Origin of the sequence: Robinsoniella sp. KNHs210 (genome assembly GCF_000686105.1) — a bacterium.
GTDB classification, from domain to species: Bacteria; Bacillota; Clostridia; order Lachnospirales; family Lachnospiraceae; genus Robinsoniella; species Robinsoniella peoriensis.
In genome coordinates this window covers 1,116,544-1,231,886 of record NZ_JMLZ01000002.1, presented here as the reverse complement: position 1 = coordinate 1,231,886, position 115,343 = coordinate 1,116,544, and the positions used below count along the sequence as shown (strand labels likewise).

The window sequence follows — 115,343 nt, the reverse complement described above, 5'->3', positions numbered from 1 at the left end:
TAATATCACATGATATTCCTTTCTTAAACAGTGTCATTAACCTGATCTATCATATGGAAAACCAGGCACTTTCCAGATACGTGGGCGACTATGACAAGTTCCAGGAAGTCTATGCAGTGAAAAAGGCCCAGCTGGAATCTGCATATAAACGCCAACAGCAGGAAATCAGTGATCTGGAAGATTTTGTTGCCCGGAATAAAGCCAGAGTTTCTACAAGGAATATGGCGATGTCCCGTCAGAAAAAATTAGATAAAATGGATAAAATCGAGCTGGCAGCCGAAAAGCCAAAGCCTGAATTTCATTTTAAGGAAGCCCGGGCCGCTGGCAAATACATTTTCGAGGCAGAGAATCTTGTTATCGGATACGATGAACCCTTGTCCAGGCCCCTGAACCTGGCTATGGAACGGGGACAGAAAATAGCACTTATCGGTGCCAACGGTATTGGTAAAACCACACTGTTAAAAAGTATTCTGGGACAGATTCCTTCTCTGGAAGGCTCTGTCCAGCTTGGCGATTATCTTTACATCGGTTATTTTGAGCAGGAAATGGCTCCCGGGAATACAACTACCTGTATCGAAGAGATCTGGAAAGACTACCCTTCACTGACCCAGTACCAGGTGCGCAGTGCCCTTGCAAAATGCGGACTGACTACCAAACATATTGAAAGCCAGGTACGTGTTCTAAGCGGTGGTGAACAGGCAAAAGTACGCCTTTGTAAATTAATCAACCGGGAAACCAATATTCTGCTTCTGGACGAGCCTACTAACCATCTGGACGTGGATGCAAAGGAAGAACTAAAGCGGGCATTGAAGGAATATAAAGGCAGTATACTTCTAATCTGTCATGAACCGGAATTCTACCAGGATGTAGTTACGGAAGTCTGGGATTGTACACAATGGACCACTAAGATTTTTTAATATTTAATGAGATATATTAATTAAAAGAGGATGTTTCGCTGCAAAGTCTTTACCGACACCACAGCAAAACATCCTCTTATTTATTTTTATGGTTATAATCAATCTGTTCTATATCGAACATACAGGTTCATTGTGGAATATTTTATTCTTCTGTCTGTACCTGAATGTCTGACTCTTCATCCAGTGTCTCATCTTCACTGAGAATCTTGATCTTTCCTTTATTTAACTCTTCTACGGCTACAGATAAGGGCTTTTTACCGTTATCATACACTAGAGCTTCTGCTCCTCCGATCAACTGTCTTGCTCTCTTTGCTGTAGCAAGCACGATGGAATAACGGCTGTTTACTACCGGTGTATCCCCCTCTTCTACTTCACTGTTTACAACTTTCATTAAATCTGTGTAAGATGGATGTAACATATGCTTTCTCCTTTCAAAATGGGTTTGCCTTGAAATTATCTGGCAAAACGCGTTAACTCTTTTTTTATGGTATTTATGAATTCGTTATTTCTTGATGCTTTGAAATGTTCACTTTGAATGATTCCGTGCATTTCTTCCACACAAACTTCCAGCTTATCATTGACTACCAGGTAATCGTACTTTTCCATGCCTTGTGCTTCCTCGCTGGCACGGCTCAACCTGTCCCTGATCACATCCGCGGTTTCTGTCCCGCGACCGTTCAGGCGCTCTTCTAATGTTTGTGCATTCGGCGGAGTTACAAATAACAGCAGTGTATCCGGGAATTGCTCTTTTACCTTAAGGGCTCCCTGTATCTCAATTTCCAGAATTACGTCTTTCCCTTCGTTCAGCTTCTCTTCTACATAAGCTTTTGGTGTTCCATAATAATTCTGAACATACTGCGCATATTCAATTAACGCATTATCTGCAATCATTTCTTTAAATTCTTCCACTGTTTTGAAAAAATATTCCCGTCCATCTTCTTCACCGGGTCTGGGATTTCTTGTTGTAGCAGAGATGGACAGGGCATAATTATCATACTTGCCTGATAAAGCCTTGACCAAAGTGCCTTTCCCCGCTCCTGAAAAACCAGATAAAACAATTAATATTCCTTTTCTATTCATCTTCTTCATCCTTTGGCTTATCTTCTATATTGAGTGAAAATCTTTTTGCAATTGTATCTGGCTGTAATGCTGACAATACAATAAAATCATCAACGGTTACAATCACGGATTTGGTCTTTCTTCCCTGTGTCGCATCTACCACTTTACCGGTCTGCCTTGCATTTTGTACCATCCGCTTAATAGGTGCTGCTTCAGGGCTTACTACTGCTATGACTTTGCCGGTATTCACCACATTACCAAAGCCGATGTTAATTAATCTGGCCAAATTATTTTCCCACCTTATTCAATATTTTGAATCTGCTCCCGTACCTTCTCAATCTCAGTCTTTAAATTAATAGCCGTATTGGAAGTCTCCAGGTCATTTGCCTTAGATAAAATTGTGTTTGCTTCACGATTCATTTCCTGTGCTATGAAATCCAGCTTTCTGCCGACACTTCCACCTTCCATCAGGCAGGATTTCATATTTTCAATATGACTTCTTAACCGGACTGTTTCTTCATCCGTACAGATTTTATCAGCAAACAGTACTACTTCTGCTGCGATCCGTCCTTCTTCAATCTGGGTATCCCCTAACAGTTCCTTTACTTTCTCAGTCAGTTTTTCACGGTAAGATGCCATAATCTGAGGAAACCGTTCTTCTACAGAAGCTACATCTGCCAGCATACCGTCCAGTTTTTCAAAGAGATCTGCTTTTAATGCATCACCTTCTTTTAACCTGGCTTCCACAAGCTGTCTGCTGGCTCCTTCCAAAGCTGCCTCCAGTACTGCCCAGATTTCTTTTTCATCTGCTGTGGATTCTTCCATTGTAAATACTTCCGGGCATCTGCCAAGAGTTGAAGTCCTGATATCATTTTCCAGACCAAATGTCTTCGCCATCTGTTTGTAATAACGAACGTATTCCCCTGCAATATTTTCATTATATTTTAACGAAAAGTTTTCTTCGGTAAAATCTTCATATGTAATGAAAACGTCTACTTTCCCCCGCTGAATATAATTCTTAAGCATTCCTCTGATCGCTGACTCAAAAAAACTCAGCTTCTTGGGCATCTTAATATTCACGTCGAAGTAACGATGATTCACTGCCTTCATTTCTACTGTAAATTTTCTGCTGCCCTGGAGGTTTTCGCACCTGCCAAAGCCTGTCATGCTCTTAATCATCTTCATTCGCTCTCTTTTTTTAGTTTTGTGGCACATGCCGCCACATTAAAAACATTATAAAACATATCAAATGTGTAGTCAACAGCAAAATCCTGTTATACTGGTTAAATTGGGGTTTTGTTGAGGAAGGGACGCTTTGTAGATGAAGATAGTGCAACGGAAAGATGGGTGTGGGAAACTGGCATGGGCTCCGTCAGCTGGCCGCAGAACTGGTATTTTCTAACCTTTCCGAAGCGCTTTTTGGCGGCACGCGGGCATTCACCGAGAAATCCTGATGCATTTCTCGGTTCAGTACCCGCTTAGTATCCGATGGGAGCCAGTCGAATACTATCCGCCAAAAAACACTTCGAAAAGGTAAGTAAATACTCAGCTCTGCTCTACGCTTCCTCCGCCCATGCCAGTTTCCCACACCCATCTTTCCGAGATCCAGGTTGCCGCCACAAAGCTGAATTTCTCAGCATGGTCGGACCCCTGGGCTATGGCAGGCTGTTCTTTATTGGATGTAGCGTAGTATATTTCGGCTATTTAAGCGTAAAAGGAGATGAAAGTTTGCTGCTTTTTCTGGAATGAAGAAACAAATCACCGTGATAAGTTCAGTTGCTTTATGTTACTCGTTCTCAGCATGATAGATTCCCTGGGTGTAGATGGATGTTCTTTATTGGATGTAGAGCGGTATATTTTGACAGTTTATGCATAATAGAAGATGAAAGTCTATTCCTTTTTCTTATTGCAGAATATAAAACAAATCCCGTTCTCAAGATCAGTTGCTTAACGCCAATATTGTTCAGCATGCCACAACCCCGGGGTCCCACCACGCTGAGAAAACCAGCTTTGTATCAACGAATGCTATCTCGGAAAGAGGAGGGGTCGAGCCAGGACATTGATTTGGAAGGCATATAGCAGAGCTGAGTATTTACTTACCTTCCCAGAGTGCTTTTTGGCGGATAGTATTCGACTGGCTCCCATCGGATACTAAGCGGGCAGTGAGCTGCGAAATGCATCAGGATTTCGGAGCGAATGCCCGCGTGCCGCCAAAAAGGGCTCTGGGAAGGTTAGAAAATGCCAGTTCTGCGGTAAGCCTTCCAAATCAATGTCCTGGCTCGCCCCCTTCTCTTTCCGTACACTACCTATCATTTACAAAGCGTCATTACTCATCTAAACCCAAATATAATAAATCTAAAATCCTGCACTTAATTACATTAATCTGCATTCTCTATTCCGATGTACATATGAATTTCTGCATTATCCATATCGCCTCCAGGCTGGTATTCTTCAAAGTCTGCCACATAGGTCCTCTTTAAATCCATACTCCAGAGTTTCATCCAGAATTCCTGTACTGCTGTTACCATATTTCCCTTTACAATGAATTTAGCATAATTTCCCTTGGGAATGACCGTAGTCGCCAGGCTTTCCGGTATTTGGGCAGCTTTATCTATCTCACAGCATACAAACATGTCATAGTCATCCTTATGGTCTCCCGCGTAGTTGGTATATAATCCAATACTTTTATCATTCACCTTTCCCGGCATTTGAAAGAAAATGCCCTCTTCAAAAAAACGCTTCCAGAGTCCGCCTATTTCTGCTCCCATATCCGGGCTGGCATTATTGGTTCTGATCTTCAATCCTGCTGCTTTTTTCTCTTCTAAATATACGATTTCATAATTCATAGTGATACCTCTCTTATTTTCTGTTTTTATTACCGCATAAATTTCGTATCGGTTAAAGAGAGTATAACAGGCATAATCTGACAACTGCATGTCATATTAAATAAATCGTCAGCAATAATATTTCAAAGTATTTTCCAATCTTTCTTTTACGAGTTTTTTCACCCGCTCAGGCGCCATCACCCGGACTAATGGTCCATAAGAAAGGATGTAACCGTAAACCCATTCATTTTCGGGACATTTTAATTTAGCCAGAAAGCTGCCATCTTCCTGAACCTGAATCTGTGCTTCCTCAAACTCATCATACACCCGGTAAGCACAGGATGCATCTATATGAAGTGTTATCTCCACCATATAACTTTGCTCACGGTAACCTTTCTTTGCTTTGGATTCCTGTACCGGCAGCATTCTGTCAAAGTTCTCCTCCAATGCCTTCACCTGCTTCATTCGGGTAATCCGAAAAAGCCGCATTTCTCCTGCTTTCCTGCAAAATCCTTTCAAATACCAGCTCTTATCCTTGAACCAAAGCTGCAATGGCTCTACCTGTCTGGTAGATTTTACGCCTTCTGAATTATAATATTCAATCTGGATCACCTTTTTTAGAATAATCCCTTCTTTGATCTTCCCAAAGACCTTCTGCCGCTGATCGGTCCAGTCCGAAAAATCAACCTGTACCCAATCCGTTTTATGTGCCCCAAAAAGAGACCGCATTCTGGACAGCACTTCATCATTATCTGCCGCTTTAACCGCATTTAGACCCTGCAATCCCCACAGAATTTCCTGACGCTCCATATCCGACAAAACGGACTTGTCCAGTATAAAGTTATCCATCAGATGAATCCCGCCGCCTCTGCCTTTATTTGTATAAATCGGGATTCCCGCCTGGCACAGCGTATCAATATCTCGGTAAACTGTCCTTACCGAAACCTCAAAATGCTCCGCAAGCTCACGCGCCGTAGTCCCCTGTTTCTCCAATAATAAATATACGATTTCAAATAATCTGTTAATCTGCATGTGTCTCCTTCATTTTATCTGTCCAATTGAAATGTTAAAATATAATATATTACTTATTGCTTTCTTATTGCTTTGAATGTTATTATAACGCTTTCATTTGTGGAATAGAAGAGTTTTTTTGATAAGAGGTTCTTTGTTGTGGAAAACTGAATTTCTCTAGATTTTCTCCCTCTTATCTGCTATACTATTAAGAATCCACTTCTTACATATGTGGATATAAGATTCACACCAGGAGGATGAAAAACATGGCTTTAGACGGAATTGTAATTGCCAATATGGTAAAGGAATTAAACGATACCATATGTGGCGGTAAAATCAACAAGATTGCTCAGCCGGAAAATGACGAGCTGATGCTTACCATAAAAAATCAAAAAACTCAGTACCGCCTGCTGATTTCTGCAGGTGCCAGTCTGCCCCTTATTTATCTGACCAAGGTAAATAAGCCAAGTCCTATGACTGCTCCTAATTTCTGTATGCTGCTTCGGAAACATATCGGCAGTGGCAAGATTCTTCGGGTCTGGCAGCCGGGACTGGAACGAATTATTAATTTTGAGATTGAACATTTAAACGAACTGGGTGATGTGTGCATAAAAACCCTCGTTGTGGAAATCATGGGAAAACACAGCAACATTATTTTCTGCAACGAAGATAATATGATCATTGACAGTATCAAACATGTGTCCCTGCAAATGAGTTCTGTCCGGGAAGTACTGCCGGGGCGGACATACTTTATTCCAGAGACACAGCATAAATGGAATCCGTTAGAGGTTACCACGGAAACTTTTGCAGCAGAGATTTCTTCTAAACCAATGGCTCTTGCGAAAGCTCTCTATACGACATTCACAGGTATCAGCCCTCTGACGGCAGAAGAAGTATGCCATCGTGCATCCCTGGAATCTGACCAGAGCGCCAATAGTTTCAGTGAACTGGAATTAACCCACCTTTACCGTATCTTTTCCTTTATTATGGAGGATGTAAAAAACGGTATTTTCTCTCCGAATATTATATTTCAGGGTGAAGAACCGATCGATTTTTCCAGTATCCCGCTGACTCAGTACGAAGACAAAACCACGAAAATCTATCCAGGTATCTCGGAGGTTCTGGAAAATTACTATGCCGTAAAAAATACAATAACCCGTATCCGCCAAAAATCTTCCGATCTCAGAAGAATTGTCCAGACTGCTCTGGAACGTAACCGTAAAAAATACGATCTGCAGCTGAAACAGCTTAAGGATACGGAAAAACGGGATAAACATAAGGTGTATGGAGAACTGATCAATACTTATGGCTATAACCTGGAATCTGGCGCTAAAAAATTAGAGGCACTTAATTACTATACCAACGAAATGATTACGATTCCTCTGGATCCAACCTTAACTCCACAGGAAAATGCAAAAAAGAATTTTGATAAATACAATAAATTAAAGCGTACATATGAGGCACTGACTGATCTGATCGAAGAGACTCAGGATGAAATCAAACATCTGGAATCCATCAGCACTTCTCTGGACATTGCTTTGTCTGAAGAAGATCTGGTTCAGGTAAAGGAAGAGTTAATGGATTACGGTTATATTAAACGTAAATATACCGGCAAAAAAGTGAAGATTACTTCAAAGCCATTTCACTACCTGTCCAGTGACGGTTACCATATGTATGTTGGAAAAAACAATTTCCAGAATGATGAGCTTACATTTAAAATCGCTACCGGAAATGACTGGTGGTTTCATGCCAAAGGTGCACCCGGCTCTCACGTAATTGTAAAAGCAAACAACGAAGAACTTCCCGACCGTACTTTTGAGGAGGCAGCCCGTCTGGCAGCATATTATTCAAAAAACCGTAATGCGGAAAAAGTAGAAATAGATTATGTAGAAAAGAAGCATGTAAAAAAAACCAATGGCGGAAAGCCAGGATTTGTTATTTACCATACCAACTATTCTATGATTATTGACTCTAATATTTCCGGTATCGAACAGATTTCGTAATTTCAGGAGGATATGAACCATTATGAAAAAAGTAAAAATCACTGTATTGAAAACGACTTTAGACAAAGAATTAGCAAATGAATATGGAGCAGAAGGATTGACTGCATGTCCCATGATGAAAGAAGGGCAAACCTTTTATGCTGACTATGCAAAACCAGACGGCTTTTGCGATGAGGCCTGGAAAGCAATTTATCAATATGTTTTTGCTCTGGCACACGGCACCGGAAAAGACTTATTTTACTATGGCGATTGGATCCGGAAACCAGGAGTTGCGATCTGCAGCTGCAATGACGGTCTGCGCCCGGTTATATTTAAATTGGAATCTACGGCAGAAGAATCAGAGATTGAATACACCCCGGTTCGCTAAGTTAACATATGTCTGCATTGCCGCTGAATTGGCATAATGCAGAGGTCCTGGTGAATAAATTTCGCAATAAACGTGTATTATTTGGAGTTAATTGTGTTTAATAAAAAAGTTATTGTATTACCCATTTAGGGCAACGCAATAACTTTTAATTAAACCTATTATTTATTTCAATAATCTATAATACTTTACTCAAAAAGCTCTTCAGTCTTTCACTCTTTGGATTACCAAAGAAGTCTTTGGGATTATTTTCTTCTATTATCTGCCCTTCTGCCATAAACAGAATACGGTCTGCAACTTCTTTTGCAAATCCCATCTCGTGTGTTACTACTACCATTGTCATATTTTCTCTTGCCAGGTCTGCCATAACGTTCAGTACCTCTCCTACCATTTCCGGATCAAGGGCTGAAGTAGGCTCATCAAACAGCATCACATCCGGCTTCATACAAAGAGAACGCACGATAGCAATTCGCTGTTTTTGTCCTCCGGATAACTGGCTTGGATAAGCATTTGCCCTGTCAGCAAGCCCGACTTTTTCTAACAGCTGCATTGCTTCCTTTTCTGCTTCTTCCTGTGTCTTCTTCTGAAGCTTCATAGGCGCAATCGTCATATTTTTAAGTATTGTCATGTGCGGAAAAAGATTAAAGTGCTGAAACACCATTCCCATCTTCTGACGATGAAGGTTAATGTCTGTTTTTGGATCCAGTATATCTACACCTTCAAATAAAATATGTCCTGAAGTCGGCTCTTCCAATCGATTCAGGCAACGCAGAAATGTACTTTTACCAGAACCGGACGGTCCGACAATAAATACAACTTCACCGGAACGGATTTCTGTAGATACATCATTTAATGCCTTAAAATCACCAAAGGATTTTGTAAGATTCTGAACTCGAATTAAAACTTCTCCTCTATCGCTCACTGTTACGCAGCCTCCTTTCAAGACATTTTACCAGATACGTAAATATCATAACCAGTACTAAATAGATTGCCGCCACTGCCAGAAGAGGCATAGTCGCAGAATATGTCTGGCTTCGAATAATATCGCCGCCTTTTGTCAAATCCTGCAATGCGATATAACCAGCTACTGATGTTTCCTTTAATAATACGATAAATTCATTCGCCAAAGCCGGAAGTACATTTTTAAACACCTGTGGTAAGATAATATAAATCATAGTCTGAGGATAATTAAAACCCAGGCTTCGTCCTGCTTCAAACTGTCCGTTATCAATCGAAAGAATTCCTCCACGAATAATCTCAGCTACATATGCACCCGAATTAATACCAAAAGCAAGGATTGCAACCAACACCTTATTAATGTCAAAAGCAGCAAAAATAACAAAATACGTAATCAATAACTGTACTACTACTGGCGTTCCGCGGATTATGGTCAGGTATACATTACAGATGAAATTTAAAATCTTCAGTTTTCCTGTCTTTTCATAAGTCGAACGTATCACAGCAACCAGGAATCCCAATAAAATACCGATAAGTACTGCAAATAAAGTAATTTCAAGGGTCGTTAACAATCCGTCTGTAAGGTATTTCCAACGGTCATCTTTAATAAAATTCTGATAAAATTTTTCCGCCATAGCTTATCTTCCTTTGTTTTATTGTGCCTTAATATATTTATCCAGGATTTTCTGCAGTTCTCCTGAAGATTTCAGTTCTGCAAGTGCAGTATTTACCTTTTTCAATAACTCTTCATTATCTTTTTTGATAGCAATTGCATATTCTTCTTCTGTATAAGCTTCATCTAACATTTTGATGCCTTCATTCTGCTCAACAAACACTTTTGCCGGCTCACGGTCAATGATTACTGCATCAATTTTTCCCTGAGTCATTGCCTGTACTGCTTCGAAACCTTTGTTGTATCTTTCTACCGTAGCATCCTTGATATCTCCTGCATACTGATCTCCGGTAGTACCAAGCTGAACACCGATCTTCTTTCCTTCCAGGTCATTCGGGGAAGTGATCGGACTGTCATCTTTAACAATAACTACCTGTGTAGCTGTTGTATATGGATCTGAGAAATTAACATTCATAAGGCGATCTTCTGTTACAGTAAGTCCAGCAAGCCCTACATCTGCTTTTCCTGCATCCACTGCTACAATAATTGAGTCAAATGCCATATCCTCTACTTTTAATTCCATGCCCATGCTTTTTGCAATTGCTTCACCAATTTCCACATCAATACCAACTACATTATCTCCTTCGCGGTATTCATATGGAGGAAACTCCGCATTAGTAGCCATTACTAAAGTACCGCCTGTGGCTTCTGTACCTGCTGCCTCCGCTCCTGCTTCTTTTGTTTCGCCAGCTGCCGCTGTGGTTTTTTCCGTTTCTGCTCCTTTGCTTCCACATCCTGCAAGTGATAAAATAAGGGATGCAGCAAGTGCAGTTACAATCATCTTTTTCATTCCTAAATCCTCCTAAATAAAATGTAAAATAATTCGTAAAAAAAGAAAGACAGATTCAAAAGTTGCCTTCAACTGCTTTCCCGCTTAATCAAATTTAACACTAAATTTCTGGGTTGTCAACAGTTTCATGCATATAATTGTAAAATTAGTTATAAACATGCATACATATAATGCACAGTGCTTTTTACCTGTGCTAATCATAAGCACTTGCAGGGATGTTTATCATATGTTTACCATTTGTTTGCCGGTATCCACGTCTCGTACTTCATCATATGTCCCATTTTATTAACAACACGGCGCTGGGATGTATAACTGGAAGCTGCCTGTCTCATTTTTTTCAAATCCATTGCATTTACTTTATGTAAGGTATTGGCAAATCTTTTTATTTCATTTTTCTTATAATATTTACCAAAATATATTAGCCTGCTCATACTTGCGTTATTTGAACATATCCCAGTAACCAGGCTGCTTATCATCCTATGCTGTTTATGTCCATATTCCCCAGCTGGATTATGCGTAACAATTTTTTTCCAATGCTTATAAAAAATCAAATTTTTGATATCTTTAGTCATATCATCATAGCATCCGCTCCAATCATCCACGCTGCGGGTACCTTCCGTATAATCAGGATAGTGCATGATAATACTTTTTCCACCTGTTATTTCCATTGATCGATTGAATTCCATTTTTCGGGATAATCCATACTTCTGTGTAGATGCATTTGTCATGCATACAACTAAATAGTTTTCTTTTACTAAACCTTCTCCACCCCAAAGAATTTCATCATCCGGATGTGCAACAACCATAAGATTCTCAACATTTTCCAAATTTAACGAATCCAAAATGGATTTTGTTATATGCTCTGCATCAATATGATTTTTATCTCCATTGACCGGATAAGTAGTTTTTTTACCGTTTGGAGAAATAAAATGCCAAGAATCTCCAGCATTCTTCCAATAAGAAACCGACTTCCCATTGTCATCAAACCGATATGTTTTTCCATTCAAGCGATATTTTCCAACCATGCATTTCCCTTTTTTGTTGAAGTAATAAAGATTCTTTCCAATCTTCTTTAAACCAACATAAACTTGTCCATTACTCTGAACATAAAATTTATACCCATTTTTATTGGGTTTCGAATATTTCCATCCAGAATTTCCCTTATAAAGGACACCGTTTTTTTTAAAATACCATAAAGTCTGATCTATATAATGTAATCCTGTTATTGGCTTACCTTTAACCAGATAATATTTTTTCCCTTTTTTATTTACCCACCCATCTTTCTTTTTTTGGTGTTTTTCCTGATTCTTATTATCTTTCCTCCAAATTCTTTTTAAAGCTCGATTTTCTGGTTTTGCCATAACAGTAATCGGCATCATGCATAAAATCATTATAATTACAACCATTTTCATTAGTTTTCTTTTCATGTACAAACCTCCTCTTTTCTAATTTGTCTATTGTAAAATTATTTCTTAGCCCAGAATTACTCTAAAATCTGTTTAGGCATTTTGATTACATAATTCCCATTATAAATCCTGTATATCAATTTTTCAACACTTTTATATCAATTTTCCATCACAAGCCAAGAATATAAAGTATAATAATTACAAAAAATGACAGCCATAGATTTCCTATGACTGTCACATTCTTCTTATTTCTGCACAATATTAATAATTTTCTTAGGCACATAAATTTCTTTTACAATGGTACCCGTCAGTTTATCCGCAACTGCTTCTTTACCAGCCGCAATTGCATCTTCTTTAGAAATCTCTGCCGGAACATTAATAACAGCTTTTGTTTTGCCATTAATCTGTACCGGAACTTCAATCTCATCATCCTTCATCGCATCTTCATCATGCACCGGCCACTGATTCTTAAATACAGAACCGCTGTTTCCTAACTCTTCCCAAAGTTCCTCACTCAAATGAGGTGCAAATGGAGAGAGCAGAATCACTGCTGTCTCTAAAGTTTCCTGATCAATGCCGCCTTCTTTTTTAGCAAGGTCGATCATCTTATTATTATATTCCATAAAACCGGAGATTACGGTATTTAAGTTAAAGCTTTCCAGACGCTGTGTAATATCATGAACCATTCTATGACGGATTTTGACCATCTCTTTGGATGCAGCCATGTTTTTATCCTTATTATCCATTACCAGATTCCAGAAACGGTTGATAAACCGATATACTCCATCGATTCCTCTGTCATCCCACTCTGCATCTAATTCCGGCGGTCCTACGAAAAGTTCGTACATTCTAAGGGAATCACATCCATAATCATTAACTAAATCATCCGGAGAAACGACATTTCCTTTTGATTTACTCATCTTAATACCATTTTTACCGGTAATCATTCCCTGATTGAACAATTTTGTAAATGGCTCGTCAAAATCTACAACTCCAATATCGTTCAGGAACTTGGTATAAAATCTGGAATACAGCAAATGAAGAACTGCATGTTCTACACCACCGATATACATATCAACCGGCAGGAGTTTATCTGCTTTTTCTTTGGAAACCAGTTCTTCATTATTATGGCTGTCTACATAACGTAAGAAATACCAGGATGAACCAGCCCACTGAGGCATGGTATTGGTTTCTCTCTTTGCAGGCGCTCCACAAACCGGACATGTAGTATTTACCCACTCATCAATTCCAGCAAGCGGTGATTCTCCGGTACCTGTCGGCTGATAGCTCTCAACCTCAGGCAGTGTAAGCGGAAGCTGGTCTTCCGGAACCGGAACCGCACCACAGTGTTCACAGTGAACAATTGGAATCGGCTCTCCCCAGTAACGCTGTCTGGAAAATACCCAGTCACGCAGTTTATAGTTTGTGGTTACCTTGCCGATTCCTCTGTCCTCCAGACGAGACGGCAGATCACGTTTTGCATCCAGACTGCTCATTCCGTTGAATTCACCGGAATTAATCATAATGCCTGGCTCTGTATATGCTTCTGTCATATTTTCAATTTCTTTACCGTCTTTAGCAATTACCTGGACAATCGGAATACCAAACTTTGTTGCAAATTCAAAGTCACGGTCATCATGTGCCGGTACACACATAATCGCTCCTGTACCATAATCAGCAAGTACATAATCGGATAACCAAATCGGTACCTTGGCACCATTGATTGGATTTATTGCATAGCTTCCTGTAAATACACCTGTTTTTTCTTTATCCTGAAGTCTGTCAACAGAAGATTTCATGGACGCTTTGAAGATATAGTCTTCTACTTCTGCTCTTGTTTCATCCGTTGCCAATTCTTTAGCCATGGCATGCTCCGGAGCAAGTACCATGAATGTTGCACCGTAAAGAGTGTCCGGTCTCGTTGTATAAACTGTGATTGCATTATCTGTCCCGTCAACTTTAAAGTCAACTTCAGCACCATGACTCTTTCCGATCCAGTCAGACTGCATCTTTTTTACCTTTTCCGGCCAATCCAATTTATCCAGATCTGATAACAGACGGTCAGCATATGCGGTAATCTTCAGCATCCATTGTCTTAAATTTTTCTTGGTAACAGGAGTTCCACAGCGTTCACAAGCCCCATTTACAACTTCTTCATTGGCAAGTCCTGTCTTACAGGATGGGCACCAGTTAATAGGAAATTCCTTTTCATATGCTAATCCAGCCTTGAACATTTTTACAAATATCCACTGAGTCCATTTATAGAAATTCGGATCGGTTGTATTCACTTCCATATCCCAATCGTAAATTGCTGCAATTTCATTAATCTGACGTTTGATATTAGACACATTCTCTGCTGTAGATTTAGCAGGATGCACTCCCATCTTAATTGCATAGTTTTCAGCTGGTAGTCCGAACGCATCCCAGCCCATTGGATGAATCAGGTAATATCCCTGAAGCATCTTATATCTGCTCCAGACATCAGAGATTACATATCCTCTCCAGTGTCCTACATGAAGTCCATTTCCTGACGGATATGGGAACATATCCAGACAATAATATTTTGGTTTCTTACCATCATTTACATTTACCGGGTCAGCCTCCCAGTTCTTACGCCATTTTTGTTCAACCGCCTTATGATTATAAGGTACTGCCATTGTTCATTCCTCCTAAATAAAAATAGCCCTCTCGTCTTCTTATAGAGACGAAAGGGCTTTACTTTCCGTGGTACCACTCTAATTCATCCAAAAAGGATGCACTCATTAATTCTATAACGGGAATTCCCGCCTTAATCTACTAAATTCAATCAAGGAACTCCGAGGCGAGTTGGGAGTTTTATCGTTACTGCCTCGCACCATCCGGCAGCTCTCTGAAACGCAAGTACTCTTAATACTCCTCATCACAGTTTTTGTCATATCGACTAACTGTTATTCTAACCATTTCTTGGTCATTTGTCAAGGAGTAACCAAAAACAATTAGGATTAATTTTTGATTGCTATCGTCTCTGGTTAATTATTCCTTTCTATATCTGTGTTCGAGTATATTATGCACAAATTACTGATAGAATTGTAAAATTACTCATAATTTTATACTTTTAATTGGTTTTAAAAAAGTACTCACTGTCTGATTTTACTATTGAACACTGGAATAGATGCTTGATCGGAAAGGAGTGATTGGTTAGAATATATCCCATATTACTATTAATCATGCAAACATTAACCGGTAACGAACACTTTACCTAGTTTCAATATATCCCATATTACTATTAATCCTGCACTGCCTGCGGCACACCACCGCTACACTGCGTTTCAATATATCCCATATTACTATTAATCTCCGTCTGCGTTCTGGCTGTACCGGACATGGAAATAGTTTCAATATATCCCATATTACTATTAATCTAAAAATGCAGCTAGATATAATGCATCAAGATACGTTTCAATATATCCCATATTACTATTAATCTATGTTCCTATTCTTGAAAAGCCAGATTATGAAGGTTTCAATATATCCCATATTACTATTAATCGTAAACTTAAATTAAAAGTTGGAGAAGGATTATTAAAGTTTCAATATATCCCATATTACTATTAATCCTGTGTTGGCTCTAAGGTCGAAGATGTTTTTCTGCCGTTTCAATATATCCCATATTACTATTAATCAGGATATGCAAGACATTCTTACACGGGTTTGTCCGTTTCAATATATCCCATATTACTATTAATCGTATCACCAGACGTATGCTTCGCAAAAACGTCTGGGTTTCAATATATCCCATATTACTATTAATCGGTAAAAAATTTCAATTATGCAAAATCCCTAAATAGGTTTCAATATATCCCATATTACTATTAATCGCCATAACCAGCGCCCCTGCAAAACTTCCAGCTAGTTTCAATATATCCCATATTACTATTAATCCATATTTTCTAAGAAATATCCCAGTGTCGGTTTAGTTTCAATATATCCCATATTACTATTAATCCTGTTATATCACCTTGAGGATATCTTTCCTTCTGAGACAGCAGATATGCATACTGAAACATTTGATTTCCTAAGCCACCAGCAATCGATATAATCATTTTGAACTCCTTTCAAATTTTCATATGTTCATCAAGTGTTTATCTATATAGTTACTGTTTCATATAGATAGATCGTAAAAGAAACAATTAAGCCATTTTATATGTGCTTTCTTTTCTATTTTTCTTTCTCAACTTTAAAACAATACTTAAGAAAATCTTCATAATCTAAAAATTGAGGTGAACTATGATTCATTAATTCTTTTGTTTGGCTTATATTGCCACACAATACCATCTGACTATGAAAAACTGAGTTTTCTATTGCTTTATCTCCAGTTTCAAACAATGGGAAGTATTCACTAAAAACTTCTCTTGGTGGATTCTCACCCATACGTTCTTTATACCTTTTTGCCAACTCTTTTGCTTCTTCCAACTGCAAAGATATTCTCTTTATATAGAATTCTTCAATACTCATAATCCTTCTAGCTGGTGTACCTGCATAGACTCCATTTGATGGACAATCTTTAGTAACGACACTTCCTGCGCCAATGATCACATTATTTCCAATTATAACATTTCTGGTTATAATCGCATTCATACCAATAAAAACATTATCTCCAATCTCAACGCTACCTACGGCACCTAAAATACGTCCTTCTGAGATACTTTCATTATTGAAACGTTTAAGAACTGACCATGAGAAATCATGTGTCAAAATTTTTACACCATCAGTAATTCTGACATGATTCCCCAACTTTAACATCCAGGGATTTTGCACATCGATTACTGTTCTTGTTGGTACAAAGATTACACACTCTTCCCCTATCTGAACACCTTGTTTTCTCAAATAGTCGATGTAATCTTCAGATGAACATCGTTCCTTTAGAATCAGTTTTTTTATAAATCTCTTTATACTCATTTTTATTTATTCCTCCATCGTTACTTCTACAGTATTCTAAGCAAAAGTAATCCCTCGAGAGCGTACATGAAATAGCATCAAATTGAGAATATCTTTCACACTGAAAATATATATACACTATTTTTAACTTGATCATCGATTTTCGCAATGTAGTTTCAACTAATAAAATGTTCCTTTTTATAATGTCAGTATTTTTAATTGTCACCTATCACCATAGAGACCTAAAGTACGACCACCATCAACGATTAGATTTTGTCCAGTAATAAAATTAGAACTACTACTTAACATAAAATAAACTGCTTCTGCTATATCTTCCAGTGTGCCAATTGAATGCAAACAATTGGTAGACCTGAGCCATTCTTCCATATGACCATTGTATTCTCCACGTTGTATAAATCCCGGTGTAACACAATTTATATTAATGCCATATTGACCAAGTTCTAAAGCCATAGCTTTTACAAATCCTAACATACCAGCCTTTGCTGCCGCATATTCTGAATACATTGCTTTTCCTTGAATTCCAACTGTACTAGAGATGACAACTATTTTTCCTTGCGTTTTTTGCGCCTTCATGTACTGCGTTGCTTTCCGTGTGCATAACATTGTTCCACGTAAATTTGAATCCAACACAGAATCAATTATTTCAACTGATTGCTTATCAATTTCTGTTGCCTTTGTTCTCGCTCCACCACCTGCACAATTCACCAAAAGATCTAACTTTAAATTTTCAAAATTCTCACTAAACACCCGATCTACAGATTTCTCATCACCAACATCTACAATAAATGAATTAGCCCTAAGTCCAATTGATTTTATGTCCTTGACAACATTATCCACCGTACTTTCTGTTCGACCGGCAACAAAAACATTTGCTCCTTTTGATGCTAATTTAAAGCAGATTGCACGCCCTATTGCTCCAGAGCCACCTGTAACAAGAGCATTCATACCAACCATAGGTAATTTCAACTCCTGTTCAAGGACATACGGTCTGGTTACATTACTAATAGTCAATGACTTCTTGATTTTTTCTTTAATCTTTTTGGGAATAAATATCTTTATTAATCCTAAGCTCATTTTTCTTCTCCGTTTCTATATAAAGACTCAAACAATCTTACTATCATATATAATTTCTAATTGTATTTTTTCTACTTGATAAATTTCTTTAAAGTAGCCTTCATATTATTTGGAAGAACCTTTCCTATCTTGTGTTTAATGGTATCTGAGTTCGTGTAATAAGGTTCAACAATATCCCTAATACATTTGGCATCTGCCTCCATATTTGTAAATGCTTCAATAATAATTGGCATATTACAATCGTCTTGAATAGTTATTTGAATAGCCTTATCAAGTTGCTCTTTATCATTTGCCGATATATACTTAAAGCCTCTTGCTTCAGCCCATCCCCTTACACTTGTAGTATGAGCAGCCGCAATATGCTGATCCAATGTCGGTACATTTTTCACATTTGGATAGCTATGAAAAATAGCACCACCCGAATTATTACACACTAGAATACGTACATTATTGCCCACGTACTGATTCCATAATGCATTCATATCATAGAAAAAACTCAAGTCTCCTATCAATAGAAAACTCAGTTTTTTGCTCACATATGCCTGACCAATAAAAGATGACATAGACCCATCTATCCCGTGAGCACCTCTATTACCATAGATTGTTACCGTCTGATCAACGTCAAAATAGTTAGCCAATCGAATACTATTGCTGTTTGCTATATGAAGTAAGGAATTAGCAGGAATATGCTTAAGATACTGTTGGGTTGCATACATACTAGAAAACATAATCAATTCATCATTAAGAGAGCCCTTTTTACCTATAGTCAAATAATATGCATTCCAATCATCATAAAAAGAATGTTCTACTTTGACATTTGAGCATAACTCCCCAAACTTTTTAAAAAAAGTCTTTGGTGAACATTCAATAACATCCGGCAAACACTTGAAAGGATCAGACACTTCTCCTTTTGCAGAAACATGCCAATGTTGAAATTGTCTTCCACATGAATTAATTCGTCCTTTTATTTCAGAGACTGTATTCCCATTCATTGTTATGATAATATCTGGACAAAGAGATATTATCTCTTCATTACTTAACACACGCATTAAGGTAAACGTCGGTAAACTATAAGGACACTGCATATTAGATAATAAATCTCTCGAAACAACACAGTTGTAATTTTGTACAAATAGCTCTATGGCTTCTCTTTCTTCTTCAGAAAGAGGTCCATATTGTCCATAGATTATTAATATTTTTAATTTTTTTAAATAATTTGCCCTTTTTTTCCAAATTTCCTGAGAATCCTCAAGAGTTAATCTCTCCATCTTTCGGACATCTGGCAATACAGATTCATTGAACCTCACAATACCTTGAATAACAGGATAATCATTTTCAACAATAAAATTTATATGTACTGGTCCCATCTCGCCACGCTTTAGCTCCATTAAGGCCTCATTGCATATACGCGAACAATACCAAAAATCATTACTATCTCGAACATGTGGTAGAATAACTACCTTTTTGCATACCGAACTATAAAGCCCCTCTTGAGGAATCATCTGCTCTTCTTGTTGAAACATGTAATAGTGATTTCGATCTGCAGTGAGAATCAATAAAGGTAACTGTTGATAAAACGCTTCATTTGCTGCTGAAACATAATTTGCTGCTGCCGTCCCAGATGTACAACAAATAGCAACTGGTTCCCTCATTTCTTCAATTAATCCAAGCGCAAAAAAAGAAGCACTTCTCTCGTCAACCACTGAATAAGTAACAAAAAATTCGTCATGCTCAACACAGTAAACCAATGGTGTATGCCTTGTACCAGCAGATAGAACAATATGACGAATATTATTCTTTTTTAATAATGAAACTAAAATTTGAACATTTTTCAAACAACTATACATACTTAATTCCTCCTGACTTTATTAATTAAGTTCTTCGCCATGCTTTTCATGTATTCGTATTCACTCATTCGATGATAAGCCACCCAAAACAACAAATTAGGAATAACCATGCAGATTAAACCTTTGCCAACCATAGCAATGAACCCAGTTGACGGCATAAGATTACATACCAATAAAGAAATACCACCAGTAATCAGTGTAATAATTATATATACAATAATCTTTAAGAAGTACTCCATCGGTGAATTTTTAAAATAGTTTTTAAACAATACACTTGTCCCCCACGGAACATTTATAAAAACAGTGCAAATTAATGTTGAGATAATAACACCATTTATTCCAATAAGTTTGACAAGCACAATATTTACAAATAAATTTACGATAGTCGCAACAATAGGTCTAAAACGATCTTCCCACCAAAGGCCAGCTGCCTCCCGATAAGTATAAGTCATTGTTGTAATACGAGGGAGAAGAAAATATAAAACCATAAGTATCATTGTATTAAATGAAAAAACTAATTCCTTTCCAACCCACCATTCCATAAAATGTTGATACAGACAAAGCATACACACTGCGCACCAGCTACATATCCATCCATTCGCAAAAGTAAAATTTATGAAATCCTGATAATTTTCCTCTGGTGTATTTATAACCATTTTATTACCAACACCCGCAGTTATTGACGCAGTAATAATTATAAGAAACCCTACTAGTGCCGTCTGAATATAATAGTAGTTATTAAAAATTGCTAAAGGTGTCAATCCTAAAAAAGCAGAAATTACAATTGTATCTACTGATGTAAATACAGCATTATAGATTTTAAACGAAACAAGACCAATTATACGCTTTTTAATTCCATCCTTTACATCACTTGGAAGGGTTCCATAACATTGAATATCTGGAAACATTTTTTGCGCAAGATAAGCGTTTGCAAGATTAGTAATTATTGTTGCCAATGGTATAATAATTGCGTAAGCATAATAGTTCTTAAACGTCAAAAGTAAAACAATTTGAAAACAATTACTGACAGTTGAAACAACAGCTGTCCTCTTACTTATCAAGTCATTTCTCTGATGTGCCGAAAAAAGAGCAGCTTTATATGCAAACAAATAGTAACTAATAACCGTATTTGCTAAATAAATGATATACAGAACATACATATTCACATTTGCAGGTAAATCGCCCTTAACCAAAAATTTTAAAAACGGAATCACTGCAACACCGCAAATCATAATAATATTGCCGATAATAAAATATATCTTTTTGTATGCATTAAGCAGTGCACACAACATGTCCTTTTCATCTTCAGCAATAGGTTTATACATGCTAAAGACTATAGCAGTTCCAATACCTAATTCAGAAATGCTCAGCACTTGAAGAATTGATGTAAACAAACTATTTAATCCAACATACTCAGCTCCAAGCACTTTAATCATTACGGTTCGTGTAATAAATGGTAGTAATAGAACTGATATTTTTTCAATAACCCCCCACAGAATATTTCTAACAGCATTCTCGGTTCTTTCAATTTTCATTATAATTTTCCTCGTCTCCGCCAAAAGCATTTCTCAAAAATTGCTTAGAAAGAGCCTTTCTTTCTTCGAGAACCTTGTCTGCTTTTCTAAAATCACACAATAAATCTACTTTTTTATATTGATCAACTGAATCTACCAAACGTTCTCTCATTTCTACCATGTCCAGAAGGGTTTCTAATCTCGAAGACATTTCACCAAAACCTTCCTGATAAGGTCTTTGCACAGTAAAAAACAAGCGATGAAAAAGCAAGCTAAACACCGTTCCATGAAAAGAGTCTGTAAAAACCATTTCACTATTTTCTATCAAGCTAATAAACTCTGCAGGTCCAATTGCTCTAGTGTCACTCTTACTGAAGTCATGTAATTCAAATATGGCAAATTTCAATTCCTTGGCCTTAATCTCAATCTCTTGGTCAAGCTCAGGATTATCAACACCTAAAATGTACTTAAAGATATATGGTCTTGTGGGCTGATATTTACTTTTTCTAGCTACACTATGCCACTGCTCTCTAGAGAGTAACATTGTTGGATCAAGAACTGTTACAATGTCATTCCTATCGGTTAAATCCTGTACAATCTTTGTACCTGAGCTTTCTCTCATAGCTATAGCTTTAAAACCGTCAAGCCGTTTTAGAAATACATCATGATATTGTGAAGGAAGTTGATTCAATCCAATACTTGCTGCATAAGCAATCCTTTGTTCTGGTTTAGCAAATGTAAGAAATTCACGATCTCCGATAAAATCAAATAAAGGATTCCAAACTTGATCAGACCCTGCAACAAAAAAATCAAAGCTATTAACTAGACGATTGTTCTGTCCATCGCTTGAAACCATTCCTTTCGAATATGCAATTTTACAATCAAATCTTGCAAACATATCAATACGGCTTCTTCCTAGAATACATCTTATCATTCTCTTAATTCTTCCTTTGATGGTATTCCTTCCTGCTTGTGTATGTATAGTCTTACACTGACCAAACTCATTTAAAGTTTCCTGCAATGCATAGTTTTGCAGACGATTTCCATAGTTTATACTTTGTATTGTCATAATTGCAATCCGTTTCATAGCTAATAATTCCTTCTTTCGTAATGATCCATTTTTATATAATTACTATTACACATTATAAATATGAAAAACATTAAACCTAGTTTTCATCATACCAAAATAAGACATTAGACTACAACTCTCTTTAGCTCAAAATTTATATTCTTTCCAATTTTTGAGTTTTTCCTTTTGTAGCTTTTAATATAGCCAAGCCAAATATAAATGCAGTTGACAGATTTATCTCTACTGTTGCTGCTAATAACATAGCCAAAATATAAATTACAGTTGTATAAGCATTTTTATTATTCTCAAAATCAATATTCTTTACCGAATCATACACCATCCATAAGAAACAAATCGTGCCAAACAAACCATACTTAATAAGGATATTAAATAATCCATTTTGGGGATTCCCATACCCCATCATATCATATACTACTGTATTTAAATGACCGTATCCAAACAAAAACTGTGTTCTAAATATTTCCAACAATCTTGAATATATTTCAAGTCTACCTGTTAACGTAGAATCACGTCCTAAAACCTCAACAACAATCCATTGTATACGACTGCTCGAAGCAATAGATCCTCCAACTAATACAAACAGGCTCGATAAAATAAGTAGAGTCATTATTACATATGGTCTATTTAATTTAGATGCAATTTTACTTTTAAAAATGCTTAGTATAATAATCAGTGCAATACAAATAATTCCTGTTATACAGTCTGCAAGATAACATGTGTAAAAAAGAAAAGAAAAAGCAATGATTTTTCTCACAAAATACTTATTCGGATATTTTGTAAGAATTATGCATGACAAAAACATGTAAAAATACGACACTACAAATTTATTTCCAACAAGAAAATGTGGTAAAACACCTTCAGTTGCAATACCATTACCTTTTGTAACAAGAATAAAGGTACCAGAAACCAAAACAATAATGAATAACCATTTATATACAATATCGTAGACATCATTTATATTATTTCTTTCCACTACGCCAATAAGTGATACATATGTTGCAATCAGTACTAACGCATACACCAAACCATTTACTATTGAACTGGTTACACCAACATTTACTATGTCGGAAATCAGAATGGAAAATCCATAAAACATGACAGGTAAACTTTGTCTGAACAATCTTTTTTTTCCTTTTTGTACAACAACTAAAATACATATGCAGGCTAAGATCCCACGCAAAATCATTGTGGGAAATGACACAATTAATGAAATATCGCAACAAAAGAACAGAGTAATTGGGATGAGTAATTTTAATAAGTTTACCTTTACTTTCATATAAATATTACCTCCTTTCTATTCAAATCAACCCCTTGTGTCTAAAAAGGGAAAAGCAAACTCTTTTCATACTACAGGGAAAATATTTAATAATCGAATAAAGCAACTTATGCTTTTTGTGCAACAATTGTTTATATTGCTCGACTTCCCCTATCAACTCTTTTCTTTTTTTATTTTGTATAGATGAACGATTACAGAAATCCGAAGTTGAAACCATATAAACATATTCTTCGACTAGTAGATTAATGTGTAATTGTCTTGTCTGTTTCCAAAATTCTGTTTCTAATTCTTGATATGTAGAGAGAAGTTTCTCTGTACATTTTTTAATAGAAACTCTTCCCTTTATATTCCTTTGATTCATAGCACTGCCCTGTCGTTGTACATAAACGTATAATGGCATATTAAAATACACACTTTTTTCAATATACATCATATATTCTACACAAAACAAAGTATCTTCCCAAATTACTATACCTGGTAAAAAATGTATATTATTCCGATCTATTATATTTTTGCAAAACATTTTATTCCACAAATATCCATGATATCCTTTATCTCCATATAATCCATTAAGTGTTTCATCTCTGTTCTTTATCTCACTCACTCCACTGCTGGTCGAAAAAGTTGACATAAAACCATTCGTGTCCGTAAAATAATCCGCTATCACTAATTCAACTTTATTCTCTTTCATTTTCAGGAGCATCTGTTCAACATAACATGACAAAGCATAATCATCACCATCAATAAACACAATATAATTACCTATAGCAATTTTCAAACCTTGGTTTCGAGCAATGGCTACACCCTCATTAATCTTGTGAAGTACTTTAATTCTTTTGTCTTTCAATGCCCATCGTTCACAGATTTCGCCACTACAATCTGAAGATCCATCATCAATTAAGATAATTTCTAAGTTGCTATACGATTGAGCACAAATACTTTCAATACATTTATTAATATATTTCTCTACATTATAAACAGGAATAATTATTGAAACTAATTCCATCATCTACACTCCGTTTTCTTTAAACTTCTACTTTTATTTGTAGCCATTGCAATCAAATACAACAACACTGCCCAACTATGCACTAATGCCATATTTACAATCTTATGTTTAAGTGGATTACGCGTATATGGATATCGTTTTAAAACTTGTTTAATATAAATATCTTTAGATACTGAACGAATTTTAGAGATTTTATGGTGTACGCTCGATGAAGCAATTGCAAAGATTTGAGATCGAACTCCTCCCAAAAAGCGTCTATCTTCTCTCAAATTAATTATATCATTATCAACAAATATACTGAATCTAGCACGAATCTCGTCCGATAGAACAATTTGACGTTTAATTCTTGTCTCATCATATACCTGAGAAAGAGACATAGGATTTACTCGATAATAATACAAACAATCCTTAATATATGTCACCCTTTGAGAGTATTTTAAATAATCAATATGATAAATAATATCCTCACACATAATCAGACGTTCTGAAGGAAACCTTACACTATGTTCTTTAATAATACTCATGGAATATATTGCATGCCATACTGACATATAAAGATTTGCATCCTCTTTATCTTCCGGCTTGCTTCCGACCATTTCTAACAAAACCATGTTAATAATTTCATTACCCACAAAAGTCTGACCATCATAACCCGTCGGGATTTCCTGTTTACTGCCGTCATAATATACTCTGGTCAAACCACAATATACGGTATCGGAATTAGTCTTCAATGCAGTATGAACTAACCGTTCCACCATGTTATCTGCAATATAATCGTCTGAATCGATATACATCACAAATTCTCCTGAAGCAATGTCTAATCCTGAATTTCTGGCAAATCCTAAACCAGCATTTGATTTGTGAATAATTTGAATTCTTGAATCCTCATTAGCCCAACCATCACAAATTATGCTACTTGAATCTGTTGATCCATCGTCCACAAGTATAATTTCCAATTTCTCATATGTCTGTTCTACAATGCTTTGAACACACTTGTCTAGATATTTTTCCACATTGTAAACTGGCACAATCACTGATACTAAAGGCTTCATATATTATTTCCTCACAATTATTTTTTCTATAGTCTCTCTTTTCTGATATACGAGCATACCATCTGGTATAACACCCTTAATTATCGTTCCAGCTGCAATTACACAATTATTACCAATAACAGCCCCTTTTAAGATTGTAACATTTGCTCCAACCCATACATTATTGCCTATCGAAATAGATGTCGAAACGAATTCTGGAGAATCATTATTGAAATTATGATCATGATCTACAATAACAAGATTATTTCCAAATTTACAGTTATACCCAATGGATATACTCTCAATACTAGTAATAGAGGAATTAATATTAAAGAAACAATGATCACCAATAGTCAATTTACCACTGCGAACTCCTATATACAGATACCCTCTGTTCTGATTATAATTGCCAATTGAAACTAAAGCGTCTTTCCCAATCTCCAACTTCACCTTTTGAAACGCTTGAATCAATCCGATATCGATCTTTTTTCCATAAATCATCTTTGACTTCACGACGAAAAAAACTCCCCTAATATACTCATAAATCGGTCTCACACTATCACTCCTTCATATGTACGAATAATCTGCATTATATGATACTCAAGGGAATATCCGTTTTTCACAATGTTGATACTTTCATTTGCTGCCAAATGCGTCCATTTTTTATCTTGTAATAATCTGACAATACCATCTGCCATTTTCTCTGTGTCACCAGGTTCACAACAATACCCATTTTTTCTATGATGAACAATTTTAGGAATACCACCCACATTTGTACTTACAATAGGAAGTCCGTATCCCATTGCATCCAGTATTGACATAGGCATTCCTTCGTTATATGACGGAAGAAAAAAAACATCTGCCTCACGCATAAATTTATCTTTTTCTGCACCACGAATCCAGCCTGGAAAAATAACATGGCTCTCAATGCCAGCTTCCTGAAACATCTTTTTCACATTCGCCTCGTCTATATCCCTTCCCGCACCGCCAATAACAAATTTTACATCCTTAACAGTCTTAATAACTATTTTTACTACAGCCGGAATGTCAAAACAGCCCTTTCTTTCACCTATTTCTCCAAGAAATAAAACAATGTTATTTGATGGCCGAATCAATCGTTCACCAAGACACTCTTCGTGTAATGTACTATAGTTTTCAATTATTATGATTTTATTATCTGGTACAATTTTCGAAAGTCTTTCTTTCCACTCCGAAGAAAGAGCGATTAGCAACGAACATTTTCCATACACCTTTTTAATTAAATCCTGTTTTTTCTTACTTGCGTGTATATAAAACTCTTCAAAATCAGCACCATGAATGTGATTTATAATTGGTTTTTTAACCCAAGATGCCATATAAATAAAAGGCATTTTTCGATAAAAAGAGGGACCAAAAGAAGAATGAATATGTACTAAATCAGGGCGATCGAAAAGCAATACTTTTGCGAAATGAAAATAACCGGAAATTCCTTTCAACAATTTTGTAAATACACAACCGTCCTTATATGATTCTACATAAATCATATTATAGTCACTTTCTAATTTAGAGCCATAATAACCACTAATTACAGCAGCGATTCCACCTTTAACCATTTTATCTTGAACAACCATGCAGACTTTCTTTTTTCTAACTTCCATCTATTTTCCTCTTAAGTAAACATTCCAAATAAACTTACTATTCGTCATTAAATATCGTTTAAATAGCCGTTTGTGATCTTGCATAAGGCGATATAGCCATTCCAAATTTGCTTTTTGCATCCACTCCGGAGCTCTCTCTATATTTCCAGCAAAATAATCAAATCCAGCTCCTACACCTATCATAAAACCTTCTATTTTACCCTGATGATCATCCATCCATATTTCTTGTTTTGGTGCCCCCAATCCTATCCAAATAAAATCGACTTTTTGGGAGTTAATACTATTAATAATTGAACTATCTTCCTCTTCAGTTAATGGTCTAAAAGGCGGACTGTACATACCAGCAATTTGAATACCCTGATACTCCTCTTGAAGTTTTTTGTATAATTTCTTAAGTGTTTCTGGCGTACTTCCGTAAAAGAAATGGCGATATCCTTTTTCCACACTGATTTTAAAAATCTCACCCATATAGCTTGGACCGGTGGTACGATTCATTTCACCAAAACCACGTTTTCTTCCAACTGATGAAAGAGGTCCTCCATCTGGAATAGCCATGATACCACCATTTTGAATTCTTCTATATTCTTCATCTTCATAAGCTGTCACTGTTGTATGCACATTAGAAACACACATATAATCCCCTGACAACTCTTTGATGTTCTTTTCTGTAAACTCAAGCAGCCATTTCATATTGATAGCCGCAATATCTACCCCCATTATTAGACATGTAGGAATCGTGCTTTTATCAACTTTTCTAATAAATAGTTTACTATTCTTTTCCAAAGCACTTTCCTCCTATACTCATATGCTTTAAAATTTTTCTCCAGTAATTATAAAAACCTTAAAATTTATTATTCTAAAGCACGACAAACAGCGGGGAGAATTTAATCTATCCGCTGTAGCATGCTTTCTTTCCTAGGTAAGAAAATATAAACAAAAGATTGAACCTTTTTTCACGACTATCTCTTGTATCTTTTATGCCGCAACCAAGTTATGCCAAATTCATATTTTGTCACATTCATATTATAATTTCTTCCTTATATTACTCATGTCTAATATTATTTAAGCATATTATAACAAATGCTTTTTATGCCTAATTATTATAAACGCACATTAAATATAATAAGATAACAAGTAATATATTAAATACAACTATCTACTAGCTTGCATGCCTATCCCCAAACAAAACCCCCACCGTCTTCACCAATATCTTCAAATCCATCCCAATATCCCAACTATCAATATACTGAGAATCCAACTCCACAACCTCTTCAAAATCCGTTATGTCACTCCGCCCACTAACCTGCCAAAGACCAGTCAGCCCCGGTTTCATACTAAGCCTCTTCTTATGATGAGATTCATACTGCTGAAATTCCCCTACCGTAGGGGGTCTGGTACCAACCAAACTCATATCTCCCAACAGCACATTAAAGAACTGAGGAAACTCATCCAAACTTGTTTTTCTTATAAACTTACCAACCTTCGTAATACGCGGATCATTATCCATCTTAAACATCAGCCCACTCATCTTATTCTGCTTCATAAGCTCTGCTTTCCGTGCTTCCGCATCAATATACATAGAACGATACTTAAACATCTTAAATCGACGTCCATTTCTACCTACCCTCTCCTGCTTAAAGAAAATAGGCCCTGGAGAATCTATCTTTATAATCAGTCCAAGTATAATGGTTAGTAACACCGTAAAAATACTTCCTACCAACCCACCTGCAATATCCATAGCCCTTTTAGCAATATTCTGAATAGGCGAAATCTCTCTTCGGCTGGAAGCCAACGTCGTAAATCCACCTATCCTGATAATTCTCTCATTTGTCAATTCCATCCCAAAGTTAGCCAGATTAATATATAACATACTGCCTATATCACTAACAAGATTTATTAACTTCTGAAAATCATCATTCTTCATATTTCCATCTAAAAAGACAGCATCAACCACATTCTGTATAACATACTGCCGTACCGTACTATGCCCGGCTACCACAGGAACTCCCGCTATCGTTTGCCCTGTCATTTCCTTATCCAGTATTGCGCAGCCAAAGACATCATAAAACCAATCGTCATTTTCATTCATGCTTTTCAGTATAGCACCAATCTTATCAGATGTAGTAATCACCAATAGCTTCTGGCTTGTCCCATTACCTTTATGCTTGGTATTAAAATATTCCTTATACCAATAACGAACAATCCAGTCAAATACTATCTCAAGCAAGTAGAATACGATAAATACGGTTCTTGAAAACTCTTTTCCTTTGCCAAGCATATACAGACTCACAATCAGCAGGGCAACTTCAAATGTGCTGATTTTTAACACATTCCGAAATTCCCTGTAGTATCCTCTGTGAGACATATCCTTATAGGGATCTAAAATCTTAATCAGTACAACCCGCAATACCACAAGCAAAAAGTACCCCAGCAAAAACACACTGCTCTGAAATAATGCTATACTGCCTGTTCTTAAATAGATACACAAGAAATAAACTGCCGTTAGTATCGCAAACTCAATTATTGCTATATAAGTTCTATATAATTTATTTGCACGTGGGTTCATTCATAACTCTCCCGTTTCCTATTAATATAATCTAATTTCCCGCTACTGCCTCTTTTGCTGCATTTTGAACATCTTTTTCCCCATAACCATAGCCATAATAACCGCCATACTTTTTACCATAATATTTTCCATAATAACGGCCATAATAACCTTTTCCATCCATATCAACTTTATTTAATACTGCACCTAAGATTTTACAACCGCTCTTCTCCAACTGCTGTTTTACCTTCTGAGCAAATTTATAACTAATAATATCAGCTTCAATTACAAATACAGCACCATCACTAACTGTGGAAACAATCGCTGCATCAATAATGCTTCCCAATGGCGGACAATCAATAAATATGTATTCATACTCCGGACGTAACCGGGCGATTAATTCTTCAAATTTATCACTGCCCAGCAATTCTGATGGGTTCGGAGCCACTGGCCCCGTAAAGATAAAGTCCATATTTTCTATATTTGTACTGCACAGACAATCATCCAATGCACATTGTCCGGTCAGATACTCTGATAAACCTTGAACCTTTTTATCCGCCTGATATCTTGCAACGGTTACTGATTTACGAATATCTGCATCGATCATCAATACTTTCTTCCCAGCCTCTGCCATAGAACTGGCCAGACGGAAGACTAATGTTGATTTTCCTTCGTTTGGAAGGCAGCTTGTAAATGAAACAACTTTTATTTTTTCTCCACAAAATTGAATATTCGTACGTAAAGTTTTGTATGCTTCACTTGACTGGAAATTTAGTGCATCTATTTTTTCAAAATTTACTTTTTTCATAATCTTCTCCTTACCGCCTGAATGGTAATCTTCTCTGTCTGGATTGTTTCTTATTTTTATCACCAGTTGGTATTGTTCCTAATGTTGTAATTCCAAGATACTTCTCAATGTCATCTGCTGTTTTAATGGTATCATCCATCATAAAGATCAATATGATAATAAATGCAGCAACAACTGCTCCTAAGAGACCTGCTATAGCACAATTTTTCACAGTACTTGGGCTGCTCTTTGTCTCAGCAATATGTCCTTTTTCTACAATACTTGGCTTATCCTCCTGCTTCATTATGTCTGCAATCCGATCAGATGCAACTTCAGCTATCTCATCTGTTATTGTCTTTGCCATTTTCGGATCGGGATCCGTGACCGTGATTGTTATAATACGAGTGTCTGCAGGATTTGCAATCTCAATTTTCTTTACCATCTGTTCATACTTAATATCAAGTTTCAGATTTTTAATCACTTCCTCTAAAACCGGGCGGCTTTGCACTAATATAGAATAATCTTTTGTAAGCTGTGAACCCATCTGAATATCCGCCAGAGATGTTATGCTTGTTGATTGTGTCAAAATATACAACATTGATGAAGATTTAAACTGAGGTGTAATCATTGTCTTTGTAAATATTCCGGCAACTCCGGCACATACTACCATTGCCAATACTATAATCCACAATTTGTGCAAGAGGACAAAGAATATTTCTTTTAAGTCAATTTCCACTTCGTCGTTTTGTAATTGATTGGTTTCCATTCGTAATTACCTTTCTCTAAATGTATTTATTTTGTAAAATGCATTCTGGATTGTCTACTAACATTTTTTTAATCTGCGCAGAATCGCAGATGGTTCCCAGATGCTGCAATGACTCTTTGATTTCCGGAGTGCGGTGACCTGCATCATGGCAATCTGTTGCCAGGAAATCAATATCGCCATTTTTTATCAATTTCAAGTGCCTTTTCACACTTGCATGATTCATTTGAAGTAATGCCCCTGCGTTTTTCAGTTCTTTTAAATTCTGGGGATTATCCATTACATTTTTATAACGCTCTACGTGGGCAATGATTGGAATATATCTTGCACGTAAAAATCCTGCTGCCGCTTCATAAATCTTACGATAGGATTCATCTGTCCTGAATTCTACCAGTACATAGCGGCTGCCCGCCAGGGTTAATGCCTTCCCCTCTTCTACTCTTCTGATGATTCCATCTGAACAGAATAACTCGTTTCCTAAGTATAGATCAAAATCAGGGTATTTTTCATGGATCCTATTTTGAGTATTTTGTAAAATTTCTTCTAACTCTACTTTACTTTTTTTATGATGTCCGATATGGTAATGCGGGGTTGCAATCATTTTACGTGTTCCCTGTTGGTACGCAATGTCTACCATTTTCATTGTCGTTTCCATATCTTTCGAACCATCATCTACACCTGGTAAAATGTGGCTATGCATGTCTATGTAATTTGTTACGTCTATTTTAGATCCTTTTACGCTTCTGCGAATCTTGCGTATTGCCAGTATTACAACAATGATACCCAAGACTATCAATACACCAATCGCTGCTACAGGACCTTTATTTGCAAGGATGCTGGTTAAGCTGTTTCCTTTATTTTCTTTGTTAATTGCAGATGGATCATTTTCTTCGGTAAGACCTTTTGTCCCTTCTGCATTCTTAATTAATGAATCTATGTAATCCTGCTCTTCTTTAGATGTATCTGTGTATACATTATCATCCAAGAGTTCAGGTTTTTTCTTTTTCTCTGCTATATCTGTTTCTTTTTGACTTTTATTCGATGCATCTTTGGAATCTTTGCTATCTCTATCGCCTTTACTATCATCTGAATTTATAGATGCAGATGCATTTTTATCTGATGTATCTGAATTTGAATTGTCTTTTCCATCGCCCGCTGTATTTGCTCCGCCTTCATTTGTATCACTTCCCGGTTTGTCTGTATCCGTCTTATCTTTATCATTCTTATTATTCGGTTTTTTCTTATCGCCTGTTCCCGAACCGTTTCCATTGCCGTTATCGCTTCCTGATGTATCAGGTTCTGTTGAAGGCTGTCCCGTTCCCGAATCTCCTCCATCCGTTGGAACCAGATATCCCTGATTCACGCCGCTGCCCACAGAAGCATACATCTGCCCTATTAATTCGTCAGCCTGCGCCTGTGTCAAGTCTACCCCATCTTCAGCCAGCTTCGCCTGCAGCATTCCAAGATATTCGCTTCCTGCCACATATGTTCTTCCATTATAGGTAAATGTCCCGCTTGCCGCTCCTATGATACTCGATTCCGGTCCATTTATGTCACCAGCGTATACTGTCATCGTCATTGCTGCCGATAGTAGTATGGGTGCAAATATAATGGGGGTTTTCCACTTTTTCATTTAAGGTTCCTCCGTCTGTCCTGGATAACTTTTCCTGCCAATCCTATTTCAGGTAAAAAGCAGAGGCACCATTTTCAGGCACCTCTGCCTTCTAACTTTGGTTTAAAATATCAACTGATATTTGTTATTGTACTACTACAAGGTAATTTCTGAATACTTCATAAATTGTATTAGCAACTTCAGGTGAATTTTTAATTACTAATTCTCCTGCGTTATTTGTACCAACTGCAGCTTTAGTTCCATTGATATTAAATACGATCTGACTATCTTTTAAGGAAATATTCGTTATATTAGATTTTGAAACACCTCTTTCAACAAATAGTCCGCCATCAAATTTATATTCTTTGTCACCTAAAGCTATTAATCCTGTACTAATGCCATCAATAAGTTTCTGGATCTGATCTGAATTCACACCACGAGCAAAGGTGAGTTTCACTACATCAAATGACTTACCGTTTAACATTGGGAACATATCTTTTCCATCTTTTGTAAATGTAAATCCATCTTTTCCTAATGTAACATTATAAGTCTGTCCATTCATAACAACATTGAAAGCTTTTGCAAACTCTGGGAAGTTACTCTTTGCAGCCGTAACTAAATCCCCAACAAAACGATTCAATGTTTCTCTGATTTCCGAAGTCTTATTTTCATCCCAGGACATTTTTCCATTCACATACAATTCAATTGTGTTACCTGTACTAACATTTTTCTTAACCGCTAATTTGTTAATAGTAACACCATTTACTTTTACATCTGCAGAAGCTGTCTTTTTACCATCTGCTGTCGTAACCGTAATTTTTGCAGTACCGGCTGCTTTAGCACTTACAAGACCGGTAGAAGAATTAACAGCTGCAACATTTGGGTTGCTGGATACAAATGTAACATTTTTGTTACTAGCATTTTGTGGAAGGACATTTGCCGTTAACTGAGCTGTTACATCTCCAAATGTACTGTCAGTAGAAAGTACTAAATTTGAAGTATTAAGCGTAACACCTGTTACAGGCTGAACAACCTTAACCGTAACCTTGCCATAAACTTTGTTCAAATTACCATCTGTAATCTTAACTGTAATTGTAGCTGTACCAGGTCCAACAGGTTTTACCATTGCAACACCTTTGCTGGTTTTTTCTACAATCGCAACTGCCTTATTACTGGTAGAATAAGATGTCGTTCTAACAGTTGCATCAGAAGGATTAGTTACAGCAGTCAGTTTTGTTCTTGCTCCACCAACTGTTAAAGTACTTCTTGTAGCTTTTAAATCAACACTCTTAACGTTAACGGTATCATGTACTTTTACTCTGATTGTAGTACTCTTCTTACTTCCGTCTTTTGCTGTAATGGTAATCGTAGCAGTTCCTATGCTTCTTGCAGTTACAATATCATTACTGCTTACTGTTGCTACTTTCGAATCACTGGTCTTAAAAGAAAGATCTTTGTTCGTAGCACTGGAAGGAGATACTTTTGGGCTTAACAAAAGTTTTCCTCCAACACCCAATTCAACCGTTTTTCTTTCTGGTACAATAGAAGAAACATAGCGAGGTCTAACCTCTACTGAGATTTTCGTCCATGCATCTGAACCATTTTTGAATCCATCATAAGCTTTAACTGTAATAGTTGTTTTACCAATTTTCTTTGCTGTGATAACACCATCTTTGCTAACGCTTATAATCTTGCTATTGTAGTTTTTGTAACCCCAACGATCAAATACTGCTGTATCCGGAGAATATGTAGGATTGATTGATGCTTTTTTCCCAACATATAATTTAAAACTCTTTTTACTAGCAGACACTGTTTTAACTTTTTGTCTCACATTCAGCGTAATCGTATCTGTTTTTGTTTTATCAGATTTGGAAGTTACCGTGATTGTAGCTTGACCCGGATTTTTACAGGTAACGCGACCCTTTTCATCAACGGAAGCTACAGACTTTTTACTGGACTTATAAGTCACAGCCTTGCTGCTATTATCCGTTACAGAAACTTTGGCTTTCAGATCTACTATCGTATAACCTTTCTTTAACCAAACAACTGCGCTTGACTCTTTGGTCGGTTCAGTAATTGTTACTCTCTTAACAGCAGCATTCGCAGTTAATCCGAAGAACAACGACATAACCATAATCACCATGATGCTTTTCGTGATTCGTTTCATAACACTACCTCCTTATAATTTTTTGCCTTGGCATATTTTGTCGGATGCTCGTTCTCCAACTACAGAGTTATTATCCTACTTTTTGGTGAATATGTCAATCCCCGCCAATTGTCATTTATGTCATAAACGTGGTTGTTTGTTACATTTCCCTTATTTGCAATTGTATAAATTTTTATACAATTATGTGCAACCGGAATTATGAGAAACATATGTAATTCATACCAGAATAGTGGGTTTTTACACAAAAAAAAGCTATAGCCTCTGTTATCGTTCAGAACCTATAGCATTTTATAGATGGAGCTGAGGGGAATCGAACCCCTGTCCGAAAGCCTATTCATTGAAGCATCTCCCATCACAGTCATTAATTTAACATTCCCTCTATCTGCCGCTTAATGACAAGCTGCAGACTTTAGTAGCTTCATAAGTTCTTTTATTCCCTCAAAGCTTTGGAAACAAAGTGCCTCACATTATTTGATGCCGGTGACTTAAGCTGTGAGTGACCCAAGGCCGACAAGCAGCATTAGGCTGCTGCTAACGAATAATTATCGTCTGCGTTTATATTTTTTGTCCGGTTTGCTGCGTGGTCCCGGCCCACGGATGGCTTCTCCAATTGCAAAACCCCCGTCGAAACCAGTACAACCCCTGATCAGGTGTATTTGGTTTTGCAGACGTTTGCATTTTAGAAATATAAATTAAAATTTATGTTTCTCAGTTGTTCCATTATAGTTGATATTGTTAGGAATGTCAAGGTTATTCAGATATTTTGTATTAACATATTATGTAAACCTTTATCTATATGCGAAATGCTGCGCTTAAATATTTACCACGCAGCATTTTCAACATTATTTCGATATCTATTCCATATCTTTAATTACTATATATCTCACGTTACAATATGTTATATCACGTTTCGTTCATTTATTTCGTTTCGCTATTTTACTGTGTTTCATTATATTTAAATATATTCCAACTCATATCCGCTGCACACTAATTATCATTCCGATAACTTATTTCTTCCTATTATATATGCACACAGATTTACCCGTTTTTTCTTAATAAAATTTATGTAATGATTTTTAGAAGTTTTTAGCCTGGATCTGGAAATAAGCTTGTGGATGAGAACATACCGGACATACTTCCGGAGCATCTGTACCATAGTGGATATGTCCACAGTTGGAACACTGCCAAGCTACTTCTTCACCTTTAATGAATACTTTGCCTTCTTCGATATTTGCTAACAATTTACGATATCTTTCTTCATGTTCTTTTTCGATTTTTGCAACTTCTTCAAACCAGTATGCAATCTGATCAAAGCCTTCTTCTTTTGCTTCTTTTGCAAAGGTTGCGTACATGTCAGTCCATTCGTAGTTTTCGCCTTCTGCAGCATCTTTTAAATTTGTAAGGGTATCCGGCATACCGTCATGTAATAATTTAAACCACATTTTTGCATGTTCTTTTTCGTTATCTGCTGTCTCTAAGAAGAGATTTGAGATCTGAACATATCCTTCTTTTTTTGCCTTGCTTGCATAATATGTATATTTGTTCCTTGCCTGGCTTTCACCTGCAAATGCTGCCTGTAAGTTCGCTTCTGTTCTTGATCCTTTTAATTCCATGTGTAAAATCCTCCTTTGTATTTTTTAATATCAGTAACTATTACTAATTTAATATAGCACTATTTCTATATTTTGTCAATTAAATTAGAAAATATATTTCCAATATATTTCATTACATTTCAAAACCATTAATCGAAAAATATATTTTCATTAATCCAGTCCGAGAATTTCTGATAATACTTCAATGATGATTTCATTGGTACAGGATTTAACATAACCCATCATGTTCAGCATGATCTCGTCATTTTTCTGGGATTCTGTTAACTGATCATTGTGTTTCACCTGATCCAGCAGTACGATCAGCTGAGGTGATAATTCTTCATAAGTTTCTAAAGTAGCCTGGGTTACCAGTTTTGTCAAGTCTTCTTTTGATGTGGGTACCATACCGATTTCCTCCTGCATACGCTCTTATTTGGCTCTTATTTGGCTCTTTCTTGGCTCTTGTTGGGTTTTTTTCTGGCTCTTTTCTGGTACTAAACAAATTTTATGTGATCGCTTCTACAGGTTCCGGATCTTAAATTCCTTCTCTGCTTCTCTTCTCTGATCTTTTTTTGCTATGTCCTGTCGTTTATCATAGAGTTTTTTACCTCGGGCAAGTCCGATTTCCACCTTTACCAGACTTCCTTTAAAATAAACCTTAAGCGGAACCAGTGTAAATCCCTTTTCTTTCATTTTACCGGTCAGCTTGTTGATTTCAAAGCGGTGTAATAAAAGCTTTTTCACCCGCAGCGGATCTTTATTAAAAATGTTTCCTTTCTCATAAGGACTGATATGCATTCCATATATGAATACTTCGCCGCGATCAACGCGGACGAAGGATTCTTTGATACTGCATTTCCCCATGCGAAGGGATTTTACTTCTGTTCCATGCAGAGATATGCCTGCTTCATAGGTATCTTCTATAAAATAATCATGAAACGCTTTTTTATTATTTGCTATCAGTTTAATGGATTGTGCTCCCACTTAGCTTTCTCCCCCTTCTTCTGCGATCTCAAAATCGATGGTGCGGCTCTGTCGGTCGCAGTCTATTACCTTAACGGTTAATTTCTGTCCAAGTTTATATATTTTACCGGTGTCTACACCGAACATTTCATAAGTTTCTTCCTTATAATAATAGCGGTCGTCGTACATATGAGTAACATGAACCATACCCTCTATGGTATTTGGCAGCTCTACATACAGACCCCAGCTTGTGATTCCGGAAATAACACCTTGGAAACACTGACCTATACGGGCTTCCATATATTCCACTTTTTTCAGCTTATCTGTCTCCCGCTCTGCCTCATCCGCACGGCGTTCCATTTTACTGGACTGATCGGCAACCTGGGTCAGAATTCCATCGTAATGTTTGATCCTGCCGTTATTCATTCTGCCACGAAGATTGTCTTTGATGATACGGTGGATCTGAAGATCGGGATAGCGGCGTATCGGTGACGTGAAATGACAGTAGTACTGCGCTGCCAAACCAAAATGTCCGGTACATTCCGGTGTATATTTCGCCTGTTTCATAGAACGCAGAGTTAATCTGCTGATCATGGCTTCTTCCGGCGAATCTTCGATTCTTGCCAGCAGTTTTTGCAGTTCTTTGGGATGGATATCATTTTTGCTGTTTTTAATTCCATATCCGAAGTTGTTGATAAACAATGCCAGCTTTTCTATTTTTTCCGGATCCGGTGTGTCATGGGTACGGTATACAAAGGGAAGTTCCTGCCAGTAATAGTCTTCTGCTACGGTTTCATTTGCCAGCAGCATGAAATCTTCTATAATTTTAGTCGCTATATTGCGGTCGTATGGTTTGATTTCCTGGGGCTTTCCTTTTTCATCCAGAATAATCTTAGTCTCCGGGAAATCAAAATCGATGGAACCTCTCTGCTTTCTCTTCTCCCGCAATAGACCTGCCAGTTCCTGCATGAGTTCAAACATTGGTACCAGTGATTCATATTCTAAGCGTTCTTCTTCATCCTGCTCTGTCAGGATTTTCTTTACGCTGGTATAAGTCATTCTTCGGTCTACGTTAATCACAGTTTCTGCTATTTCATGACTGATGACGTTTCCTTTTTCATCCACATCCATGATACAGCTCAGTGCCAGTCTGTCTACACCCTGATTCAGGGAGCAGATTCCGTTGGACAATTTGTGAGGAAGCATAGGTATTACCCGGTCTACCAGATAAACGCTGGTACCTCTTTTTAAGGCTTCCCGGTCTAATGCACTGTTCTCTTGTACATAATTGGTTACATCCGCTATATGAACTCCCAGATGATAAATATTTCCTTCTTTTGTAAGGGAAATGGCATCATCCAAATCTTTTGCATCTTCACCGTCAATGGTTACTGTCTGCAAATCACGCATATCTTTTCTGCCATCCATATCACCATCTATGATTTCATCGGGCATGCGCTGTGCCTGATTCATCACTTTTTCCGGAAAATCAAGGGGCAGCTCGTAGGCATAAACGATGGAGAGGATATCCGTTCCCGGATCATTGATATGCCCGATAATTTCTTTGACTTTTCCTTCCGGATTTTTCGTTTTTGTGCCGTAATCTGTGATTTCCGCAACTACCTTATGCCCGTTCACAGCCCCTTTTGAGCGCTCAATAGGGATAAAGATATCTTTGGTCAGCTTTAAATTATCAGGTACGACAAAGCCAAAATTTTTACTCTGCTGATAGGTTCCGACTACTTCCTTCATGCCATGTTCCAGGATATTAATAATGGCACCCTCCTGTCGTTTCCCGTTCTTTCCCGGAACCAGCGCTACCTGCACTGTATCCTGATGTACTGCTCCTTCGGTTGCAGTTTCCGGGATAAAAATATCTTCTTCCCTGCCTTCGATCTCTACAAATCCAAATCCTTTTGGATGTCCGATAAATTTCCCTACAAGGGATGTATCCTCTGCTTTTTTATATTTTCCCCTTTTGGATATTTCAATTTTTCCTTCCCGGATTAACTCTTCCAGTACCAGTTCCAGCGCCGGGCGGTCTTCTTTTGTAACCTGAAGTAAGATCGCGATTTCTTTAATCTTCATCGGAATGTATTGTTTATCACAAATCATATCGTATATGACTTTCTTTCTCTTATCTAATAATTCTTGATTCATTCATTTTCTCTCTTTCTTAGTTGGCAGCATCTGCTTGTTTATTTTTACGGTGCCCGGTAAATCTGTCTGCCTGAAACCTACCCGCCGGCACAACCTTAGATACACTGACTATATTCCATGTTTTTCGACATGGTTTAAAAAAACACCCTTGCAGTAACTACAAGAGTGTCTTCTAACTTTAAAACTTAAGATTCAATACTACTGACAGCACGATAAATCCAATTGCCAAGAACTTGGTGGATTTAACAAGCGCACCTTCTACGGAGCGTCCTTTGTTCTTGCCCCAGTAAGTATCTGCCATTCCACCAATTGTACCAAGTCCTGCTGACTTGCCTTCCTGCATCAATACAATTACTGTCAACGCAATACATACTAAGATATAAATTATAGTAAGGATCATTTTTAAAACTTCCACGCTCTGCACCTCCTATGTTAAACGACAATATTGAGTTTACCACAGGCTGGAAAAAAAGTCAATAATTTAAAAATTTTCCTCGATACGAAGGAGCTGATTATACTTGGCTACCCGCTCACTCCTGCACGGTGCTCCTGTTTTGATCTGCCCCGCTCCCGTTGCAACTGCTATATCCGCGATGATGGTATCTTCTGTCTCTCCGGAACGATGGGAAATAATCGTACGGTATCCTGCCCGCTGCGCCATGTAAATGGCCTCAAATGCTTCTGTCAGCGTACCAATCTGATTGACCTTGACTAAGATTGCATTTGCCGCTCCCAGCTCAATTCCTTTTTTCAAACGTTCCGGATTGGTAACAAATAAATCATCCCCAACCAGCTGAATCCGGTCACCCAATTCCTGCGTCAGCTTCTGCCAGCCTTCCCAGTCATCCTCAAACAAACCGTCTTCAATGGATACAACCGGATATTTATCCGTCATCTCCTTGTAGTACTCTATCATCTCATCCGCCGTACGTTCTACCCGGTGCCCCTTCATCTGGCTTTCACCCGGAAAATAATAAACTCTCTTCTTTTCATCGTATAGTTCAGATGCTGCTGCATCAATGGCTATAACAATGTCCTTTTTCATCTGGTAGCCGCTTTTTTCCACTGCCTCTATCAGCAATTCTATCACTGCTGATGCATCCGGCAGATCCGGTGCGAATCCGCCCTCGTCTCCGACTCCGGTAGACAGTCCTTTGGCTTTAATAATTTTCTTCAGATTGTGATAAATTTCCGAGCACATCTGCAATCCGTCATGAAAGCTTTTCGCTCCTTTGGGCATAATCATAAATTCCTGAAGATCTACGGTGTTATCTGCGTGACATCCGCCATTTAACACATTCATCATCGGAACCGGAAGTTCTCCCGCCTGCATTCCGCCCATATAACGAAACAAAGGCAGTTTCAGTGACTGGGCAGCTGCTTTGGCAACTGCCATGGAAACTCCCAATATGGCATTTGCTCCAATTCTCGATTTATTCCTGGTTCCATCTTCTCTTAAAAGTATTTTATCAACCGTAGTCTGCTGCAGCACGTTTTCACCGATAACTGCATCAGCCAGGATTGTATTCACATGATGTACTGCCTGGGAAACACCCTGTCCCAGATAACGTTCTTCCCCATCCCTAAGTTCCATCGCTTCGAACTGTCCGGTAGATGCTCCAGAAGGAACCGCTGCCCTTCCAATCGCACCGCCTTCCGCCAGTACTTCCACTTCCACTGTAGGATTTCCCCTGGAATCCAGGATCTCTCTTCCGTAAACATCGACAATTGGTATATATTCAAACATAGAACATTGCCCTCCTTTAGAGAGTAGTGTGCCCATTTATTTCATAAAATAATCAAAAAAATCAGTGCATGCACATATCAAATATCTCACGGAGCTCATCCGTCACTTCCCCTTCCACCTTACAGGAAAGGAGCAAATGTATAAGCCTCTTATTTACGGCATCCTCCTGATACTCCTCCTTCACCGCTTCCAGTTCCGGAAACAAAACCTCCTTCATCTCCGCCACAGAGTCCAAAGACCGAAACTTCTCCACAAATCTTTCATCCAGCCCAATTACCTTCACTGCCACACCCGCCGCACAGCAAAACTCCGCCGGCGAAATCAAAGGACTCTCCGATTTACACTTCAGCTTAATCATAATAGCCGATTTCACAATATCCTTTACCATATCCAAAACCTCCGTCAAATATTCAAATAAATCTGCACTTTTAAATATATAAACAGGAGCGCCCGCACCTTTCGGTGCATCACGCCCCCTTGCATAAGAATCCCTTATTTTTTGATCAGCAACGATTTCCCTGTCATCTCCGCCGGCTTCTTCATCCCCATCATTTCAATTAATGTAGGTGCAATATCAGCCAGGCATCCGCCTTCTTTCAATGTATAGTCCTTATCATAATTTACCAGAATGAACGGAACCGGATTTGTTGTATGTGCAGTAAACGGAACTCCTGTTACATAATCAACTAACTGCTCTGCATTTCCATGGTCTGCGCAGATGAACATCTGTCCATTTACTTCTTCAAGAGCTGCCACGGTTCTTCCAACACATGCATCAACTGCCTCAATTGCTTTGATAGCTGCATTCTCTACACCAGTATGTCCAACCATATCCGGATTTGCAAAGTTAATGATGATCACATCGTATTTATCCGATTTGATTGCTTCAACTAACTTATCACAAACTTCATAAGCACTCATCTCCGGTTTTAAATCATAGGTAGCAACCTTTGGAGATTTTACAAGAATTCTGTCTTCACCTGCATTTGGCTCTTCTTTTCCTCCGTTAAAGAAGAAAGTAACATGTGCATATTTTTCTGTTTCTGCGATTCTGGCCTGTGTCAGATGATTTTCAGCCAGGAATTCGCCAAATGTATTGGTTATTGCCACTTTATGGAAAGCTACTTCTTTATGAGGAATTGTTTCATCATAATCCGTAAAGCAAACATAAGTCAGATCTAATCTTTTTTCACGTGGAAAGCCATCGAAATCATCACAGCAGAAAGCACGGGTAATTTCTCTTGCACGGTCCGGTCTGAAGTTAAAGAAGATTACGGAATCTTTATCTTGGATGGTTGCAACCGGTGCTCCGTCTTTTACCATTACGGTAGGAAGTACGAATTCATCTGTTTTGTCTGCGTCATAGGATTTCTGAACGCCACAGGGTCCGCACTCAGCGGTCTCGCCTTTGCCATTTACCATAGCATTATAAGCCAGTTCCACTCTGTCCCATCTGTTATCTCTGTCCATTGCATAATAACGTCCCATTACAGATGCGATCTCGCCAACGCCGATCTCTTTCATTTTGTCAGCTAACTGTTCCACATATCCTTTACCGGAAGAAGGAGGTGTATCACGTCCGTCCAGGAAGCAGTGTACATATACTTTCTCAAGGCCTTCTTTCTTAGCCAGCTCTAACAGACCATATACATGTGTATTGTGGCTGTGAACTCCGCCATCGGATAATAAACCAAACATATGGAGTGCCGTATTATTTTCCTTTGCATTTCTTACTGCATCTAATAATGCTTCATTTTTGAAGAAATCACCATCCTGAATCTCTTTGGTGATTCTGGTAAGCTCCTGATATACAATACGTCCGGCGCCCATGTTCAGATGTCCTACTTCTGAATTACCCATCTGGCCTTCCGGAAGTCCAACTGCCATTCCGCTTGCCTGACCTTCTACAAACGGGCATTCAGCCATTAACTTGTCCATTACCGGAGTGTTAGCTTCTGCTACTGCATTTGCCTGCTCCTTCTTATTCAATCCATATCCATCAAGTATCATCAAAACGGTTGGTTTCTTACTCATGATATTTTCTCCTTTATTTAAATAAATTATTAACGTTCTCAAAAGCTTATTTTACATGATGGTTGGGCTTCTTGTCAACAATACCCCCGATTAATTTTTGCAAAGTGAAATATTTCATCAACTACACCAATTTATTGACCGACTTACCTTATGTGTACGCAAAATTGCCTTCCTCACAAATCATCTGCATAAACTAAAACAGGTATTGTAATTCTCCTGCCGGATCATACAATACCTGTTTTACAGCTGTAAATTTGTATTGGTAACGCTTTACCCCCTCGAGCGAACAATTTCATCGTCCAGCATGTTATACCCCCAGGATCCCACCATGCTGAAAAAACCAGCTTTCTATCAATAAACTGCATCCCGGAAAGAGAATGGGCCGCCCCCTTCTCTTTCGGGGCACTACATCTGTCTGCAAAGCGTCCCTATATCCATAAAACCTATCCCTAAATCCTTATAAGAACAAATATTTCAGAATAAATAATACCGCTAAAATGTACATAATAACGCTCATCTTCTTACGTTCTACCTTCTTAGATGCCAGGTGAAGTGCCACGTAAGAGATCATTCCCATTGCGATACCTTCTGAAATACTATAGAAGAATGGCATTGCTGCAATACAGATAAATGCCGGAATTCCTTCTCTCATATCATTGAAATCGATCTTGGTTACATTGGAAAGCATAAAGAATCCTACCATGATCAATGCCGGTGCTGTAGCGAAAGACGGAATTGCAAGAAAGATTGGAGACAGGAACAACGCTAATCCGAACAGTACTGCTGCTACTACCGCTGTGAGTCCCGTACGGCCTCCTTCTGAAACTCCGGTTGCGCTTTCAACATATGTGGTAGTGGTGGACGTTCCAAATACCGCACCTGCCGTTGTAGCTACTGCATCCGCCATCAATGCACCTTTGATATGCGGCAGTTTTCCGTCTTTATCTAACATGTCTGCCTTTGTTGCAAGTCCAATAAGTGCACCCAGGGTATCAAACAAGTCTACGAACAACAAAGCAAACACTACCATGGCAAACTGTCCGATCTGCATACCGGAAAAGCTCATTTTAAAGAATACCGGTGATATATCGGGAATTGATATTCCGCCGCTGAAATCCGGAATTAAAGAAAACAGTCCGATTTCCGCATTGGGAACATATAAGCCGGTGAGCTGGCAAACGATCCCCAAAAGCCAGGTAATCAGCATTCCCCACAGAATATTTCCTTTTACCTTACGTACTACCAGAATTGCTGTTATGATGATACCTATAATCGCTAATAATACTGTAATTCCCACGTCCTGAAAACTCCCCATACCATCATGAAGCCCCTGGAACTTCTTCATGGAAAACAGCGTAACCAGCGTGGAGCTTCCTAATACCAGGTGGCAATTCTGCAATCCGATAAATGCGATGAACAAACCAATTCCCACGCTCACGGCATGTTTTAAAGTCATAGGGATTGCATCAAACAACGCTTCTCTGATTTTAACTGCCGAAAGAAGAATAAAGATAATACCTTCTACAAAGACTGCGGCCAGCGCTACCTGCCAGCTGTATCCCATATCAGCCACAATGGTATAGGCAAAATATGCATTTAATCCCATACCCGGGGCTAATACGAATGGATAATTTGCGAATAACGCCATACACAGTGTTCCTACCAAAGAAGCAAGGGCTGTTGCAGTGAAGACTGCGCCTTTGTCCATACCGGTGCTTGACAAAATATTCGGGTTTACTGCTAAAATATAGGCCATAGCCATAAATGTGGTAATACCTGCGATGATTTCCGTTTTTACATTCGTATGATTTTCTTTTAATTTAAATAGTTTTTCCACGTTTTCTCTTCCATCCTGTCTGTATTTTATGAGTGCCCGTACACTCTGATTACTGCTGAAATTTCATTGATCATTGACATGCTTGCAAATATTTTCAGGGAATCATCAAAATGCCGCCCTTCAATAGAATCTGTAATCACGACAATTTCAGCCAGATCACCTCGTTTTGTCTTTTGAATAATCTTCTCGATACTTACTCCATTGTTGCCGAAAACACTGGCTACACTTGCCAATACACCTGGGTGGTCCTCCACCTGCATACGCAGGAAATAGCGGCTTCTCACATCTTCAATTTTCATAATCGGCAAATTCTTATAGCAGGTACAGCTGATCCTGCCGGTGCACCCAAACCGGATATTCCTGGCAATATCGCATACATCCCCTACTATGGCACTGGCTGTTGGTAATTCCCCGGCTCCTCTGCCATAGAACATGGCATCATCCACTGCATCTCCATGGACGAATACTGCATTAAAGGAATCATTTACCGCCGCCAACGGATGCGTACTTGGAATCAGCATGGGATGTACCCTTGCTTCTATTCCGCCCTCTGTATTCCTGGCAACGCCTAACAGCTTAATGTGGCATCCCATTTCCTTGGCATAGCGGATATCGGTTGCCGTAATCTTCGTAATTCCTTCCGTATACACATCCTGGAAGGTTACCCTGGAATTGAATGCAATAGATGCCATAATTGCCACCTTACGCCCTGCATCCAGACCTTCAACGTCCGCGGTGGGGTCTGCTTCTGCATAGCCCAGTTCCGTAGCCATTGCCAGCGCATCTGCAAATTCCATGCCATCTTCCGTCATTTTCGTTAAGATGAAATTGGTAGTTCCATTCACTATTCCAATGACTTCCGACAGATGATTTCCAGCCAGACACTGCTTCAGCGGCCGTATGATCGGAATTCCACCTGCAACGGCTGCTTCAAACAAGAAATCCTTCTGATGGAGCGCTGCCATATCCAACAGCTCTTTTCCATCAACAGCAACCAGATCCTTGTTGGCTGTTACTACATTTTTCCCTGCCGCAAGGGCCTGCATCATATAAGTTTTGGCGGGTTCCATCCCTCCCATTACTTCAATGACGATTTCAATCTCCCCATCCTGAATGATTTCGTTCCAGTCATTCGTAAGAACTGACGGATCATCCACTTTGGCTGCAGCCTTCTCCAGGTTGCGGACCAGAATTTTCTTAATCACAAGTTCTGCGCCAATCTTGCAGGGCATTTCTTCCTGCTGGCTCTTCAAAACCTTGTAAACTCCGGTACCCACTGTTCCCAGACCAAGCAGGGCAATGTTGATTTTCTTTACCTCGCTCATTTCTTCTCCTTTTTATCCTTTTGTAACAGGACATCACTTACGTTGTATATTATAGCACTAAACGCCGGTGGGCTGCAATTCAAATTTGGGGTTTTCTCCCCATGAGATGCTTTTATGCAGCAATATGCAAATACGCTACTATGGTGATGATTATGCAACAATCTGTGCCACACTTACAATAAAAACTTTTTTGATTATATCAAAGACTGACCAGGCTTTATATGAAAGAAAGTCAAAGCTGGGCCGGAATGGATATACCTTTTATAAAAATATGCATCCGACATAACAGCCGTATACAATCATGTTTTTCACATTAGCGCTTTAAAAACCCTCCGGCAAGATGCCGGAGGGTTTGATTAATTTTATCGATTTAACTATAAATTATTTGTAATTTACAATCTTACCAAAGTCTGGTTTTAAAGCTGCTCCGCCTACAAGGCCGCCATCAATATCTGCCTGAGCAAATAATTCTGCTGCGCTTGCTGCTGATACAGATCCGCCGTACTGAATGCGGATTGCTTCTGCTGTTGCCTGATCATAGATTTCGCCGATGCAGACACGGATTGCAGCGCAAACTTCCTGAGCCTGCTCTGTTGTTGCTACTTTACCTGTTCCGATTGCCCAGATTGGTTCGTAAGCGATTACCGCTGTCTTAGCCTGATCTGCTGTTACATTTAAGAATGCAACTTTGATCTGCTGACGGATGAAGTCGATGGTTACGCCCTGTTCTCTCTGCTCTAATGTTTCGCCACAGCAAACGATTGGTGTAATTCCATGTTCGAAAGCTTTTAATACTTTCTTATTTACTGTTTCGTTTGTTTCTGCGAAGTATTCTCTTCTTTCAGAATGTCCCAGAACTACATATTTAACACCAACATCTGTTAACATTGCAGGTGAGATTTCTCCTGTGTAAGCGCCTTTTTCTTCATAGTACATATTTTCAGCACCAACCTGGATATTGGATCCTTTAGCTGCTTCCATAACCGGGATAATGTCGATTGCAGGTACGCAGAATACTACGTCTACTTCTTCACTTGCTACTAATGGTTTTAATTCATTTACTAATGCAACTGCCTCACTTGGAGTCATGTTCATTTTCCAGTTTCCTGCGATAATTTTCTTTCTTGCCATTTTTCTTATTCTCCTGTTTTCTTCAATCCGGCAGATATGATACTGCCCGGATTTTATAGTTATACTGAATCTTATTTATCGTTTGCAGCTACTACTCCGGGAAGATCTTTTCCTTCCAGGAATTCAAGTGAAGCGCCGCCGCCTGTTGAAATATGAGTCATTTTATCACCAAATCCAAGCTGGTTAACTGCTGCTGCAGAGTCACCGCCGCCGATAATTGTTGTAGCATCGATCTCAGCAAGTGCTTTTGCTACTGCAACTGTTCCGCCTGCGAAGTTGGACATTTCGAAGCATCCCATTGGTCCGTTCCATACTACTGTTTTCGCATCTTTTAATGCATCTGCAAACATCTGAGCGGATTTAGGTCCGATGTCAAGTCCCATTTCATCTGCATCTAAATTTCCTTCTACTGTACGGAATTCAGAGTCATTTGAAAATTCTTTTGCTGCAATATAGTCAACCGGCAGTAATAAGTTTACGCCTTTTGCTTTTGCCTTTTCTACCATTTCTTTGGAGTAATCCAGGTAATCCGGCTCAACTAAAGATTTACCGATTTCCATGCCCTGTGCTTTTGCAAATGTAAAGCACATGCCACCACCGATGATTAAAGTATCTACTTTATCAAGCAGGTTGTTGATTACAGAAATCTTAGAGGAAACTTTGGATCCGCCAAGGATCGCTACGAATGGTCTCTCCGGATTATTTACTGCATTTCCTAAGAAATCAATCTCTTTTTGCATTAAGTATCCTACAACAGCTGTTTTCACATACTGTGTAACCCCTACATTTGAGCAGTGTGCTCTGTGGGCAGTACCAAATGCATCATTTACAAATACATCACAAAGAGAAGCTAATTCTTTGCTGAATGCTTCGCCATTCTTTGTTTCTTCTGCTCTGTAACGTGTATTTTCAAGAAGAATTACATCCCCGTCGTTCATTGCTTCAACAGCTGCTTTTGCATTTGCTCCTACTACTTCAGGATCTGCTGCAAATTTTACTTCCTGTCCTAACAATTCGGATAAACGAACTGCAACTGGAGCTAAAGATAATTCCGGTTTTGCCTCACCCTTAGGTTTTCCAAGATGGGAGCAAAGAATTACCTTTCCGCCGTCAGCAATTAATTTCTTAATTGTAGGAAGAGCTGCAACCAAACGGTTTTCATCTGTAATTCTGCCTTCCTGTAACGGTACGTTGAAATCACAACGAACCAGTACGCGCTGGCCTTTTACATTAATATCATCTACTGATTTTTTATTAAGCATGTGTATCTGCCTCCTGGGTTATTTATTATAATTATGAACTTTATATTATTGCTCCGCAATCATTGGAACACAACTGTGGAGCAGAATACGTATTGTTAAATTGGTTGAATATGATCAAATGCACCAGCAAAACCACAAAAGAGTCCAGTCCTAAGACCGGACCCTTCAGGATCTAACTTGTTATCTCTGTTTTGCTTGAATTATGCTAATTCAGAGAAGTATTTGATTGTACGAACCATCTGGCTTGTGTAGGAGTTTTCATTGTCATACCATGAAACTACCTGAACCTGTGTTGTGCCGTTATCTAATGGCAGTACCATTGTCTGTGTAGCATCAAACAGGGAACCGAATCTGATTCCAATGATATCACTGGATACTAATTCTTCTTCTGTGTAACCAAAAGATTCTGTAGCTGCTGCTTTCATAGCTGCATTGATATCTTCTTTTGTAACTGTTCCTTCTACAACTGCTGTTAAGATAGTAGTAGAACCTGTTGGAACTGGTACACGCTGAGCAGATCCGATTAATTTTCCGTTTAATTCAGGAATAACTAAACCAATAGCTTTTGCTGCGCCTGTGCTGTTAGGAACGATGTTAGCTGCTGCTGCACGAGCTCTTCTTAAATCTCCCTTTGGATGAGGTCCGTCAAGAGTCATCTGATCTCCTGTGTAAGCATGGATAGTAGCCATGATACCAGTTTTGATTTTAGCTAAGTCATTTAAAGCTTTAGCCATAGGAGCTAAGCAGTTTGTTGTACAAGAAGCTGCTGAAATAACAGTATCTTCTGCTTTTAATTCTGTATGGTTTACATTGTAAACGATTGTAGGAAGGTCATTTCCTGCTGGAGCAGAAATAACAACTTTCTTAGCGCCTGCTGCGATATGAGCAGAAGCTTTATCTTTGGATGTAAAGAAGCCTGTACACTCCAGAACAACGTCAACGTCTAATTCGCCCCAAGGAAGATCTTTAGGATCTCTCTGTGCGTAGATTTTGATTTCTTTTCCGTCTACTGTGATGGAATCTTCGCTGCAAGTAACTTTATCAGCTAATGCATATCTACCCTGAGCTGAATCATATTTTAATAAGTGTGCTAACATTTTAGGATTTGTTAAGTCGTTGATTGCAACTACTTCATATCCTTCTGCGCCAAACATCTGTCTGAAAGCAAGACGTCCAATACGTCCAAAACCATTAATTGCTACTTTTACTGCCATGATTTAATTCCTCCTAAGAATAAAATATTATAACCGGGAGCATATTATATGTACCTGGTTAGTTTAGAGTTTCATTAAGATTGTTAAAGAAACATCAACCTATTTGCTATTTTACCTAATTTCCTTCTAAAATTCAAGTGCAATTTCAAAATTTATGCTTCTTTTACAAATTTCTGTATACCTGCACATTAAAAATGGCATATTAGCGGGGAAACATGTCTTTTTGTTATAGATTGCCCCGCAGGAGACAAGCTTCCATACCTCATATACGCCTTATATATTCGTAAGTTCTACAAATTCCGGTTTTCTTTTCCGAAATTCGGTATAACGGGTAAAACCGCATTCTTCTAAAATCTGCCGAAGCTTCTTAAATTCATAAGCCAGGTATTCCGGTGTATGGGCATCTGACCCCAGGGTGATCAATTCTCCGCCCAGTTTCCGGTAAGCACTGATCACATCCACCGATGGGTTCGGCTCTCCAAGTCCATACTTGATCCCGCCGGAATTTACTTCCAGGGCAATCCCTTTTTCAATCAGCAGCCTTAGGATGCCATCCAGAATCTCCCGATACTTTTCATAGGAATAATCCCGGTTTTTATTAGGCCCGTAACGGACTACATAATCCAGGTGCCCGTATGAATCAAAATCAGAAAATGCCCGTATGTTCTTTTCAATAGATTCAAAATACTCCAGATAGCAGGATTCTTCTGTCCTTCCCTCAAAGAAGCTGGGATAATAGGGATCACATCCCCTGACCACATGGGAGGAACCGATAATAAAATCAAAAGGATACTTCTGCACATAGGCTTCGTGTTTTTCTGCAAGATGTGCCTGCAATCCCAATTCTACGCCAAAAAGCAATTCCATTTTATCCTGATATTCTTCTTTTAAGCACCGGTATTCATTGAAATATGCTTCTGTATTTAATTCAAAATCCCCCATTTCCTTTGGGGTGTCATAATCCATATGTTCGGTGAAACACATGGTTTTCAGTCCAATCCGTATGCCTTCTTCGATCATGGAACGCATGGGCGTTTCCGAATCTGCGGAATGCCAGGTATGCAGATGGTAATCTGATTTCATCTCGAATACTCCTTTCAAACACGCTCCGGTACCTCATCGCATAATGATGCACCAGTCCGCTACAGGATGGTACCTCCCCCAAGCACATAGTCGCCGTCATAGAAAACTACAGCCTGTCCGGGTGTTATGGCCCTTTGCGGTTCCGGGAAAGTACAGAGTACTTTATCCTCTTCTACTCTTTTTACGGTACAGGGAGAGCCTTTATGGTTATAACGGATTTTCGCCATTACTTCCATCTCCCCATCCAGATCTTCAATGGACATAAAGTTCAGATGATTAGCATAGAGCGTATGTCCAAATACCTCATCTCCTTCACCGATAACCACCTCATTTGTCTGCGGACGGATTTCCACCACAAAAACAGGATGTCCCATTGCCAGATTTAATCCTTTACGCTGACCGATTGTATAATGGGTAATTCCTTTATGACGTCCGATCACTTCTCCCTTTGTATTTACAAAATTACCCTGGGGTATCCGCTTTCCGGAATATTCTTCGATAAATGATGCATAGTCTTTATCCGGAACAAAACAGATCTCCTGACTGTCCGGTTTATGTGCTACACGAAGATTGATCTTGTCTGCAATTTCGCGGATCTCGTCTTTGGTATATGCCCCTACCGGCATTAGGGTATGGGCAAGCTGATTCTGAGTAAGGTTATATAATGCGTATGTCTGGTCCTTTGCCGCTGTTGCTGATTTCATTAATGTATATCTGCCATTTGGCAGCTGTGTCACTCTGGCATAATGCCCAGTGGCTATATAATCCGCTCCGATGTCCAGGCTTCTTTTTAAAAGAGATTCCCATTTCACATAACGGTTACAGGCGATACAAGGATTGGGGGTCCTTCCCTGCAGATATTCCTTTGCAAAATAGTCCATCACATTTTCTTTGAATTCCGACTTAAAGTTCATTACATAGTATGGAATCTCAAGATCCTGCGCCACTCTTCTGGCATCATCTACTGCACTCAGCCCGCAGCATCCGCCATTTTCTTCCTGCACTTCGTTGTCTTCATCCTGCCATATCTGCATGGTGACACCAATTACATCATATCCCTGCTCTTTTAACAGGTAGGCCGCAACGGAGGAATCAACTCCTCCGGACATTCCTACGACTACTTTTTTCTTTTCCATTAATACTCTTCCTGTTCCTCTTCTTCACCTTCGTGAATATCTGACTTTGGTTTTTCCAATCCATCTATCTGAATGTGGTTCTTTTCAGCATAATCCCACAGTGCAGCATGAATTGCCTCTTCAGCCAGCAGGGAACAATGTACTTTTACAGGCGGAAGTCCGTCTAAGGCTTCCATTACTGCTTTATTTGTAATCTTCAGTGCTTCGTTTATATCTTTGCCTTTTACGAGTTCCGTTGCCATACTGCTGGTAGCAACTGCAGCGCCGCATCCGAAAGTCTTAAATTTTACATCGCGGATAATCTTATTTTCATCGATATCCAGATAAATTCTCATGATATCTCCACATTTTGCATTTCCTACGGTACCTACACCGCTTGCATTTTCTATTTCTCCTACATTCCTTGGATGTTGGAAATGATCCATAACTTTTTCGCTGTACATTCTAAGTTTCCTCCATATTCTCTGTGACCTGTTATCACTTGTTCTATTATTTTTCTCAAATCTATGATTTTTATCTATATTTATTTACGTACTGCCTTTTTCATAAAATCTTCATATAGCGGTGACATGCTGCGCAGCTTTTCAACGATTTTCTTTATGACTTCTACTACAAAGTCAATGTCTTCCATTGTGGTTTCTTCGCTCAATGTTAAACGCAATGAACCATGGGCGATTTCATGCGGAAGCCCGATTGCCAGTAATACATGGGACGGATCCAGAGAACCGGATGTGCAGGCGGAACCGCTGGAACCGCAAATACCTTCCATATCAAGCATGATCAGTAAGGATTCTCCTTCAACAAACTGGAAGCTGAAGTTCACGTTGTTAGGAAGACGCAATGTGTGGTGTCCGTTTAATCTTGTATACGGCACTTCCTTTAGCACCCGTTCAATCAGATGATTCCGCAATTTTATTTCCTGAGCCGTTCTTACTTCCATAGTATCTACAGCACGTTGTACCGCTGCTCCAAGCCCCACAATGCCCGGTACATTCTCTGTACCTGCTCGTCTTTTTCTCTCCTGTGCTCCGCCATGAACGAAAGAGCGGATTTTCACACCTTTACGGATATATAAGAAGCCGATCCCTTTTGGTCCGTTTAACTTATGTCCGCTTGCACTTAACATATCGATATGACATTCATCTACATTGATCGGAAGCTGTCCAAAAGCCTGTACCGCATCTGTATGAAAAAGAATGCCATTTTGACAGGCAATTTCTCCAATTTCCTTAATCGGCTGAATGGTTCCGATTTCATTATTTGCAAACATAACAGAAATGAGGACTGTGGTGGGACGGATTGCTTTCTTTAGCTGTTCCAGTTTCACTACACCATTTTCATCTACATCCAGATAAGTCACTTCAAAACCGTTTTTCTCCAGATACTCAGCCGTATGAAGAATGGCATGATGCTCTATTTTTGTGGTAATGATATGGTTTCCTTTTGACTGATATGCTTCAGCTGCAGCCTTAAGTGCCCAGTTATCTGCTTCTGAGCCTCCTGCGGTAAAATAGATCTCATTGTCATTTGCGCCTAATGCTTTTGCAATAATTTCTCTGCTCTGTGACACGGCTTTTTTGCTGACACCTGCAAATTCATAAATGCTGGATGGATTCCCATAATTCTCCGTAAAATAAGGAAGCATTGCTTCCACTACCTCCGGAGCAGTTTTAGTTGTAGCCGCATTATCCAGATATATTAATTTCTTCATGATAACCATCTCCTTAATTTTCACATGCTTTTGATTTTTGCTGCCCTTTATTTTTTGTTTTTTTACTTTCTTCTACTAACTGATCCAATTTCATTTCGTCCACTGCGTGGCTTATACTTTCATTGATACGCTGCCATACGTATTTGGTGACACATAGATCTGCGCCTTCACATCCGTTTTCTTCTTTCAGTCCCGGACACTCTACGGCATCCAGATTCCCTTCCAAAGCTCTTAAGATGTCACCTACTGATATATCGGATGCGGGTTTTGCCAGCTTGTAGCCGCCCTGAGCTCCGCGGATGCTAAGTACGATTCCTGCTTTTTTAAGCTTTCCTACTAATTGTTCCAAATAGCTCTCCGAAATATTCTGTCTGGCTGCAATACTGCTGATGGACACTGCTTCCTTTTCACTGTACATCGCCAAATCTATCAGCGCACGAAGCCCATATCTGCCTTTTGTAGAAAGCTTCATCTGCTCACCTTCTTAAACTTTATTTCCGCGGGCAACGAGCCAAACGGATGTGCGGGCACATCCACCTGGCGACTGCCGCGAGGAGTGCTGTGCGCCGGTAACGCACGTTTAGCACGGATCGAAGCAGAGCATCGAACAAATCCCCCCGCCAAGCTTGCTGCCGCGGATTTGACTTTAATCCCCAGTAATTTACTCGGATTTCATAGGTAAAATATAACACCACTGCATAGTTCTGTCAAGCACTTATATCGAATATATATTAAAGAAAACTTGTGGGAGACTTCCTATGAACAAAAAGCATATTATCATTAAGGGAGCCATCATTCTGACCCTTGCCGGTTTCGCCAGCCGCATCATCGGCTTCTTCTATAGAATATTCCTTTCTTATACAATCGGTGCGGAAGGAATGGGGATTTACCAGTTAATTTTCCCAATCTATGCTATGAGTTGTTCCCTGACTGCTTCCGGTATCCAGACTGCCATCTCCAAATTCGTATCCGGAAAAATGGCGGTTGGTGATAAAAAAGGTGCCCGGAATATATTCATAACCGGTCTTACTATCTCTCTGGCTCTATCCGCACTTGCCTGCTATGTCCTCTTCTTTTATGCTGATTTTATATCCGTGCATTTCCTGGAAGAGACACGATGTGCCGAACTTTTGCGCCTGCTTGCCTACTCGGTTCCTTTTGCCGCGGTTCACTCCTGTATTAACGGATATTATTATGGACTTCGCCGCACCAATGTACCTGCTATCTCCCAGCTGATTGAATCCCTGGTCCGCATGGGAACTTCATACGTTCTTTACATTATCTTTATTGAAAAAGGAATTGCCATCACACCAGCACTTGCCGTATATGGTATGGTTACGGAAGAAGTGGTTTCATTCCTGTTATGCAGTACGGTTATCGCCGTACACTTTGGAAATGAAAACTACAAGGATTCTCCAACCAGTTCTATGGTAACCAATTTCAAGGAGATGTTATCCTTATCTACACCCCTTACTTTAAACCGCGTACTGCTAAACCTTTTGCAAAGCATGGAAGCACTTTTTATACCCCTTCGCCTGAGAGTATATGGAATGGATGTTTCTACTTCACTGAGTACATATGGCGTCCTGACCGGTATGTCGATACCGCTCATATTATTTCCATCCGCAATTACCGCATCCGCGTCTACTTTACTGCTGCCCACCGTTTCCGAAGCCCAGTCCGCCCAGGACGGTACGCGAATTACCGTAACCATTGAAAATACGATTAAATACAGCCTGATTCTTGGAATTCTGTGCACCGGAGTTTTCCTTGCACTGGGCAATGAAATGGGTGAGGTATTGTTTCACAGTGATCTGGCTGGTCCTTTTATCCTAACGCTTTCCTGGATCTGTCCGTTTCTTTATCTGACCACTACCCTGACCAGTGTTTTAAATGGACTTGGCAAAACGACTACTACTTTTATTCAAAGCACCATCGGTCTTTTGCTCAGAATTGGCTTTGTATGGTTCGCTGTCCCCCTGTTTGGAATCTCCGGGTATCTCTGGGGCTTACTGGCAAGTGAACTGGTTATAGCATTTATGGCTCTGCGTTCCCTGAAAAAGGAATATGACTATTCCTTCCATGTGCAGGCATCCATCGTTCTTCCTGTGCTGGCACTGGTGCTCAGCATCGGCATTATTCTTTTCGCAAGACAGTCGGTACATTCACTGGGATTTGTTCCCCCTCCGCTGATCGAGCTGTTTTCATTAGCAATCCTCTTAACATTGTCTTACGTACTACTGCTTTTCGTTTTTCGCGTAATAAAGCTGCCGGCCAAATGACCGACAGCTTTTTAATATCTGTATCTTATTTCTTTTTATTTTTTATCCAGTTGCCGTTCACATCCACATAGCGCTCACCAATCCATTTATCTTTAGCCAGCGTACCATCCTTTTGCAGATATTTATTACCAACCCATCTTTTCTTCACCATTTTACCATTGCTGCCCACATAATGGTCATCGATCCACATGCTGCGGTATTTTCTGCCGTCATAACCCACATAATATGTATTTTTTACCCATGCATTGCGGACCAGCTCTCCGTCCTTATCCACATATCTCCCGCTTATCCATTTGTCTGTATCCAGACGTCCTTTGCTGTTCATATGGAAGATCCCATTCAGCCAGGTGTTCTTTGCCATAATGCCGTTGGTATAAAAATAATACCAATACCCATTTGTCACACTTCCGTTCTTGCCAATCCAGAGCCATTCTCTTTTTGCATATTTACCATTTGGTTTTTTATACTTGGTTCCTTTTGCCGTCTGTACAAATCCGGGCTTGCTTTTCTTATCATATCCCTGAATCCATGCACCGTCTTTTCCCACATACCGGCCGCCAATCCACTTATTGACTGCCATCTTACCGTTTCGTCCCAGGAAATATGATCCATACCAGCTATTTCTCGTCATAATGCCATTGTCGGTGAAGTGATAATAACTTTTTCCTATTTTCACCCAGCCGGTCTGCATATAGCCTTTTTTATTGAAGTAATACGTATTGTTATCCACGGTCTGAAAACCCTTCAGATATTGATCCGTTCCATCCATGTAATAACGATATCCGCCTTCTGTCTGCCGGAAACCTGCCAGAGAGGTAACAGACAGCATCCCAAACATACATATTGCTGTTAATGTCAAGATCAACAGTTTCCACTTTTTATTCATTCTTTTCTCCATTTCCGGTCACTCCCTTAAATGTTTTCCTGCCTTTTTGCATACCATATTGAATAGGTATATTATGTCATACTTTCTTTATCATGACAAGATTTTTGCACGGCTGGTTTGCTAATTAAGTAAAATTTAAGATATACTTGCAAATAGAATATCGGATAGAATAACAGACACTATTTTTTCCATCACGCTTTTCTATTTCATGATATAATTTATCTGACAAAAGACAGGGAGGTAACATTTTGAAACTGATATTTTCTATGATCAAAAAACATTTACTGCTTTTTTGCTGTGCAATCTTCTTCTTAACAATAGAAGCGCTCTGCGATCTGCTTCAGCCGGCTTTTATGTCCCGCATCGTAGATGAAGGTGTTAAATACCAGGATACATCCGTGGTTCTATATTACGGAATGGTGATGCTTGGCGTGGCACTCCTTGGCGCCTTAGGTGCCGTTATGCGGAATATCCTTGCAAGCCGAACCTCGCAGCAGATCGGAAAAGAACTGCGTTCTGTTCTATTTCAAAAAATCCAGACGTTTTCTTATGCAAATATTGATAAGCTTAACCCGGCTTCCCTCATAACACGGCTGACCAATGACGTGACACAGATTCAGAACTTCATTAACGGAAGTATGCGGATATTGGTAAAGGCCCCCATTACCTGCATTGGTGCCATTTTTTTAATCGTGACCCGGACACCTAAACAGATTCCTATGATCATTCTGATTCTGATACTCTGCTCCATCTGGATCCTTGGAAATATGCTCCTGGGCTATCCCAGATTTGCACGCCTGCAAAAAAAGCTGGACCGGCTAAATAATGTCAGCAGAGAATTTTTAACCTCCATCCGGGTTGTAAAAGCCTTTGGGCGGGAGCGCTTTGAAACAGACAAATTTGCTAATGCCGCCGATGAACTGGCTGCTTCCGGCACTTCAGCCATGCGTGTAACTTCCGTCTTCGGCCCTTTGATCAATCTAACTGTCAACACCGGAATTGTGGTATTACTATGGCTTGGAGGCAATGGGGAACAAACAGACGTTGGTAAATTAATGGCTTCCGTTAATTATATGACTCAGGTACTTTTTTCTCTCAGTATGGTCTCCAATATTTTAAACAGCATGGTTCGGGCCACCGCCTCAGCAAAACGTGTCCAGCAGGTATTAGATGAGGTACCGGCTATGTCCGAACCTAAAAATCCAAAAGAAGCCAATCTGACCGGAGAAGTACAATTTGAGGATGTATCTTTTTCCTATCCCGGTTCCAAACGAATGGCACTGCAGAACATCAGTTTTAGCGCCATCTCCGGATCTGCCATAGGGATCATCGGTTCCACCGGTTCCGGAAAATCCACCTTGGTTAATATGATACCGAGATTTTATGATGTATCCGCAGGTGCTGTCTTTGTAGGCGGTCAAGATGTCTGTACCGTAGAAACCGGACGCCTGCGCAGCCACATTGGCATTGTGCCTCAGAAATCATTTTTGTTTTCCGGCAGTATCATTGACAATCTCCGCTGGGGTGATTCAAAAGCTGCGGATGATTCCATTTATAAAGCTGCCAAGGCAGCCTGTGCCCACAGTTTTATTGAATCCTTTCCGGATGGATACGATACTATTCTCGGTCAGGGCGGCGTCAATCTCTCCGGGGGACAGAAACAGAGGCTGTCCATTGCAAGAGCTCTGATCCGTCAGCCCGGGATTCTGATTCTGGACGACTGCACAAGTGCATTAGATGCATCTACCGAGGCTGCCGTGATGCACAATATCCGATCTCATTCCCAGGGCACTACCGTCTTTTTAATCAGCCAGCGAATCTCTTCCGTTATGCGGTCCGATCTGATCCTCTGCATGGAAGACGGTGTTCTTTGCGGGCAGGGAAACCATGAAGAGCTTTTAAACAAATGCACCGTATACCAGGAAATATACCGTTCACAGATAGGAGATGATGAAATTGCCAGAGCTTAAATCAAATGGAATGCCGCCCTCTAAAGCATCTCTGAGGCATCAAAGAGGGCTGCCTGTAGTTAAGCCCAGAAACTTAGGCGGCACATTACTACGGCTGTGGAATCTTACGAAAGGCCGCCGCCAGGGCTTGTTAACCGTCTTTTTACTATCCGGTTTTGCGTCTCTTTCTGCAATGCTGACCCCTTTTCTGATTGGGCGCATTATTGATCATATTGATGCTTTAACTCCGGTACCATTTCTGTTAGCAGCATTATTTATTGTGTATCTTGCTGATTGGGCAATCCGCTTTTTGCAGTCCTTTCTAATGGCATCCGTATCCCAGAAAATGATCTGTTTTATCCGAAAAACATTATTTTCTAAAATGAAAGACCTGCCCCTTTCTTATTTTGACAAAAGCCAGCATGGCGATTTGATGAGCAGACTTACAAATGATATAGACAATATCAGCACTACTATTTCAGATTCCTTAACTCAGCTTATGATGCTCGCCTTTACTTTAACGGGCATTCTCTGCATTATGCTTTGGTTAAACCTCTGGCTTACCATAACCGCGCTGATTACCGTTCCATTTGTCTTTCTGCTTACAAAAACAATTACAAAACATACACGGAAATTATACCGGGAACAGCAAAATGTACTTGGCTCTCTAAACGGGCATATTGAAGAAAGCATAGCAGGACTGTCTCTGGTAAAAGCTTTCGGACGTGAAACGCAGGTTACCGATGAATTTGAAAGTTACAATGAATCCCTGTGCAAGGTTGGAACAAAAGCTCTGATCTGGTCCGGTTATCTAATGCCCATCATGAATGTTATTAACAACTTAGGTTTTATCTGTATCTCTGTTGTCAGCGGTATTATGGCATCCCGCGGTCTCATTACCGTAGGTGTAATATCCAGTTTTCTGCTGTATTCCAGACAGTTTACCAGGCCCCTCATTGAGGTATCCAACATATTCAACGTGTTTCAGACGGCTGTGGCAGGGGCAGAGCGAATTTTTGATATTTTTGATGAAACACCTGAACCGGCAGACAAACCGGATGCTTTGCCTGTTGAACATCCAACGGGGGAAGTTGTGTTTGACCATGTCTGGTTTGGATATAACCCTGATATCCCTATCTTAAAGGATTTAAGCTTCACAGTTCCTTCCGGTACCCGCATTGCGATTGTAGGACCCACCGGGGCCGGAAAAACCACAATCATCAGTCTTCTGGCACGATTTTACGATGTGACTGGCGGGCGCATCCTGTTGGATGGCAATGACCTGCGGGATTACGAAACAGCTGGTCTTAGAAACAGTTTCGGCATCGTATTGCAGGACACGGCACTATTTTATCTAAGCATTCGGGAAAATATCCGATATGGGCGGGAAGATGCCACGGATGAGGAAGTGATTTCCGCCTCGAAAGCCGCAGGAGCACATAGTTTCATCAGCCGCCTGCCAAACGGATATGATACACTAGTGGGAGAAGAGGTTGGCAGTTTCAGCCAGGGCGAACGCCAGCTTATTACCATAGCCAGAGCAATCCTTGCAGATGCTCCGATCCTTATTCTGGACGAGGCAACCAGCTCCGTAGACACCCGAACAGAACAGAAGATCCGAAAAGCCGTATTGAATCTGACACAAAACCGTACTTCTTTTATAATCGCCCACCGATTATCAACGATTCGGGATTCAGATGTTATACTCTTATTAAAAGATGGAGAAATTGCTGAAATGGGAAACCATACAGAACTGCTTACCCGAAGAGGTCTATATTATGATATGTATCAAACACAGATGGGATTATAATATCCCATCTGCACTACCAATGTGTTTTCCTTCCAGGAGATACCGCTTCACATTTTTTTGCAGAGAAGTATTTTCAGGTAATTTTTCAAATGGAATATCCTTACTTTTAAAAATCCAGATCAAATACTCCTGGTTATCCGGATATACCTCTGTGATTTTAAACTGATTCTGAAACTGAATAATTTTTGATTGCACCGGAAGCACCTCTTTCAATTCAGGAGAAAGGAGCCAGGAGCTGCAGCAGATATTTCTGTATTGAAACTCCGGAAAATAATGTAAAAAAAACCGCTTTGCCATTTCGTAAGATTCATCACACTTTTCTCTGGATAGATCAGCGTCTGAGGGTATGTGTATATCCAGTACCCCGCCATTATCAATCACTTTCATTTCGAATTCAAGAGTTCCAAGCCGAAACAACAGACAGGATAACTGTCTGGGTACCCAAAAATCGCGGTCAAAACCATAGTCACCATAGCTTTCCCTGTATTCATTGACAAATCTCGTAAAACATTTCATCGTATCTAAGAAAACAGACTCCTCAATCCCCATCCTGTCATAAGTCATCTTCGTTTTTAATGCTGCATAAAGCATCACGGTAAGAATTTTAAATCCCTCTTTATCTTCCCCCAGCCGGGTACGCAGTATATTCAGCCCGGTATCCCAGTTTCCGGAATCCATAAGCAGGTTCACTGCGTCTAACTGATCCAACTCTAAACTTTGTTCCAGTAATATTACATTGCTGATTACTGCTTCGGGTAATTCTATTTTTTCACATAAATCTTTTAAACTCATACTCATTATCTTATACCTTTCTATTCTGCTCATTGATAACTTCATTTGCATCCGGAAATGCAGTCGGCAAAGTGACCAGGAACATCCATTAGGCCTCCTGTTCTGATGACTATATAAAAAACTATCTGTATTATAACTATATTATTCAAGGCAGACAAGAACTAATGTTTATTTAAGTTAACTTTATTTCATAATTGGATAATTTCGCTTCGACTGAAGTAAGATGTACAGCCTGGTTTACAGTATCCGGAGGAAAAACTTTGAAACAGCGCAGAAAAACCCGGACATGCCGGCTGCATATCAATCCACAGCCGACAATCCGGGTCTTTCTTTCTCATTCTATTTGGCCAATATATTCAGCCGAGGCTCATTAATTAACCCTGAGTCAGAATAGAACGTACATGAGAGATTTCTTCTGCCGTTGCTTTTGCAGCCGGCACATAATAAGCTTTTGCTCTTGCGATCTGGTAAATTTCTTCCTGAGACATTTCACACTGATTACGGATCTGTTTTAAAGTCTGTTTCAGCTGTGGATTTTCAGACTGGGTAATCATCTCAGCATAACGTGTTAATTCACCGTTAATACCTACAAGCGTGTCAGATACCATTGTTTTTTCATCCATGTTTTTTTCCTCCTGTTGATTACTGTAAGAATCCCATTAACTGCTGCTTTGTTTCCATTGCAGACTGAGCTGACTTCTGGAAAAACTGTTTTACACCCGGGTCTTGAGCCTGAGATGCGTATGCAGTCATTTTACAGTGCGTAGTAGCACAACCACCGATGAGATGACGCAGGTTCTGTAAATCTAATTCTGATATTTCTGCCATAAAAAATTCCTCCTTTTTGACATATCTATTTTACTTTACTAGTATGTCTAAAAAGGAGGAAAACTATTCTTATAAGCGGTTATAAAGCTCTGCATATTTCTGGGCAGATGTATCCCAGGAGAAATCTGCTGCCATGCCTCTGTCGATCAACTTATTCCATTCACGTTTTTTCTCATTGAATACGTAATATGCATATTTAATCGTATTAAACATTTCATGGGCATTGTAATTTGCAAAGCTAAATCCGGTTCCTGTACTTTCATATTCATTATATGGCCAAACGGTATCCTTTAAACCTCCTGTTTCCCTTACAATCGGTACGGTACCGTAACGAAGGCTCATTAACTGGCTGAGTCCGCATGGTTCGAATAAAGATGGCATCAGGAACGCATCACTGGAAGCATAAATCTTGTGGGACATCGCTTCGGAATAATAGATACAAGCCGCTACCTTTCCCTGATATTTCCATGCGAAATGCCGGAACATATTCTCATATTTCTCTTCACCAGTACCTAATATAACGAACTGCCAATCCTGCTGCTGGCACATTTCATCCATTATATAGGCGATCAAATCAAACCCTTTTTGATCTGTCAGCCTGGATACAACACCTATCAAGAACTTCTTATCATTTTGTTCCAAGCCTAATTCCTGCTGCAGAGCGCGTTTATTCTTAATCTTTTCTTTTCGGAAATTTTTCGCATTATAATTCTTAACTATATACTGATCTGTCTCCGGATTATATTCTTCATAATCAATACCGTTGACAATCCCTGACAAGCAGTTAGCTCTGGCTCTCATAAGCCCGTCTAAATGCTCGCCATAAAATGGTGTTTTAATTTCTTCCGCATAAGTATCGCTGACTGTTGTTACTGCATCGGCATATACGATGCCGCCTTTTAAATAATTTGCATCCCCGAAAGCTTCTAATTTGTCCGGAGCAAAATAGTATGCAGGCAGTCCTGTCATATCTTTTACAGTCTTCATATCCCAGACTCCCTGGAATTTCAGATTATGTATGGTCATAATAGATTTCATGCTGCTGAAGAATTCTCCTTCATGGAACCGATCCTTCAGATAAACCGGTATCAACCCTGTCTGCCAGTCGTGGCAGTGTACAATATCAGGCCTGAATCCAATTACCGGTAACGCAGAGAGCGCAGCCTTGGAAAAAAAAGCAAATTTCTCAATATCTTCATAAATATTCCCATAGGGCTTAGGTCCTGAAAGGTAATATTCATTATCAATAAAATAGAACTGAATTCCCTCATATTTCATTTCCAGTATTCCCACATATTGAGAACGCCATGCTAAATCCATGTAAAAATGACTCACATAATTCATCTGGCTCTTGTACTCTTCTTTCATGCACATATATTTGGGCAAAATTACACGCACATCAAATTCTTCTTTGTTAAAACATTTTGGAAGTGATCCTACTACGTCCGCAAGACCTCCCGTTTTAATAAAAGGGACACACTCAGATGCGACAAATAATACTTTCTTCATACCATACCCTCCCTAATGTAGATTTAGTCTTATAATCATACATTATACCTCATTTTAGGCGTTATGAAAAGCATTATCTGTTTTTATATTCCAATCTGATCTTATCTGCAATCAGGGCAATAAACTCTGAGTTCGTTGGTTTACCCTTTCCATTGCTTACCGTATAGCCAAAAAGTTCGTCGATTGTGTCCATCTTACCACGGCTCCAGGCTACTTCAATCGCATGGCGAATCGCTCTTTCTACACGGCTCGGTGTCGTCTGATGCTTTTTCGCGATTGTTGGATATAAAATTTTCGTAATTGAGTTCAGCATTTCCATATCATTTACCGACATGATGATGGAATCTCTTAAATACTGATATCCTTTAATGTGTGCCGGAACGCCAATCTCATGAATAATATTTGTTACATCCGTCTCCAGATTGCGTTCCATATATTCATTCTTGCTTTCATACGCATTTACTTTTCGCACTTCGGCAAAGTTTCTTTCTCTATTTCTTCTTACGTGCTTAATTCTGTTGATTACCATATCGTTGTCGAATGGTTTTAAAATATAATAATCCGCCCCAAGATCAAATGCATCTTCTGTAATCTTTTCCTGTCCAATTGCTGTAATGACAATAAATGCCGGATGTTTCTTAACCGTCTTATCTTTATTGATCCGGTCCATGACGGTTAAACCGTCAACCTTCGGCATAATAATATCTAATAGTACTACATCCGGTTCTTTTTGTTTAATAATGTCTACAAGCTCTTCACCATTCGCCGCCTTCCCCACAACGTTAAGTTCGTCATCGCTGCCAACAATATTATCCAGTAACTGGACGACTCTTTCATTATCGTCAGCGATCGCTATATTTAATTTTTCCACAAATCTCTCCTCCAATTTTACTTTTTTGTCATTGTACGCTAAATTTAATGTTTGCCCATACCATAAATTGTCACGAACAAAAACTAATTGTATTATATAACATTTGAACCTATTATCAAGAAAAACTTGTCATCAAGAATCGACAAAAATCATGTTTTCCGCAAATATACCGAATCCGCTTGTCGAATCCTGGATGAAAACATGGGTTACTGCGCCGATTAATTTTCCGTTCTGAATGATGGGACTTCCGCTCATTCCCTGGACAATTCCGCCTGTTTTCTGCAGTAATTCCTCATCTGTCACTTTAATCACCATGCTTTTATTTACATCGCTGCTATTTAATAAAACTTTTTCGATTTCTATGTCGTATTCTTTTACAGTACCATCTACGGTACAGCGTATCGTTGCAGGGCCTGTTTCGATCTCCTGTTTAAGGCCAACCTCTATTGGTGTCCCTTTCAGCTGGGATTTAAAAGATTCTGTCACTTTACCAAATATGCCTGCCTCAGTATTTGCCGTAATACTGCCCATGACTTCGTTTTCGTCATAGCGGATTACTCCTGCCAGTTCACCCGGTGTGCCTTTTTCACCCTTTACTACAGAAATAATGTCTGAAGGATATAATTTTCCTTCCTGAAGTGATAACAGCGTACTGGTATCCACGTCACTGATTCCATGTCCCAGAGCTCCATAATTTCCATTTTCATCCACATACGTAAGGGTTCCGATACCCTGAGTGTCATCACGAACCCAGATGCCGGTCTTGTATTCAGACGTTCCGGTCATAACCGGTTTTACCTTTAAATCCGTGATTTCCCCTTTTCTCTGAACTTCCAGCGTTATATCCGATCCGCCTGATTCATTTATACGGGAAATTAATTCTTTTTTATCGGATATTGGATTTCCATTTACCCCCAATATATAATCTCCGGACTGAACAACGGAAGCCGCAGGTTCATAATCTACCCCATCCATTCCATTTACTGCTCCTGTTCCTACCACCAGAATTCCTCTTGTTTTCATATAGATTCCCACCGGGCTGCCGCAAGGGATTACCTTACTGCGTTCCACCACATCTACCTGGATGTTCTTTACCGGAATAACTCCAAACAATTTACATTCAATAGTATACGGTTCCTGAGAACTCATCTTCAGGTTATCCTGCGGAATGTTAGAACCGTTCTGACTGGCGGCCTGTGCTACGTTTTCCTCAATAAACGTATCAAATGGATATCTTAAAATCTGAGTTTTCCTGTCGCACGATACCACCTGTAAGCGATCCGGTATGCTGCGGTCTATTAAAAATGCCCCTGCCACGCTGACAAAAAGAACAATTGTTAAAACCGAAATAATGATCTTCCTGCAACGCTTTCTATTCTTTGCCACATGCTCACATCCTTTCATCATCATTCAATTATTTCGCATTCTCATGCCTGACCCCGGAATTAACACAAGCTCTCTTGTACTATTCCCAAATCAGTAGTGTATTATCTTTTACACTTTCTAATCAAAAGATTGCAAAAATAAAAAGAATATACACTTGGTATATCCTTTTTTAGTATGTGAGTATCGCAGCAGATTCACTCTAGTATTTTTTTGTACATAATGCCAATTCTTTCATTTCCTTTGCACTTTCCATAACCGTTTCCGTGATTTTTGCACCGCCCAGAATCCGGGCAATCTCATGAATACTCTCATCCTCAGACAGTTCACGGATGGATGTAATCGTATTGTTTTTAACAATTTTTTTCTCGATGACATAATGGCTGTCTGACATGGATGCAATCTGAGCCAGGTGGGTAATACAGATAACCTGATGGTTCCTGGCAATAACTGCCAGCTTTTCCGATACTTTCTGGGCAGTCCTGCCGCTGATTCCCACATCAATTTCATCAAAAATAAGGGTTTCCGTAGCATCCTTATCCGCCAGAACAGTTTTAATCGCAAGCATAATCCTGGAGAGTTCCCCTCCGGATGCCACGCTGCCAAGCGGTTTTACACTTTCCCCGGGGTTTGTGGAGATCATAAAACAAACCTCATCATATCCATTTGCATCTGCCTGTCCGGTCTGGTCTACGGCTATTTCAAACTGCACTTCAAGGAAGTTCAGGTCCACCAAAGCCTCACGGATAGTCTTTGCAAGCTTTTTACCATAGGATTTACGGATCGCAGACATCTTAGCGGCATTCTTATCCAGTTCTGCTTTACAAGCCTCAAATTCCCCGTTTAAACGTTCCATATAGGCATCGTAATCCCGAAGTTCTGACAGCCTCTTTTCTTTTTCATCCTTATATGCCAATATCGCTTTGATACTGTTGCCGCACTTTGATTTCAAATGATTAATAAAATCAAGGCGGTCTTCTATCTTGGCAAAATCCTCTCCGTCAAATGAGATGCTTCCCATATAGGCACTGAGTTCCCGGTTAAAATCCGACAGAAGGCTTTCCACATCGGCAAGCTGGTTATACAGTCCTTCCAGTTCCTTATCATATTCCGTAACCAGAGAGAGATTCCTTAAGGATCTGCCCAGATTTTCGGCGGCTCCTGACATACTGTCGTTTCCACACAGATCATGAATCTCTGTAATATATTCAATAATCTTCTTACCATTAGAAAGTTTTCGAAACTGTGCCTCCAGTTCCTCATCCTCCCCTATTTTTAACCCGGCCTCTTCTATTTCATCTACTTCAAACTGCAGAAAATCCATTTCTTTTGCCTTTTGTGCCTCGTCCATTCTGGTGTCTGACAGCTGATGTTTAATTTTTGTATAATTTCTATACAGAGCAGCACCTTTATCTTTATATTTTGCCAGCTCTTCTTTCGCAAATTCATCCAATATCTGTAAATGATTTTTTTTATTCAGCAGTGACTGATGCTCATGCTGTCCATGAATATCAATCAAAATCTCCGCCAGTTCCTTAACAACGGAAACCGGAACCGTTTCCCCATTTACTTTTGTGATGCTTCTTCCATTCATCAGCTTCCTGGAGATGATCACCTGATCGTCTTCAATCGGTATATCCATATCCAGAATCTGCTTTTTCTGGTTTTCCTGTTCAACAGAAAACACCAGTTCGGCTAATGCGTAATCTGCATCCTCTCTTGCGAATTCTTTAAAACTTTTAAGTCCAAGTGCAACGTTAACAGAGCCGATAATAATAGATTTACCAGCTCCTGTCTCACCTGTCAGTATATTCAGACCTTTCCTGAAGTCCACTTCCAGTTCCTGTATTAACGCCATATTTTTTACATGTAGATTTAGTAACATAAGCTTATCCTTCTACCTCTCCCGACAAAAGATTATTTGTGCTCTGTTCCTACAATTTTACGGATTTTATCCATAACAAGCAGTGTATCATCCACGCTTCGGATGGCACACATAATGGTATCATCTCCTGCAATACATCCCGCTATCTCAGGCCAATGCATGGCATCCAGGGCTGCTGCTACCGCCATAGCCATCCCGGATACCGTTTTCACAACCAGGATGTTCTGCGCCATGTCCATAGATGCAAAACCGTCTTTTAATACCCGCAGGTATTTTTCGTTCATTCCATTTCCGTTTGCCTGCATCACCGCATATTTCTGCCGTCCGCCGTTAATGGCAATTTTAGTAAGTTTTAATTCACGGATATCTCTGGACACAGTAGCCTGGGTCACACGGAAACCTTCCTGGTTTAACCGCTCTGCCAGTTCTTCCTGTGTCTCTATCTCATAGCGGTTGATGATATCTACTATTTTAGCATGTCTTGCTATTTTCATGCCACACCTCCTATGTCTGGTACATTTTCTTTCGTAATATTTCCAAAAAACTGATATTATTTATTTTGACCAGTCTTGCACAGCGGTCTGCCTTTGTAATGACAATTTGATCATTACAGTTTAAATTTACAGAAGTGTCTCCGTCAAAGGTGGCTTCCGCACCCTCTCTGGTACTGTGTCCTTCTCCGATTTCCACTGTTATCTTCGCATTATGTGGCAGTACAATGCTTCTGGTATTTAATGTATGGGGCGCAATCGGCGTTATCATTATGATCTCTGCCTCAGGAGATACGATCGGACCGCCTGCGGACAGGCTGTACCCGGTAGATCCGGTAGGCGTAGAGATGATAATGCCGTCTGCGCTGTAAGAATTTAAAAACTCATCATCTACATAAATATTTAAATCTATAATGCGAAGCCTTCCATTACGACCGATTACAATATCATTTAACGCAATGTCACTCATCAGTTTTTTATTCTGATGATATGCCGTTCCGCTTAACATCATCCGCTCATGAATCTCATACTCATCCAGCAGCAGCTTATCTAGCGCCGGCTTAATATTAGAACGGTCAATCTCAGCCAGATATCCCAGTGTTCCCAGGTTAATTCCAAGAAGAGGTATATTCCGCTCGACAAGATCACGTGATGCCTGCAAAAGCGTTCCATCACCGCCCAGCACCAATACACAGTCCACATCCGGAGGGATAAGCGCTGCATTGGTATACTTATAATTATGTAATTTATTTTTGCCCGGACGCTGCTGTATCATGCAGACTTTTCCCTGACTTTCCAGATAATCCCGGATAGATTTTGTAGTCTCCATATCCGGATCTTTTAAGCAATTCGTTATCACATAAAATTTATCCATACTGATATACCTCTAATTCTGAGTGTGCCTAAACACGCTCTAACGTTTTATGTGCTTCCTTTACAATATCTTCCACAGAAAATGGAATCTCTTCATTCTGTGTGCCTTCCGGCAATTTCTGCAGATAGAGCAGATATTCTATATTGCCTTCCGGACCTTTAATGGGGGAGAACTCCAGTCCCAGTACTTCAAAGGAAATACTGACCGCATAGGCAATGACTTTTCTAATTACTTCTTCATGGACCGCACTGTCACGGACCACTCCCTTTTTTCCGACCTTTTCCCGTCCGGCTTCAAACTGCGGCTTTATCAGGCAGGCAATCTGCCCCTGATCCGTCAGTAAATTCCGCACCGGCAGCAGGACTTTTGTCAGAGAAATAAAAGAAACATCAATGGAGGAAAACTCCACTAATTCTTCTATGTTTTCCGGCTCCACATAGCGGATATTCGTCTTTTCCATGCAGACTACCCGTTCATCCTGTCGAAGCTTCCAGTCCAGCTGACCATGGCCTACGTCCACCGCATATACTTTAACTGCTCCGTTTTGCAGCATACAGTCTGTAAAACCACCGGTGGAAGAGCCTACATCCATGCAGACTTTTCCTTCCAGGGTAATATCAAAATGGCTCATCGCTTTTTCCAGCTTCAGCCCTCCACGGCTGACATATTTCAGGGTATTTCCTTTTACTTCTATTTCTGACTTCTCATCAAAAGTGGAACCGGCTTTGTCCTCTTTCTGTCCGTTAACATAGACATTTCCGGACATAATAATCGCCTTAGCCTTCTCACGCGAAGGAGCCAGCTGCCGCTGCACTAATAATATATCTAAACGTTCTTTCATTGTATCTCCTTACTGGCAGCTTTATTACAATCCAATATAAGCCGCCAGAATCTTTTTCTCCACAGAATCTGCGTCAATTCCCACTTCCTGCTTTAACATATCCACATTTCCATGCTCCACATAGTCATCAGGCAAGGTAATATTCAGGACTTTCACCCGGCTTCCGATCTGGTTAAAATAATCCAGTACTGCTTCACCGAATCCACCGCTTTTTACATTTTCCTCAAGTGTTACCACCAGCCTGTGTTCCTTCTGCAGTTCCAATAAAAGTTCGCTGTCATAGGGTTTCACGAATCTGGCATTCACAAGAGAACAGCTGTAACCCGTGTCCCGCAGCCGTGACCGGACTTCTTTGGCTGTCTTGACCATGCTCCCAACTGCCACAAGGGCGATTTCACTTTCATCATAGATTACTTCGCTTTTTCCATATTTCACAGGCTCCCTGAATTCCCTGAGTCCATCATAAGCTTCTCCTCTGGGATAACGCAGTGCAATAGGTCCGTGATAGGCCACCGCAAATTTCATCATATCAGAAAGCTCCCATTTATTCTTTGGTGCCATTATACACATATTGGGAATGCTGGATAAATAGGAAAGATCAAAAATTCCCTGATGGGTTTCTCCGTCACTTCCAACCAGCCCTGCTCTGTCAATCGCAAAAATCACATGAAGATTCTGTATGCAGACATCGTGAAGCACCTGATCATAGGCTCTTTGCAAAAATGAGGAATACACAGCGACTACAGGCTTAAGTCCTGCTGCCGCCAGACCTGCCGCAAAGGTGACCGCATGCTCTTCCGCAATTCCCACATCGAAGAACCGGTCCGGAAACATATTGCGGAACCGCTTTAATCCTGTGCCGTCGGGCATCGCAGCTGTCACTGCGACTATCTCGGGCTCCCGGTCTCCCAGCTTTCGCATAACTGTAGAAAATATATCGGTATAATTAGATTTTACTCTTTTTGATTTTGGAATTCCTGTCTCAATTTCAAAGGGCTCTGCCCCGTGGAATCTGGCGGGATGACGCTCCGCAGGTTCATAGCCTTTTCCCTTTTTCGTACACACATGCACCAAGACGGCTCCGTTTACTTTCTTTGCCTCTCGAAAAGTCTTGCACACCTGTTCCATATTGTGCCCGTCGATAGGGCCCAGATAGGTAATCCCCATCTCTTCAAACAGCATTCCCGGAATGAAAAGCTGTTTGATCCCGCTTTTGGTTTTACGGATCCGTTTTACAATGCGGTCACCATATACCGGAATTTTAGAAAGGGTATTTGTCACTCCGGATTTCAGTTCGGTATAAGCATCTGCCGTCCTAAGATTTCCAAGATAAGAGGACATTCCGCCTACATTTTCCGAAATGGACATGTTATTGTCATTGAGTACTATAATATAATTCGTTTTGATCTGGGAAGCATTATTCAGGGCTTCATAAGCCATTCCTCCGGTCAGGGCACCATCTCCGATAACAGAGATTACATAGTGCTTCTCTCCTTTGATATCCCTCGCCTGGGCATATCCAAGCCCCGCTGATATGGAAGTAGAACTATGACCGGTGTCAAATGCATCGCAAAGACTTTCTTTACGCTTGGGAAAACCGCTCATGCCTCCATATTTACGCAGCTGGTCAAATCCATTCTTTCTGCCTGTCAGGAGTTTATGAGTGTAGGACTGATGGCCTACATCCCAGATCATTTTATCTTCCGGCAGGTTAAATGTCAGATGCATTGCCATGGTCAGTTCAACTACGCCAAGATTTGAGGCAAGGTGTCCCCCGGAGATGCTGATTTTATGAATCAGAAACTCCCGAATCTCATCTGCCAGCAGAGTAAGCTCTTCTGCATTCAGTTCTTTAATATCATTTTCTTTTTGAATCTTATCTAAAACCATTGGTTCACCTTCTAATTCTCTCTATTCACCAGCTGCAGAATCAGACTGCGCAGAAATTCATTTTTCTGGGGAAGAGAATCCAGGATACGTATTGCACGGTTTGAAATCTGTGCCACGTCCTGTTTCGCTTCTTTCAGTCCCCGCAGGGTTACATATGTGGTCTTATGATTCTTTTCATCACTCTTTACCGGTTTTCCAAGCGCTTTCGTGGTGCTGGTAACGTCCAGGATATCATCCTGGATCTGGAATGCCAGTCCGATATCCGCAGCAATCGCTTCCATCAGATTAACTTCTTCCTTGTCTGCACCTGCCAAGACAGCTCCAACCATCATGGAACCTTCGATCAGGGCACTGGTTTTTAATCTGTAAATAAAATCCAGCCGCTCCCGTTCCAGAGGTTTTCCGGATGCTTCCACATCCACTGACTGTCCGCCGATCATGCCGTTTATCCCTGTTTTTACCGTTAATACCCGAAAAGCCTGTCCAATGCGCGCATTTTCAGGTTCCATGTCAAATGCTTTAGAGGCTGTCTCATAAGCATAATTCAAAAGAGCATCACCAGCCAGGATTCCCATGGCTTCACCATAGACTACATGGGTGGTTTTTCTTCCTCTTCTGTATTCGTCATTATCCATTGCTGGAAGGTCATCATGAATCAGGGAATGGGTATGAATCATCTCCATCGCCGCCATAAAAGGCTCCACTATTCTGCCTGTCCCGCCGAACAGGCGGTAAGACTCCATCATAAGCAGCGGCCGGAGTCTTTTTCCTCCTGCCAGCATGCTGTAATTCATGGCTTCCAGCAGTGTTTTCTGAAAACCTTCTTCCGGTGGAAGATACTGTCTGATTACGTTCTTTACCTGAGCAATCTGCTCTTTCATCTCTTCATTAAAATTCATTCAGCTCACCATTTTCATTAATCACTTGCATTTTCTTTTCCACTGTGTCAATTTTTTCATTACAGCTCTTTAAAAGTTCCATTCCCGACTGATAAGTCTTAAAAGAATCTTCCAGTGAAATATCCCTGCTCTCCAGCGCCTCTATCATTTTATCCAGCTGTGCAAAGGATTCTTCCAGAGTACGGACTTTTGCTTCTTCTTTTTTCTCCATTGGTCAAACTCCTGATTGTTATCGATAGTCCATCGGCTCTTTCTTTTTCACCTCTGCATCTATCCGTCCGTCAGTTACATATATCTTAAGCCTTTCTCCCTGCTCTACCTGCGCGATACTGCTCAGGGTACTTCCTTTATCATCCGTCGCATAAGCATATCCCTGATTCAGCTTTTCAAGGGGTGACAGGCCTTTCATCTTTTCTATATATATTCGAAACTGATGCCGCTTCTCCAAGAGGCGGTCATTCATCAGATTTTGTATTTTATCTTCTTTATCAATTAAAAACTGGCGCTTTTCCTGTAACTGGCTTTCCATTAGGCGCTTCAGTTTTTCTTCTTTTTCTGTCAATGCCCGGCGCTTTTCCTGAATCTGGTTCCGGGGACTTAAATAATTCAGCTTCAGCTGATACTTCGTAAGTCTCTCCTGATTTCTCACCAGCGACTCCTGCATTCTTCCATCCAGTCTTCTCTTATACTGCAGCAACTGTTCTCTTACGGCATATATGTCTGCCACTGCAAGCTCTGCTGCCGCAGAAGGAGTGGGTGCCCGAAGATCCGCCACATAATCTGCTATTGTAACATCGGTTTCATGTCCCACTGCCGAGATCACAGGCGTACGGCATTCAAAAATTGCACGGGCAACCTTTTCTTCATTAAATGCCCACAAATCCTCAATGGATCCGCCGCCTCTTCCTACGATAATAGTATCCACACCGCTTCTGTCCAAAGTATGGATGCCCTTAACAATACTGTCAGCTGCACCTTCCCCCTGAACCAGTGCCGGATATAAAATCAACTGGACATAAGGGTTCCTGCGGTAAGAGATATTCATAATATCACGGATTGCAGCACCGGTTGGAGCCGTTACGATCCCAATCTTTCTGGCAAATCCCGGAATTTCCTGCTTATATTCCGCCGCAAACATACCCATTTCTTCCAGTTCTTTTTTTAATGCCTCATACTTTTCATAGAGAAGCCCTGCCCCATCCAGAATAATTTCTCTGGCATAGAGCTGATACCTCCCATCCCGTTCATATACACTGACGCTGCCCATGGCAATTACACGCTGTCCGTCTTTCATTGGAAACGCCAGCCCTTTTCTTGCACCTGCGAACATCACACAGGCCATTGTGCCCGTTTCATCCTTCAGAGAAAAATAGATATGCCCTGAAGTGTGGTATTTACAGTTGGAAACCTCTCCTTTTACATAAATACGTGCCAGCATGAAATCCTGCGTAAACATATTTTTAATATACGCATTCACCTGGCCTACGGAATAAACATTCTGCATTTTATCTCCTATAAAGCTAGTTTAGCCAAAATTCCGTTAACAAATGCAGGTGAATCATCTCCACCGAATTTCTTTGCAAGTTCAACTGCCTCGTTAATGGCAACTCCTACGGGAATTTCTTCATCAAATTTCATTTCATATACTGCAAGACGCAGTATCGTCAGGTCCACTTTACCCATACGGGTGGTTTTCCAGCCTTCCGCAATCTGATCGATTGACGCATCAATTTCCGTTTCTTTCTCCAGGATCATTTGGTACTTTCCTTCAATATATTCCTGGTTCTTCTCTTCCACATCACCCAGATCCTCAAAGTAAATAGAAAGCTGCTGCTCCATTTCCTCTGCATCATGAAACTCCGTAAAAAACAGTAATTTAAATATGTGTTCTCGTAATTCTCTTCTGCCCATTATTTTTCCTCCGGGTCTTCCTTTTTCTCGTATCTTACCACAAATATTCTATCCATGCAAAAAAGGGATGTCCTGTCTCAGACATCCCACTGATTATTTGCGTTTTTCCATAGTCACGCCGGCAATTCTGACATTTACATCTGCCACGGTTAGTCCTGTCATATTTTCTATGGATGCTTTTACTTTTTCCTGAACTTTCTTACTGGTTTTTACGATACTGTAACCATAATCCAGGTTCAAAGTCATATCCACATTTACAATGCCATCCAGCACCGCAACCTTTACACCCTTTGATAAATTTTTCATTCCGAGCTTTCCTACCAGCTCTTTTGTAATATTTCCTTCCATGCTGGCTACACCTTCTACTTCTGTGGCTGCCAGTCCGGCAATAATTGCTACTACTTCATCAGCAATCTGAACCTGTCCGAAACTCTCATCTGTTGGTATATTATAACCGTATTGATTATCTTCTTTACTCATAATAACAACCTCCTACTCACGTTGTTCTATTACACTATGTTTATTATACCAAATTTTCTGATTTTTGCAAATGAAAATATTTTGCAGTTCTACTTGCCTATTTTCTCCTTTTCGCCTAAAATATAACCATACATATATGAGGAGGTACTATTCATGAAGAAAAAAGGACTATTAATTTTAATATTGACTTGTTTATCTCTTGGTATAACCGCATGCCAGAGGGATTCTTCCGGAGACACAGAAAAAACAACAGCTAAAACTGAAACCACAAAAAAGACTACTGCAAAAGAAACCCAGAAAAGCAGTAATACTTCTAAAAACAAAAAAAATACACCGATATTAAAAGGAGAAACAACCGCACCGGAAACAGAGCCTGTCACCACACCGCAGACTACTCCCGAGACAACGCCTCAGACAACGGAAGCTGTGACTCAGGAAGCAACTACCGAAACACAATCCCAGACAAGTTCTGCTAATACCACAGAATCATCCGTAAGCATCCCAACCGATGCGGATGCCCAGTGCCAGTACTGCGGCGAGTGGTTCTCCACCATACAGGATGAAAGCGGTACAAGCCCTTATGGCCGCCATGTGGCCCAGGAAGGCAATAATTATGACATCACGGAAAACCAGCAGGATAGCACTGCACAGTGCCCATATTGCGGCGGTTGGTTTTCTACGGTTCCCCAGGGAGATGCCTGGAGTGCATTTGATTCCCATGTTCTTGAGGAAAAGCAGTCACAGGAGTACTAAAAATCTGTGCCGTCCAGCTTCGGGGATACGCCCCACTTTGCGGCATATTTGCCCCGAATTCAGGTTACGTAGCCCGCTACGCGCCCTTCATCCGGGACAAATCTCCCACAAACTGTGACGCACAGCTGCCAGAAAGCAATTTTAAAACACGCTCTAGAGCCTCCCGACGTAAACGCCGGGAGGCTCTAGTATTTTTACTTAGGATCTTCCGAATTCTGAGAGCACAAGCCCTTCATTTCTCTCTTGGGTCATACGGATACTCCAGGAATTTACCCAGATAAGCAGTGGATTACCTTTCAGGTCTTTGATCTTCTTCATATCAGAAGTGCCAATCAGTTTCGTCATATCATAATCTTTATTCTCGATCCAGCGGATATGTTCGTAAGGCAGAGTTTCCATACGGATTTCCACATTGTACTCATTTTCCAGACGGTATTTTAATACTTCAAATTGCAGGACACCTACTACCCCAACAATGATCTCTTCCATACCGGTGTTAAATTCCTGAAAGATCTGAATCGCACCTTCCTGGGCAATCTGATTGATTCCCTTCACAAACTGCTTTCTCTTCATGGTATCCACCTGGCGTACCCGTGCAAAATGCTCCGGCGCAAAGGTAGGGATTCCTTCATATGCAAATTTTTTCCCCGGCATACAGATGGTATCTCCGATTGAAAAAATACCCGGGTCAAATACGCCGATGATATCTCCTGCATATGCTTCATCCACAATGTGGCGTTCCTGTGCCATCATCTGCTGTGGCTGGGAAAGGCGCAGCTTTTTCTCACCCTGCACATGATAAACTTCCATACCCGCATCGAATTTACCGGAACAGATACGCATAAATGCAATCCTGTCCCGATGTGCCTTATTCATATTCGCCTGAATTTTAAACACAAATGCTGAAAAATCTTCCGACATCGGATTTACTTCTCCAATGTCTGCATTTCTGGGAAGGGGAGAACTTGTCATCTTTAAAAAGTGCTTTAAAAAAATCTCAACTCCAAAATTCGTCAAAGCAGATCCAAAGAATACCGGGGATAATTCGCCCTTGCTTACCAGATCCTGATCAAACTCAGCACTGGCTCCATCCAAAAGCTCTACTTCCTCCAGAAGCTGTTCTTTATTTTCCATACCAATAAAGGCTTCCAACTGGGGATCATCCAGATCGTATTCTCTGGTTTCTCCTTCTTTTGTTCCCTTCTCTGTATCTGTAAACGTGGTTACTTTATGGCTTGTACGCTCGTAAACACCCTTGAAGTTTTTACCGGAACCAATCGGCCAGTTTACCGGGCAGGTTGCAATTCCCAGTTCCTTTTCAATGTCATCTAATAATTCAAATGTATCGTTTGCATCTCTGTCCATCTTGTTGATAAATGTAAAGATGGGGATATGGCGCATCACACATACTTTAAAAAGCTTTCTGGTCTGTGCCTCCACACCTTTGGAAGCATCGATTACCATAACTGCGGAATCCGCCGCCATCAGTGTACGATAGGTATCTTCCGAGAAATCCTGATGTCCCGGTGTATCCAGAATATTGATACAGAAACCGCCGTAATTAAACTGCAGCACAGAGGAAGTTACCGAAATACCCCTTTCCTTTTCTATTTCCATCCAGTCTGACACCGCATGTCTGGAAGTCGCTTTTCCTTTTACGGAACCGGCTAAATTAATTGCTCCTCCATAAAGCAGGAACTTTTCCGTCAATGTAGTCTTACCAGCATCCGGATGTGAAATGATGGCAAAGGTTCTTCTTTTCTTTATTTCATTTGTTATATTGTTACCCACGGTAATTCCTCCATATATATCTATTTTCACTGATCGTGTCTGAAAATTGCTCGTATCAGGATGTGCTTTCCAATTTGAGGCAGTTTTTGACAGCCACTAGCTATTTTAACAAGGTTCTTGTCAACTGTCAATCAGGGAAGACAGACTTTTTTCAGTCTGGCTCCCCTTGTTAATACACTATTCACTCTGCGTCATAGGTGTAATTACAATATTTTCTCCGGCGATGTTTGTTTTACGTTTTACAATATCTTCGATCTGGGCTCTCTGAGAATCAGAGATTTCTGCCATACCGATAACAACATCTGCTTTATCATCTGTAATGCTGACAACGGAATTCTTAAATCCTTTTGCTTCCAGCATCAGTTCTGCTGCTGCTTCACGTTCTGTGATGTCCGTCATAGCTGTCATATCATCAATTGCATTTTGTTTCTGGTCCTGGCTGATGCTTTCGTTGTTTATAACGCCAAGAAGAGTTTCTTTATTTTTAGCACGAACCTGTTCTCTGGACAGTTTGGCCTCTGCAGCAAATCCGGAACTGGTAGCTGAACTTGTAAGAACTGCTTCCCCTGGTGTATCGCTGATTTCGCCTTCTGCTGTTTCAATGCTGGCATCTGATGAAGCCGTGTCGGCCGATGCAGTGTCTTCTGATGAGAGATCAGCTGAAGCGGTATTGGAATCAGATGTATCTGCCAAAGCCGTTCCATCCGTAGAAATGTCTGCGGATGCACTCTCAGTTCCCGTTGTAATGTCTGCAGATGCACTGTCGCTTGATACGTCTTCCAAATCCTGATCCAGGCTCGGAATGTCCACTAATGCACTCTCATTTTTCATCTCACTTTCCGTTTCCTTCTGGCTTACTACCCCATTTTTATCAAGTGCAGATTGTGTGGCATCCTTGCCAAGCTTATTTCCCGAGTAGTTTAAGTACCCTGCAACTGCAATCATGACTGCAAGTGCCGTAATAATAATTTGATTCTTCTTAAAAATATGTTTCACACTTTCCCCCTCCTTAATTCATCTTCATTACTTTGATTTTATGCGCGTCGATATCAAATAATGACATAACTGCCTCAGTAATATTATTAACTGTCACCGGATCACCTCCGCCCTCTGCCACGATCAGTACTCCCGCAATTTCCGGTTCCAATTCTTTTACTACATATGGAACCTGGTTTCCATTTTCGTCTTTTTCATAGACAGTTTCTTCCCCCGTTACATTTTCCATAGTGGAACGGATTCCCCCTTCACTGTCCTTCTCTTCCGTATTTTTATCTGTTACCGGCGAGTCTTTTTCCACAATTTTCTCTTTAGAAGATTTCTGCGTAAGCATTACCTCTACTTTACCCACCCCTTCCACCTTGCTCAGTGTCTGTACAAGCCGCCCTTGCAGAACATCCAGATCATCTTTCTTTGTGGTATTTGTAAGTCCTGACGTATTTTCAGTAGTCGGAACGGACGGCGTACTATTTTTATCCTGTGTTGGAATTGCAATAACCAGAAGCAGCACCCCCGCCAGCAGGGCAATCAGAAGATGGTCTTTATTCATATGTTTTAATTTTTCAATAATCGGCCCTAATCCTTTTCCCATGTGAACTACTCCCGTACATCAATATTTATATGTCCAACCGGTATCTGATATACTTCCTCAATCTCTTTTTTTATACTTTTCACAGCTTCATTCTCCTTTCCATCCCCTTTTGCTGCCTGTCCCACGTGAATATCAATTTTTGTATTCTTTTTGGAAATCACCAGATCGGCAGATTCAATACCGACGATACTTTCTCCATCCTTCTGATATTCCAGCGAAGTAGAAACCGGATAATACTCATGTTGGATCACGATCTGTTCGACCTGCCTCTTTATTTCTGTTGAAAAAGCCTGTTCGATCTTATCTGATTTTAAACCCTCCAGTCCCTCTTTTGCTGTCTTTACATTATCCAGTTCCTCCTTAAGCCCCTCAATGCGCAGTGCCTGGTCAAAAGATTCCGACATATTTGTAAGGTTCGCAAGTGGTGCCATAACCAGTATTACCAGCAGGATGCCGCCAATGAACCGTACATACCGTTTAAAGCCTTCATTTGGCACAATATGAAGGATCACATTAAAGACACAGAGATAACAGGCAATATTGCGCACCCAGGTATAAATCCCGGACATTCCTTCACCTCCCTATAAACGCTACAATCCCCGAATGGACGCAGTTACCATTGCCAGCGTAATTAAGAATAACGCCCCGGCAGTAAACAGGATTCTCACAAGAAGTGCCGCCCCATCTCCTATACTGGCAATACAGTCAATCATCCGCTTGTCCGAAATCGGCTGTATCACTGCACTTAACAGCTTGTACATAAAGGTGCCTATTACCAGTTTGACTAAGGGCATCAGGCAGATTATCAATACTGCAATCAGTCCAGCAACACCCACAGCATTTTTGACCAGCACTGCTGACCCCACCACCACCTCAGAAACTGCATTGAACACATTTCCGATAACAGGAATTGCCCCGGAAGTTTTATGCAAAAGGGTATTTTTAAGAGAATCCACTGCCGGCATGATCAGACACTGTACTGTCTGTATCCCAATCACAGCTCCCAAAAGCGTTTTTAATACCCAGGAAATCATTAAATTTAATAATTCTGCCATTTTTGATAAATACTCTTCTTTTGCCAGATGATTTAATAAAAGGAAAAGCACATACAGATTTACTCCCGGCAGCAGCAGATATTTTAAAACCCACTGAATCACAGTAATCAGAATCAGCGTCAATTCATAAAATCCAGCTGCAGTTATGGAACCAGCCGCAAAAGTGGCTGCTACAAAATAAGCGGGGAGCAGTACCTTCATGAAATTCAGAACCTGTCCCAGTGTGTCCATTGTCAATTGGCTCATATCCCAAAATGCCTTAATCAAAACCGTGAACAGCAGCAGATACATCATATAAAAGCTAATATCCGCTATCTGGCTTTTTTCAAATACCCCGGTAAAATTTGTAAAAATAGCTGCCGCTATAACGATCATTATGATATGCATCATAGTTGATTTATACTGATTTAACTCTGCAAAAAATGCTTCTTTTACAATTTGCAGGATACTGGACGGCGTCATGGGCATTTCCCCTTTTATCAGCTTCCCAAGTGCATCCTTAAAATCAAATTTTGTATCCCCCAGTATGTTGTCCAGCGTAGATTCAATTTCATTCAAATCCAGCTCGTCCAAATAGGACTCCTGCAATTCCTCTTCTTTCGCTTCTGCTTGTACCACCATGGATGTCCCAAGGAAGAGGAGGCCGATTAAGGTCAGGACAAACCAGAATTTTTTCATCACCCCCATACTCCTCCTTCCAGAGCGTGTTTGGAAATTGCTTTCTGACAGGTGTGTGCAGAAATAAATTTACAAACAGGCTCTAACTCATAAAATCATGAATCGTGTCTAAAAGCGCCATTAACACCGGAGCACTTACCACAAAAATGGAGATCTTTCCAAAGATTTCAATTTGCCCGGCAATTGCCGAGTATCCGGCATCTTTGCAGACATTTGAGGAAAAATCAGCGATATAGGTAATGCCGATTATTTTAAGTAAGATACTCAGGTAAGAATCTTTCAATGCAATATAATTTTTCAACGTCTCCAGGGTCTGGGTCAAAAAGGTTAGTTTTTCAATTGCATAGAAAAATATTAATATGCATGTTGCCATACTGATAAATACGGCAAACTGGGGCTTTACATCTTTGATAAACAGAGCTGTCAGAATTCCTGCTATCCCAAGAATTCCTATTTTCATCATATCCATTACCGATGCACCCCCTTAAAGCGCAAACAGACTCTTAATTGTTTCAAATAATTGATTAATATAAGGCAGTATCCAGAAAAGCACCAGCACCAGTCCGGCAAGACTAGTCAAAAATGCGTGTTCTTCCCTTCCACTATGCTTTAGTACCTGGCTGAGTACCGAAACCAGAATTCCGACCGCCGCAATTTTAAATATTAAATTTACACTCATCTTTTTCCCCTCACCTTCATCTGCTGATACACCGTTTTCTAATCAAAACGAAGTACCCGGCTTTTTGACCCTGCCTATATTCCATAATATGTGCCATACTGCCGGCACGCTGTCAGATTAAGATGATTGCCAGAAACAGCCCTCCCATCACGCCAAGGCAGTGATAAACCCTTGATTTATTCTGGTAATTCTGCCTAGCTTGTATACAATTTTCATTTAACTGCTCTAAATACAAGTCAATGTTTCTAAGCTGCATGTCAATATCCAGATAGCCCAGATGGCTTCCCACCGTTTTCAATTGTTCCAGATCCTCTTTTGCAAGGTAGCAGTGCTCCAGCTTTAAATCCACCCCCTCTTCAAAAATCCTGGAAAGGCTTCTTCCATCCCGCTTCTCCATTTCCTCTGACAGATATTGCAGAAACCCCTGAAACAACGGCCCTGATCGTTGTCCCACTTTGCCAAACCCTTCTGCCAGCGGTGTTTTTCCATATTTTATTTCTCCCTGCAGCATTACAAACATACGCTTTAGCTCAGTTAACTGCACTACCCTCTTCTCCAGGTCTTTGCTCATTGAAAAACCAATCGCCGAGGATGTTGCGATTACCATACCTATTCCCAGCATCTTCAGCATGAAAGTACCTCCTTTTCATACAGCCTTGTCCCACGTTCATCAAATATTTCTTTGACCTTGCCTATCTGTTTGTAGTTGTGTAGAATAATATATCTTTCAAATACCCGTTCTAGAACCAGTTTTTGAAGTAATGGTTTTCTTTTTACATCTTCAATGGAACTTCCATGCACCGTAGCCAGCAGCTTACAGCCGCAATGTATCACGGATTCAATGGCATGAATATCCTCATAGTCTCCAATTTCATCCACGGCAATAATTCTGGGAGACATAGAACGCACCAGCATCATCATCCCCTCCGCTTTTGGGCAGCAGTCCAGCACATCTGTCCGGATACCCAGATCATTTTGGGGCACTCCAAGATATGCTCCTCCAATTTCCGACCGCTCGTCTACTACCCCAATCGTACTCCCCTGAAAATAAGAAGTCCCATTGGAAAGCTGCCTGATCATATCCCTTAATAAGGTTGTCTTTCCGCACCTGGGCGGAGAGATAATCAGCGTATGGCAGATTTCATCCCCCTGTATTACATAAGGAAGCACTTCTGTTGCGCATCCCTTTATCTGATGTGACAAACGGACATTTATAAAAGAAATATACTTCACACTTTTAATCCTTTCCCCATCCATAATAATTTTTCCTGCTATTCCAACCCGATGCCCGCCCTGTATTGTAATAAATCCCTGCTTTAATTCATCTTCAAAAGCATATAGGGAATAATTTGAAATATATTCCATCGTCTCAAGAAGTTCTTTCTTCTGAACCATGTAGCCATCTGCTTCCCTTGTACTTAACCGTCCCTTACCGGAAACGAAATACTCTCTGCCCGCACAGGTAATCAACAGCGGCTTATCAACCCTTAGTCTGATCTCCTGGAGTTTTTCAAAATCAACATCTATCTTCTGTAAAATGTCCCGGATTCCCGTCGCAAAAATTCTAACGAAATCATCTTTTCCTTTCATGCCCTCACCCCTTTTAACCAATATATGAGGTTGTACATGAAATATACCTTTAGGAAAATTTTTTTATTCCATCCGCAAAAAAAGCCGCAAAGAGTTTCCCCCTCACAGCTTTATACTTCCCGATCACCGGCAAAGCCCCGCTTTTTGTAAATATATATCAGAACGCAAAAAAATAGGAACGAGCATCAACTATACATCACCTTGTTGATACTCGTCCCTAATGAACTTCAATCATTCTTTTACCTCTTTTTCATCTTTGTAATCTTATTCGTCGACTTTTCTCAATTACAATTTCTAAGGTTTTGATTATACCTTAATTCTCCGTTTAAAACTCTTACATTTTAAACTTCTTTTGTTTAAAATCATTCTGTTTTAAACTTCTGTTGTTTAAATTCCTCGCTTTCTAAGTTTTCATAAAATTCTTAAACTACTTCTGGTTCTGATACTTCATTTCAAACCACTTTGTTAAAATACTTATTTAAACATTTGCTTTTTAAGTATTGGCTCTTAACTCTTCATCCAAAATCTCTGATCATTTACACCCTGATCAAAAATATTAAATTACTTCCTAAAAACTCCAATCTCTTAAACGATTCGTCTAAATTCTTCTACTTCAACTACAATTGCTTAAAACTGCTCACTTCAAACCTCTTGCTGCTTAAACCTTTTAATTCTTTTTACTTAAATAACTTCTTTTAAACTTCTTCTGTTTAAAACTGTTAACTTTAAACTCTTTTGATTCTGAAAGCTGACGCTTTCAAATCTGTTTGTTACATGATTAAAACTTTCTACCTCTTAACCATTTGTTTCTTGAGCTCTTAAAACTTTATATACATTGCTTACAATGTCATCCGTTCTTGGTTACTTCTGTGTTTTACAAAAGCAACTGCGCTTAATATTTTGGTGGTCCGTACCTCGCTTTCTTAGATTATATCATTTAAACTTACATCTGTTCTCTTCTGTACTTTGTATTTGGTTTACCACATCTGTATACTGCTTGCTTTCGCTTTTGTTTCTACATTTGCTTATCAACATCTACTTTTCCATTCGTTTCACTTTTGTAAATTAAAATGTTAAGATTAAGTTCCCATGGGACTCTCCTCCTTAGTTAATTAAGTTTCAATTGATCTTTTATCTTTTTGTTGTCTTCATTATATTCCCCATACTCCAATTTGTCAACCTCTTTTTTATATTTTTTTATATTAATTTTTTATGCTTTGTTTTTGTGTCAATTATCTGATAATTTTAAACTATTCTAATATTTTATATATTATATCTTACACAGAAAAAGAACAGGTCTTGTTGATATAACCCATTCCAATACCACTGCACCGTAAAAGTTTATCCCAACCTTCTTTTGAAAAATATTGCTTTTTCCCTCCCCTAACTATATAATAGAATATAAGTTTACGGAGTGAAACAAAGAATACAGATTGAAAGAGGTAACTGAATTATGAAGAAAAAGGTTGTTATTGCACTTGGCCATAAAGCGCTTGGCACTACATTTCCGGATCAAAAGATTGCAGTTAAAAATTCTGCCAAGATCCTTGCTGATTTAATAGAAGAAGGATGCCAGCTGGTAATTTCTCACAGTAATGCTCCCCAGGTAGGGATGATCCATACAGCCATGAATGAATTCGGGAAGGTTCATGAGGATTATACACAGGCTCCTATGTCCGTATGCTCTGCCATGAGCCAGGGATATATTGGATATGATTTACAGAATGCAATCCGTGCAGAGTTAATTAAACGCGGTATTTTCAATACGGTAAGCACGATTCTCACCCAGGTTCTGGTGGATCCTTATGACGATGCTTTTTATAATCCCGTTAAGGTAATCGGACGTTATCTTACTGCGGAAGAAGCAGAAGAAGAAGAAAAGAAGGGCAACTATGTTATCGAAGAACCCGGCAAGGGTTTCCGCAGAATTGTTGCGGCTCCAAGACCTAAGGATATTATTGAAATCGATGCCATTAAAGCCCTTGTAAATGCCGGCCAGATCGTAATCGCATGCGGCGGCGGCGGTATTCCGGTACTGGAACAGGGCAGTGAGCTCAAAGGTGCCAGCGCAATTATCGAAAAAGATTATGCAGCCGGAAAATTAGCTGAACTGATTGACGCTGACGCATTGATCATCTTAACAAACGAAGAATATGTCTGCATTGATTATAAATCCGATGCACCGAAGGAACTCCACCGGATTAGTTCTGCAGAAGCACAGGAACACATTGACCATCATGAATTCGGTGAGGCTGCCATGCTTCCTAAAATCCGGGCATCCATTGATTTTGTTGCATCCGGCAATGACCGCAAGGCAATTATTACAAATATGGAACATGCCTGTGATGCTTATCTTGGTAAGACGGGTACTGTTATCACAAAATAATATAAATTAATATTAATCACAAAAGGGGCATGCGTCAAAGCATGTCCCTTTTCTCCGTTATTCACCTGCAATCTTTTTATTGCGAAACAGCATACACATTATCAGTGCTAAGAAGGTGATTCCAAGCCAGCTTAAAATTGTATTGTCCCAGCCTGTTTGCTGTACCAGAATCCCGATTGTAAATGTAGAAATGGCACAGCCCAGATATGCCATGGAATTCAGGAAACCGGATACAGTTGAAACCCTTCCTGCTTTTTCAAACCTTAAAGGAAGAAGATTTACGAAGACCGTATTTACAGCCATCATAGATGCTGTAATGACGGATAATAAAATAACGGTAAGTATCAATGACTTACTGCCAAAGAGCCACAGACAAAGCAGTGATACCGTTGCTGCCATGAAGAAGCATGCTGCTGTCTTTGTCTCCTGCTTTTTCCATTTTCGGTACAGATACTGAGCCGCATAAGCACCTGTCAGATTAATAACAGGCAGAATGGTTGTCACCAGAATTGAAAGTGCCGGGGATGTCAGAAAGGTTTCGCTGATATAAGTAGGAACCCAGGAGGTTACACCGTCTTTTAAAACCCCATGTACAATTACCGGAATCAGAATGACAAGAATTCCGCTTCCTGCCAAAATCCTGTGAAAGGCAACCTGCGGCTTTTGTATATTATTCCGATTATTATCTTCTTTCTCAACGTCCACACCAAATTCCCTGGAAAACTTTTCTATTTTTCGAAATTTAATATCCCATAAAAGTGCCGCTGCTATAAGCAATGCTGCTGCTGCAAAAAACACCCCATGCCAGCCATTCAGGTAAATTACGGCAGCAGACAGCAGATAGGACGCCAGCGTTCCCAGTGCCTGCGTGGATATAATGTTAATACAAAAACGGAGTTTCGTTTTTTCTTCTAACATTTCTGCAAAAATGCGGATAATGGGAGGCCATATCATAGACTGGGCATAACCATTTATACACCAGACTAGCCCCATGATACCAAAATCAGCAAAATATCCCATAACAAGATTTGCTACCCCCGAAATTGACAACCCTAAAAAAATCATTTTTCTGGGATTTACTTTGTCCCCCAGGAATCCGTTTAACAGCTGCCCGATTCCATATGCAAAGAAGTAAGTCATACTGATAAATCCTGCCTGGGATTTTGAAAGTACTGCTTCTTTGATCATGACCGTCATGGCTGAGGAATAGTTGAGCCTCCCCAGATAGGACGTAAAATAGGCAATCCAGCATAATACAAACAACATGGTTGTCATTCGCACATCTGCTATTTTCTTATATTTATGCAATGTAATTCCTCCCTGATACATCATTTTTACCTGTTCTGCTGCCGGTATTGCAGAGGCGTTAGCCCTGTGGACTTTTTAAACACCCGGAAAAAATACTGACTGTCCTCATACCCCACTTTCTTTGCGATTTCTACAACGCTTTTATCTGTTTCCACCAGATATTCCCTTGCCTTTTTGATTCTAAATTCCGTAATATAATTTACGGTTGACTGCTTTAGCTCTTTCTTAAATACGGAGGAAAAATAATTGGGGCTCATCCCATATCGTTCCGCCAGCTCATTTATAGCAATATTCTCATTATAATTTTCCTGTATGTACTGAATTGCCAGCATGATTTTATTCCTGGCATTGGTATCTACAGCGCCTTCGTTCTGCATGCATTCCATTACCACATTGATGAGATAGCCCTCCATTTCTTCCACGCTGTGAAGCTCATCCAATATGCTGAAACTGGAAAGAAGCTTTTCCATGCTTTTGGGATTATGGATGCCTTTTGAATTGAAGTTACGCAGAACCATATTTAAGATCCTCACCCACATGACCCGGATGTAAGTCACGTTATATTTGAATAGTTTTTCTTCCGAAAATATTTCGTGAATCAGGGTCTGGATATTACCAATATCGTGCCTTTCGATATAGTGATACAGCATATTTAATGCAGCCGTGGGAAATTGTTCTGCACTGAATATCCTGGCATCTTCATAGAAATAAATGTTAGAGGTTCCATAGACAAGCCTTTGCTTTAATGCCTCCATCGCTTCGTTTTTACTGGCTGCTGATAAATGCAGCGTACTTTTGCTTAAGCCCATGGTCAGAAAAATATCCATCTGCTTTTCAAAAATATTTTGCAGTTTCAGGAAAATCTGCTCTATTTCATTTCGCAAAAGCTTTTCTCTTTCTAACGAAAATACTGCAAAGAGCTGATTATAATTTGACAGGTTATCCACCATTACTTTGTCACAGGCGGAAACGATTTCGGAGAATACATTTCTGATGGAGAACCGGATTAATTCAATATCTTCATGCCCAAATTTGCTGCCGGAATAGCTTCTTCCGTCAATATTTATAATTCCAAGAAAATGCAAACAGCCCGGGCTGAAAAAACGGGGATGGTCACTTTTTAGCATTTCATAAAGAAGCCCTTTCTCTTCAGTCTCCATCACCTGTTTGCTGACCAGCGCATGTATGCCTTTTTCCAGTGTATACTGCTCTTTCTCTTTTTGCAGTTTGGTCTGGCTGGATATGGTATTGCGTATCATCTCATCTTCCTGCAGTGATTGTATGGTTTTTTCCATAACCTTTTTCAGTTCATCATTGGACAACGGCTTTAGAAGATAAGCTTTTGCCCCCAGGGAAATTGCCTGTTCCGCATAGGCGAACTCCGCATAACCGCTTAAGATGATAAATTTCATATGGGGATACAGCGGCTTTGCTTTTTCTATAAATGTCAGCCCGTCCATATCCGGCATATGGATGTCTGTCACTACGATTTCCACACTTTTTTCCTGAAGAATCGTCAGGGCCTCCTGCCCGGATGAAGCTTCCAGAATTTCCTCAAATTCCAGGTTTAAATACTTTAATCTGGCAAGAAAACCTTTTCTGATTAGCTCTTCGTCATCGATAATCAATAGTCGGTAGTTCATTACATATCTCCTCCCCTTTGTATTAATGGCAGCCGAATGCAAAACCGGCTTCCCTGATATGGCATGCTATCAATGGATATCCCATATTCATTCCCACACGATAATTGTATCCTCTGATTTACATTGCGGATCCCAATGCTTTTTTTATTATCCTGTACCTCTTTCGGCTCATTGATAAAAGCATTTAAATCCCGTACCCGTTCTTCATCCATCCCAACTCCGTCATCTTCAATAACGATGAGCAATGCCTCCTTTTCCCTGCGTATCGAGATCTCAAGGGTCCCTTTTGATGTCAGATTCCCCAGCCCATGTACAATCGCATTCTCTACAATCGGCTGTAAAATAAACCGCAGAATCATGTAACGATCCACATCTGCCTCCACGTTATAAAAGACTTCAAAGCGTTCGTTATAACGTATTTTCTGAATAAATATATAATTCTGTGTATGATGCAGTTCCTGGGCAATTGTTACAAATTCTCCGTAATTTTTACCCAGACTGTAACGGAAGATTTCGCCCAGCTTCTCACACATATCACATACCACAAACGCCTGATTAACTGCAGCGATTGAGCTGATCGTCTCCAGTGTATTGTATAGAAAATGCGGATTAATCTGAAGCTGCAGATTACGCAGCTGTGTTTCTTTATTTTCCAACTGCTGTATATAGTATTTTCGAATCAGCTTTTCCAGTTTTTTCAGCATATGGCTGAATTGTTTGTCCAGATAAGCGATTTCATCACTACCGGCGATGGGCTCTGTAATGGTAAGGTCGCCGGTCTCCGCAACTTTAATTTTTTGTACCAGCGCCCCAACCCTTGCAGAAAAACGGTATGTGAATAAGTATGAAAAAAATAATATTGCCAGGATAACCAGCAGTAAAAGGGGGATCACCAGAAGCTGTATCTCTCCTTTTTTCTCCATAAGTTCACTGTTTGCAAATAAGAACAGAATGTTCATTCCATATTCTTCTAATGAGGTACTGGCTACCACATAGTCTGATATGGTATGGATTTTGCCGTTATGATACTGTTCTCCATCTGCCTGACGCTTTAAAAATTCCGAGAGAACTTCCCCTTTATTCTGGTCTGAATCATAGAGGGCTTTGCCGTCTGCACCATATACGATAACATCAAAATTACTTTTATCATTTTCCCAGTTCTTACCGGGGGAAAACAGACGTTCCATAAATATATCAAGTTTTACGATTCCAATATCTTTTTTTGTGTAGTTAAGCAGGTCTATCTTTTCTATTTCCCGCAGAATGGACAAGATCGTCTGACCTTTTCCAGCAGACAGGTAAGTAAACCAGCCTTCATTCAGAGCTTTTTTATTACGGTACCAGGACTCTTTTTTTGCTGCTTCTATCATGGTAGCTTTGTTGCCATACACAGGGTTCTCAGCGATTTTGGAATAAATCATACAGTTTCGTATCTCACTGGGACGGTCCAGCAGCAGCGATTTCGTTACCTCTGTGCTGATTTCCTGTCCCTTCTTGTATGGGCTCTTTTCCACCGATGAATTTGTGAGGGTGTCCAGTATTATGGTATTATTCGCGATAAAATCCAGGCTGTTCTGGTATTGCAGCATTTTTTCTTCAATATTTTTCATATACTGTGCTGTAATTTGTTCGTGTGAATTAACCAGATCCCCTACGATCAGCCGCTCTATTTTCTGAAACAGAAAGCCGGTGATTAATATGATCGGTACTACGCTGATCACGATAGTGAAAGAAACCAGCTGTTTAAATATGGAATAACTGTAAATTTTTTTACTTTTCATCTGTCTGCCCTTCTTGCTGTCATAAGCTGCTGTGTCTATATTTATCCGGGTATTCAGAAAGGTCTTAGAGCGTGATTTAAAATACGCTCTAATGCCTTTTCGCGATCTCCCTGTTTACCTTTTCTCTGAGCTTCTGAAAAAACTGACTGCTGTACGGATAGGAAACAAGGGTTACCGGCATCTGTGCCGTCTGTCTGATCAGTTCTAATACATACTCTCTTGACGTAAGTTCTTCCAGCATCTGAAATGCACGGATATCCTGCATGGCTTCGGATAATACCATCAGGCGTATGGATTCTTCCGGGCGGCCGTCCTCTCCCGGATATACCAGGAAGGCATCGCCGGAAGGAAATGCTGCCCCTGCATCCGTGACCTCATAAGGATTAATGTGGGACAGGGAATATTGCGAATTGTAGAAATTAAATCCCCAGTGCAGAAATCCCTCCAGGCGGTACTGATACATCTGTACTCCCAGAATCCTGGTTCTTCCCGAAGGCATGGCGAAGAAACGATTTGTAACATCTTTTCCCTGGGCCCCGCAATAATAGGTCCAAAGTCCCTGTACCTGATGTTCTAAAAAAGGATTCAGATGATCAATTCCCGGAACCGGTTTATCCACGATTCCGCTTTCATAAAAAGTATATCTGGAAACTGCATCCATAATGGGGTATCCCTTTAGATGGCCGGATACGGATTCCCTTACTTTCCGGTACATTTCCAGGTCTTTTTCCTCCGGCTCATCCGATAAGTGGAAAAATACCCGTCCTCTTAAATCCCATTCATCCAGCTTTTGAACCAGCGCATCCAGATATTGTGCCAGAAATTCCTGGTATTCAGAACTTTGACTATCCGTCTCCCATCCAAATATCTGTTCCATAACGCCGTCTTTTACTGCCATCACTTTGGGTGCACTTTTTGCCCCCCATTGTGTAAAAAGATGGGCGATTTCAAAATATTTCACACCGCAATCCATACACATTTGAAAATAGGTATAAAGTTTTTCAAAGGAAAAGATATATTTTTTATCCGAAACACTCACATCTACCAGCTGCACCGTGGTGCGTTCTCCGCCTATAACGGTATCCAAAGGAGGAGTAAATGTGGGCGCTAAAATCATATTAATGCCGCGTTTTACATATAGAGTAATAAAATTCTTTAATATCTTCCAGTGCTGCGCAGACCAGGGCTCTGCCTGGTAATAGTCAGCAAGACAGTCACAATGGAACCACTCTGTATGAAAACAGGTCTGGGGGCTTAGATTAACCGGATAGATGCAGATCTCTGTATGTACCTCACCGACCAGTAAATTATCTTCATCATAAAACTGCAAGGTCAGATCCTGTAATCCCTCCATTCCCTCTTTTGCTTCCATATCAATCCATAATGTGTGCCACTGGCGGGGAATAAATGGAATCTTTTCAAGCGAAATATCTCTTAATAAATCCGGATAAAGTCCGGGTTCTTTGGAGAGATAATGCTCATCGCAGTCTCCGTTGCAGGGCAGGATAGAAGGCATCAGCTTCACTTCCCGTATCCGTACCGCATCCTTTAAGCTCCCTTTCACCTTTACCGCCCCATACCGGGTATACGAAGTCTCTGCCCGATATGCACATTGAAGGGAGATGGTTTCTCCCAAGAAGCCGGATAACGCTATTCCCTTTAAGTCATCTTCCGGTTCTATTCCTGGAAATACTTTGGTAAGGGAACTTATAAATTTAAATTCATATTTGATCATGTTGTTATCTACCTTTCACTGAAAATAATTAATATCAATTTTAATCAGGTTCTATGATTTCTGCACAAACTTTATTGTCAGTAAACCGGTAAGTAAATCGCACAACAGCGTTATCCCTGTATGTAACAAGGCTTGCCTTATTTGATGAACCGCTTCTTGGATAGCTGTCGTAACAGTATGTTGCAGACAGCGTGCCATAAGTGGATATTGCATAATCATATGTTCCCGCATAGGGAATCACTACTGTCAGCGTATACATACCCTCACCCAGATAATACATACGGGTCACTTCACTGTTGGAATCATTTTCCACGGCTCCCGCCGAAGGTTGAAAGCTTCCATAAACCACTACTTTTTCCGGAAGTTTCACACCGGTTTCTTTATCATAGACGTCTCTTGCTCCATAATCCATCAGATTTCCGGGATTGGCTGCTTTTTCACGGAGGCTGTGATTCATTTTCCAGAGTCTTTGCAAAGCTTCTTCCTGGGAAAATCCCATGGGGCAGTCTTTACTTTTTTGGTTGATCTGGTAGAACTCCTGAATCTCTTTTGTTCCATCTTCTTTCTCCATCATGAGAGCTGCATCACTGAGCATTCTTCGAAACGGAATTTCAAAATAGGCATTTGGATTCTGTATTTCTGTCCAGTAATAAGTATACTCCAGAAAATGATTACGGGTTGCTGCATCCTGGTTAGCAAACCATCCGATCTGGTCATATCCCCACCAGTCTTTCCTTGCCAGCTCTTCTCTGGTAAACTCATCAAACCGCTCTATTACTTTCCCGCCCCAGTTGTCATACTCCATAAGATAGGGCATTGCCTGGGCACTCCATCCATTGGGATTGCTGCCTCCTTCGCTAAACCCTTCTTTTACCAGCACCTGCTTATGCCCCGGATGCGCAAGCAGCGGAACACCCGTAAATGGCATGGCATGATAATCAAACAACAATCTTCCACTGATATTAATACCATGTGTATGGGCATCCAGAAGTACTTTATGCCGGCGGGCATGTTTTTTCGCATAATCCCTGATCAGTTGAAACAGCTCTTCTGTTTTTAGAAAACCTTTGTCATTGGCGGTATACAAGTGAACCTGCCCCATATGGAGCGCTTCGTATCCACAGTCAATATAACGGCAGGCCCTGTAATAAAACCACATTCTCGCCTCCAGACGGTTCAGGTCGGGTATCCCACCGTTTTTTTCTTTTTCACGGCTTATATGTATAAACCCCGGCGGTTTCTGTGGAAACAAGGTCTTTTCCAGACAAAAATTTCTTTTTTCCGGTTTCTCGCCAAATGCTTCAAAAACATATTCTGGAATGGGAATCTCATTGATTTTTTCTACAATTATCTCGAATATACAAGCCTGCAATATGATCTCCTCATCTAATGCATGGACTTTTTCCGCCAGAATCCTGCTTTTTTCAAAATGTACCTCATCGTCCATTGTCATATACCAGACTCCCGAGGCTCTGCCTAAGAACTTCACCCCCAGATCACGAATGACTCTCAAGTCATCCTTCAGAGTATTGCTTTCAAATAATCCCGCTGCTGTCACTGCCCTGGAAAGATAATTTTCCAGAACATCCTTTTTTATGTACGTATCGAAGATATAATCTGCCATCTATTTGTCACTCCTTTTATCATCTAATAGTGAAGCAATCGTATCTGTAAAAACGCCGGTGGCACCTTTACACAAGCTTTCCGTCTCCTGCTTATTTACAGCAGGTCCTACCACATCCAGATGAATCCACCGGATTCCTTCCTCGATAAATTCTTCCAGAAAAGATGCCGCAACACTTGCACCCCCGCCCTTTCCAGGCGCATAGTTTATCAAATCTGCCGTAAGGGAATCTTTGATTTCCTGATGAAAATACGCATCTAAAGGCAGTCTCCAGAGTTTTTCACCGCAGACTTTTGCCCGGTTCTGAAATTCCCCATAAAATTCGTCACAATTGGAAAATATCCCTGCTATCTCATTCCCAAGGGCGTTCTGGCAGGAATAGGTGAGCGTTGCAAGATCAATGATACTCTCTGCACCGATTTTTGCTGCAAAAGTCAGCGCATCACAGAGTATCAGGCGCCCTTCTGCATCGGTGTTATAGATCTCTACCGTCTTACCTGACATGGTCGTAATTACATCTCCCATTTTACAGGCATCCGGACTGATCACGTTTTCCACGCAGGGTAAAATGGCGCAGATTCTCTGTTTGCTTTTATTACGCACTGCAGTTTCAAAAGCCGCCAGTATATTGGCGCCACCGCACATATCATACTGCATCCCCTCCATGTCACCCATGTTTTTTAAATGATAGCCCCCGCTGTCAAACATAACCGATTTTCCTACCAGGGCAGTAAGGCTCCCTTTTCCACTTCCTTCATAATACAGTACCAGGAGTCTTGCCTCTTTGCTGCTCCCCTGATTTACTGCAAGAATTCCCTGGCATCCCATTTCTTTCAAAGCTCTGTCATCAAACACTTCCGCTTTTATATGATAATAATCCGTCAGTTCTCTGACATACCCTTCCATCTCCCGGATTCCAAAATAATTGCCCGGAAGGTTCCCAAGACTTCTGGCATGGCTGATGCACCTGGCATCCATTACTGCTTCCTCCAGGATTTTGCACAGATCAAATCTCGTAATAAATGTATAATGGCATTCGGGATATTTTGAAAACAATTCCCTGTTAATAAATATACTATTATTTCCAATTTTTTTTAACCCTTCTTTTGCAAAAGAATATCCGCCTTTCACAATTGCCTTAACCATAAGCCGAATCAGTTCTGCTGCGCTTTCCTCTTCCCTGCACACTCCGTCCAGGTAAATCCGGATATCACCCACGGCATTTTTCCCCAGTATCCGGGATTGTTTCTGTAAATCGCAAAAAGGATATTCTTTGTTCTCTCGAATATCCCACCTGGTGATCTGTCTTTTTTGAATACTGCTGTTTATGATTGGGGCATTCAGTTTCTCCCCTTTTTTTCCTATGAGTATCAGCCTGCTTTCTTCTCCCATTGGATCTAAGCCGGCATTAATATGAAACTGCATTTTCATTTTCCTCCCGCAGACATTTTCGCCCGACATTTATTCCCGTGAGCAGCCAGCCAAACGGACGCGCCTGCGGGTCCATCCGGCTGCTGCCACAAGTATGTATTTTATGTTAGAAATTCACCATAATGGTTTTAATCTCGTAGGGCTTAACGAAGATTTCTACCGGCCCTTCCTGAAATGTTCCTTCCGGTATTTCCATCAGGCTGCATTCACACCACTGCCTGATATTAAAAGCACTCTGCATTTTGATCGTTTCTCTGGAACCTTTAAATTCATGAAAACGAATTACAATGGCATCGCTGTTTTCTGCCTTTTTCACCGCATCCACTACAACTGCATCTCTGTCAAACGAAATAAAACTATGTTCCATAACCGGTTTTCCGGGTTTTCCAGATAATGGATTGTTCAGATCGAATGCCTCTTGTTCTATCTCCGCCCGGTACCATTCTCTGTGATGGGGCAATATAGAATACGTGAATTCATGATGTCCCAGATCTGCTGTATAATCCGGGTCCACCGCCGATTTTATCAGCGTCAGGCGAATGGTATCTTCTTTTATGTCATGTCCATATTTACAGTCATTTAAGACCGCCATTCCATATCCTGTTTCCCACAGATCTACCCACTTATGCGCCACTACTTCAAATTTGGCACTTTCCCAGGGGGTATTGCGGGTAATCGGTCTTCTCATATTGCCTTCCTGAATATCGAATCTGGCATCCACCGCCCGGATATCCACAGGAAATGCGGTTTTCAAAAGCTTCTGGCGTTCTTCCCAGTCTGCCTCAGTGCGAAAATCGATCCTTTTTTTGTTCCGGTACAGGCACATAGTCTGTCTGATCCTGGATTTATGATAAGCCCAGGTGAAAGTGACATAAATTCCAGCCGGCTGCTCTTCTGCTTTAATTTTGATACAATTGGTGATTTCTTCTCGCTTTAAATCAATAGTAGGCTCCAGTTCCCATGCATCAAAACACCTTGGCTTGTCTTCAAAGACCTGGAGTACATTGCTGCATTTTCCCGATGGGAGTACCTCTCTTGCTGCTTCCTTGTCGTATATTCTGGTAAGCTGCCCCTGTCTGTTCCAGGAGACTATATAATACGGGGTATCTGCTTCAAAGATCTCTATTTCCTGTCTGGAACCGGCTGTACCCTCTTTTTTATAAATGGATACAAATGAAAATGGCTCTATATCCGATATATATACTTCACTTCTCCCATTCTCCCATCTGGAAGCCAGCTTTTTCCCATTTTCATCAATAAAGAAATCCGTCTTTTCCGTATCCGGTATCAGGACATAGGTATTCCGCTTCCAGTTTGCATTATTAAATACCGAATACACACCTTCCTCCGGCTGATATAAGGCTTTGCTGAGATTTTTATTCACCTGCTTCAACAGCCCTTTGGCACGTTCATATTCGGTATGACTGTCTTCATATACTTCTTTAATAGAAGAACCCGGAAGAATATCATGAAATTGGTGACACAGAACAATTTTCCATGCCTTTAAGATTGTTTCTGACGGATAAGGTAAGCCGGTAAGCTGTAGTGCCAGCACACTCAGCAGTTCGGTATCTCTTAACCAATATTCCATTCTGCGGTTCATTTTCTTATTATATGCCTGGGAAGTATAAGTTCCCCGGTGAAATTCCAGATATAACTCTCCATCCCAGACAGGCAGGAACCCATTCATGGGATTTTCCAAAAGGGTCTGATTCAGCCTTTTGAAATAACTGCGGGCAGTTTCTGTTTTGACTTTGGGAATACCCGGTACTTTATTCAGCTGGGTCATGGTCTTAATCATATCACGATTGGGACCTCCGCCGCCATCACCATATCCATACGCGATTAAAAGGTCCCGGTTCAGATCTTTATTGCTGTAATTATCCCAGACTCCCTTGACAGCATATGGTCTGGTATCACCATTATATGTATAATATGAATCTCCCTGGTCTGTGGTGGTAATGAAATGTGTGGTAACCTCTGTCCCGTCTATCCCTCTCCATAAAAAGGTATCATAGGGCAGTTTATTGGTGTCATTCCAGCTGATTTTCGTAGTCATAAATGTGTTCACGCCGGACTTTTTCAGTATCTGGGGCAGCGCCCAGGAATATCCGAACACATCGGGGAGCCACAGAAAATCATTCTCATAGCCGAATTCCTGCATAAAGAAATTCTTTCCCACCAGGATCTGGCGGATGATGGATTCTCCGGAAGCCAGATTACAGTCGCATTCCACCCACATGGAGCCTGAGGGTTCCCATTTCCCCTGTGCAGCCCTTTTTTTGATCTGTTCATAGATGTCCGGATAATCTTCTTTGATAAATTCGTAAAGCTGTGCCTGAGACTGCAAAAAAGTATACTGGTCATATTCTTCCATTAAACGGTTCACACTGGAAAAAGAACGTGCCGCCTTTTCTCTGGTATGGCACAGCCTCCAAAGCCATGCTGCGTCAATATGGGTGTGCCCAAGTAAAGTTACTTCTACTTCCGGTTTTCCCCTTCCATCCATCTGTCCGTTTAAATAAGCATATGCTTTTTTTATACTCTCATAGAATTCGCCGCTGCCGGGTTCGGTATAGTCCACATACCCAAAAGCTTTCACCAGTGTATTTAAAATCCATTCTCTATACTCATGGCTGTCATCCAGCAGCTCGTAAGCCTCCAGGGCAGTCCTTGCCAGAAAGTAAAAATCGTCTGTCGTATGATCCAGTATACCAAACTGCGCACGCTTTATTTCCATTGCCATTTCCCGGGGGCTTCCGCCGCCGTTTAACCCAGACCAGACACGGAAATTCAATTCCAGGCTGCATCCGTTTTTCCCTGGCTTTAAGAAGACTTCCCTGTGGTTTCCATCCACGCCCTGGTAAGGTTCCCCATTTAAATACAGTAAGCTTTCAAAATGGCTGTTATTTCCGGTTCCCACCCGTGCCCCAAAGTCAAAGAGCCCGACTACTTCTTCCGCTTTCATGGTTTCTGGTATGGTGATGCGGGTACACAGCCAGTTATAGCGGTCCCATCCTTTCCAACGAAATCCCGGGCTTACCACGCGGGGTTCTCCCATGGGGGTACGGTTTCCTGTCTTCCCGTCATCCTCATACCAGAGAAACTCCGGTATTTCCTGTAAGCTGTGGTAACGCAGCTCTTCCAATTCTTCCAATAAATTCTTTATTCTGTCTTTGTTATGAAAATCAAATGGCATATTATCCTCCAGGATGTTACAGAATTTTAAACACGCTCCAGTGTATAGACATCAACCCTTCACTGCTCCAATCATGGCACCTTTTGCGAAATATTTCTGTGCAAAGGGATAGATGCATAATATCGGCAGGGTGGTAACTACTACCGCTGCCATCTTCAGTGAATCCGATGTGACGGTATTGGCATTTTGCGCCAGCGCCTGGGATACGGATGTAATTTCCTTCTGCGCTGCCATTGCTCTTGCCAGCATCTGCTGCAGTACGGTCTGTACCGGCCACATAGCACTGGACTTCATATAGAATGCTCCGGCAAACCAGTCATTCCAGTGATTTACGGCTGTGTATAATCCTACAACGGCAATTACGGGTTTACTTAAGGGAAGCATAATCCTTCCATAGATCCCGAAAAATCCACATCCATCCAGTTTTGCTGACTCTTCCAGACTTTCCGGAACAGATTCAAAAAAGGTACGCATCATAAGCAGATAGGTAACACTTACCAGTCCGGGTACTACATACACCCAGAAGGAATCCAGAAGATGAAGGTTGTTGTATTGGATATAAGTCGGGATCATACCGCCTCCGAAGAGCATGGTAAATGTGATCAGCATGGTGATGACCTTGTTTCCCGGCAGCTTCTTTTCCCGGAGGGAATAGGCTGCCAGAGATGTTACCGCCAGGCTGGCGGCTGTTCCGATAAACGTTCTTGCAATGGTAATTACATATGCTTTCATGATACTTCCATCTGCAAATACTTCCTTGTAGTTGTCCAGGGTAAATAATCTGGGCCAGAAATATACACCGCCTTTGGCTGCATCGGTTCCGTCATTTAATGATAGTGCCACTACGTTAAGGCATGGAAGCACAATTAACAGACATATGATGATGATGATCAGATAAATAATCACCTGTATAAACCGATCCATTGGATTTTTCTTAATTTTCTTTGCCACCTTGATAGTTTGTTTATTTTCTCTGCCCATGCAAGCATCCGGTCCTTTCTATTGCTTCCTCATTTAGCTGTAAAAATTGATTGCTGTCTTATCTTCCTCATACATCTTTTTCAGATAATCTTTAAACTTGTCATTACCTGCTGATTTTAACTGCGCACGGAAAGATTCTACGATGGATTTTACTTCAGCGTCATCCTTTGCAAAGAATGCCTGGGTTAATACTTCTTTATAGTTTAACAGATCCATCTGTGCTTTAACGTCTTCCATTCCTTCTGCTGACAGATACGCCGTTGCATCAAGTCCTTCGATCAATTTTTTCACTCTGGGGTATTCTTTTGCCACCTCAACGGAACGCTCAAAAGTAGTACTGGATGAGGCACCTGGACGGCTTTCACCAAAGTTGTCCAGAGGATTTAAATTGGTTAATATAAAATTGAAAAATTCCAGTCCGCTTCCGCCCATTCCGGCTCCAACCTGATTTACCAGCCAGTCTGTATCTCCTTCATTTAACTTCTGGGTCACTTCATCGGTCAGCTGTGGCTTTCCATCCACCATATTGTAGGAAACGCCTTCAACCCCGTACTGGCAAAGAAGTGTTCCTTCTTTTGTAGACAGGTAATCGAAGAATTTAAAGATCTCTTCCGGATTTTCGGCATCTGCAGATATCGCCCAGGCACCATTTGCTGTTTTTCCATGAGTTACTTTCTTGTTGTCGCCCTGGATGTCATTTAACGGTCCAAGGGGTACCCATTCATCTGATCCGTAAATAATTTCCTGATAGTTATGAACATCACCGATAATCGCTGAATTATGTGTCTTGGATACTTCCTCTGCGCGGGTACTGTCCATAGTAAAGAACTCCGGATTCATCAGCCCTTCATTTAATAATTTTCTGACATAATTGATTTTATCGTATACATGGTCTGTTTCTGCTTCATGCATGACATTTCCATTTTCATCAATGTTATAGCCGTCGCTTACGCCCCAGTCCAGGCCTGCAATATCAAATTCCAATGCATCTACAGAGCCTCCCCAGAATTTAGGTCCAAGCGGCCATACATCATTGCCGTTATCATCTTTGAATCCGCCCTGTTTAATTTTTACAAGCAGGTCATAAAATTGTTCCGGGGTACGTATTTCCCTTGGATCAATTTTTAGTTCATCTGCAATCTTTTTCTGGATATAAGGTCCGCCCAGATATTCATTTTCCGGAATGTATTCCAGGGAACGGTCTATTTCATCGATTCCAAGGTGCAGCAAATACACGGCCCCCTTAAAGTCATCACGGAATACGATGTTTTTCTGGGAATCATGAGGAAGATAATCGTCTTCATAATATTTGGAATATACCCTGGAGTTTTTCATATACCCGGATACATCCGCAAACATGCCTTCTTTTGCCGCTTTCAAAAGCAACGGAAACTCCGGTCTGGTGGAGTCATTTAGATAAGTGACAATCACGTCCGGAATGGTTCCTGCCGCCAGCTGGGAAGCCAGGACTTTCGCATCGCTGTCACCTGGTGTATACTGAATATTTAATTTAATACCAGTTCTTTTCGTCAATTCCTGCATAACCGGAGTACTGTTTATGTCCTCAGGTAATGTATAGCCAATGTCATCCACATATACCTGCACATTAATAGTCCGGTCTGCAATCCAGGTATCCGGCTTGTCAGCGGCTGCTTCCGCTCCCGTATCCGCCGATTTGGTATCCGTATTCTTTCCTGTTTCCTTTGCACAGCCTGCCAGCAGCCCTGCTGCCATGGTTCCTGCCATCATTACCGCCAGTATTTTTGTTGCCAGTTTCCTTTTCATATCAACAATTCCTCCTTCTTAACTCTCTCTATTTCATAGCTCACTTTATATCTCTCTATCATATTTCTGTCACCATAGTCCCACTTCCGTGGTCTTTTTACATATCCGGTTACAGATAATGACCATTACCAGTCCTACGATCCCCTGGATCAGACCAATTGCCGTGGCATACCCAAACTGACCTCCCTGCAATCCCACACGAACTACATAGGTATCCAGAGTATCTGCCAAAGCCATATTGCCAGGCGTTCTCAACAAATAAATCTGTTCAAATCCTGAGGAAAGCAAGCCCCCGATTCCCATAATAAACAACAGTCCAATGGTTCCCCGGATACTTGGCAGCGTAATGTGCCACATTTTCTTAAGCTTAGAGCACCCATCCATCTCCGCCGCCTCATAAAGGGCAAGATCCACACTGCTGATTGCCGCCAGATAAATAATGGAATCCCATCCGATATTTCTCCATAAATCCATGGAAAATAAGATCTTGAAGAAATATTTAGCCTCCATCAGGAAGAAGGTGCTTCCATCACCGCCCATCTGTGTGATAATCTGATTTAATACTCCGGTATTGGGAGCCAGAATTCTCTGCAGCATGGTTACGATAATAACCGATGATAAGAAATGCGGCAGATAGGTGATTGTCTGGGTAATCTTTTTAAATCTTAAATTACGGATTTCATTGAGCAGAAGTGCAAGTATTATTGCAAATGGAAACTCCAGAATGCATTTAATCGCACCAACGCTTAAGGTATTGCGAATCAGCCTGAAACAGTCATAGCTCTTGAAAAAGGATTCAAAGTAGCGGAACCCAACCCAGGGACTTCCCCAGATCCCTTTTCGAAACGAATAATCTTTAAAAGCCAGAACACTTCCTGCCATTGGAACGTAGCAGATTAATATGTAATATATAATACACGGCAGCAGCATCAGATACAGGGGCCAGTATTTGAGCAGCCGCTTTCCAAGCGGTGCCTTGACCGGCTTTTGCCTGACAGGCTTTCTTGCAGCAGCAGTTTGCATTTGTTCCTCCTCCTTTTATTTGATGAGTTTATTATAAATTTTTTTCCATATTTTCAACAATGGACAAAACCTTTTTATTTAGTGTACATTTCTACACACAGAGGATAATGATCCGACAAATATACACCTTCACTGCAATCCATCCACTTTTCGATGCCACAGCTGCACAGTTTGTCTTCAGCATAGATATAATCGATTTTCTCTGGTTCTGACAGGTTCCCGTAATCATGGAAGGTTCCTCCTGCCAGTTCTGTCATATCATGGAATCTTGGATATTCTTTCATAACCTGCATCTCCTCGGAATCCGGAAAAGCATTAAAATCCCCTGCCAGAATCACCGGTATATCATGGAATCCTTTTTCCGCCTTTAACTTTTGAAAAATCTGGCCCAGTCCCAGAAGCCGTGCCTTGGTTCCTTCATGATCCAAATGAATATTGATAATCCGGAAAAGCTCTTTAGTCTGGAGATTCTGAAGTACTGCTTCCGTACAAGCCCGGGGACAGATGCTCTGCTGGGGATAGCGGCTGCCGGGCTGTGACGGCGTCTCGGAAAGCCAGAAAGTTTCCATAGAGATCAGATTATACTTCCCTTTCTGATATGCGATAGAAGTCTGCTCATCTTCCAAAGAGCTGCTTCTCCCGCACCCGATGATATAATAATCCGTCAGATTTTCCTTTAGCCACACCGCAACGTGGGGTAATACCTCCTGAAAGCAGATAACATGAGGCTGTTCCTGGATTATTTTCTTTAAAATCAACGGTTTTCGGTTGGAAAAACAATTTATGCCATCCTGATTGTAATCACATCGGATATTAAAAGTAGCCAGTTTTATCATCCTTCATCCCTCACCCTCTCCGGTTTATGCTGCGGTGGATTTTTTACCACGCTTCCATCTTCCTGGCACACGTAGGTTTCAAATCCGGTAAGATCATCTTCCTGCAGCACAAATATTCTTGCCCCTCTTTTCAGGCCCTCTTTCCCATAGCCTCCGTATCCGCTTGCCCGTCCGTATCCCAGAACGATTCCGTACATTTTACCCCAGAAATCATTTGCATGGTCATGGCCTGCGAATAGTCCTCTGGTATGCCCTTCTTCCAGCATTGCCGTGAAAAATCCAGAATTGATCCGGGGACAGCCGATACCTTCATTTTTCTCACCATAGCAGACTTCCATATCCCATAATTCATGGTACTCAGGAATCGCCATGTGTAAAAATGTAAGTGCGGAAAAATCTTCGCCAGGATTCTGCTTTTCATATTCCCGCATCATTTCCTGGTACCAGTTAATCTGTTTTTTCCCCAGATAAGCGTAATCTCCTACCTGGGGCATTGGGTTATAATCTCCGGAATCCAAACCACAGACCAGCCAGCGCAGCCTTTCTTCTCTGCTGCAGACCTCAATCATATGATTACCGGTTCCCTCCAAACCGGTTCCCCCATCAAATGCCAGGCATCCCGGTAGTTTTCTCACTTCTTCAAATAATTCTTGGTGGCTGCTGTTAAATTCCACATCGTGATTCCCAAATACAAAAGTCCATGGAATCCCGGATTCGATAAAAGGTGCCAATGCCTTTGGAAGAAACTTAAGATTCTGTTCCCCGTATACCGTATCCCCGGTGGTAATTAACAGGTCCGGACGTTCCCGGGCAATCAGCCTGCCCATCATTGCCATCGTTCTTGCATCATCGGCATCTTCATTGGTGTAATGGATATCCGTAAACTGCATTACTTTAAAAGTCCCGTCATTTTTGAAATATAATCTGTTATTCATATCCACTGTCCTTTCTTTTTTCACATATACTTACGTGAAGTATATAAAGCAAACTAAATTCCTATATAGCTTATCCGTATTATGGATATTCTGCAATAGACAGAAATTTATAAATCAGTGGATATTTCTACAACGAAAAAACAGATGCCCGGAAGCATCTGTTTTTTCAGTTCTTATTTATTATTTATTTGATCAGTCAATATAGCTTGCTGCGCTGTATGCCTGTCTATAGCTGATATCGGAAATGATGATTCCCGTTTCCGGTGTGCTGGCATGAATTACCTGATTATTGCCGATGTACAAGGCTACGTGGCCGATAGATCCGCTGTCATCTAAATAGAACAGTAAATCTCCGGGCTGAACGCTTCCTACGTCAACACTTCTTCCGCCATAAGCCTGGTCTGCAGCCACACGCGGGATACTGATACCGAAGTTTGCCATTATGGACTGTGTAAATCCGGAACAGTCTGCTCCGTTTGTCAGACTGGTGCCTCCCCATACGTAAGGATTACCTTCAAATTGAAGCGCAAAACTTACAATACTCTGTCTGGTACCGGAAGTGGAAGAACCCTGTCCGCTGCCACCGGATGGATCCTGGTTTCCGGGAGCTTCCGTCTGAGGCGGCTCTGTAGCAGGTGTTTCTGTAGCAGGAGCCTCTGTTTCAGGAGCATTAGTTTCCGTTTCTGGTACTTCTGTAGCAGGAGCCTCTGTCTCAGGGGCATTGGTCTCTGGCACATTGGTTTCCGGTGCATTGGTCTCTGGCGTTTCTGTCCAGGTTGTTTCTGTTTGCGGAGCTTCGGTCTCCGGTGCCTCTGTCCAGGGGGCTTCGGTTTCCGGTGCATTGGTCTCCGGGGCATTGACTGCCGGAGTCTCTGTTTCCGGTACATTGGTTTCCGGGGCGCCTGTCTCCGGTGTTTCTGTCTGCTGTGCATCTGTAGATGCATTGTTCTGTCCCTGAGATGAACCCTGCGTATTGGATGCCGCTTCATCTGCCTTACGCGCTTCTTCTAAAGCTGCCTGATAAGCTGCTTCTTCAGCTGCAAGCCGCTGTCTTTCTTCTTCCAGGGATTCTGCTACTTTAAAATGCATGCTGCAATCCACATATTCTTTCGACACGTAGCCTTCCATATCTGAATCTACTCTTACTTTTACCCAGTCTCCCTGGTCATCCAGTACACGGAGTTTCTCCGAGTCACCCACCATGCCTACAATATCCTGATCCGTTCCGGCTCCTGACCTTACCATTAAAGTAGTGGTCTTAACGGTAGCGACTTTTTTCCCCACCTGTTCAGCCAGTGCCTCTGCTTCTGCACCTGTGACAAAATATTCTTTTTTAACATAACCTTCTACAGAACCGGAACGGATATGGTACCATCCGTCTTCTTCGCCCAGTATCTCGGCTGCCGAATTATCATAGAGCTTTCCAAGTACTTCTCCATCGTCCGTGTTTGGTTTATTTCGTATATTAACATAAGCATCATCATTAATCTGTGCAATCGCCAAATTGTCATAAGGATTCGAAACCTGTGCCTGCGCTTCACTGCTTTCATCCGTCCCATCCTGTTTGTCAGCAGATCCCTGCTGCGAATCCTGGCTCCCGCTTATACTCGCCTGTAAACCAGCCAGCGGAACCTGAATAGTCTGTGCTTTTGAAACCAGACCCAGGCTTGAAAACGTAATAGATCCTGCCATCAGACATGCTGCAATCATCATCATTCTTTTCTTCATGAAATTTCTACCTCCATATTGCTATATTTAATTGTTACATAATTGTTAAATTTATTACGTTTTCATTATATCATAATTACATTTTTTGTCAACCTCAAGATAATATATTGTTTTACACCACTCTAAATCCCCAGTATTTAAAAGGGTTTTAGCCATTTATTTTTTCTTTATTCTTTATTCATATTTTTTATTAATATTATCGAAATATTTCGTAACAACTCTGGGTTCAGTTAAGGAGTTGCTTTGTACCGAGGGTAATGATCAATAAGAGAAGTGCCCCTTACTTTTTCAAAAAAGATCTTGAATTTTTTGCTGCAGTACTAATAGTTATAAAAAAACCGGATCAATATACGCTAACCCTATCCTCGGATGGGGTTTACATATACTGATCCGGCTTTTTATAAGCTACTGTTACATCAGATAAATCATTCTTCTGCTTTGTCAGTCACCATCATTCTTTTTTAAATCACCTGTTTCATTTAAACTGTAAGGAGTTGCCTGATATACATAATAATTCAGCCAGTTTGTATACATGTTATTCGCATGGGACCTCCACATGAGAACCGGCTTATTCTCCGGGTCATTCCCCTGATAATAATTCATGGGCATATCGATATCCAATCCCTTGCCTACATCTCTTTTATACTCTCCGTCCAGTGTTACCCGGTCATATTCCGGATGGCCCATGACAAAGATCTGTTTGCCGTCCCTGTTCATAGCCAGAAAAACCCCGGCTTCTTCAGAATCAGCCAGAATCATTAGATCGTCACATGCCTCGATAGATTCCTTCGGTACCTCCGTATGCCTGGAATGAGGCGCCAGGAACATATCGTCAAATCCTCTTACCAGAGGAATCTTTCGATTTAATACCCTGTGCCAGTATAATCCGAACATTTTCCTGTCCAGAGGCTTTTTCTGAAGTCCATAGTGGTAATACAAGGCAGCCTGCGCTCCCCAGCACAAATGAATTGTGGAAGTTACATTTGTTTTCGTCCATTCCATTATGTGGGTCAGTTCTTCCCAGTAATCCACGTCTTCAAACTCCATTTGCTCTACCGGTGCACCGGTAATAATCATACCGTCAAAGCTTCGTTTTTTCACATCATCAAAGGTTATGTAAAACTGATTCAGATGGCTTGTTGCAGTGTTCTTCGATTCATGAGAAGTTACCATCAGAAAGGTTATATTCACCTGCAGCGGCGTGTTCGATAAGGAACGCAAAAGCTGCAGCTCTGTCTCTTCCTTCAATGGCATGAGGTTCAATATCGCAATTTCAATCGGACGGATATCCTGGTGCATTGCACGGTTCTCATCCATAACAAATATATTCTCCTGCTCAAGGATCTCTTTTGCTGGTAAATCACCCTGTACTTTAATTGGCATAATCTTCACCTTTTCTTATTTTGTCGTTGCCACTAGTATAACACATTCTTTTCTTCCAGTAAAAGTCCAAATTTATGGCACACTTGTGCGTGTGCCACAGACATTACATGAGGGGTGCGAATAATCGCAGTACTTTTCCAATGAGTTTAATCACCGGATTGAGTTTTTTATAATCTTCCTGAGTTATTCTCCGGCACTTTTTCAGCGTCTCCTGGAAATCCGCTTCAATATTAGCAATCTCCGCATTTTTATATAAAAGTGCTGCACACTCAAAATGCAGATACATGCTTCTGAAATCCAGGTTAATTGTCCCCACGACTGCCTTTTCGTCATCGGATGTAAAGACCTTTGCATGTACAAATCCCGGGGTATATTCATAAATCTGCACTCCGGCATCCAGTAATTCATTATAATAGGTTTTCGCTAAAACAAAAGCATACCACTTATCCGGAATATGAGGCATCATAATAATAACTTCCACACCTCTTTTCGCTGCATATGTCAATGCAACTTTCAATTCCTGATCCAGGATCAGATACGGCGTCATGATATGTACATATTTTTTCGCCGTAAACAGGATATCCATGTACACCAATTCCCCAACCTGCTCTTTATCTACGGGACTGTCTCCATAAGGGATTACAAATCCATCCCCGGGTGCAGGAATCTTAAGCTGGGGCACGTCCACATATTTTCTGTAGTCTTCTTCACTGTGGCGCTTATCCACATTCCACATCTTCAAAAACAGCAGCGTAAAGCTTTTTACTGCCTCACCCTGAATCATGATAGAAGTATCTTTCCAATGTCCGAAGCGTTCTTTTTGATTGATATATTCATCTGCCAGATTGATTCCCCCGGTAAATGCAAGATATCCGTCAATCACCAGTATCTTTCGATGGTCACGGTTATTCTGGATGGTAGATAGCGCCGGTTTAATCGGTGAAAACATCCTGCACTGGATTCCCAGCTCCTGCATTCTCCTGGGATAATTATAAGGCAGTAAAACAAGGGAACACATCCCGTCATACATAAAACGAACTTCCACGCCTTCTTTCACCTTGCGCTCCAGAATCTCTAAAATTGTATCCCACATGACACCGCGTTCCACAATAAAATATTCCATAAATATAAAATGCTGTGCCCGCTCTAACTGTACAATCATCTCTGCAAACTTATCTTCTCCCAGCGGGAAATATTTGGCAGAGGTATTCTGGTAAACCGGTAGATTCTCTACACGATATAAATAATCGGACAGATGTCCCATTCCCTCATCCTCCAGGCGCAGATTATTCAAAACCTCTGCATTTTGGGGAGTCAGCTCTTTTGTTTCTATATTTAATCTTTTCAGCCTGGAGTTTACCCATTTTGTATCAATCTGTAATTCAATAAATAAATAAAACAGAGCACCAAATACGGGTATAACCAGAATTGGAATAATCCAGGCAATCATAAATGCAGGATTTTCCCTCTTATTAATAATATAAATAACAAGTACCAATGCCAGTGCCACTACGGCTCCATAGGCATAAAACATGTAGTCTCTCAGCAATTCAAATCCCAGAAACAGAATTCCAATCTGAATCAGCAGCAGGAAGATCAGAATTGCACTGCGACTGAATACAACACTAAAAAAACCTTTTTTTCCTTTTTCCATCTAATTCCCCTTCTCTAAATATACAACAAATGCCGCATAATCTCATATTATATCACACTTTTCCTATTTTCATAGGTCTAAATTCGAATTGTATGCTCCCATTAGGTAAAAATATGATATACTGATACAGGTTTTACCACATACATTTTAGGAGGAATACGAATGAAATTACAGCAGCTTTTAAGTTATACCAGAAAAGCCGTTGATGAATACCAGATGATTGAGGAAGGGGACAAAATAGCCGTAGGCATTTCCGGCGGCAAAGACAGCCTGACTATGTTATATGCCCTTCATGGCCTGAGACGGTTTTATCCAAAACATTTTGAACTGGAGGCTATTACGGTCAGCCTGGGCTATCCCGATTTTAATCTGGAACCAATCAAAGAACTGTGTAAAGAACTGGACGTTCCTTATACCGTAATCGATACGGAAATCGCCAGAATTATTTTTGACGAAAGAAAAGAGAGCAATCCCTGCTCCCTGTGTGCCAAAATGAGAAAAGGCGCATTTAATGAAACTGCAAAAAAAATGGGATGCAGCAAAGTAGCCTACGCCCATCACAAAGATGATATTGTAGAAACGATGCTGCTGTCCCTGATTTTTGAAGGGCGCTTCCACTCTTTTTCCCCAAAAACATATTTAGACCGTATGGATATGACGGTTATCCGTCCTCTGATGTACGTATTGGAGGCAGATGTCATCGGCTTTAAAAATAAATACCATCTTCCGGTTGCAAAGAGCCCGTGCCCCATCGACGGCTATACCAAAAGGGAGTATGCAAAAAATCTGATCCGTCAGCTTAACGGGGAAAATCCCGGAGTAAAGGAAAGAATGTTTACCGCCGTATTAAATGGAAATATTCCAGGGTGGCCCGAAAGAATTCCACATACAAGATAACTCTTGATTTTGGCAGATAGTATTCGGATTTTATTCCCGCTCTTTAATGAATACATGCACCATATCACCGGGCTGTTTTTGTATTTTCTGCCGGATGTCTTTGCGAAGTCCTATGATATGACAGGGAGTCTTCATCCGAACCAGGCTTCCTGCATAGGGTTCTCCGTCAAATAAGGCATGAACCTTAACCCTGCCTTTCCCAAAGACCTCCTTTACATCAAAGGGAATTTCTACATAAGCACCGTCTATATCCGGAACTTTTTTAATCTCTGCATCAAACTCATAACTATTTGTATTCATTTACTTTACCTTTCTTTGTTCCGGGATTATTCATGCAGTTCCAGCGGCAAACCGTCCGGATCATGAAAAAACGTCATTTTTTTACCGGTATAATCATCCAGCCGAAGGGGCTCCGTTTCGATTCCCTTTTCTTTTAGCCATGCGACTGTCTCTTCTATGTTATCTGTCTGAAAAGCCAGGTGGCGAAGTCCGCAGGCTTGCCCCCTCCTACTTCAAGCTGTCAATGGCTTCTGCCAGCTGTTTAAAAGCCTTTTTCAGGGTTTCTCTCTGACAGGCAATATTAATTCTCTGGAATCCGCTTCCGCACTCTCCAAACATGGAACCGTCGTTGAGCCAAAGATGCGCTTTTTCTACCAGCAATTGATTCAATTCTTCTGCTGAAAGCCCCAATTCTCTGAAATCAACCCATAATAAATAAGTTCCCTGAGGTTCGATGAGATGAATCTGGGGCAGGTTTTCTTTCAAAAATGTTCTTACAAATTCCAGATTGCCCGTGAGATATTCTTTTAATTCTTCCAGCCATTCTCCGCCATAGGCATATGCCGCCTGACACGCTGCAAGACCGCAGGTATTCAAGTCACTGTATCCGGTTTTGGCAATCTCTTTTTGAAACTGTTCCCGGATAGTCGGATTTGGAATCCAGATATTGGATGCCTGCAGGCCTGCCAGGTTAAAGGTCTTGCTGGGAGCGGTGCACACAATGGAATTGTCCGCATATACCTGTCCCAATGAGGCATAAACCAGATGTTGATAACCCGGATAGGTGAAATCGCAATGGATTTCATCAGAAACTACCAGCACTTTATGTTTCAGGCAGATATCCCCAACTCTTTGCAGTTCCTCTCTGGTCCAGACCCGTCCTACCGGATTATGAGGGCTGCACAGCAGGAAGACCTTTACCTCTTCTTCCACTATTTTTTTCTCAAAGTCTGCATAGTCCATGCGGTAAACACCATCTTCACATACCAATTGGTTTACCACCAGCTTGCGTTCATTGGCTTTAATTACATTTGCAAACGGATGGTATACCGGCTGCTGGATCAGAATACTTTCTCCTTCTTTAGAAAATGCACGAATCGCAGCTGCCAGGGCAAACACCACACCGGGAGATTTAACAACCCAGGATGCATCCGTTTTCCATCCAAAATGATCCAAAAACCATTTTCCGAGAACCTGAAAATACTCCGGTTTTGCATCGGTGTATCCAAAAACTCCGTGTTCCGCACACCGCAGTAAGGTTTTTTTCACCTGCTCCGGCACACAGAAATCCATATCCGCCACCCACAGGGGGATCAGTCCTTCCGGTCTTCCGAACTCCGCTGCAAAATCATATTTCAGGCAATTAGTGCCTTTTCTGTCTACAAGTTTATCAAATTGACTGTTTATCATGGTTCTTCTCCTATCTTTCTATTTTTCATCTTTTTGTTGTTTTCATACAAAAAAGTATAAATTTAATCGGATGTCTGCATTAACCCCATCACAATTTTCGTAACCTTTTCCATATCATTTACAGTAGTATATTCACTGCTGGAATGTGCCTGCTGCATGGCTGATGCCAGGACCATTCCCCGGATTCCATTGGCACATAAATGATTTTGGTCGCTGCCTCCAAAAGTTCTTTCCAATACCGGCCCTATTTTTAACGTATGACAGACGTGTTCATATCGTCTGACAACGGCTGCATCTTCAGGTGTCACATATGCCTGAAATAATATTTCTTCCTGATACTCCACGACTCCGCCCAGTTTGCCAGCCTCTTCTTCAAAAATATTACGAATGTCTACTAACTGGTTTAATACCGCTTCATGAGAGAAACTGCGCACCTCTCCTTTTACTTTGCACACAGGCGGCACGATATTGGTAGCAAATTCACTTTGAATGCTTCCGATATTTACCGTCATCTCCGTTCCTACATGTCCCATGGGAATTCGGGAAATCGCTTTGGATGCGATTAAAATGGCATGCACTCCATCTTCCGGCGCAAATCCGGCATGAGCTGCTTTCCCCTGCACCACTGCTTCAAATGTCGCCAGGGAAGGGGCCGCAACTGCTGCGGTTCCGATTTGCCCGGTTTTATCCAGTACATAGGATTCTTTTGCTCTGATTCTGGAAAAATCGAACACCTGACTTCCCCGCAGATGCCGCTCTTCCGCTATAGAGATCAGAAACTCCACATCCCGGTGGGGTATGTTTTGTTCCGTAATGCTGCGGACGGCTTCGATTACCTCCGCTATAGCAGCCAAGTCATCGGCGCCAAGAACCGTTGTCCCGCCGCTTGTTATTTTTCCATCTTCTTGTACGATCGCTTTTTTGCCTTTTGCCGGTTCCACGGTATCCATATGCATGGAAAATAAAATAGGCGCGCCTTCACATGTCCCTTTCCAGTAACCATACAGATTTCCGCTATTTCCGCCATAACAGCTTCCCGCCTCATCTTCTTCCAGAATAATCTGATTCTCAGCAAAAACTCCAATCAGATAATCCGCCATCTCCCGCTCCCCAAAGGAAGGGGAATCGATTGATACTAAGCGGCAGAACTCCTGAATCATCCGCTCTCTGTCCATTTTTACCTCCTGCTTCACACTTTATGGACTATTAGTATATCACGAAATGCAGTATAAATCATCTGTCATCCTTTCAAATTTTCAATTTTTCAGTTAAAATAAAAATTTCCCATTTTCTACTATTTTTCATAAATAGCAGAAGACATTTTAAGTCATTATTTAAAATAATCTCCGGCAGCTGTTCTGTGTTCGTTAAATTTTATACAATGATTGTGTTAAATTTTCGTCAATGTATCTATATTTATACAATTTTTTATCGTTCTTTCTATATAAATTTATTTATCCAAAATTTGTCAAACAGACGAAAAGGTGATAGAATACGTTAAATAAATCACAAGGCGAGGAGTGGTAAAGATGGCAGTAATGGCAGGAATGATCGTAACACTTGGATTGTTAGTAAATGGATCTGCTATGGTTGGCTTTCAGTTAATATCTTTAAAAAGAAAAGCAGTGCGGGTTCAATAATAAGCGGAAAAAAAGCGGGGCCAACAGCATACCCGCTTTTTTAATGCCTGAATATAAGCTTCTATTTGAACCACTTTTTGATTTTAAAATACCAGATTTCAATTCCGGTTACGAGAATGCTCACCAGAATGATAATTCCATATCCGTATTTCGTATTAAGTTCCGGCATGTTGGCAAAATTCATGCCATACCATCCTGCAATCAGAGTTAACGGCATGAAAATTGTTGTAACTACAGTTAAAAACTGCATTACTTTATTCTGGTGGATATCGATCTGGGACTGGTACATTTCCCGAAGCTGCATGGAATATTCCCTGAGCATATGGGTAGTATCATAAAATCTTTCCACCCGCTTTGTATAAAAAGTGAAGAGTCTGCAGTCTTCCCGGTTAAATAAACGGTTCTGGTTTTCACTAAGGGTATCACTTAAGTCCATTAACTGCTGATAATAAGCGTTTAGCTTTAACAGTTCCCTTCTGCATTTAAGCAGCTTTTTATTGAAATCCCTGGTGTCTAAATTGGAAAGACCCTCTTCCATATCTTCCAGCTTTTCTTCATACTGCTGCAAGAAAATCACATCATCCCTGGTCAGATATTCCATAAATTCAAAAAATACATGTGCCACGTATGTCTTGGGAAGAACCTGTATCTGACAGATTTCCTCAAGCATCTTTTCTACAATGTGATTATCGTCCACAAAGAGCAGCCTTTCCTTATCCATGTAATAGCCAAATCCGGATTCCGTCTCCAAAAGATCCTCTTTGCAGGGAATCACAAAAGTTCCCACAATACAGTTTCTCAGCACATCTGCCTTACAAAATTCAACATTGCCAAGGCTTCTGGTCAGTAAATCCACGTGAAGGGTTTTCTCATAACGTTTCTTATATTCAGATGAAGAAAGACATTCCACAACGACAAGCCCCTCAGCAGGTGTTTCTCCCTTATTCAAAGGGATTAATTTATCTTTCACATAATATCGCATTCCATGAACTCCATTCCATTTTTATATGACAATTCTTCTACTCATATTGTATACGGAATGGGCGGCAATTACAATAGATGATCCACTACACCCTTTTTATCTTTTTGGATGGTGTCTTTGCAAATTCTTCTTCTCTTACCTTTAATCCATGGATCCTTTTATATACCGGCCTGTCTTTATTATATGCATCCAGAATGTTCTGCAGCTCTGCTTCTATATTTTTTATGCGCTTTTTCTTAGCATAATCATAATCAGGGAAAATTTCCGCCTGTATCACACTGTCTTTCTCGCTCACAATGATTTCTTTTACCAGCGGTGCTTTACTGACTTCATTTTCCAGCTCTTCGGGTGAGACATTTTCCCCGTTATTTAAGATAATCAGATTCTTTTTACGTCCTGTGATATATAAGAAATTATCCGCATCGGCATATCCCAGATCACCGGTTTTGAGCCAGCCGTCTTCCAATGTATCTTCCGTTTCTTTTGGCATTTTATAGTATC

The 115,343-nt window shown here is 40.5% G+C and carries 101 protein-coding genes, 1 other RNA gene, 1 pseudogene, 1 CRISPR repeat array and 1 other annotated feature (2 of these 105 only partly in view); of the genes and pseudogenes, 10 read left to right on the top strand and 93 right to left on the bottom strand.

What is annotated here, in order from left to right; genetic code table 11:
• Positions 1-917: the 3' portion of an ABC-F family ATP-binding cassette domain-containing protein gene (locus CD03_RS0112245; protein ID WP_027293890.1), read on the top strand. It extends 640 nt beyond the left edge of the window; 917 of the gene's 1,557 nt are visible here — the last part of the coding sequence; its start codon lies beyond the left edge, outside the window; its stop codon occupies positions 915-917.
• A gap of 142 nt (positions 918-1,059) precedes the next feature.
• Here the strand turns inward: CD03_RS0112245 and rpoZ are convergent, their stop codons facing one another.
• From rpoZ to CD03_RS0112200, 6 genes are all read right to left on the bottom strand, one after another.
• Entirely contained in the window at positions 1,060-1,335 is a 276-nt protein-coding gene (rpoZ, locus tag CD03_RS0112240; RefSeq protein ID WP_027293889.1) for a DNA-directed RNA polymerase subunit omega, read from the bottom strand.
• A 35-nt stretch (positions 1,336-1,370) separates the two neighbouring features.
• Positions 1,371-1,997 carry a guanylate kinase gene (gene gmk / locus CD03_RS0112235; RefSeq protein ID WP_027293888.1) on the bottom strand — a complete coding sequence of 209 codons (627 nt, stop codon included), beginning with the start codon at positions 1,995-1,997 and terminating at the stop codon, positions 1,371-1,373.
• On the bottom strand, positions 1,990-2,262 hold the full coding sequence (locus CD03_RS0112230; RefSeq protein ID WP_027293887.1) for a DUF370 domain-containing protein: 273 nt from the start codon (positions 2,260-2,262) through the stop codon (positions 1,990-1,992). The genes gmk and CD03_RS0112230 overlap by 8 nt, the downstream gene beginning before the upstream one ends.
• Positions 2,263-2,276: 14 nt before the next feature.
• Positions 2,277-3,155, bottom strand: a complete 879-nt coding sequence (locus tag CD03_RS0112225) for a YicC/YloC family endoribonuclease (protein WP_027293886.1) — start codon at positions 3,153-3,155, stop codon at positions 2,277-2,279.
• Between the two features lie 1,199 nt (positions 3,156-4,354).
• Positions 4,355-4,822 (bottom strand): GyrI-like domain-containing protein, encoded by a 468-nt coding sequence (locus CD03_RS0112205; RefSeq protein WP_027293885.1) that lies wholly within the window; start codon positions 4,820-4,822, stop codon positions 4,355-4,357.
• A 108-nt stretch (positions 4,823-4,930) separates the two neighbouring features.
• The gene (locus CD03_RS0112200; protein WP_027293884.1) at positions 4,931-5,833 is read right to left on the bottom strand and encodes a helix-turn-helix transcriptional regulator; all 903 of its coding nucleotides are present in this window, start codon (positions 5,831-5,833) and stop codon (positions 4,931-4,933) included.
• Positions 5,834-6,078: 245 nt separating this feature from the next.
• Between CD03_RS0112200 and CD03_RS0112195 the strand changes: the two genes are divergently transcribed.
• Both CD03_RS0112195 and CD03_RS0112190 read left to right on the top strand, forming a co-directional pair.
• On the top strand, positions 6,079-7,815 hold the full coding sequence (locus CD03_RS0112195) for an Rqc2 family fibronectin-binding protein (protein ID WP_027293883.1): 1,737 nt from the start codon (positions 6,079-6,081) through the stop codon (positions 7,813-7,815).
• Between the two features lie 22 nt (positions 7,816-7,837).
• Complete coding sequence (locus CD03_RS0112190; RefSeq protein ID WP_027293882.1) at positions 7,838-8,182, top strand: TIGR04076 family protein; 345 nt, start codon at positions 7,838-7,840, stop codon at positions 8,180-8,182.
• 175 nt (positions 8,183-8,357) lie between these two features.
• On the opposite strand, the gene CD03_RS0112185 is transcribed toward CD03_RS0112190, so the two are convergent.
• The 40 genes from CD03_RS0112185 to CD03_RS0111990 form a co-directional block, all read right to left on the bottom strand.
• Positions 8,358-9,101 (bottom strand): amino acid ABC transporter ATP-binding protein, encoded by a 744-nt coding sequence (locus tag CD03_RS0112185; RefSeq protein ID WP_027293881.1) that lies wholly within the window; start codon positions 9,099-9,101, stop codon positions 8,358-8,360.
• Positions 9,091-9,771: an amino acid ABC transporter permease gene (locus tag CD03_RS0112180; RefSeq protein ID WP_027293880.1), complete on the bottom strand. Its 681-nt coding sequence runs from the start codon at positions 9,769-9,771 to the stop codon at positions 9,091-9,093. The genes CD03_RS0112185 and CD03_RS0112180 overlap by 11 nt, the downstream gene beginning before the upstream one ends.
• Positions 9,772-9,789: 18 nt before the next feature.
• Complete coding sequence (locus CD03_RS0112175; protein WP_027293879.1) at positions 9,790-10,599, bottom strand: basic amino acid ABC transporter substrate-binding protein; 810 nt, start codon at positions 10,597-10,599, stop codon at positions 9,790-9,792.
• Between the two features lie 230 nt (positions 10,600-10,829).
• Positions 10,830-12,011 (bottom strand): PIG-L family deacetylase, encoded by a 1,182-nt coding sequence (locus CD03_RS37205; RefSeq protein WP_197041660.1) that lies wholly within the window; start codon positions 12,009-12,011, stop codon positions 10,830-10,832.
• 239 nt (positions 12,012-12,250) lie between these two features.
• Positions 12,251-14,662, bottom strand: a complete 2,412-nt coding sequence (gene leuS / locus CD03_RS0112165; RefSeq protein WP_027293877.1) for a leucine--tRNA ligase — start codon at positions 14,660-14,662, stop codon at positions 12,251-12,253.
• Positions 14,663-14,702: 40 nt separating this feature from the next.
• Positions 14,703-14,917: a binding site (T-box leader), on the bottom strand.
• A gap of 264 nt (positions 14,918-15,181) precedes the next feature.
• A CRISPR array of direct repeats spans positions 15,182-15,990; the repeat unit is 30 nt; unit sequence GTTTCAATATATCCCATATTACTATTAATC.
• Between the two features lie 212 nt (positions 15,991-16,202).
• Entirely contained in the window at positions 16,203-16,943 is a 741-nt protein-coding gene (locus CD03_RS0112160) for an acyltransferase (protein ID WP_044289329.1), read from the bottom strand.
• Positions 16,944-17,144: 201 nt separating this feature from the next.
• Positions 17,145-18,017, bottom strand: a complete 873-nt coding sequence (locus CD03_RS0112155; protein WP_027293875.1) for an SDR family NAD(P)-dependent oxidoreductase — start codon at positions 18,015-18,017, stop codon at positions 17,145-17,147.
• 71 nt (positions 18,018-18,088) lie between these two features.
• On the bottom strand, positions 18,089-19,864 hold the full coding sequence (menD, locus tag CD03_RS33330; protein WP_052377777.1) for a 2-succinyl-5-enolpyruvyl-6-hydroxy-3-cyclohexene-1-carboxylic-acid synthase: 1,776 nt from the start codon (positions 19,862-19,864) through the stop codon (positions 18,089-18,091).
• Positions 19,865-19,866: 2 nt separating this feature from the next.
• Positions 19,867-21,399: a lipopolysaccharide biosynthesis protein gene (locus CD03_RS0112145; protein WP_027293874.1), complete on the bottom strand. Its 1,533-nt coding sequence runs from the start codon at positions 21,397-21,399 to the stop codon at positions 19,867-19,869.
• Positions 21,389-22,465 (bottom strand): polysaccharide pyruvyl transferase family protein, encoded by a 1,077-nt coding sequence (locus CD03_RS0112140; RefSeq protein WP_027293873.1) that lies wholly within the window; start codon positions 22,463-22,465, stop codon positions 21,389-21,391. Before CD03_RS0112140 ends, CD03_RS0112145 begins: the two co-directional genes overlap by 11 nt.
• Positions 22,466-22,601: 136 nt before the next feature.
• Complete coding sequence (locus CD03_RS0112135) at positions 22,602-23,744, bottom strand: O-antigen ligase family protein (protein ID WP_027293872.1); 1,143 nt, start codon at positions 23,742-23,744, stop codon at positions 22,602-22,604.
• A 22-nt stretch (positions 23,745-23,766) separates the two neighbouring features.
• Positions 23,767-24,753, bottom strand: a complete 987-nt coding sequence (locus tag CD03_RS0112130) for a glycosyltransferase family 2 protein (RefSeq protein WP_081820233.1) — start codon at positions 24,751-24,753, stop codon at positions 23,767-23,769.
• On the bottom strand, positions 24,750-25,802 hold the full coding sequence (locus CD03_RS33325) for a glycosyltransferase (RefSeq protein WP_044289327.1): 1,053 nt from the start codon (positions 25,800-25,802) through the stop codon (positions 24,750-24,752). The genes CD03_RS0112130 and CD03_RS33325 overlap by 4 nt, the downstream gene beginning before the upstream one ends.
• Positions 25,803-25,805: 3 nt before the next feature.
• Positions 25,806-26,336, bottom strand: coding sequence for a DapH/DapD/GlmU-related protein (locus CD03_RS0112120; RefSeq protein WP_052377776.1), 531 nt, complete (start codon positions 26,334-26,336; stop codon positions 25,806-25,808).
• On the bottom strand, positions 26,333-27,418 hold the full coding sequence (locus CD03_RS33320; RefSeq protein ID WP_044289325.1) for a glycosyltransferase family 4 protein: 1,086 nt from the start codon (positions 27,416-27,418) through the stop codon (positions 26,333-26,335). Before CD03_RS33320 ends, CD03_RS0112120 begins: the two co-directional genes overlap by 4 nt.
• On the bottom strand, positions 27,419-28,201 hold the full coding sequence (locus CD03_RS0112110) for a WecB/TagA/CpsF family glycosyltransferase (RefSeq protein ID WP_330377181.1): 783 nt from the start codon (positions 28,199-28,201) through the stop codon (positions 27,419-27,421). It abuts the gene before it with no gap.
• A gap of 376 nt (positions 28,202-28,577) precedes the next feature.
• Positions 28,578-29,984, bottom strand: a complete 1,407-nt coding sequence (locus CD03_RS0112105; protein ID WP_027293868.1) for a sugar transferase — start codon at positions 29,982-29,984, stop codon at positions 28,578-28,580.
• A gap of 31 nt (positions 29,985-30,015) precedes the next feature.
• A complete protein-coding gene (locus tag CD03_RS0112100; RefSeq protein WP_027293867.1) occupies positions 30,016-30,771 on the bottom strand; it encodes a CpsD/CapB family tyrosine-protein kinase in 756 nt (251 codons plus the stop codon).
• Between the two features lie 10 nt (positions 30,772-30,781).
• The gene (locus CD03_RS0112095; protein ID WP_027293866.1) at positions 30,782-31,516 is read right to left on the bottom strand and encodes a YveK family protein; all 735 of its coding nucleotides are present in this window, start codon (positions 31,514-31,516) and stop codon (positions 30,782-30,784) included.
• Between the two features lie 16 nt (positions 31,517-31,532).
• A complete protein-coding gene (locus CD03_RS37200; protein ID WP_081820232.1) occupies positions 31,533-33,146 on the bottom strand; it encodes a CpsB/CapC family capsule biosynthesis tyrosine phosphatase in 1,614 nt (537 codons plus the stop codon).
• Between the two features lie 124 nt (positions 33,147-33,270).
• The gene (locus CD03_RS36005) at positions 33,271-35,292 is read right to left on the bottom strand and encodes an Ig-like domain-containing protein (RefSeq protein ID WP_027293864.1); all 2,022 of its coding nucleotides are present in this window, start codon (positions 35,290-35,292) and stop codon (positions 33,271-33,273) included.
• A gap of 292 nt (positions 35,293-35,584) precedes the next feature.
• Positions 35,585-35,935: a transfer-messenger RNA gene (ssrA, locus tag CD03_RS36745) on the bottom strand.
• Between the two features lie 433 nt (positions 35,936-36,368).
• Complete coding sequence (gene rbr / locus CD03_RS0112080; RefSeq protein ID WP_027293863.1) at positions 36,369-36,905, bottom strand: rubrerythrin; 537 nt, start codon at positions 36,903-36,905, stop codon at positions 36,369-36,371.
• 150 nt (positions 36,906-37,055) lie between these two features.
• A complete protein-coding gene (locus CD03_RS0112075; protein WP_027293862.1) occupies positions 37,056-37,289 on the bottom strand; it encodes a hypothetical protein in 234 nt (77 codons plus the stop codon).
• A 114-nt stretch (positions 37,290-37,403) separates the two neighbouring features.
• Positions 37,404-37,868, bottom strand: a complete 465-nt coding sequence (gene smpB / locus CD03_RS0112070; protein WP_027293861.1) for an SsrA-binding protein SmpB — start codon at positions 37,866-37,868, stop codon at positions 37,404-37,406.
• Positions 37,869-40,007: a ribonuclease R gene (gene rnr, locus CD03_RS0112065; RefSeq protein WP_027293860.1), complete on the bottom strand. Its 2,139-nt coding sequence runs from the start codon at positions 40,005-40,007 to the stop codon at positions 37,869-37,871. It lies immediately after the preceding gene.
• Between the two features lie 178 nt (positions 40,008-40,185).
• Positions 40,186-40,407 carry a preprotein translocase subunit SecG gene (gene secG / locus CD03_RS0112060; RefSeq protein WP_377140450.1) on the bottom strand — a complete coding sequence of 74 codons (222 nt, stop codon included), beginning with the start codon at positions 40,405-40,407 and terminating at the stop codon, positions 40,186-40,188.
• An 81-nt stretch (positions 40,408-40,488) separates the two neighbouring features.
• Positions 40,489-41,754, bottom strand: coding sequence for a phosphopyruvate hydratase (eno, locus tag CD03_RS0112055; RefSeq protein ID WP_027293858.1), 1,266 nt, complete (start codon positions 41,752-41,754; stop codon positions 40,489-40,491).
• A 61-nt stretch (positions 41,755-41,815) separates the two neighbouring features.
• Entirely contained in the window at positions 41,816-42,142 is a 327-nt protein-coding gene (locus tag CD03_RS0112050) for a DUF3837 family protein (protein ID WP_027293857.1), read from the bottom strand.
• 104 nt (positions 42,143-42,246) lie between these two features.
• On the bottom strand, positions 42,247-43,788 hold the full coding sequence (gpmI, locus tag CD03_RS0112045) for a 2,3-bisphosphoglycerate-independent phosphoglycerate mutase (RefSeq protein ID WP_027293856.1): 1,542 nt from the start codon (positions 43,786-43,788) through the stop codon (positions 42,247-42,249).
• Positions 43,789-44,245: 457 nt separating this feature from the next.
• Complete coding sequence (locus CD03_RS0112040) at positions 44,246-45,625, bottom strand: NCS2 family permease (RefSeq protein WP_044289324.1); 1,380 nt, start codon at positions 45,623-45,625, stop codon at positions 44,246-44,248.
• A 26-nt stretch (positions 45,626-45,651) separates the two neighbouring features.
• Positions 45,652-46,950: a homoserine dehydrogenase gene (locus CD03_RS0112035; protein WP_027293854.1), complete on the bottom strand. Its 1,299-nt coding sequence runs from the start codon at positions 46,948-46,950 to the stop codon at positions 45,652-45,654.
• 381 nt (positions 46,951-47,331) lie between these two features.
• Positions 47,332-48,081 (bottom strand): triose-phosphate isomerase, encoded by a 750-nt coding sequence (tpiA, locus tag CD03_RS0112025; protein WP_027293852.1) that lies wholly within the window; start codon positions 48,079-48,081, stop codon positions 47,332-47,334.
• Between the two features lie 71 nt (positions 48,082-48,152).
• Positions 48,153-49,343, bottom strand: a complete 1,191-nt coding sequence (locus CD03_RS0112020) for a phosphoglycerate kinase (RefSeq protein ID WP_027293851.1) — start codon at positions 49,341-49,343, stop codon at positions 48,153-48,155.
• Positions 49,344-49,543: 200 nt separating this feature from the next.
• Complete coding sequence (gap, locus tag CD03_RS0112015; RefSeq protein ID WP_027293850.1) at positions 49,544-50,557, bottom strand: type I glyceraldehyde-3-phosphate dehydrogenase; 1,014 nt, start codon at positions 50,555-50,557, stop codon at positions 49,544-49,546.
• A 273-nt stretch (positions 50,558-50,830) separates the two neighbouring features.
• Positions 50,831-51,640, bottom strand: a complete 810-nt coding sequence (locus CD03_RS0112010) for a histidinol-phosphatase HisJ family protein (RefSeq protein WP_027293849.1) — start codon at positions 51,638-51,640, stop codon at positions 50,831-50,833.
• 59 nt (positions 51,641-51,699) lie between these two features.
• Entirely contained in the window at positions 51,700-52,776 is a 1,077-nt protein-coding gene (gene mnmA / locus CD03_RS0112005) for a tRNA 2-thiouridine(34) synthase MnmA (protein WP_027293848.1), read from the bottom strand.
• A complete protein-coding gene (gene nifU, locus CD03_RS0112000; protein WP_027293847.1) occupies positions 52,776-53,219 on the bottom strand; it encodes a Fe-S cluster assembly scaffold protein NifU in 444 nt (147 codons plus the stop codon). Before nifU ends, mnmA begins: the two co-directional genes overlap by 1 nt.
• An 80-nt stretch (positions 53,220-53,299) precedes the next feature.
• Positions 53,300-54,487, bottom strand: coding sequence for a cysteine desulfurase NifS (gene nifS / locus CD03_RS0111995; RefSeq protein WP_027293846.1), 1,188 nt, complete (start codon positions 54,485-54,487; stop codon positions 53,300-53,302).
• 13 nt (positions 54,488-54,500) lie between these two features.
• The gene (locus CD03_RS0111990) at positions 54,501-54,959 is read right to left on the bottom strand and encodes an RrF2 family transcriptional regulator (RefSeq protein WP_027293845.1); all 459 of its coding nucleotides are present in this window, start codon (positions 54,957-54,959) and stop codon (positions 54,501-54,503) included.
• 286 nt (positions 54,960-55,245) lie between these two features.
• Here CD03_RS0111990 and CD03_RS0111985 point away from each other — a divergent pair, with 286 nt between their 5' ends.
• A complete protein-coding gene (locus CD03_RS0111985) occupies positions 55,246-56,769 on the top strand; it encodes a putative polysaccharide biosynthesis protein (protein WP_027293844.1) in 1,524 nt (507 codons plus the stop codon).
• 25 nt (positions 56,770-56,794) lie between these two features.
• Here CD03_RS0111985 and CD03_RS36000 read toward each other — a convergent pair whose 3' ends face one another.
• On the bottom strand, positions 56,795-57,667 hold the full coding sequence (locus tag CD03_RS36000) for a hypothetical protein (RefSeq protein WP_027293843.1): 873 nt from the start codon (positions 57,665-57,667) through the stop codon (positions 56,795-56,797).
• Between the two features lie 236 nt (positions 57,668-57,903).
• Here CD03_RS36000 and CD03_RS0111975 point away from each other — a divergent pair, with 236 nt between their 5' ends.
• Positions 57,904-59,625: an ABC transporter ATP-binding protein gene (locus tag CD03_RS0111975; RefSeq protein WP_027293842.1), complete on the top strand. Its 1,722-nt coding sequence runs from the start codon at positions 57,904-57,906 to the stop codon at positions 59,623-59,625.
• The gene (locus tag CD03_RS0111970; RefSeq protein ID WP_242849086.1) at positions 59,603-61,414 is read left to right on the top strand and encodes an ABC transporter ATP-binding protein; all 1,812 of its coding nucleotides are present in this window, start codon (positions 59,603-59,605) and stop codon (positions 61,412-61,414) included. Before CD03_RS0111975 ends, CD03_RS0111970 begins: the two co-directional genes overlap by 23 nt.
• Here the strand turns inward: CD03_RS0111970 and CD03_RS0111965 are convergent.
• The 16 genes from CD03_RS0111965 to CD03_RS0111890 form a co-directional block, all read right to left on the bottom strand.
• Positions 61,409-62,239 carry an acyltransferase domain-containing protein gene (locus CD03_RS0111965; protein WP_052377774.1) on the bottom strand — a complete coding sequence of 277 codons (831 nt, stop codon included), beginning with the start codon at positions 62,237-62,239 and terminating at the stop codon, positions 61,409-61,411. The genes CD03_RS0111970 and CD03_RS0111965 overlap by 6 nt on opposite strands.
• Positions 62,240-62,580: 341 nt before the next feature.
• The gene (locus tag CD03_RS0111960; RefSeq protein ID WP_027293839.1) at positions 62,581-62,829 is read right to left on the bottom strand and encodes a spore coat protein; all 249 of its coding nucleotides are present in this window, start codon (positions 62,827-62,829) and stop codon (positions 62,581-62,583) included.
• Between the two features lie 19 nt (positions 62,830-62,848).
• On the bottom strand, positions 62,849-63,034 hold the full coding sequence (locus CD03_RS0111955; protein ID WP_027293838.1) for a hypothetical protein: 186 nt from the start codon (positions 63,032-63,034) through the stop codon (positions 62,849-62,851).
• A 69-nt stretch (positions 63,035-63,103) separates the two neighbouring features.
• Positions 63,104-64,543: a glycogen synthase GlgA gene (glgA, locus tag CD03_RS0111950; protein WP_027293837.1), complete on the bottom strand. Its 1,440-nt coding sequence runs from the start codon at positions 64,541-64,543 to the stop codon at positions 63,104-63,106.
• 73 nt (positions 64,544-64,616) lie between these two features.
• Positions 64,617-65,414, bottom strand: coding sequence for a sporulation transcription factor Spo0A (gene spo0A, locus CD03_RS0111945; protein ID WP_027293836.1), 798 nt, complete (start codon positions 65,412-65,414; stop codon positions 64,617-64,619).
• Positions 65,415-65,546: 132 nt separating this feature from the next.
• Entirely contained in the window at positions 65,547-66,800 is a 1,254-nt protein-coding gene (gene spoIVB / locus CD03_RS0111940) for a SpoIVB peptidase (RefSeq protein ID WP_242849085.1), read from the bottom strand.
• A gap of 199 nt (positions 66,801-66,999) precedes the next feature.
• Positions 67,000-68,682, bottom strand: a complete 1,683-nt coding sequence (gene recN, locus CD03_RS0111935) for a DNA repair protein RecN (RefSeq protein WP_027293834.1) — start codon at positions 68,680-68,682, stop codon at positions 67,000-67,002.
• 32 nt (positions 68,683-68,714) lie between these two features.
• Positions 68,715-69,176: an arginine repressor gene (argR, locus tag CD03_RS0111930; protein ID WP_027293833.1), complete on the bottom strand. Its 462-nt coding sequence runs from the start codon at positions 69,174-69,176 to the stop codon at positions 68,715-68,717.
• Positions 69,177-69,186: 10 nt separating this feature from the next.
• Positions 69,187-70,047: an NAD(+)/NADH kinase gene (locus CD03_RS0111925; RefSeq protein WP_027293832.1), complete on the bottom strand. Its 861-nt coding sequence runs from the start codon at positions 70,045-70,047 to the stop codon at positions 69,187-69,189.
• A gap of 28 nt (positions 70,048-70,075) precedes the next feature.
• Complete coding sequence (locus CD03_RS0111920; RefSeq protein ID WP_027293831.1) at positions 70,076-70,888, bottom strand: TlyA family RNA methyltransferase; 813 nt, start codon at positions 70,886-70,888, stop codon at positions 70,076-70,078.
• 24 nt (positions 70,889-70,912) lie between these two features.
• The gene (gene dxs / locus CD03_RS0111915) at positions 70,913-72,778 is read right to left on the bottom strand and encodes a 1-deoxy-D-xylulose-5-phosphate synthase (RefSeq protein WP_027293830.1); all 1,866 of its coding nucleotides are present in this window, start codon (positions 72,776-72,778) and stop codon (positions 70,913-70,915) included.
• 11 nt (positions 72,779-72,789) lie between these two features.
• Positions 72,790-73,677, bottom strand: a complete 888-nt coding sequence (locus tag CD03_RS0111910) for a polyprenyl synthetase family protein (RefSeq protein WP_027293829.1) — start codon at positions 73,675-73,677, stop codon at positions 72,790-72,792.
• Positions 73,667-73,888, bottom strand: coding sequence for an exodeoxyribonuclease VII small subunit (gene xseB, locus CD03_RS0111905; RefSeq protein ID WP_027293828.1), 222 nt, complete (start codon positions 73,886-73,888; stop codon positions 73,667-73,669). Before xseB ends, CD03_RS0111910 begins: the two co-directional genes overlap by 11 nt.
• An 18-nt stretch (positions 73,889-73,906) precedes the next feature.
• Positions 73,907-75,181, bottom strand: a complete 1,275-nt coding sequence (gene xseA / locus CD03_RS0111900; RefSeq protein WP_027293827.1) for an exodeoxyribonuclease VII large subunit — start codon at positions 75,179-75,181, stop codon at positions 73,907-73,909.
• Between the two features lie 8 nt (positions 75,182-75,189).
• Positions 75,190-75,588: a transcription antitermination factor NusB gene (nusB, locus tag CD03_RS0111895; protein ID WP_027293826.1), complete on the bottom strand. Its 399-nt coding sequence runs from the start codon at positions 75,586-75,588 to the stop codon at positions 75,190-75,192.
• Between the two features lie 93 nt (positions 75,589-75,681).
• On the bottom strand, positions 75,682-76,068 hold the full coding sequence (locus CD03_RS0111890) for an Asp23/Gls24 family envelope stress response protein (protein ID WP_027293825.1): 387 nt from the start codon (positions 76,066-76,068) through the stop codon (positions 75,682-75,684).
• Between the two features lie 153 nt (positions 76,069-76,221).
• Here CD03_RS0111890 and CD03_RS0111885 point away from each other — a divergent pair, with 153 nt between their 5' ends.
• Both CD03_RS0111885 and CD03_RS39945 read left to right on the top strand, forming a co-directional pair.
• Positions 76,222-76,821 carry a hypothetical protein gene (locus tag CD03_RS0111885; protein WP_027293824.1) on the top strand — a complete coding sequence of 200 codons (600 nt, stop codon included), beginning with the start codon at positions 76,222-76,224 and terminating at the stop codon, positions 76,819-76,821.
• 2 nt (positions 76,822-76,823) lie between these two features.
• On the top strand, positions 76,824-77,102 hold the full coding sequence (locus CD03_RS39945) for a DUF6783 domain-containing protein (protein ID WP_442969737.1): 279 nt from the start codon (positions 76,824-76,826) through the stop codon (positions 77,100-77,102).
• Here the strand turns inward: CD03_RS39945 and CD03_RS0111880 are convergent.
• From CD03_RS0111880 to spoIIIAA, 9 genes are all read right to left on the bottom strand, one after another.
• Positions 77,020-78,618 (bottom strand): peptide chain release factor 3, encoded by a 1,599-nt coding sequence (locus CD03_RS0111880; protein WP_027293823.1) that lies wholly within the window; start codon positions 78,616-78,618, stop codon positions 77,020-77,022. The genes CD03_RS39945 and CD03_RS0111880 overlap by 83 nt on opposite strands.
• 171 nt (positions 78,619-78,789) lie before the next feature.
• Positions 78,790-79,608 (bottom strand): SpoIIIAH-like family protein, encoded by an 819-nt coding sequence (locus CD03_RS0111875; protein ID WP_027293822.1) that lies wholly within the window; start codon positions 79,606-79,608, stop codon positions 78,790-78,792.
• A gap of 13 nt (positions 79,609-79,621) precedes the next feature.
• Positions 79,622-80,200, bottom strand: a complete 579-nt coding sequence (locus tag CD03_RS0111870) for a hypothetical protein (protein ID WP_027293821.1) — start codon at positions 80,198-80,200, stop codon at positions 79,622-79,624.
• A gap of 5 nt (positions 80,201-80,205) precedes the next feature.
• The gene (locus CD03_RS35995; RefSeq protein ID WP_052377773.1) at positions 80,206-80,769 is read right to left on the bottom strand and encodes a stage III sporulation protein AF; all 564 of its coding nucleotides are present in this window, start codon (positions 80,767-80,769) and stop codon (positions 80,206-80,208) included.
• A gap of 21 nt (positions 80,770-80,790) precedes the next feature.
• A complete protein-coding gene (locus CD03_RS0111860; RefSeq protein ID WP_242849182.1) occupies positions 80,791-81,933 on the bottom strand; it encodes a stage III sporulation protein AE in 1,143 nt (380 codons plus the stop codon).
• A gap of 82 nt (positions 81,934-82,015) precedes the next feature.
• Positions 82,016-82,402: a stage III sporulation protein AD gene (gene spoIIIAD / locus CD03_RS0111855; protein WP_027293819.1), complete on the bottom strand. Its 387-nt coding sequence runs from the start codon at positions 82,400-82,402 to the stop codon at positions 82,016-82,018.
• Between the two features lie 15 nt (positions 82,403-82,417).
• The gene (gene spoIIIAC, locus CD03_RS0111850; RefSeq protein WP_027293818.1) at positions 82,418-82,612 is read right to left on the bottom strand and encodes a stage III sporulation protein AC; all 195 of its coding nucleotides are present in this window, start codon (positions 82,610-82,612) and stop codon (positions 82,418-82,420) included.
• Positions 82,613-82,724: 112 nt separating this feature from the next.
• Positions 82,725-83,243: a stage III sporulation protein AB gene (locus tag CD03_RS0111845; RefSeq protein ID WP_027293817.1), complete on the bottom strand. Its 519-nt coding sequence runs from the start codon at positions 83,241-83,243 to the stop codon at positions 82,725-82,727.
• On the bottom strand, positions 83,237-84,202 hold the full coding sequence (gene spoIIIAA / locus CD03_RS0111840) for a stage III sporulation protein AA (protein WP_027293816.1): 966 nt from the start codon (positions 84,200-84,202) through the stop codon (positions 83,237-83,239). Before spoIIIAA ends, CD03_RS0111845 begins: the two co-directional genes overlap by 7 nt.
• A gap of 1,453 nt (positions 84,203-85,655) precedes the next feature.
• Between spoIIIAA and arcC the strand changes: the two genes are divergently transcribed.
• On the top strand, positions 85,656-86,588 hold the full coding sequence (arcC, locus tag CD03_RS0111835; RefSeq protein ID WP_027293815.1) for a carbamate kinase: 933 nt from the start codon (positions 85,656-85,658) through the stop codon (positions 86,586-86,588).
• Positions 86,589-86,645: 57 nt separating this feature from the next.
• Here arcC and CD03_RS0111830 read toward each other — a convergent pair whose 3' ends face one another.
• The 15 genes from CD03_RS0111830 to cls form a co-directional block, all read right to left on the bottom strand.
• Positions 86,646-87,896: an MFS transporter gene (locus CD03_RS0111830; RefSeq protein ID WP_027293814.1), complete on the bottom strand. Its 1,251-nt coding sequence runs from the start codon at positions 87,894-87,896 to the stop codon at positions 86,646-86,648.
• Between the two features lie 26 nt (positions 87,897-87,922).
• Positions 87,923-89,539, bottom strand: coding sequence for a response regulator transcription factor (locus CD03_RS0111825; protein ID WP_027293813.1), 1,617 nt, complete (start codon positions 89,537-89,539; stop codon positions 87,923-87,925).
• Positions 89,539-91,320 carry a sensor histidine kinase gene (locus CD03_RS0111820; protein WP_027293812.1) on the bottom strand — a complete coding sequence of 594 codons (1,782 nt, stop codon included), beginning with the start codon at positions 91,318-91,320 and terminating at the stop codon, positions 89,539-89,541. The genes CD03_RS0111825 and CD03_RS0111820 overlap by 1 nt, the downstream gene beginning before the upstream one ends.
• 88 nt (positions 91,321-91,408) lie before the next feature.
• Positions 91,409-93,055, bottom strand: a complete 1,647-nt coding sequence (locus CD03_RS0111815) for a DUF4091 domain-containing protein (protein ID WP_027293811.1) — start codon at positions 93,053-93,055, stop codon at positions 91,409-91,411.
• 40 nt (positions 93,056-93,095) lie between these two features.
• Positions 93,096-94,679: a hypothetical protein gene (locus tag CD03_RS0111810; protein WP_027293810.1), complete on the bottom strand. Its 1,584-nt coding sequence runs from the start codon at positions 94,677-94,679 to the stop codon at positions 93,096-93,098.
• Entirely contained in the window at positions 94,680-96,104 is a 1,425-nt protein-coding gene (locus CD03_RS35990; RefSeq protein ID WP_052377772.1) for a M17 family metallopeptidase, read from the bottom strand.
• Positions 96,105-96,216: 112 nt separating this feature from the next.
• Positions 96,217-99,309 carry an alpha-mannosidase gene (locus CD03_RS0111800; RefSeq protein ID WP_027293809.1) on the bottom strand — a complete coding sequence of 1,031 codons (3,093 nt, stop codon included), beginning with the start codon at positions 99,307-99,309 and terminating at the stop codon, positions 96,217-96,219.
• Positions 99,310-99,360: 51 nt separating this feature from the next.
• The gene (locus tag CD03_RS0111795) at positions 99,361-100,290 is read right to left on the bottom strand and encodes a carbohydrate ABC transporter permease (RefSeq protein WP_081820230.1); all 930 of its coding nucleotides are present in this window, start codon (positions 100,288-100,290) and stop codon (positions 99,361-99,363) included.
• A gap of 33 nt (positions 100,291-100,323) precedes the next feature.
• On the bottom strand, positions 100,324-102,075 hold the full coding sequence (locus CD03_RS0111790) for an extracellular solute-binding protein (protein ID WP_027293807.1): 1,752 nt from the start codon (positions 102,073-102,075) through the stop codon (positions 100,324-100,326).
• Positions 102,076-102,144: 69 nt separating this feature from the next.
• Positions 102,145-103,098 carry an ABC transporter permease gene (locus CD03_RS0111785; RefSeq protein WP_027293806.1) on the bottom strand — a complete coding sequence of 318 codons (954 nt, stop codon included), beginning with the start codon at positions 103,096-103,098 and terminating at the stop codon, positions 102,145-102,147.
• A 74-nt stretch (positions 103,099-103,172) separates the two neighbouring features.
• Positions 103,173-103,934 carry an endonuclease/exonuclease/phosphatase family protein gene (locus CD03_RS0111780; protein ID WP_027293805.1) on the bottom strand — a complete coding sequence of 254 codons (762 nt, stop codon included), beginning with the start codon at positions 103,932-103,934 and terminating at the stop codon, positions 103,173-103,175.
• Positions 103,931-104,869: a metallophosphoesterase family protein gene (locus tag CD03_RS0111775; protein WP_044289923.1), complete on the bottom strand. Its 939-nt coding sequence runs from the start codon at positions 104,867-104,869 to the stop codon at positions 103,931-103,933. Before CD03_RS0111775 ends, CD03_RS0111780 begins: the two co-directional genes overlap by 4 nt.
• 192 nt (positions 104,870-105,061) lie before the next feature.
• Positions 105,062-106,597, bottom strand: coding sequence for an SH3 domain-containing protein (locus CD03_RS33295; RefSeq protein WP_052377771.1), 1,536 nt, complete (start codon positions 106,595-106,597; stop codon positions 105,062-105,064).
• A gap of 441 nt (positions 106,598-107,038) precedes the next feature.
• Positions 107,039-107,980: a homoserine O-acetyltransferase MetA gene (gene metA / locus CD03_RS0111765; protein ID WP_027293803.1), complete on the bottom strand. Its 942-nt coding sequence runs from the start codon at positions 107,978-107,980 to the stop codon at positions 107,039-107,041.
• Between the two features lie 103 nt (positions 107,981-108,083).
• Positions 108,084-109,634, bottom strand: a complete 1,551-nt coding sequence (gene cls, locus CD03_RS0111760) for a cardiolipin synthase (protein ID WP_027293802.1) — start codon at positions 109,632-109,634, stop codon at positions 108,084-108,086.
• A gap of 162 nt (positions 109,635-109,796) precedes the next feature.
• Here cls and CD03_RS0111755 point away from each other — a divergent pair, with 162 nt between their 5' ends.
• Positions 109,797-110,531: a tRNA lysidine(34) synthetase gene (locus CD03_RS0111755; protein ID WP_027293801.1), complete on the top strand. Its 735-nt coding sequence runs from the start codon at positions 109,797-109,799 to the stop codon at positions 110,529-110,531.
• A gap of 30 nt (positions 110,532-110,561) precedes the next feature.
• Here the strand turns inward: CD03_RS0111755 and CD03_RS0111750 are convergent, their stop codons facing one another.
• The 6 genes and pseudogenes from CD03_RS0111750 to CD03_RS0111725 all read right to left on the bottom strand — a co-directional run.
• A complete protein-coding gene (locus tag CD03_RS0111750) occupies positions 110,562-110,831 on the bottom strand; it encodes a DUF1905 domain-containing protein (protein WP_027293800.1) in 270 nt (89 codons plus the stop codon).
• 26 nt (positions 110,832-110,857) lie between these two features.
• Positions 110,858-111,031, bottom strand: a pseudogene (locus CD03_RS39495) (VOC family protein); the annotation flags it as partial.
• A 7-nt stretch (positions 111,032-111,038) separates the two neighbouring features.
• Complete coding sequence (locus tag CD03_RS0111745) at positions 111,039-112,220, bottom strand: MalY/PatB family protein (protein ID WP_044289321.1); 1,182 nt, start codon at positions 112,218-112,220, stop codon at positions 111,039-111,041.
• A gap of 62 nt (positions 112,221-112,282) precedes the next feature.
• Complete coding sequence (locus CD03_RS0111740; RefSeq protein ID WP_044289320.1) at positions 112,283-113,395, bottom strand: M20/M25/M40 family metallo-hydrolase; 1,113 nt, start codon at positions 113,393-113,395, stop codon at positions 112,283-112,285.
• 526 nt (positions 113,396-113,921) lie between these two features.
• Positions 113,922-114,830, bottom strand: coding sequence for a magnesium transporter CorA family protein (locus CD03_RS0111730; protein WP_197041659.1), 909 nt, complete (start codon positions 114,828-114,830; stop codon positions 113,922-113,924).
• A 97-nt stretch (positions 114,831-114,927) separates the two neighbouring features.
• Positions 114,928-115,343 carry the 3' end of an AMP-binding protein gene (locus tag CD03_RS0111725; RefSeq protein WP_027293796.1) on the bottom strand. The gene runs 1,099 nt beyond the window's last position, so 416 of the gene's 1,515 nt are visible here — the last part of the coding sequence; its start codon lies beyond the right edge, outside the window; the stop codon is at positions 114,928-114,930.

Coding starts and splice junctions, on each gene's coding strand:
- CD03_RS0111775 (WP_044289923.1), bottom strand. CDS start 104,869: ATGAATAACAGATTATATTTCAAAAATGACGGGACTTTTAAAGTAATG.
- gmk (WP_027293888.1), bottom strand. CDS start 1,997: ATGAATAGAAAAGGAATATTAATTGTTTTATCTGGTTTTTCAGGAGCG.
- rbr (WP_027293863.1), bottom strand. CDS start 36,905: ATGGAATTAAAAGGATCAAGAACAGAAGCGAACTTACAGGCAGCATTT.
- CD03_RS0112035 (WP_027293854.1), bottom strand. CDS start 46,950: ATGAGCGAGGTAAAGAAAATCAACATTGCCCTGCTTGGTCTGGGAACA.
- xseB (WP_027293828.1), bottom strand. CDS start 73,888: ATGGAGAAAAAAGAAGAAGCAAAAGTCCGTACTCTGGAAGAATCCTTT.
- CD03_RS0111890 (WP_027293825.1), bottom strand. CDS start 76,068: ATGAGTAAAGAAGATAATCAATACGGTTATAATATACCAACAGATGAG.
- CD03_RS0111745 (WP_044289321.1), bottom strand. CDS start 112,220: ATGATAAACAGTCAATTTGATAAACTTGTAGACAGAAAAGGCACTAAT.
- CD03_RS0112140 (WP_027293873.1), bottom strand. CDS start 22,465: ATGAAACGGATTGCAATTATGACAATACAAAGTATAAACTATGGAAAT.
- spoIIIAA (WP_027293816.1), bottom strand. CDS start 84,202: ATGAAAGGAAAAGATGATTTCGTTAGAATTTTTGCGACGGGAATCCGG.
- dxs (WP_027293830.1), bottom strand. CDS start 72,778: ATGGTTTTAGATAAGATTCAAAAAGAAAATGATATTAAAGAACTGAAT.
- gpmI (WP_027293856.1), bottom strand. CDS start 43,788: ATGAGTAAGAAACCAACCGTTTTGATGATACTTGATGGATATGGATTG.
- CD03_RS0111885 (WP_027293824.1), top strand. CDS start 76,222: ATGAAGAAAAAAGGACTATTAATTTTAATATTGACTTGTTTATCTCTT.
- CD03_RS0111870 (WP_027293821.1), bottom strand. CDS start 80,200: ATGGGAAAAGGATTAGGGCCGATTATTGAAAAATTAAAACATATGAAT.
- CD03_RS0111845 (WP_027293817.1), bottom strand. CDS start 83,243: ATGCTGAAGATGCTGGGAATAGGTATGGTAATCGCAACATCCTCGGCG.
- leuS (WP_027293877.1), bottom strand. CDS start 14,662: ATGGCAGTACCTTATAATCATAAGGCGGTTGAACAAAAATGGCGTAAG.
- gap (WP_027293850.1), bottom strand. CDS start 50,557: ATGGCAGTAAAAGTAGCAATTAATGGTTTTGGACGTATTGGACGTCTT.
- CD03_RS0111755 (WP_027293801.1), top strand. CDS start 109,797: ATGAAATTACAGCAGCTTTTAAGTTATACCAGAAAAGCCGTTGATGAA.
- CD03_RS0112205 (WP_027293885.1), bottom strand. CDS start 4,822: ATGAATTATGAAATCGTATATTTAGAAGAGAAAAAAGCAGCAGGATTG.
- CD03_RS0112145 (WP_027293874.1), bottom strand. CDS start 21,399: ATGAAAATTGAAAGAACCGAGAATGCTGTTAGAAATATTCTGTGGGGG.
- CD03_RS0111815 (WP_027293811.1), bottom strand. CDS start 93,055: ATGATCAAATATGAATTTAAATTTATAAGTTCCCTTACCAAAGTATTT.
- argR (WP_027293833.1), bottom strand. CDS start 69,176: ATGAAAATAGCAAGACATGCTAAAATAGTAGATATCATCAACCGCTAT.
- CD03_RS0112135 (WP_027293872.1), bottom strand. CDS start 23,744: ATGAAAGTAAAGGTAAACTTATTAAAATTACTCATCCCAATTACTCTG.
- CD03_RS0111825 (WP_027293813.1), bottom strand. CDS start 89,539: ATGAACTACCGACTATTGATTATCGATGACGAAGAGCTAATCAGAAAA.
- CD03_RS0111780 (WP_027293805.1), bottom strand. CDS start 103,934: ATGATAAAACTGGCTACTTTTAATATCCGATGTGATTACAATCAGGAT.
- eno (WP_027293858.1), bottom strand. CDS start 41,754: ATGTTTGAATATATACCAATTGTCGATGTTTACGGAAGAGAGATCCTG.
- CD03_RS0112225 (WP_027293886.1), bottom strand. CDS start 3,155: ATGATTAAGAGCATGACAGGCTTTGGCAGGTGCGAAAACCTCCAGGGC.
- CD03_RS0112010 (WP_027293849.1), bottom strand. CDS start 51,640: ATGAAATCAGATTACCATCTGCATACCTGGCATTCCGCAGATTCGGAA.
- CD03_RS35995 (WP_052377773.1), bottom strand. CDS start 80,769: ATGTCCGGGATTTATACCTGGGTGCGCAATATTGCCTGTTATCTCTGT.
- CD03_RS0111985 (WP_027293844.1), top strand. CDS start 55,246: ATGAACAAAAAGCATATTATCATTAAGGGAGCCATCATTCTGACCCTT.
- recN (WP_027293834.1), bottom strand. CDS start 68,682: ATGTTACTAAATCTACATGTAAAAAATATGGCGTTAATACAGGAACTG.
- CD03_RS0111740 (WP_044289320.1), bottom strand. CDS start 113,395: ATGGACAGAGAGCGGATGATTCAGGAGTTCTGCCGCTTAGTATCAATC.
- CD03_RS0111955 (WP_027293838.1), bottom strand. CDS start 63,034: ATGGCAGAAATATCAGAATTAGATTTACAGAACCTGCGTCATCTCATC.
- CD03_RS0111800 (WP_027293809.1), bottom strand. CDS start 99,309: ATGCCATTTGATTTTCATAACAAAGACAGAATAAAGAATTTATTGGAA.
- CD03_RS0112100 (WP_027293867.1), bottom strand. CDS start 30,771: ATGAAAAAAGTAAATTTTGAAAAAATAGATGCACTAAATTTCCAGTCA.
- CD03_RS33295 (WP_052377771.1), bottom strand. CDS start 106,597: ATGAAGAAAAGAATGATGATGATTGCAGCATGTCTGATGGCAGGATCT.
- CD03_RS37205 (WP_197041660.1), bottom strand. CDS start 12,011: ATGAAAATGGTTGTAATTATAATGATTTTATGCATGATGCCGATTACT.
- CD03_RS0111790 (WP_027293807.1), bottom strand. CDS start 102,075: ATGAAAAGGAAACTGGCAACAAAAATACTGGCGGTAATGATGGCAGGA.
- CD03_RS0112200 (WP_027293884.1), bottom strand. CDS start 5,833: ATGCAGATTAACAGATTATTTGAAATCGTATATTTATTATTGGAGAAA.
- CD03_RS0111925 (WP_027293832.1), bottom strand. CDS start 70,047: ATGGATAAATTTTATGTGATAACGAATTGCTTAAAAGATCCGGATATG.
- CD03_RS0112095 (WP_027293866.1), bottom strand. CDS start 31,516: ATGGAAACCAATCAATTACAAAACGACGAAGTGGAAATTGACTTAAAA.
- metA (WP_027293803.1), bottom strand. CDS start 107,980: ATGCCAATTAAAGTACAGGGTGATTTACCAGCAAAAGAGATCCTTGAG.
- cls (WP_027293802.1), bottom strand. CDS start 109,634: ATGGAAAAAGGAAAAAAAGGTTTTTTTAGTGTTGTATTCAGTCGCAGT.
- glgA (WP_027293837.1), bottom strand. CDS start 64,543: ATGAAGAAAGTATTATTTGTCGCATCTGAGTGTGTCCCTTTTATTAAA.
- secG (WP_377140450.1), bottom strand. CDS start 40,407: ATGATCCTTACTATAATTTATATCTTAGTATGTATTGCGTTGACAGTA.
- CD03_RS0111820 (WP_027293812.1), bottom strand. CDS start 91,320: ATGAAAAGTAAAAAAATTTACAGTTATTCCATATTTAAACAGCTGGTT.
- nifS (WP_027293846.1), bottom strand. CDS start 54,487: ATGAAGAAATTAATATATCTGGATAATGCGGCTACAACTAAAACTGCT.
- CD03_RS0112175 (WP_027293879.1), bottom strand. CDS start 10,599: ATGAAAAAGATGATTGTAACTGCACTTGCTGCATCCCTTATTTTATCA.
- tpiA (WP_027293852.1), bottom strand. CDS start 48,081: ATGGCAAGAAAGAAAATTATCGCAGGAAACTGGAAAATGAACATGACT.
- CD03_RS33325 (WP_044289327.1), bottom strand. CDS start 25,802: ATGAAGCCTTTAGTATCAGTGATTGTGCCAGTTTACAATGTGGAAAAA.
- nusB (WP_027293826.1), bottom strand. CDS start 75,588: ATGGGCAGAAGAGAATTACGAGAACACATATTTAAATTACTGTTTTTT.
- CD03_RS36005 (WP_027293864.1), bottom strand. CDS start 35,292: ATGAAACGAATCACGAAAAGCATCATGGTGATTATGGTTATGTCGTTG.
- CD03_RS0112075 (WP_027293862.1), bottom strand. CDS start 37,289: ATGGTACCCACATCAAAAGAAGACTTGACAAAACTGGTAACCCAGGCT.
- CD03_RS0112130 (WP_081820233.1), bottom strand. CDS start 24,753: ATGATGGAATTAGTTTCAATAATTATTCCTGTTTATAATGTAGAGAAA.
- CD03_RS0112050 (WP_027293857.1), bottom strand. CDS start 42,142: ATGGTAAAGGATATTGTGAAATCGGCTATTATGATTAAGCTGAAGTGT.
- xseA (WP_027293827.1), bottom strand. CDS start 75,181: ATGCAGAATGTTTATTCCGTAGGCCAGGTGAATGCGTATATTAAAAAT.
- menD (WP_052377777.1), bottom strand. CDS start 19,864: ATGTATAGTTGTTTGAAAAATGTTCAAATTTTAGTTTCATTATTAAAA.
- CD03_RS0112105 (WP_027293868.1), bottom strand. CDS start 29,984: ATGAACCCACGTGCAAATAAATTATATAGAACTTATATAGCAATAATT.
- rpoZ (WP_027293889.1), bottom strand. CDS start 1,335: ATGTTACATCCATCTTACACAGATTTAATGAAAGTTGTAAACAGTGAA.
- CD03_RS0112180 (WP_027293880.1), bottom strand. CDS start 9,771: ATGGCGGAAAAATTTTATCAGAATTTTATTAAAGATGACCGTTGGAAA.
- CD03_RS35990 (WP_052377772.1), bottom strand. CDS start 96,104: ATGCAGTTTCATATTAATGCCGGCTTAGATCCAATGGGAGAAGAAAGC.
- CD03_RS0111970 (WP_242849086.1), top strand. CDS start 59,603: ATGATGAAATTGCCAGAGCTTAAATCAAATGGAATGCCGCCCTCTAAA.
- nifU (WP_027293847.1), bottom strand. CDS start 53,219: ATGTACAGCGAAAAAGTTATGGATCATTTCCAACATCCAAGGAATGTA.
- CD03_RS0111860 (WP_242849182.1), bottom strand. CDS start 81,933: ATGAAAAAATTCTGGTTTGTCCTGACCTTAATCGGCCTCCTCTTCCTT.
- CD03_RS36000 (WP_027293843.1), bottom strand. CDS start 57,667: ATGGAGAAAAGAATGAATAAAAAGTGGAAACTGTTGATCTTGACATTA.
- CD03_RS0111810 (WP_027293810.1), bottom strand. CDS start 94,679: ATGGCAGATTATATCTTCGATACGTACATAAAAAAGGATGTTCTGGAA.
- rnr (WP_027293860.1), bottom strand. CDS start 40,007: ATGAATCAAGAATTATTAGATAAGAGAAAGAAAGTCATATACGATATG.
- CD03_RS0112160 (WP_044289329.1), bottom strand. CDS start 16,943: ATGAGTATAAAGAGATTTATAAAAAAACTGATTCTAAAGGAACGATGT.
- spoIIIAD (WP_027293819.1), bottom strand. CDS start 82,402: ATGGATATGATGAAAATAGGAATTCTTGGGATAGCAGGAATTCTGACA.
- CD03_RS0112195 (WP_027293883.1), top strand. CDS start 6,079: ATGGCTTTAGACGGAATTGTAATTGCCAATATGGTAAAGGAATTAAAC.
- CD03_RS0111960 (WP_027293839.1), bottom strand. CDS start 62,829: ATGGATGAAAAAACAATGGTATCTGACACGCTTGTAGGTATTAACGGT.
- CD03_RS0112020 (WP_027293851.1), bottom strand. CDS start 49,343: ATGCTTAATAAAAAATCAGTAGATGATATTAATGTAAAAGGCCAGCGC.
- CD03_RS0111920 (WP_027293831.1), bottom strand. CDS start 70,888: ATGAAAGAACGTTTAGATATATTATTAGTGCAGCGGCAGCTGGCTCCT.
- CD03_RS0111910 (WP_027293829.1), bottom strand. CDS start 73,677: ATGAATTTTAATGAAGAGATGAAAGAGCAGATTGCTCAGGTAAAGAAC.
- CD03_RS0112190 (WP_027293882.1), top strand. CDS start 7,838: ATGAAAAAAGTAAAAATCACTGTATTGAAAACGACTTTAGACAAAGAA.
- CD03_RS0111965 (WP_052377774.1), bottom strand. CDS start 62,239: ATGAGCAGAATAGAAAGGTATAAGATAATGAGTATGAGTTTAAAAGAT.
- CD03_RS33320 (WP_044289325.1), bottom strand. CDS start 27,418: ATGGAAGTTAGAAAAAAGAAAGTCTGCATGGTTGTTCAAGATAAAATG.
- mnmA (WP_027293848.1), bottom strand. CDS start 52,776: ATGGAAAAGAAAAAAGTAGTCGTAGGAATGTCCGGAGGAGTTGATTCC.
- CD03_RS0111990 (WP_027293845.1), bottom strand. CDS start 54,959: ATGAAGCTTTCTACAAAAGGCAGATATGGGCTTCGTGCGCTGATAGAT.
- spoIIIAC (WP_027293818.1), bottom strand. CDS start 82,612: ATGAGTGTAAATTTAATATTTAAAATTGCGGCGGTCGGAATTCTGGTT.
- CD03_RS0112155 (WP_027293875.1), bottom strand. CDS start 18,017: ATGAGCTTAGGATTAATAAAGATATTTATTCCCAAAAAGATTAAAGAA.
- CD03_RS0111750 (WP_027293800.1), bottom strand. CDS start 110,831: ATGAATACAAATAGTTATGAGTTTGATGCAGAGATTAAAAAAGTTCCG.
- CD03_RS0111785 (WP_027293806.1), bottom strand. CDS start 103,098: ATGCAAACTGCTGCTGCAAGAAAGCCTGTCAGGCAAAAGCCGGTCAAG.
- CD03_RS37200 (WP_081820232.1), bottom strand. CDS start 33,146: ATGAAAAAGTGGAAAACCCCCATTATATTTGCACCCATACTACTATCG.
- arcC (WP_027293815.1), top strand. CDS start 85,656: ATGAAGAAAAAGGTTGTTATTGCACTTGGCCATAAAGCGCTTGGCACT.
- CD03_RS0111795 (WP_081820230.1), bottom strand. CDS start 100,290: ATGGGCAGAGAAAATAAACAAACTATCAAGGTGGCAAAGAAAATTAAG.